The 98,332-nt window shown below is 43.7% G+C and carries 81 protein-coding genes; 25 read left to right on the forward strand and 56 right to left on the reverse strand.

Annotated features, from left to right (window positions below; all coding sequences use genetic code 11):
* The first annotated feature begins 1,847 nt into the window (after positions 1 to 1,847).
* From AC19MV_RS18135 to AC19MV_RS18145, 3 genes are read left to right on the forward strand one after another with little or no spacing between them, the layout of a single operon-like run.
* The gene (locus AC19MV_RS18135) at positions 1,848 to 2,471 is read left to right on the forward strand and encodes a transglutaminase-like cysteine peptidase (protein WP_498309304.1); all 624 of its coding nucleotides are present in this window, start codon (positions 1,848 to 1,850) and stop codon (positions 2,469 to 2,471) included.
* A gap of 40 nt (positions 2,472 to 2,511) precedes the next feature.
* Positions 2,512 to 4,602 carry a bifunctional diguanylate cyclase/phosphodiesterase gene (locus tag AC19MV_RS18140; protein ID WP_498309306.1) on the forward strand — a complete coding sequence of 697 codons (2,091 nt, stop codon included), beginning with the start codon at positions 2,512 to 2,514 and terminating at the stop codon, positions 4,600 to 4,602.
* Complete coding sequence (locus AC19MV_RS18145) at positions 4,602 to 4,997, forward strand: hypothetical protein (protein ID WP_498296267.1); 396 nt, start codon at positions 4,602 to 4,604, stop codon at positions 4,995 to 4,997. The genes AC19MV_RS18140 and AC19MV_RS18145 overlap by 1 nt, the downstream gene beginning before the upstream one ends.
* A 1,050-nt stretch (positions 4,998 to 6,047) precedes the next feature.
* Here the strand turns inward: AC19MV_RS18145 and megL are convergent.
* From megL to AC19MV_RS18175, 6 genes are all read right to left on the reverse strand, one after another.
* Positions 6,048 to 7,232, reverse strand: a complete 1,185-nt coding sequence (gene megL, locus AC19MV_RS18150; RefSeq protein ID WP_498309308.1) for a methionine gamma-lyase — start codon at positions 7,230 to 7,232, stop codon at positions 6,048 to 6,050.
* Positions 7,233 to 7,454: 222 nt separating this feature from the next.
* Positions 7,455 to 8,504, reverse strand: a complete 1,050-nt coding sequence (oleD, locus tag AC19MV_RS18155) for a 2-alkyl-3-oxoalkanoate reductase (protein ID WP_498309310.1) — start codon at positions 8,502 to 8,504, stop codon at positions 7,455 to 7,457.
* Positions 8,505 to 8,549: 45 nt separating this feature from the next.
* A complete protein-coding gene (oleC, locus tag AC19MV_RS18160) occupies positions 8,550 to 10,244 on the reverse strand; it encodes an olefin beta-lactone synthetase (RefSeq protein WP_498309312.1) in 1,695 nt (564 codons plus the stop codon).
* Positions 10,245 to 10,368: 124 nt separating this feature from the next.
* The gene (locus tag AC19MV_RS18165; protein WP_498309313.1) at positions 10,369 to 11,244 is read right to left on the reverse strand and encodes an alpha/beta fold hydrolase; all 876 of its coding nucleotides are present in this window, start codon (positions 11,242 to 11,244) and stop codon (positions 10,369 to 10,371) included.
* Between the two features lie 58 nt (positions 11,245 to 11,302).
* Positions 11,303 to 12,352: a 3-oxoacyl-ACP synthase III gene (locus AC19MV_RS18170; protein ID WP_432401314.1), complete on the reverse strand. Its 1,050-nt coding sequence runs from the start codon at positions 12,350 to 12,352 to the stop codon at positions 11,303 to 11,305.
* Between the two features lie 251 nt (positions 12,353 to 12,603).
* On the reverse strand, positions 12,604 to 13,905 hold the full coding sequence (locus AC19MV_RS18175; protein WP_498309315.1) for a methyltransferase: 1,302 nt from the start codon (positions 13,903 to 13,905) through the stop codon (positions 12,604 to 12,606).
* A 78-nt stretch (positions 13,906 to 13,983) separates the two neighbouring features.
* Between AC19MV_RS18175 and AC19MV_RS18180 the strand changes: the two genes are divergently transcribed.
* Positions 13,984 to 14,214, forward strand: coding sequence for a DUF1289 domain-containing protein (locus AC19MV_RS18180; RefSeq protein WP_498296280.1), 231 nt, complete (start codon positions 13,984 to 13,986; stop codon positions 14,212 to 14,214).
* Positions 14,215 to 15,136: 922 nt separating this feature from the next.
* On the opposite strand, the gene AC19MV_RS18185 is transcribed toward AC19MV_RS18180, so the two are convergent.
* The 8 genes from AC19MV_RS18185 to AC19MV_RS18220 form a co-directional block, all read right to left on the reverse strand.
* Positions 15,137 to 15,499 carry a YajD family HNH nuclease gene (locus AC19MV_RS18185; RefSeq protein WP_432401320.1) on the reverse strand — a complete coding sequence of 121 codons (363 nt, stop codon included), beginning with the start codon at positions 15,497 to 15,499 and terminating at the stop codon, positions 15,137 to 15,139.
* Positions 15,500 to 15,584: 85 nt separating this feature from the next.
* The gene (locus tag AC19MV_RS18190; protein ID WP_498296284.1) at positions 15,585 to 17,555 is read right to left on the reverse strand and encodes a BCCT family transporter; all 1,971 of its coding nucleotides are present in this window, start codon (positions 17,553 to 17,555) and stop codon (positions 15,585 to 15,587) included.
* Between the two features lie 302 nt (positions 17,556 to 17,857).
* Positions 17,858 to 18,439: a DUF502 domain-containing protein gene (locus AC19MV_RS18195; protein WP_498296285.1), complete on the reverse strand. Its 582-nt coding sequence runs from the start codon at positions 18,437 to 18,439 to the stop codon at positions 17,858 to 17,860.
* Between the two features lie 162 nt (positions 18,440 to 18,601).
* Complete coding sequence (locus AC19MV_RS18200; protein WP_498309317.1) at positions 18,602 to 19,747, reverse strand: putative sulfate/molybdate transporter; 1,146 nt, start codon at positions 19,745 to 19,747, stop codon at positions 18,602 to 18,604.
* A 344-nt stretch (positions 19,748 to 20,091) separates the two neighbouring features.
* The gene (phoU, locus tag AC19MV_RS18205) at positions 20,092 to 20,796 is read right to left on the reverse strand and encodes a phosphate signaling complex protein PhoU (RefSeq protein ID WP_432401328.1); all 705 of its coding nucleotides are present in this window, start codon (positions 20,794 to 20,796) and stop codon (positions 20,092 to 20,094) included.
* Positions 20,797 to 20,846: 50 nt separating this feature from the next.
* Positions 20,847 to 21,665 (reverse strand): phosphate ABC transporter ATP-binding protein PstB, encoded by an 819-nt coding sequence (gene pstB / locus AC19MV_RS18210; RefSeq protein ID WP_432401330.1) that lies wholly within the window; start codon positions 21,663 to 21,665, stop codon positions 20,847 to 20,849.
* Between the two features lie 26 nt (positions 21,666 to 21,691).
* Positions 21,692 to 23,353 (reverse strand): phosphate ABC transporter permease PstA, encoded by a 1,662-nt coding sequence (gene pstA / locus AC19MV_RS18215; RefSeq protein ID WP_432401332.1) that lies wholly within the window; start codon positions 23,351 to 23,353, stop codon positions 21,692 to 21,694.
* A 58-nt stretch (positions 23,354 to 23,411) separates the two neighbouring features.
* A complete protein-coding gene (locus AC19MV_RS18220; protein WP_498309319.1) occupies positions 23,412 to 25,667 on the reverse strand; it encodes an ABC transporter permease subunit in 2,256 nt (751 codons plus the stop codon).
* 300 nt (positions 25,668 to 25,967) lie between these two features.
* Between AC19MV_RS18220 and AC19MV_RS18225 the strand changes: the two genes are divergently transcribed.
* The 4 genes from AC19MV_RS18225 (at position 25,968) to AC19MV_RS18240 (ending at position 28,740) form a co-directional block, all read left to right on the forward strand.
* Complete coding sequence (locus AC19MV_RS18225; protein WP_498296293.1) at positions 25,968 to 26,474, forward strand: glycine cleavage system transcriptional repressor; 507 nt, start codon at positions 25,968 to 25,970, stop codon at positions 26,472 to 26,474.
* Positions 26,475 to 26,584: 110 nt separating this feature from the next.
* Positions 26,585 to 27,403 (forward strand): DUF2797 domain-containing protein, encoded by an 819-nt coding sequence (locus tag AC19MV_RS18230; protein WP_498309321.1) that lies wholly within the window; start codon positions 26,585 to 26,587, stop codon positions 27,401 to 27,403.
* A 170-nt stretch (positions 27,404 to 27,573) separates the two neighbouring features.
* On the forward strand, positions 27,574 to 28,182 hold the full coding sequence (locus AC19MV_RS18235; protein WP_432401340.1) for a LysE family translocator: 609 nt from the start codon (positions 27,574 to 27,576) through the stop codon (positions 28,180 to 28,182).
* 15 nt (positions 28,183 to 28,197) lie between these two features.
* On the forward strand, positions 28,198 to 28,740 hold the full coding sequence (locus AC19MV_RS18240) for a DUF1415 domain-containing protein (protein WP_498309322.1): 543 nt from the start codon (positions 28,198 to 28,200) through the stop codon (positions 28,738 to 28,740).
* A 178-nt stretch (positions 28,741 to 28,918) separates the two neighbouring features.
* Here the strand turns inward: AC19MV_RS18240 and AC19MV_RS18245 are convergent, their stop codons facing one another.
* The 15 genes from AC19MV_RS18245 to metA all read right to left on the reverse strand — a co-directional run bounded on the left by AC19MV_RS18245 (position 28,919) and on the right by metA (position 45,807).
* A complete protein-coding gene (locus AC19MV_RS18245) occupies positions 28,919 to 30,919 on the reverse strand; it encodes a methyl-accepting chemotaxis protein (RefSeq protein WP_498309323.1) in 2,001 nt (666 codons plus the stop codon).
* Positions 30,920 to 31,114: 195 nt separating this feature from the next.
* Positions 31,115 to 31,927 (reverse strand): alpha/beta fold hydrolase, encoded by an 813-nt coding sequence (locus AC19MV_RS18250; protein ID WP_498309325.1) that lies wholly within the window; start codon positions 31,925 to 31,927, stop codon positions 31,115 to 31,117.
* An 18-nt stretch (positions 31,928 to 31,945) separates the two neighbouring features.
* The gene (locus tag AC19MV_RS18255) at positions 31,946 to 32,311 is read right to left on the reverse strand and encodes a hypothetical protein (RefSeq protein WP_188956682.1); all 366 of its coding nucleotides are present in this window, start codon (positions 32,309 to 32,311) and stop codon (positions 31,946 to 31,948) included.
* A gap of 132 nt (positions 32,312 to 32,443) precedes the next feature.
* Positions 32,444 to 34,036 (reverse strand): ABC-F family ATPase, encoded by a 1,593-nt coding sequence (locus tag AC19MV_RS18260; RefSeq protein ID WP_498309327.1) that lies wholly within the window; start codon positions 34,034 to 34,036, stop codon positions 32,444 to 32,446.
* A gap of 278 nt (positions 34,037 to 34,314) precedes the next feature.
* Positions 34,315 to 35,235 (reverse strand): M14 family metallopeptidase, encoded by a 921-nt coding sequence (locus tag AC19MV_RS18265; protein ID WP_498309328.1) that lies wholly within the window; start codon positions 35,233 to 35,235, stop codon positions 34,315 to 34,317.
* Positions 35,236 to 35,262: 27 nt separating this feature from the next.
* Positions 35,263 to 36,306: a DMT family transporter gene (locus tag AC19MV_RS18270; RefSeq protein ID WP_498309329.1), complete on the reverse strand. Its 1,044-nt coding sequence runs from the start codon at positions 36,304 to 36,306 to the stop codon at positions 35,263 to 35,265.
* Between the two features lie 23 nt (positions 36,307 to 36,329).
* The gene (locus tag AC19MV_RS18275; protein WP_432401544.1) at positions 36,330 to 36,536 is read right to left on the reverse strand and encodes a hypothetical protein; all 207 of its coding nucleotides are present in this window, start codon (positions 36,534 to 36,536) and stop codon (positions 36,330 to 36,332) included.
* 135 nt (positions 36,537 to 36,671) lie between these two features.
* Positions 36,672 to 37,430, reverse strand: a complete 759-nt coding sequence (locus tag AC19MV_RS18280; protein ID WP_432401354.1) for an SDR family oxidoreductase — start codon at positions 37,428 to 37,430, stop codon at positions 36,672 to 36,674.
* A 12-nt stretch (positions 37,431 to 37,442) separates the two neighbouring features.
* Entirely contained in the window at positions 37,443 to 38,342 is a 900-nt protein-coding gene (gene mmsB / locus AC19MV_RS18285; RefSeq protein ID WP_498309331.1) for a 3-hydroxyisobutyrate dehydrogenase, read from the reverse strand.
* Between the two features lie 14 nt (positions 38,343 to 38,356).
* Positions 38,357 to 39,475 (reverse strand): enoyl-CoA hydratase/isomerase family protein, encoded by a 1,119-nt coding sequence (locus AC19MV_RS18290; RefSeq protein ID WP_498309333.1) that lies wholly within the window; start codon positions 39,473 to 39,475, stop codon positions 38,357 to 38,359.
* The gene (locus AC19MV_RS18295) at positions 39,475 to 40,257 is read right to left on the reverse strand and encodes an enoyl-CoA hydratase (RefSeq protein WP_498309406.1); all 783 of its coding nucleotides are present in this window, start codon (positions 40,255 to 40,257) and stop codon (positions 39,475 to 39,477) included. The genes AC19MV_RS18290 and AC19MV_RS18295 overlap by 1 nt, the downstream gene beginning before the upstream one ends.
* A 50-nt stretch (positions 40,258 to 40,307) precedes the next feature.
* Complete coding sequence (locus tag AC19MV_RS18300) at positions 40,308 to 41,465, reverse strand: acyl-CoA dehydrogenase family protein (protein WP_498309335.1); 1,158 nt, start codon at positions 41,463 to 41,465, stop codon at positions 40,308 to 40,310.
* A 190-nt stretch (positions 41,466 to 41,655) separates the two neighbouring features.
* Positions 41,656 to 43,149, reverse strand: a complete 1,494-nt coding sequence (locus AC19MV_RS18305) for a CoA-acylating methylmalonate-semialdehyde dehydrogenase (protein ID WP_498309337.1) — start codon at positions 43,147 to 43,149, stop codon at positions 41,656 to 41,658.
* Positions 43,150 to 43,329: 180 nt separating this feature from the next.
* Positions 43,330 to 44,520 (reverse strand): thiolase family protein, encoded by a 1,191-nt coding sequence (locus AC19MV_RS18310; RefSeq protein WP_498309339.1) that lies wholly within the window; start codon positions 44,518 to 44,520, stop codon positions 43,330 to 43,332.
* A 339-nt stretch (positions 44,521 to 44,859) separates the two neighbouring features.
* Entirely contained in the window at positions 44,860 to 45,807 is a 948-nt protein-coding gene (metA, locus tag AC19MV_RS18315; RefSeq protein ID WP_498309341.1) for a homoserine O-succinyltransferase MetA, read from the reverse strand.
* Positions 45,808 to 46,143: 336 nt separating this feature from the next.
* Between metA and AC19MV_RS18320 the strand changes: the two genes are divergently transcribed.
* Complete coding sequence (locus AC19MV_RS18320; protein ID WP_498309343.1) at positions 46,144 to 46,887, forward strand: SDR family NAD(P)-dependent oxidoreductase; 744 nt, start codon at positions 46,144 to 46,146, stop codon at positions 46,885 to 46,887.
* 82 nt (positions 46,888 to 46,969) lie between these two features.
* Here AC19MV_RS18320 and ompW read toward each other — a convergent pair whose 3' ends face one another.
* The 6 genes from ompW to phhA form a co-directional block, all read right to left on the reverse strand.
* Positions 46,970 to 47,617 (reverse strand): outer membrane protein OmpW, encoded by a 648-nt coding sequence (gene ompW / locus AC19MV_RS18325; protein WP_498309345.1) that lies wholly within the window; start codon positions 47,615 to 47,617, stop codon positions 46,970 to 46,972.
* Between the two features lie 387 nt (positions 47,618 to 48,004).
* Positions 48,005 to 48,655 carry a maleylacetoacetate isomerase gene (maiA, locus tag AC19MV_RS18330; RefSeq protein WP_498309347.1) on the reverse strand — a complete coding sequence of 217 codons (651 nt, stop codon included), beginning with the start codon at positions 48,653 to 48,655 and terminating at the stop codon, positions 48,005 to 48,007.
* A gap of 109 nt (positions 48,656 to 48,764) precedes the next feature.
* Positions 48,765 to 49,751 (reverse strand): fumarylacetoacetate hydrolase family protein, encoded by a 987-nt coding sequence (locus AC19MV_RS18335; protein WP_498309349.1) that lies wholly within the window; start codon positions 49,749 to 49,751, stop codon positions 48,765 to 48,767.
* Positions 49,752 to 49,987: 236 nt separating this feature from the next.
* A complete protein-coding gene (gene tyrR / locus AC19MV_RS18340; RefSeq protein ID WP_432401376.1) occupies positions 49,988 to 51,526 on the reverse strand; it encodes a transcriptional regulator TyrR in 1,539 nt (512 codons plus the stop codon).
* A gap of 161 nt (positions 51,527 to 51,687) precedes the next feature.
* Positions 51,688 to 52,026, reverse strand: a complete 339-nt coding sequence (locus AC19MV_RS18345) for a 4a-hydroxytetrahydrobiopterin dehydratase (protein ID WP_123776978.1) — start codon at positions 52,024 to 52,026, stop codon at positions 51,688 to 51,690.
* A gap of 74 nt (positions 52,027 to 52,100) precedes the next feature.
* Complete coding sequence (phhA, locus tag AC19MV_RS18350; RefSeq protein WP_498309351.1) at positions 52,101 to 52,898, reverse strand: phenylalanine 4-monooxygenase; 798 nt, start codon at positions 52,896 to 52,898, stop codon at positions 52,101 to 52,103.
* Positions 52,899 to 53,194: 296 nt separating this feature from the next.
* Here phhA and galE point away from each other — a divergent pair, with 296 nt between their 5' ends.
* The 3 genes from galE (at position 53,195) to AC19MV_RS18365 (ending at position 55,366) form a co-directional block, all read left to right on the forward strand.
* Positions 53,195 to 54,217 carry a UDP-glucose 4-epimerase GalE gene (galE, locus tag AC19MV_RS18355; protein ID WP_498309352.1) on the forward strand — a complete coding sequence of 341 codons (1,023 nt, stop codon included), beginning with the start codon at positions 53,195 to 53,197 and terminating at the stop codon, positions 54,215 to 54,217.
* 178 nt (positions 54,218 to 54,395) lie between these two features.
* Entirely contained in the window at positions 54,396 to 54,881 is a 486-nt protein-coding gene (gene napF / locus AC19MV_RS18360) for a ferredoxin-type protein NapF (protein ID WP_498309354.1), read from the forward strand.
* 125 nt (positions 54,882 to 55,006) lie between these two features.
* Positions 55,007 to 55,366, forward strand: coding sequence for a bactofilin family protein (locus tag AC19MV_RS18365; protein WP_498309356.1), 360 nt, complete (start codon positions 55,007 to 55,009; stop codon positions 55,364 to 55,366).
* A 3-nt stretch (positions 55,367 to 55,369) separates the two neighbouring features.
* Here AC19MV_RS18365 and AC19MV_RS18370 read toward each other — a convergent pair whose 3' ends face one another.
* From AC19MV_RS18370 to AC19MV_RS18405, 8 genes are all read right to left on the reverse strand, one after another.
* Positions 55,370 to 55,768, reverse strand: coding sequence for a GFA family protein (locus AC19MV_RS18370; RefSeq protein ID WP_498309408.1), 399 nt, complete (start codon positions 55,766 to 55,768; stop codon positions 55,370 to 55,372).
* 20 nt (positions 55,769 to 55,788) lie between these two features.
* The gene (locus AC19MV_RS18375; RefSeq protein ID WP_498309358.1) at positions 55,789 to 56,475 is read right to left on the reverse strand and encodes a DUF2982 domain-containing protein; all 687 of its coding nucleotides are present in this window, start codon (positions 56,473 to 56,475) and stop codon (positions 55,789 to 55,791) included.
* Positions 56,476 to 57,255 (reverse strand): YdcF family protein, encoded by a 780-nt coding sequence (locus tag AC19MV_RS18380; RefSeq protein ID WP_498309359.1) that lies wholly within the window; start codon positions 57,253 to 57,255, stop codon positions 56,476 to 56,478.
* 135 nt (positions 57,256 to 57,390) lie between these two features.
* On the reverse strand, positions 57,391 to 58,296 hold the full coding sequence (gene mak / locus AC19MV_RS18385) for a fructokinase (protein WP_498309361.1): 906 nt from the start codon (positions 58,294 to 58,296) through the stop codon (positions 57,391 to 57,393).
* A gap of 70 nt (positions 58,297 to 58,366) precedes the next feature.
* The gene (cysQ, locus tag AC19MV_RS18390) at positions 58,367 to 59,167 is read right to left on the reverse strand and encodes a 3'(2'),5'-bisphosphate nucleotidase CysQ (protein WP_432401392.1); all 801 of its coding nucleotides are present in this window, start codon (positions 59,165 to 59,167) and stop codon (positions 58,367 to 58,369) included.
* Positions 59,168 to 59,477: 310 nt separating this feature from the next.
* Positions 59,478 to 60,560, reverse strand: a complete 1,083-nt coding sequence (locus AC19MV_RS18395; protein ID WP_498309362.1) for a glycoside hydrolase family 16 protein — start codon at positions 60,558 to 60,560, stop codon at positions 59,478 to 59,480.
* A 75-nt stretch (positions 60,561 to 60,635) separates the two neighbouring features.
* Positions 60,636 to 63,281, reverse strand: a complete 2,646-nt coding sequence (locus AC19MV_RS18400) for a glycoside hydrolase family 3 protein (RefSeq protein ID WP_498309364.1) — start codon at positions 63,279 to 63,281, stop codon at positions 60,636 to 60,638.
* Positions 63,282 to 63,290: 9 nt separating this feature from the next.
* Positions 63,291 to 64,604, reverse strand: a complete 1,314-nt coding sequence (locus AC19MV_RS18405) for a sugar MFS transporter (RefSeq protein WP_498309366.1) — start codon at positions 64,602 to 64,604, stop codon at positions 63,291 to 63,293.
* A gap of 374 nt (positions 64,605 to 64,978) precedes the next feature.
* Here AC19MV_RS18405 and AC19MV_RS18410 point away from each other — a divergent pair, with 374 nt between their 5' ends.
* The 9 genes from AC19MV_RS18410 (at position 64,979) to AC19MV_RS18450 (ending at position 78,236) form a co-directional block, all read left to right on the forward strand.
* Entirely contained in the window at positions 64,979 to 66,310 is a 1,332-nt protein-coding gene (locus tag AC19MV_RS18410) for a GH1 family beta-glucosidase (protein WP_498309368.1), read from the forward strand.
* Positions 66,311 to 66,398: 88 nt separating this feature from the next.
* Positions 66,399 to 67,727 carry a glycoside-pentoside-hexuronide (GPH):cation symporter gene (locus AC19MV_RS18415; protein ID WP_498309370.1) on the forward strand — a complete coding sequence of 443 codons (1,329 nt, stop codon included), beginning with the start codon at positions 66,399 to 66,401 and terminating at the stop codon, positions 67,725 to 67,727.
* Between the two features lie 66 nt (positions 67,728 to 67,793).
* Positions 67,794 to 68,795 (forward strand): LacI family DNA-binding transcriptional regulator, encoded by a 1,002-nt coding sequence (locus AC19MV_RS18420; RefSeq protein ID WP_498309372.1) that lies wholly within the window; start codon positions 67,794 to 67,796, stop codon positions 68,793 to 68,795.
* Positions 68,796 to 69,303: 508 nt separating this feature from the next.
* Entirely contained in the window at positions 69,304 to 72,210 is a 2,907-nt protein-coding gene (locus AC19MV_RS18425; protein ID WP_498309374.1) for a TonB-dependent receptor, read from the forward strand.
* 310 nt (positions 72,211 to 72,520) lie between these two features.
* Positions 72,521 to 74,113, forward strand: a complete 1,593-nt coding sequence (locus tag AC19MV_RS18430; protein ID WP_498309376.1) for a tryptophan halogenase family protein — start codon at positions 72,521 to 72,523, stop codon at positions 74,111 to 74,113.
* An 81-nt stretch (positions 74,114 to 74,194) separates the two neighbouring features.
* Positions 74,195 to 74,917: a SapC family protein gene (locus AC19MV_RS18435; protein WP_498309378.1), complete on the forward strand. Its 723-nt coding sequence runs from the start codon at positions 74,195 to 74,197 to the stop codon at positions 74,915 to 74,917.
* 72 nt (positions 74,918 to 74,989) lie between these two features.
* Positions 74,990 to 75,949 (forward strand): cupin-like domain-containing protein, encoded by a 960-nt coding sequence (locus AC19MV_RS18440; RefSeq protein WP_498309410.1) that lies wholly within the window; start codon positions 74,990 to 74,992, stop codon positions 75,947 to 75,949.
* Between the two features lie 44 nt (positions 75,950 to 75,993).
* Entirely contained in the window at positions 75,994 to 77,508 is a 1,515-nt protein-coding gene (locus AC19MV_RS18445) for a tryptophan halogenase family protein (protein ID WP_498309380.1), read from the forward strand.
* Positions 77,509 to 77,510: 2 nt separating this feature from the next.
* Positions 77,511 to 78,236: a DUF6445 family protein gene (locus AC19MV_RS18450; RefSeq protein WP_498309382.1), complete on the forward strand. Its 726-nt coding sequence runs from the start codon at positions 77,511 to 77,513 to the stop codon at positions 78,234 to 78,236.
* 1 nt (position 78,237) lies between these two features.
* Here the strand turns inward: AC19MV_RS18450 and AC19MV_RS18455 are convergent, their stop codons facing one another.
* Positions 78,238 to 78,741, reverse strand: a complete 504-nt coding sequence (locus AC19MV_RS18455) for a DTW domain-containing protein (RefSeq protein ID WP_498309383.1) — start codon at positions 78,739 to 78,741, stop codon at positions 78,238 to 78,240.
* Between the two features lie 202 nt (positions 78,742 to 78,943).
* Between AC19MV_RS18455 and AC19MV_RS18460 the strand changes: the two genes are divergently transcribed.
* Positions 78,944 to 79,558: a LysE family translocator gene (locus AC19MV_RS18460; RefSeq protein WP_498309385.1), complete on the forward strand. Its 615-nt coding sequence runs from the start codon at positions 78,944 to 78,946 to the stop codon at positions 79,556 to 79,558.
* An 8-nt stretch (positions 79,559 to 79,566) separates the two neighbouring features.
* Positions 79,567 to 80,565 carry an NADH:flavin oxidoreductase gene (locus AC19MV_RS18465; protein WP_498309386.1) on the forward strand — a complete coding sequence of 333 codons (999 nt, stop codon included), beginning with the start codon at positions 79,567 to 79,569 and terminating at the stop codon, positions 80,563 to 80,565.
* Here AC19MV_RS18465 and AC19MV_RS18470 read toward each other — a convergent pair.
* The 10 genes from AC19MV_RS18470 to AC19MV_RS18515 form a co-directional block, all read right to left on the reverse strand.
* Positions 80,562 to 80,909 (reverse strand): hypothetical protein, encoded by a 348-nt coding sequence (locus AC19MV_RS18470; RefSeq protein WP_498309387.1) that lies wholly within the window; start codon positions 80,907 to 80,909, stop codon positions 80,562 to 80,564. The two genes, AC19MV_RS18465 and AC19MV_RS18470, sit on opposite strands and share 4 nt — an antisense overlap.
* Before the next feature lie 93 nt (positions 80,910 to 81,002).
* Positions 81,003 to 84,209 (reverse strand): DEAD/DEAH box helicase, encoded by a 3,207-nt coding sequence (locus tag AC19MV_RS18475; RefSeq protein WP_498309388.1) that lies wholly within the window; start codon positions 84,207 to 84,209, stop codon positions 81,003 to 81,005.
* A gap of 424 nt (positions 84,210 to 84,633) precedes the next feature.
* A complete protein-coding gene (locus AC19MV_RS18480; RefSeq protein WP_498309390.1) occupies positions 84,634 to 84,972 on the reverse strand; it encodes a hypothetical protein in 339 nt (112 codons plus the stop codon).
* A 169-nt stretch (positions 84,973 to 85,141) separates the two neighbouring features.
* Positions 85,142 to 86,245: a HupE/UreJ family protein gene (locus tag AC19MV_RS18485; RefSeq protein WP_498309412.1), complete on the reverse strand. Its 1,104-nt coding sequence runs from the start codon at positions 86,243 to 86,245 to the stop codon at positions 85,142 to 85,144.
* Positions 86,246 to 86,293: 48 nt separating this feature from the next.
* Entirely contained in the window at positions 86,294 to 87,394 is a 1,101-nt protein-coding gene (locus AC19MV_RS18490) for a tetratricopeptide repeat protein (RefSeq protein WP_498309392.1), read from the reverse strand.
* A 58-nt stretch (positions 87,395 to 87,452) separates the two neighbouring features.
* Entirely contained in the window at positions 87,453 to 87,968 is a 516-nt protein-coding gene (locus AC19MV_RS18495) for an Ig-like domain-containing protein (RefSeq protein ID WP_498309394.1), read from the reverse strand.
* Between the two features lie 10 nt (positions 87,969 to 87,978).
* Positions 87,979 to 89,568: a DUF4331 domain-containing protein gene (locus tag AC19MV_RS18500; RefSeq protein WP_498309396.1), complete on the reverse strand. Its 1,590-nt coding sequence runs from the start codon at positions 89,566 to 89,568 to the stop codon at positions 87,979 to 87,981.
* Positions 89,569 to 90,002: 434 nt separating this feature from the next.
* Complete coding sequence (locus tag AC19MV_RS18505; protein WP_498309398.1) at positions 90,003 to 90,767, reverse strand: anti-sigma factor; 765 nt, start codon at positions 90,765 to 90,767, stop codon at positions 90,003 to 90,005.
* Positions 90,764 to 91,312 carry a sigma-70 family RNA polymerase sigma factor gene (locus tag AC19MV_RS18510; RefSeq protein WP_432401554.1) on the reverse strand — a complete coding sequence of 183 codons (549 nt, stop codon included), beginning with the start codon at positions 91,310 to 91,312 and terminating at the stop codon, positions 90,764 to 90,766. Before AC19MV_RS18510 ends, AC19MV_RS18505 begins: the two co-directional genes overlap by 4 nt.
* 550 nt (positions 91,313 to 91,862) lie before the next feature.
* Positions 91,863 to 93,815 carry a monovalent cation:proton antiporter family protein gene (locus AC19MV_RS18515; RefSeq protein WP_498309399.1) on the reverse strand — a complete coding sequence of 651 codons (1,953 nt, stop codon included), beginning with the start codon at positions 93,813 to 93,815 and terminating at the stop codon, positions 91,863 to 91,865.
* Between the two features lie 161 nt (positions 93,816 to 93,976).
* Here AC19MV_RS18515 and dgcS point away from each other — a divergent pair, with 161 nt between their 5' ends.
* Positions 93,977 to 94,870 carry a diguanylate cyclase DgcS gene (gene dgcS, locus AC19MV_RS18520; RefSeq protein WP_498309401.1) on the forward strand — a complete coding sequence of 298 codons (894 nt, stop codon included), beginning with the start codon at positions 93,977 to 93,979 and terminating at the stop codon, positions 94,868 to 94,870.
* 107 nt (positions 94,871 to 94,977) lie between these two features.
* Here dgcS and AC19MV_RS18525 read toward each other — a convergent pair whose 3' ends face one another.
* The gene (locus tag AC19MV_RS18525; RefSeq protein WP_498309402.1) at positions 94,978 to 96,432 is read right to left on the reverse strand and encodes a RimK family ATP-grasp domain-containing protein; all 1,455 of its coding nucleotides are present in this window, start codon (positions 96,430 to 96,432) and stop codon (positions 94,978 to 94,980) included.
* 73 nt (positions 96,433 to 96,505) lie between these two features.
* Here AC19MV_RS18525 and AC19MV_RS18530 point away from each other — a divergent pair, with 73 nt between their 5' ends.
* Positions 96,506 to 97,600, forward strand: a complete 1,095-nt coding sequence (locus AC19MV_RS18530; protein WP_498309404.1) for a peptidase C39 family protein — start codon at positions 96,506 to 96,508, stop codon at positions 97,598 to 97,600.
* A 166-nt stretch (positions 97,601 to 97,766) separates the two neighbouring features.
* Here AC19MV_RS18530 and AC19MV_RS18535 read toward each other — a convergent pair whose 3' ends face one another.
* Positions 97,767 to 98,165 (reverse strand): hypothetical protein, encoded by a 399-nt coding sequence (locus AC19MV_RS18535; RefSeq protein ID WP_498309405.1) that lies wholly within the window; start codon positions 98,163 to 98,165, stop codon positions 97,767 to 97,769.
* Between the last annotated feature and the right edge of the window lie 167 nt (positions 98,166 to 98,332).

The raw sequence follows: 98,332 nt of genomic DNA on the forward strand, positions 1-98,332 counted from the left end.
AGGTTAGCAGCATCTATTTTAAATTCTGTTGAGTAAGTGGGTTGAGATTTCATTACTTTATACACCGTATTATATTAAGGAGGAGTTTACCTCATATCGGTGTACAGATTCATTAAGCCACAATAGTAACACCTGGATCCCTGATAGAAGCACTCAGGGATGACGTGCGGGAGGTGCAACTTCTAGGTTCTAGGTTCTAGGTTCTAGGTTCTAGGTTCTAGGTTCTAGGTAAAAGCATAAAGGTCATAAAGATAAAGCAACACCTGGATCCCCGATTAAAGCATTCGAGGATGACGTGCGGGTGTTGCAACATCTAGGTGCTAGGAACTCGCAAGCTCGCCTGAGAACGGACTTCGTCCTTCTAGTGGCTAGATAACGGTGTACGGAACGCTTCGCTTACTGATTCAGGTTCTAGGTTCTAGGTTCTAGGTTCTAGGTTCTAGGTTCTAGGTTCTAGGTTCTAGGTTCTAGCATGAAGAGCTTATTAGATGACGAGAAAAGTGCTTTTATCTAAAAAAAGGCACGCTACCGCCACTAGATTGCAGCCTCTAGATTGCTGTGAAACCTGTTAAATTGTTATTTTAAAAGCGAGTTTTATATATCTTATTTTTTATATGCTTAACACTTTTAAAATTGTATTTGTAAACTATTGAGCAAATTTTTAGAGGTTTGACGTTTCCGAGCGAAATAGTAGAAAGGATCCCTTTCGAGCTAAGCTCGTGGCGGTTAGATGGCTATTTGACTGCTTGTCGTTGACTGCTTTATCGTTAGACTCCTTGTTGTTAGCAAGTGTCATTCGATTGCTTGTCGTTCGACGGTTGGTCATTTGCCCGATGAGTCTGTTAACTCACTAACTCACTCACTAATTTGCTAACTCGCTTTACGTCACTTATTGAGTGTTTATATACACCCTAAATGATGTAAATGGGATACAGCAGGAAACAACAACGATATGAGATCGCATCGGTAACTAATGAGGTTAAATCAGATGATTTTTTGCCTCAACAACAGTTCTCGCTGGCATCATGCCTTGTATGAATGTTCCTTTTCTACTCTCTGTTTTTACGTCAGTCCTCTTATTTGCTGGCAATTATAATGTATACGGTAAGTTAATGACAGTTTTTTGACGATCTTTTATAAAGTGCTATTTTTACGTCGTTTTACACATTTTTTAGCTTTATTAGCAAAAATAAACCTTAGTTTACGCTTACTAACGTTGCAGTTCTGTGACTCTTGATTGTTTTCAGAACAGTGCTGTTAACTATTGTTTTCGTTATTTACACTTGATTTAAATGCTTTATAAAGATCCACTGTTGGTAAATAGCACCAAATTGGTGCACAACATACTTCACTCTAGCCAGTCTGTTTTAATTAGTCTTTAGATATGCGCTCGCTTTGTGTTGTATATAAACTTGTTGTTAAACAACACAAAAAATTAATAAAACCAGCCCTTCTCCAACGTAATTCAAACTTACAGATAACATCAAGGCTCACTCAAAGCCCTTTGATGATGATAAATTTTTCAACCACTATTTTTAACTAACAATTTACATGCCAAAAAATTGGCGGTGTCAACGAACGCTTTTATTTTGTAAAGCGATAGATGTTCTATCCAGTAAGTGCGTACGCTAGCACTTTTGATTTACTGGTATGTGTAAAGTGTGTGTTAACAACAATTAGCTCGCCATTATATTGTCGTTTAAGCATTAACTAGATTATGATAGACATTGATTTAACGTTATTTTTTGTAAAATAATTACAATTTTATTCTTTTGTGTCATTTATAACGGAATTTACCTATTAAACTCTTGTTGTTTTGTGTAGATAAGTATCGTCATTGGCTTGTGATGTCAGTGGTGTGTTCGGCTGTGTGTATTGCGAACATCACCGATAATCTCTTTACTCAAGATTTTTTTAGCCAGGTAGAGCAACGCTATGGCGCTAAACGATTAGATGATTTTGTTGATTGGCAAGAAACGATTAACAAAGGGATAAATTCAAGTGATGAAGATAGGCTTTTTTTAGCTAATCAGTTTGCTAATCGCAGAATACGCTTTACAAGTGATAGTGAGCATTGGGGTAAAGGTGATTATTGGGCTACACCTATAGAGTCGTTAGGGACTAAAGGTGGCGATTGTGAAGACTTTGCGATATTTAAGTATTTTACCTTAAAGGCCATGGGCGTTGATGAAAGTAAAATGCGCCTGATGTATGTGCGAGCATTGTTAATAAATGAACCGCATATGGTATTGATTTATTTTGACAATCCCAAAGCGATGCCACTTGTACTCGATAATTTAAAAACCAGGATATTACCGGCAAACCAACGCCGTGACTTAAAGCCTGTTTATTCGTTTAATGGCCAGGGTTTATGGTTAGCTAAGGCGCAAGGTCTTGGCAGTACTAAGCCCACCAGCAGTGGCACTAAAAGTTGGACTGATTTAGTAAATAGAATTGAAAACGGTGAATAACCGACTATGAGACATGGAGCAAATGATGGTGGCGAGGACAATGTTTACTAAGGGAATATCATTAAGGTTGCAGTTATATCTGCTAATAAGCTGCTTATCTATTTTTAGCTTTGGGGCTGCGCTGTATAACAACGTGGCTAATATGCGGACTTACTTAAATGAGCAACTGGCCTCGCATGCGCAAGGTGCTGCTCACAGTTTAGGTTTATCTATTTCACCTTATATGGATGAAGAAGGTCTGGTAATTGCCGAGACCATGACCAATGCTATTTTTGATTCAGGCTATTACCAACATATTACGTTTACCGATTTGGATGGCAAACTGATATTTGAACGCACGAACCCGCAAGGTAACTTTGCAGTACCGCAATGGTTTATCGATTGGTTTACCTTGCACCCACCTGTGATGACTAGTGAAGTTAGCGATGGCTGGCGTATAGCGGGGCAACTTAAGGTGCAGTCACACGCGGGTACCTCATACAAAAGTTTGTGGGACCATGCGGTCAGTAGTTTAATGACGACATTATTGCAATTGGTTATTGCCCTTATTTGTGCTTATTTGATTTTGAAAGCGGTGTTAAATCCACTGCGCAGTATTGAAAAACAAGCTGAGTCGGTGATTCAAAAACGCTTTAGCATCAATTCAATAAACCCTTTTACCTCTGAACTGCGCACTGTGGTGAATGCGATTAATCGTATGGTTGAGAATATTCAGCGATCGTTTAACGAACAAACTCAGCTAGCAGAAGCGTTATCAAAAGAAGTGTATATCGACCCTCATACAGGGCTGCCTAATCGCCGAGCTTTATTAAAGCGCTTTGAATCTATTCAAGCTGAGTACGACCAGCATGGTAATCGATTTTATTTAGGCCTGGTGTCGATGACATCTTTAAAACATGTTAACGATAATGAAGGTTATGGCAGTGGCGATGATTATATTTTGTCTGGTGCGCAGTTATTCAGTAAGCAAATAAGCGCGTTACAAGATGCGACTTTTTACCGTATTTCTGGCTCTGAGTTTGCCTTTTTAAGCTTGTTGACCGAAGACGCGGCCAAAGAGATTGATCAACAGATTGCCGCTAACATTATGATTGAGAGTTCGAGTCGGTTTAATCATGGCTTTGCTAAGCATTCGCTTACGCGTGTTAATCATGAAGAAGATTTTGCCGAAGTGGTTAAACGATTGGACCATCAGCTTGTGCACAATCAATATGCCGAAAATGATACCGGCCTAGTCACGGCTCAGATGATGAAAAAAAACCATTCTCGCGAAGAATGGGTCGGTATTTTAACTCAGTTTACTGAATACTTTAAAAATGAGATTAGCCACTGTAATAGCAAAGACTTTGCCATTAAGTGCATTCCATTGGACAAGATCTTCGATTTAATGCTTCAGCCTGTGGTTGATAATAATCAGTCAATTTTATACGTCGAATCGTTTGTTCGTTTTAAAGTTGAAGGCGAAGTGTTATCGACCTTAGATGTGTTTGCGATGGCTGAACGACTTGGTGTTTTGCAAGAGTTAGAACAGGCTGTTGTGTGCTTCATTTTTTATAAGTTGCAACACATCGAACATACTCGTGTGGCGATCAATATTAGTAATCGTGCGTTACATAATCCGGTATTTACTGAATGGTTGTTCGATCTTTATCAAAAAATGCACAAAACGCTTCCACCACTTTTGTATGAATTTAACGAGTCTGCGGCGATGCTTTCTTTGGAATCGACCGAGCGATTTATCCGTCAGGCTAAGCAATTAGATATTGATATTGCGATTGAACGTTTTGGCTCAAGTTTGACTTCGTTTTGTTACATTAGAAACTTAAACATTGATTACATTAAGATTGATGCTAGTTACGTCCGTGATATAGCCGAGTCTGATACACGCTTTTTTGTACAAACCATCACTCAAATTTGTCATGGTATTGGTATTAAAATCATCGCGCCACAGGTTGAGTCGGCTATGATAGGTGAACATTTTTCACTCATGAACATCGACGGTTTGCAGGGAAATGGATTGTATGCCGTACGGAATTTCAGTACAATCATCCCTGCTAATGCAACGAACACATGGACAAGTGCATTGGAGTTGAATAACTTTAGCCACTCACTGAATCACGAGGCAACATAATGCGTAAGAATAAATTAACCCTGTTATTAGTTTCTGCATTAATGACCACAGGCATGTCTGCTGGTGTGATTGCAGCTGAAGAGACCTTAACCGCAAGCACTCAGAATGCACCGGTATCTGATGTATCGGCCCAATTAGCCAATGCATTTATTGCCGCTAATGGTGATGAAGCTTTAATTATTGAAGCGATTCAAGCTGCTTATGCTGCGGGTTTAAGCCCTGATGAAATTTTAGCGATTGCGATTGCAAACGGCATAGACCCTGCCATTGTTGCTGCTAACCTTGAAGAGTTACAAACCGCAGCTGGCGGCGCATTTGGTGCAGCTCCTGCTCCAGGCGGCCCAGGTTTTGGCGGCGGTTCAGGCGGTGGTGCTGGAACTATTTCGAGCAACTAATCTAAAAAGCTAGTTTTCATTAATTAGCTTAGCTAAACAGAAGCCCATTAATTTGGGCTTTTTTGTGGGTGTTTGTAAGAGAAGGTACTAGGAACTCGCAAGCTCGCCTGAGAGCGGACTACGTCCTTCTAGTGACTAGATAACGGTATACAGAACGCATCGCACGGAATACATGGGCTAGGTTCGAGATCCTAGGTAAAGCTGTCGCCCCACCCGCACGTCATCTTTTTGCACGTCATCTTTTGCCGTCATCCCTGAGTGCTTGTATCAGGGAGCCAGGTGTTGCTGTTGACCTTGCTTGGGCATTAAAAGCAAAAAGCCAACACCTGGATTCCGGCTCAAAAGCATTGCCGGAACGACGTGGTAGTGGGCGGTATTTGTATGAAGTAGTCGTAAGCATTACCTACTAGCGTTGTACTGGGCGTTGTAATAATCTTCTTGCCGTCATCCCTGAGTGCTCGTATCAGGGATCCAGGTGTTTCTGTTGACCTTGTACAAAAGCAAAAAGCTAACACCTGGATTCCGGCTCAAAAGCATTGCTGGAACGACGTAGTAGTGGGCGTTGTCGTAATCTTCTTGCCGTCATCCCTGAGTGCTCGTATCAGGGATCCAGGTGTTTCGGTTGACCTTGCTTGAGTATTAAAAATGCAAAAAGCCTACACCTGGATTCCGGCTCAACAGCATTGCCGGAACGACGGAGTAGTGGGCGTTGCTTGAATACGAATGAGCAAACAACGAAGTAGTGGTGGGCGTTGTCGTAATCTTCTTGCCGTCATCCCTGAGTGCTTGTATCAGGGATCCAGGTGTTGCTGTTGACCTTGCTTGGGCATTAAAAGCAAAAAGCCTACACCTGGATTCCGGCTTAAAAGCATTGCCGGAACGACGTGATAGTGGGCGTTGTTTGAATACGAATAGTAAAAGACGGAGTAGTGGGCGGTGTTTGGATACGGATGGGTAAATGATTTAGTTTCGCCCCATCCGCACGTCATCCCTGAGTGCTTGTATCAGGGATCCAGGTGTTGCTGTTGACGTACCGCTTGTATAATTTAACTACAGTAGCGCTTGTTCTATGTCTGCTATTAGGTCTTGAACATTCTCTAAACCAACTGAGATACGCAGTAGATTGTCGGTGATGCCTGCGGCGAGTCGGGCTTCTGGTGTATAAGGTGAGTGGGTCATGGATGCGGGGTGTTGGATGAGCGATTCTGCGTCGCCTAGGCTTACGGCAATGGTGAATAGCTTTACACGATTAACAAAGTTGATGGCGTCTTGCTTGTTGCCTTTTAACTCAAATGCAATGACGCCGCCGGCGCGTTTCATTTGGTTACCGACAAAGCGGTGGCCCTGGTGGTGTGTTAAGCCTGGATAAAACACCTGACTGAATTTAGGGTGTTTATCTAAATACTCAGCTATTACTTCGGCGTTGTCGCAATGGCGGGTTAAGCGTACGTCTAGGGTTTTTAACCCGCGTAAGATTAACCATGCATCGTGTGGTGATATGACGCCACCAAAGTCTTTCAATATTTCGTATTTTAATCTGTGCATGTGTTCTGCATTGCCGCACACAATCCCGGCTATCACATCGCCATGGCCGTTTAAGTATTTGGTGGCGCTGTGGATCACCATGTCGATACCTAATGAAAGCGGTTGTTGCAATAGTGGGGTCATAAAGGTGTTGTCGACGATTGACACCAGATTGTGCGCTTTAGCGACATTCGCCATCGCGGTAAGGTCAAACACTTGCAGATGAGGATTGACTGGGGTTTCGCAGAACAATACTTTGGTGTTTGACTTAATCGCCGCCTCAACTGCGTTCATGTCGGTGAAGTCGACTAATGTACTCGTAATGCCTAAGCGCGTTAGCTGAGTGGTCATGAGCGCGAAGGTACAACCATAAACGGCTTTAGACGCTACGAGATGATCGCCTGCATGTAAATGTGTCAATAATGCGCTTGATACTGCTGCCATACCCGATGCTGTTGCAGCGGCGTCTTCTGCGCCTTCTAGTAGCGCCATTTTACGTTCAAGTTCTGCGGTGGTTGGGTTACCGAGGCGAGTATAAATATAACCCGGTTCTTCGCCTGCAAAACGGGCTCCGCCTTGCTCGGCGCTGTCAAAAACAAAGGTCGCGGTTTGGTATAAAGGGGTGGTGAGCGAGCCAAAGGCTTCGCGTTGATGTCCGCCATGAATGGCTAATGTGGCTAAATTCCATTTACCTTGATTGTTATTTTGCATTGCTTCTCCCTGCGCCACCTTGTTATGAGTTGTTACCCTCTTTGGGGTTATTGTTGTGGTGGTCGGAATTTAAGATACAGCGGAATAAAATATAACCAAGTGATTGTTGAAAAATAACCCTGTGGACGATGTAAAAACAATTTTACAAACAGCTGTTTACATCGTTTAAATCACCTATTTGAGTGCTGTAAATGCACGCAGAAGATGTGTGACAGCAGGCGATTAGTTCAGCAAAGATTGCTTGAGCTTTTGCATGCCTTGGTCAATGTTAACAAGAGGCTGGTAACCTAAGTCTTGTTTGGCTGCGCTGATGTCAAAGTAGTGGCTGGTAGACAGTTGTCTTGCGACAAAACGCGTCATGATAGGTTCTTGCGATTTATTGAGTAAACCATATGCGGTTTCGAGTACCACGCCTGCGACATAAGCAACACTTGCTGGAACACGTTTGGTTACTGGCGGTAAATCAACACAGGCGAGAATACGATTGAGCATATCAGCCATGGTTATAGGTTGATCATTACTGAGAAAATACGCTTTACCTGCAGATTTAGCATTAGTCACTAAATCTAACGCGGCTAAAACATGAGCATAAGCAGCATTGTCGACATAAATGGTATCGACCAGTTTATCTTCATGACCCACGAGCTTTAACCGCCCTGCCCGTGCACGCTCAATCACTCTAGGCACAAGATGAGGATCGTTTGGTCCCCAAATCAAGTGTGGCCGCAAAGCAGTAGTGTAAAGTTGCGCGGAATTAGCCTCAAGCACCTGTTGCTCTGCGATGGCTTTAGATTCACCGTAATTATTGAGGTATGAGTCTGCGTAAGGTGCTGATTCGTTAATCCCATTTTCATCACGCCCGGCAAACGTCACGCTTGGGGTGCTGGTATAGACTAAACGTTGAATATTAAGCGTTTTACAGGCATTGATAATGTTGTTTGCACCATCGACATTGGGCGAGTAATAGCTTTGTTTACTGCCCCAAACCCCTGCCTTTGATGCAACATGAAACACCATGTCGCAACCTTGCATGGCTTGTTTAACGCTTTTGTAGTCACTGATATCGCCGCGGTGCATATCGACGCCCAGTTCTACCAGTTTTGGGTAATCACCACGGGCAAAACCCACTACCTGAATACCTGCAGCAATTAAACGCTGACAAATCGCCCATCCTAAAAAGCCACCGGCACCGGTGACAAATACCTTGTCGACCGACAATGCTAATTGCTTAAGCGCGGTTTGCTCTAGAGGATGTAAATCTGTCAGATTCATGCTGATGACCTTATTTAATACTTTAAGACAACTTTGAGACGAGGCTTATTCTTTCCACTGCTTTTGTGCCCAAACCGCCAGTTTTTCTCTAAAGATTTTTGCGTTATGACGCACGTCGACCGGGAATTGAGGATGAATTAAAAAGCGCCCTATTCCGTCGGTGTGTGGATATTGTTCTGCGATAGCTAATAGCTCTTGATACAGTGCTTTAGACGTTGAGCAGACGATGTCGTTTTGCAGTTCAATACACAATACAGGCACGATATTATCACCTAACTTAACGCCCACAATGGCCGAACGTTTTACTTGTGGATGGGTGTTAAATACGCGCTCACAGGGTAATGTATAAAAGCGCTTTATTCTTTGCTGGCCACGCGTAGCATCGACAATATGGCCTTTACGACCACACATCCATAATAAGCCATTATCGTCTATATACCCCACGTCACCCATGCGATGCTTAACGTGTTCAGCATCGTTAATTTTAGCCAATTCAGTGGCCTGTGGACGTTGATAATAAGCCTGGCTGACCATTGGCCCACTGACGACAATTTCGCCAATTTCGTTAGCGGCAAGTTTTTTAACATCGACCCAATTAGGCTGAGCATTATCTGTGATGGCAATAATATCAACGCTAACTGTCGAGATTGGTTTTCCGACACAAATGCCCTTACCTTGATCGGTCTGTTCGCTGGTTGCAAACAATGCATGGCTGCCAATCATGCTGATGGGTAACGATTCTGTCGCGCCGTAAGAATTCAGCACTTCAACCTGTGGGTTGAGCATGTGGCTAAAGCGTTTAATAGAACTAATGGTTGCCGGTGCGCCTGCTGATATCACTCGCTTAACGCTGTTTAGTTTATGCTGAGTTTGCTCGCCTGCTTGACCTAAACGCTCTAACAAGGCTGGGTTTACAAACATGTTGCTGCATTGATATTGCTCAATTGCGGCAAACAAATTAACTGGATTTGCCGTTATCGGTTTACTGGCATCCATGTCTGGCACAATCGATGCCATACCCAGCGCAGGGCCAAATAATGAAAACAACGGAAACGTTGCTAAGTCGCGCTCGCCTGGGCTAATGCCGTAATCATGTTTTAGGGCACTGATTTGTGCTTCAAACATGGCGTGGCTGTACACCACACCTTTTGGCGTACCTGTGCTGCCACTGGTAAACAAAATGACCGCCATATCATCTGGTTTTAGCAAGGCCATTTCAAAGGGGTAAGCCTCATTTCGACCGATTTCGGTAATGGTTTCAAGGCTTGTAGCGTTAGCTAACCAGCGCTGTAACCCTGATCCGCCGACATTAATCACCTGTTTAACACTGCCTTTACCCCAACCCAGTACGCGCCTGGCGATATGCGCTTTAGGGATACCGATAAAGGCGTCTGGTTGCGACTCTTCAAAACACTGTTTAAGGTTTTTAATGCCCATGCCTGGGTCGACTAAAATGGGGATGATACCGGCTTTGAATAGGGCAAACGTTAACGAAAAAAACTCAATGCTTGGGGTGACCATTAACACCGCTTTCATGCCACGCTTGATCCCGTATTGAATAAGCCCTTTGGCAATCATGTCTGATTGTTGGTGTAAGGTCGCAAAGTCGATTTCTTGATAATTGAACAGGCCTTGCTTAGCGTGTTGCACAGCAACAGCCAGCTCGACAGGCATGGTTTGCGCAGCCGTTTTAAGGTGCTGACAGATATTGGCATTAGCAAGTGCAGAGGTTTGGGTCATGTGGCTTCAATTTGGCTAATGTGAATAACGAATATGCTGGCTAACCGCTAAAAGGACGCCAATATATAAATAATGTTAGACGATGAAATAGCTAAAAGGCTCAAATGAGCCTTTTAGGGTGTAATTAGTTTTTTTCGATGAAGTCTTTAATTAAGCCAATTACTTCGTCGCTGGCATCTTCAAGAATGTAATGACCGCAGTCAGCAAACTCGTGCACCGTTGCATGAGGCATTCGCTGTCGCCATTCTTCTAAAAAATACTTGTCGAATACAAAATCTTGTAAACCAAAACAAATCAAGGTTGGCACGTTCGCAAACTGACTTAAACTGTCGCCAATACTGCTGACTAGATCGTAGTTTCTGTCGCCCGGTTTGAGTGGAATATCTTGTACAAAGCGTAAGGTCGAAATACGGTTTTTCCACGAGTTAAACGGTGCTACGTATGCTTCGCGCACTTCTTTACTCATGGGTTTACGTTTAACACCTACATAGGATGCTGCTGACGAAAATGCATTACAACCGCGTACTAGCAAAGTGCCTAGTAAGGTTTCGCGGCAAATCCACAATGCCCAGGGAAACGGCTTAGTTTTTGGCAGATGAAACGCGGCAGTGTTTAAACACACAATACGTTTAATACGCTCAGGATGACGAGCCGCAAAGCCCATACCAATCATTCCGCCCCAGTCGTGTACCACGAGGGTGATGTTTTGTTTTACGTCTAAGCTGTCAAGTAACGCTTCTAAATCGTCAATACGGTTTTTTAAGGTGTAATCGTATTGTGGATCATCGGGCTTGTCTGATAAGCCGCAACCAATATGGTCTGGCACAATACACTGGTGTTGATCGCTCAACGCGCTCACTAGGTTACGGTAGTAGTAACTCCAACTCGGGTTACCGTGCACCATAACCACTGGCTCGCCCTGGCCTTCGTTGATGTAATGGAGTTTATTGCCGTTACGGTCTAAATAATGACTTTTAAAGGGCAGTAAGTTGTCTAGCATGATGCATCCTGTTAACTATTTTTATAATGATATGCAAAAATTCAGTGCAGCCTAAGGCTTACCACTTTATTCCTAACATCATGCAGTTTAAACCACTGCCTATGCCTAAAAAGCTGACCTGATCGCCAACACGTAAAAAACCTTCATCGTGTGCGATGGCGGCGGTAACAGGTAAAGACACTGTGCCCATGTTGCCAAGCTTTTGGTAGGTTGGATATTCTTTCTCGTGCGGAATGTTTAATGCATTGAGCACTTGTCTGCGGTTTGATGCACCCACTTGATGACAAATTACTTTATCGACTTGTTCAACAACCCAGTCGCGTTGCTCTAAAAAGTGTTCCCACGTGTGTTTAGCAAGCTCGACACCTTCTTTAAGCAAGGTAACCGCATCGGTACGCATAAACTCGCGATACAATAAGTGCCCTGCTTCTTGCAGGCCCCATTGACACAATTGATGATGTTCTGGTGCAGACAAATGGCTGGCACCCAGTAATTGATGTTGACGTGTGGTTGTGAGTGGCAAGCTACCGTCTGTTAAAATAACAGCCACTGCGCCTGAACCGCCCGTTAGCGTTGCCAGCGACTGGGCAAAGTTTTGCATTGTCGGCTCAGCTAGCATGTGGTCAATTGTGGCATCGACGATGTCTCGTGCCGATTCGCACGACACCACCATACCCGCTTTAATTTGCCCAAGCTCGATACGGTTAGCAATGTCTAAAATACCCGACAACACCCCTAAACAGGCATTACTGATGTCGTAAATTGCAGTATCTTTTGACACACCAAGCTCAGCAGCTATGCGGCACGCGGTAGCGGGTTCGTGTTGGTCACGGCACACTCCGGTATAAACCACTGCGCCTAGGTCACTGACATTAATGCCCGTTTCGTTGACGGCTTTACGTGCAGCGGCAATAGCGCCGTCTGATAAACGATGGCCTTTTGGCCACCAACGGCGCTCAGTAATACCCGTTAATGCGGCAAGTTGCCCCATTGGAATACGAAACTTTTGATATAGCGGTGCTAAGCGAGATTCTAAATCGCTACTCGACACTATTTGTGGTGCTAGCTCATAAGCCAGACTATTGATAAAGACGCGTGAATATTTCATTAAACCGTATAATTCGCTTCGCTCTAGCAAGCCCAAAGCCACTAGAATAATTGTTATTCATTATTAACCCGCCATTTGAACAAGAATGGCATCATTATTCAATCAAAAACCGCAGTTAAGTCGGCATCTTTGGCGTTTTTTTTACGGCTTTGTGAAGGCTGTTGATTAACTAGCGCCTTGATTATTACAGACTTACGTTAAATAAAATAGCTTAAACAAAGGCTTAGTTGTAAATGTACATGTTATTCAACTTAAGCTGTTGTTTTAATTGCCTGGATAAAGGCATTTCGCGGTGTAACACTGTTTGCACAAAATTCACTCAGCGAAACATCATATCCATGCTGTTGCAAAAAACACACACGGTCGAGCAATAACCAAGCTTCTAATGCTCGACGAAATAAATGCGCGACTAAGTCTATGCGTTTTGTGAGTCGTTGTCGCGCTATTCCGCGTTGTAAAAATGTATCGAAGTCGATGTCGTTAGGAAGCACTAACTTTTTGTGATTTGCAGCCCACAGACAAAAATCGGCAAAACTGCCGCTGAGTTGGCTTTGTTTAACTGTTGGCACGGGCAGATAAGCATCAATACCTCGCACCTGACGTTGCAGACTGTCGAAGCCTAAACGCCACGACACTTCTTGCAAGCGCAATGCCTGTTGCTTGGGACTGGCAATGACGCTTTGCTGTAATGGCAGTTGTAAGTCATGCCTTGAAAGCTTAATTTTACTGGCTTTAGCCTGAGTTGATAACGGTTGGTAGTGTGAGTCTTGGATTAAATGGTAACAACAAGGCGAAATCGAAATCGCTTGAGTGTCGGCCTTAGTAGCAAGGTTTAATAAACGCACATGCAAATCACCACAAGCATGTAATGCAATAACATGTTGCTGCGGATAAAATATCGTTTCATTGGGGTTAAGCGGTGCAAACGCATCGGCGCAGATAAATCGCTGCGATAACTGCCATTGCTTGGCAAATGCCTGACCTTGCTGGCATAAGTTAGCTTGCCATTCGAGACTGGTGACTTCCACTTGCTGCTGCTTTGCGACTAAACGGCCTAAATGCCCTTTGCCAGCGCACCATTCTAATATCGGTAAACGCATTAATGCCGTTTGAAATTGCGGGTCGATTTGCTCGGAAAAAGCCGTGATTTGTTGCCACTTGCGACCTTTAATATGCGCGCTGAAATGGGCTAAATCAGTGTGTTGTTCAGCCATTGATGCTGCTTGTTTACTTACTGCGCTAATGCTGCTTGTAGGCAAAGTAAAGACTAACAAGCTTAACTGTTCAATGATCTCTGCTGCATGTTGGTGTTGGCTTTGTTTGAGGTCACTTATCAAGCTTGGAAGCAGTGTGTCGATTAATAATTGCTGATCAGCATCAATTACATCAATTTCAGCATCGTCTAATTGCCACACTTTTTGCGCTAGATGAGGAAATGACACCTGCCAAGGTAAGTGGTCACACTCAAATGCCACCAGCTGCCACAAGGGCGTTAAGCATTCAAGCAATGAATCGAGTGCTGTAAACGTATGTTGATATTCGATTGAAGACATATTGATGCTGACAGTTAACCTTGGCTGATTGAAATGATAGGATGCGGGCTCAGATAACCCAAACCGGAATTGTAAACTATGCACTCGCCTTGTGTCGCCCGCTGTGGCTTAAATGCTGACGATTATTGTATGGGCTGTTTTCGCCACATCGACGAAATTGTCATTTGGTCACAAGCCACAGATCAGCAAAAACAACAGATTGTAGATAAGCTCGACGACAGAAAACAATTGTTTATGGGTGACAGTAATAACAAAACCTTGTCTCGCGCCGAATGGCTAGCAGCAGAGAAACGTATCAACAAGAGGTAAAAACCTAACAGCTAACACCTGGATTCCGGCTAAAAAGCATTGCCGGAACGACGTGGTAGTAGGCGGTATTTGAATTCTAATAAGCAAATGTGCCATTTGGCCCTACCCGCCCGTCATCTTTTGCCGTCATCCCTGAGATCTTGTATCAGGGATCCAGGTGTTTCTTAGATTTAAGGTTCTAGGAGCTCGCAAGCTCGCCCAGCGCGGACTTCGTCCTTCTAGGTTCTAGGTACTAGGTTCTAGGTGAAACTGTCGCCCTACCCGCCCGTCATCCCTGAGATCTGTTATCAGGGATCCAGGTGTTTCTTAGATTTAAGGTTCTAGGAGCTCGCAAGCTCGCCCAGCGCGGACTTCGTCCTTCTAGGTTCTAGGTAAAGCTTGGCCCCTCCCGCACGTCATTGATGTGCTTGTATCAGGGATCCAGGTGTTTCTGTTGACCTTGCTTGGGCATTAAAAGCAAAAAGCCAACACCTGGATTCCGGCTAAAAAGCATTGCCGGAACGACGTGGTAGTAGGCGTCGTCGGAATACGAATTAGCAAACGACGGAATGGTGAATCTCATCTGAATACGAATGAGCAAGTGAGCGTTATTTGTATGATGCCGTTTAGCTCCACCCGCACGTCATCCCTGAGTGCTTGTATCAGGGATCCAGGTGTTTCTTAGATTCTAGAAGGACGAAGTCGGCTCTCTGGCGAGCTTGCGAGTTCCTAGAATCTAGGGCCTAGGGCCTAAAACCCCAAAATCAACACCTGGATTCCGGCTTAAAAGCATTGCCGGAACGACGTGGTAGTGGGCGTCATCGGAAAACGAATGAGCAAACGACGGAGTAGTCGGCGTCATCGGAATACGAATGAGCAAACGACGGAGTAGTCGGCGTTATTTGAATGATGAAGTGTTGGCGTGTCCAAACGCGGGTAACCCCTACTTCTTCATCATCGCTTTTAAGTCTGCGAATGGATTGAAGGTGGCGGCTTCTTGTTTGGCTTCTTTGGTGCTGCCGTAACGGATGAGTTCTTCAAAGCGAGAATGCTCATTGTCGTGACAGTACAAGCATAATAATTCCCAATTAGTGCCATCTGAAGGATTATTGTCGTGGTTATGATCGCGGTGATGTACCGTGAGTTCAGAAAGGTTTTTATGGGTGAATTCTCGGGTGCAGCGGCCGCAGACCCATGGGTATAATTTAAGTGCTTGTTCGCGGTAACCCTTTTCACGGGAGGCTTTGTAGTCTCTGGCTTCTGCTAAGACTTTATCTAATTTACTTGGGTTTTGATTGGTTGACATGATGCATCACTTATACAAAAAAATTACCCCAAGGATAATCACTGTTATCGCTTGGGGCAATTGTTTATACGCTGTTATTTTACGATTATTCAGCTACTGGAGATGAATTCGATAAATAAAGGTAATGTAGATAACGCTCATACTGAGTAATAATGTCGGCAATAATCTGTGATTGAGTATAACCCATCACATCATATTGCTGTCCACCATGCTCAAGATACACTTCAACGCGATAGAATGCCTGCTCAGCATTTTTATCGGTTAATTCTGCACCCATCATATTATGCGCTCGGATCCGTAAACCATACGCAAATGCCAGTGATTCATCTGAACCAATGACCAACCGTACGCGATCTTCACTCAATATAATTTCAGCATTGATGTGTTTAGCGATAAACGTATCTTTCACTTCATTCAATGCTGGGCGTGCAACTGTGTCTAAAAACACTTGTGCATCTTGATGGCTTGGTTGTGACACCAAAACGTCAAGACGGTCTTGCCAGCTCATGTTCGCTTTTACATACTGCACACTGGTGTTGTGCGACTGTACGCTGTTGATTTTAAGCCAGTCATCTTGCAATGCTCGGTATAATCCAACACACATAAACAGCATTACAATTAAGAAGGGTAATGCACTGGCAATCGCGGCAGTTTGCAGAGCTTGTAATCCGCCCGCAACTAACAACACTGATGCAACCACACCTTGTAATAAGGCCCAGAAAATACGTTGCCATACTGGCGCATTTGCATCACCGCCAGAGGTCAGGTTATCAATCACTAATGAACCCGAATCTGATGAGGTTACAAAAAACGTCACCACTAAACACAGTGCAATAACAGACAGTACGTTAGACATTGGCATGTGTTCAAAGAACTTAAACAAGGCCACTGACACATCGCTTGATACCGCTTCAGCTAAATAGGTTGCACCGTGGTTCATAATGGCGTCGATAGCTGTGTTACCAAATACGGTCATCCATAGGAAGGTTAACGCGCTGGGTACAAACAACACACCGATTAAGAATTCACGAATAGTACGACCACGACTTACACGGGCGATAAAGGTACCGACGAATGGTGACCATGAAATCCACCAGCCCCAATACAGTAATGTCCAACCACCAATCCAATCATCTTTTTGCTGATAAGCATAGAGGTTAAACGTTTTGCCTACGATGTCGCTTAAATAGCTACCGGTATTTTGTACAAATGATTGTAACAACATCACGGTTGGACCAAGAATCAACACAAAAGCAAGTAACAAACAGGCTAAGCCAAGGTTAAGCTCACTTAAGCGTTTAACCCCTTTATCTAAACCAGAAAACACTGACAATGTCGCAATACCAGTGATAACAATGATCAAACCAACCTGTACAGTGGTGTTATTTGGAATGTCACTCATTAAGTAACTCAAACCAGAGTTTACCTGTAACACCCCAAAACCTAATGACGTTGCCACACCAAACATGGTACCGATAACCGCAAAGGTATCAACCGCATGACCGATTGGGCCATAAATACGGTCACCAATTAACGGATATAGCGCCGAGCGTGGTAGCAAGGGTAATTTATGACGATAAGAGAAATACGCTAAGCTTAATGCTACAACGGCGTAAATAGCCCATGCATGGATACCCCAGTGGAAAAAGGTAATTTTAAGCGCATCTTTAGCGGCTTGAATGCTCTCAGGTGTTGCATCTGGCGGCGCAAGAAAATGCATTACCGGTTCTGCCACACCAAAAAACATTAAGCCAATACCCATACCTGCTGAAAACAGCATAGCAATCCAGCTTTTATAGCTGTAGTCAGGTACTGAATGGTCAGGGCCTAATTTAATATCACCAAAACGGCTGACCATGACAAAAAGGATAAAAATTAAGAATACCGCCACGCCTAGAATATAAAGCCAACCCGCTTTAATTTCTAACCATGACTGTACACTTTTAAAGAAGTTGCTGGCGCCTTCTGGCCAAATGGCACAGAGCAACACCATAAAAAATATGATCACCACCGATGAAATAAACACCGGCGGATTAATACTCGACTTTATTGACATAAAATCTCCAAGATAGAGAAAAATAAAAACAAAATGAGTCAGCCATGAACAAAATTGCTCAAGCCAACATAAATTCTATTTCAATTTGGGATAAGGGCAGATATTACCATAGACAAAAATAAAACAAATGGAAAGTCTGCGATTTGTGATAAACATTGCGCTTTAATCGGTATAAAAAAAGGTTTCAGCCACAAATTGGGCTGAAACCTTTATTTTCAACACTTATGTAAGATGCAATGAGGCTTAAGGAGCGAGTAACGTCAGTGATACTCCTAATATGGATAGTCCTAAATGTGATGACGTTATTCCGCTTTACTGTTGGCAATACCTGCCGTTAAGTTAAAGCGCATTGCATCTTCAAATGACCAATCAACAAAGATCAAATCATCACGTTTAACCAAACTGGTCACTCCAGCCATTTGGTAACTGAGCTGAAATAATACTGGCACCCAATCGCCATCTGGCAAAGCATCCGCTAACGGCTGCGGCGCTGACTCACTCATAATAAACCCTACCACATAGCCGCCATTGGCTTGTTTCACTAATACGGTTTTTTGGGTTTTAGGCTCGCCGTCGCGGTTCATTAAACTAGCAATATCACGAATACTGCCATACACAGATTTAAACAACGGAAATTTCATCAGTTGCTTCTCAATCCAACCGTAAACCCAAGCGATAGGGCTGACTGAAAAAAGCAAACCTGCGACAAACACTAGGCTGGCAACCAGGCCAAAACCGGCGCCGACAAACACAGATTGAACACCCACAAGTTCAAGTAATAATTTACCTAAACCATCAAGTGATATAAATAGCGACCAAAAAAGCCAAATGGATAACACCATCGGCAATAAATTCATTAAACCACGGGCAAGGGTCTTTTTCATTAAACACACAAAAGCAGAAAAAACAGGTCAAAAATGTTAACACAGTTTGCTGATTAGTCACTTCAAATCTACTGATGTTTAGCATCGGCTAACAATCTGGGATCGGTTAAAACCTGTTAACGGCTATGTGTATCTCATATCACAGGCTGCAAACATAATAGATTACTTATTTGTTTTAGCGACATTCACCCATTGATGACGGCCTAACTCTAATAACACCCCAATGGCCAAGCCTGCTGCTGTATTGATTAATAAGCATGTTGCTGCGGTTGAAAAAATAACAAAAATACAAAAAGGCTTACCATCGATAAAACGCTTTGACCACGCTAATTGTGTACCGGCTATGGCAAGTAAGCTGCCTAAAATAGCGAGAGGAATAAATGATAAAGCACTGGCAATGCCCTGGCCCCAAAAAATAGCAATAAGTAGACATGTACTGCCAAAAATGGTGGGGGCTAACCATGTCCGAGCACCAAAGTGATATTGTACGGCAAGTCCTCCGGCGCCATGACACATGGCTGTAGCCCCAAAAGGCGCTAACAATAAATTAGCCCAACCAGAACTCTTAGCAAATTGTTGCGGCTCAAATTTAGCGGCATCTTCTGGGAATTTATGTTTCGCCATTGCTGATACGGCAATCACCGCATTAGTTAATGTTAAGGCTAATTGCGGTAATACTAATAACATTGCAGCAGAGCCCCATTCATCGATACTCGGCCAACTTAATTGCCATGCACTGGCCTGGCTAAAATTAAAACTAGGCGCTGTACCGCTGGTATATTGCCAAGTAATACCAAGGATAATCACTAACGGCATGACCAAATATTGCATTGACATATAACGGCTAGCAAACAATAACCCAAAGGCCAATAAACCAATAAACCAGGTTTCGCTCATCATGACACCACCGAGCCAAATAAGCTGGAGTCCTATTGCTAACTGGATACCAATACTGATTGCTGGCGATAACTGCTTGGCCATCCATTGAATAATACCGCTATAAGCTAATATCAACAGGATAATACCCATTAATATGGCTGATGCCTGGAGCATTCCCAGCGACATTCCTTCTGCAATAACTAACGCACTGATCACCTTCATAGGTTGTACAGGCATGGGGCTTCGGTAATACAGTGCGGTAAATAATGCAAACAAACCGAAACCGAAAAATATCCCTTGTGGAGAGAAGTGATTAAGCGCAATTAAACCTAACACTAAAGGAAGGAAGGTGCCTAAGTCCGCAAATGCGCCACTAAATTCACCTGAAATCTTATTGACGTTGTCGTATCGATTGATTTCACGTCTCATAAATCTTGCCGAAGGTAATAGATACTCAAACATAGCAATTACAGTGCCACATCAAAAGTGAGATCCACGTCAAAGTAAAAGACTGATTGACAAAATTATTGGGACAATTTGAACCAGTAGATATTATCAATACTGTCATTATGTCCAAATGAATTACAGTGGTTGTTCCCTTTTGCATAGCGACAACGTAGAGCAAAAGCCGCTTGATTGATACCGTTAGATATAGTGAAAAACTCGCCGAAAACGTGTTTAACAGGTATAAAAAAGCCCCTATTAAGGGGCTTAACAAACATAGCATCACGATTAACTGTCGTGTAAAACGTTTACATCATATGATTGAAACGTTACAGGTTTTTTTCCATGTCTTCATAAGAAGTATGGCGAACATCTTTACCTTTTACATAGTAAATTACGTATTCACAGATGTTTTTACAACGGTCGCCAACTCGCTCTACTGCGCGAGCGGCCCATAATACATCTAACACGCCTGGTATTGAGCGTGGATCTTCCATCATGTAGGTCATTAACTGACGAATAATACCTTCGTATTCTTTGTCTAATTTGGCATCTTCTTTATGCAACTCAAGAGCTTGCTCAGCATCCATACGTGCAAGCGCATCTAGGGTTGAGTGCAGCATGCGCGTTGCGTGACGGCCCATGCTTTCTATGCTGACAAGTAAAGGTTGCTGGCTATTTGCCCGTTTTTCGAGTGCCGCTTTGGCAATACGCACACATGCATCACCAATACGCTCAAGATCTGCAATGGTTTTTGAAATGGCGATAATCATGCGTAAGTCACTTGCTGCGGGTTGACGCTTAGCAATAATACGGGTGCACTCTTCGTCAATCGCCACTTCCATGCCGTTAACTCTGTGGTCGCCTTCAATCACTTTTTGCGCCAGTTCAGCATCTAATGTGGTTAATGCATCAAGTGCTTGCTCAAGTTGACGCTCAACTAAACCGCCCATGGCCAATACACGGTTACGAATATCTTCAAGTTCAGCATTGAACTGACCAGAGATGTGTTTACTTAAATTCATTTTTTCCATCTTACCCACCTAACATTTTGTTTGTTTATTAAAAGCGTTTATCGCAAGGATTAACCATAACGACCGGTAATGTAATCTTCGGTTTTACGCTTTTTAGGGGTAGTAAAAATCGTGTTGGTATCGGCGTATTCAACCAATTCACCCATGTACATAAACGCCGTTTGGTCTGACACACGTGCAGCTTGCTGCATGTTATGCGTCACAATCACCACGGTGTACTGCTGTTTAAGCTCAGTGATCAACTCTTCAATGGTTAAGGTTGAAATAGGATCCAGCGCCGATGTCGGTTCATCGAGTAATAACACTTCTGGCTCAATCGCAATAGCGCGTGCAATCACTAAACGTTGTTGCTGACCGCCAGATAAACCAAAAGCATTGTCGTGTAAGCGGTCTTTAACTTCGTCCCAAATTGCTGCACCGCGTAACGAACGCTCTGCAGCTTCATCTAATTCACGGCGGTTATTTAACCCTTGTAAACGTAAGCCATAAACCACGTTTTCGTAGATTGACTTAGGGAACGGGTTTGGACGCTGAAACACCATTCCGACGTTACGACGCAATGACGCGACATCGACTTTCTTGTCATAGATATTTTGCCCATGAAGCAAAATTTCGCCGTCGATTTTACAGTTATCAACCAGGTCGTTCATGCGGTTAATACAACGTAACAGCGTTGATTTACCACAACCACTTGGACCAATAAATGCCGTCACTTGTTTTTTAGGGATCTTCATCGACACATCAAATAACGCTTGTTTGTCACCGTAACGTAAATCAAGGTTACGGATCTCAAGTGCGGTATCCTGCGCGGGTAAGTTAACTAAATCAACTGCTTGTGTTTGCATTGCTGAACTATCAATAGAAATCATTTTTCTTTCCTTCAGGATATCGCTAATTAGTGTTCTAGCGAACGGAATTTTTCACGTAAATGGTTGCGCACGCTAATCGCGGTTAAGTTAAGTGCAACAATTACTGATACTAATAAGAACGATGTTGCATACACCAATGGGCGAGCTGCTTCAACGTTAGGGCTTTGGAAGCCTACATCGTAAATATGGAAACCTAAGTGCATGAACTTACGCTCTAAATGCACAAACGGGAAGTTCATATCAATCGGTAACGTTGGCGCTAATTTAACCACGCCCACCAACATCAACGGTGCTACTTCACCCGCTGCACGCGCTACCGCTAAAATCAAACCGGTCATAATGGCTGGGCTTGCCATTGGCACAACAATGCGCCATAAGGTTTCTGCTTTGGTTGCCCCTAATGCCAGGCTGCCTTGACGTACCGCACTTGGGATACGGCTTAAGCCTTCCTCTGTCGATACAATCACAACCGGTAAAGTTAGGATGGCCAATGTAAGCGCAGACCAAATCACCCCTGGTGAGCCAAATGTCGGTGCTGGTAACGCTTCAGGGAAAAACAATTGGTCAATTGATCCGCCCATCATGTAAACAAAGAAGCCTAAACCGAACACACCATAAACAATCGACGGTACACCCGCTAAGTTAATTACCGCGATACGGATCATCTTAGTAATTGGGCCTTTCTTAGCGTATTCGTGCAAGTAAATCGCTGCGACAACACCAAATGGCGTCACAATGACAGCCATTAACATCACCATGAACACAGTACCGAAAATGGCTGGGAATACTCCACCCTCAGTGTTGGCTTCACGTGGGTCATCGTTGACAAATCGGCCAATACCGACAAACCAGTGACCCACTTTTTGAATGACATTCATGTGGTTAACGTAGCTAACATCTAAAATAGAGTCTAGTTTGAGTATGACTTCTTCACCGCGCATGTCACGCACTACAACCGAGTCTCGAGCAGCCTGGTCGCGCAGTGCAAACAAGTCTTTTTCAAGCACAAGGTAGTCTTGGTTTAGTTGCTCTATTTGCGCTTTAATATCGGCTTTGCGCTTGTCGGTTAGTTCGCCATCAAGCTCGTAGCCACGTTGCTTTAAGCGTAGGCGCTCTATTTGATAGTTAATTGAGCCAATGTCCGATTTTTGTAAGCTTAATGCCTGGTCAGCAATGTCTACCGCACGGTCAATATGGCTAAATAAAGAGGCTTCAATATCGGCTTCGTTATTGAGTTCTAGGCGTTTGCCATCTTCAATCACTGCCACTGGGTAGCCATAGAAGTTACCGTTTTTGGTACGTTCTAGTTTTGCGACATCAGCCGGTGTAGTGCGGCTCACGATATCTGTGGCTAAAATCCAGCGAAAATCCAGGCCAACAAATTCACGGTTACCAGTTTTAACGAGGTAACGTGTGACAAACTCACCAGGGTGTTCAGTGAATTTATGACCTGCTGAGATTAAGCGCTCTGTTGGCACTTCTTCACGGTCGTAAATCTCACCAATTAAGGTGCTTTTCACTCCGTTGTTATCTTCTAGTTGCCATTCGTAAATGTCAGCTGGCCAAAAGTAACTTAAGCCACGCCATGCGATTAACAGTAATAAGCCTAAAACGGCAATTAAACTGATACTTACGGCACCACCGGTCATCCAAATCCACGGTGAACCTGATTTAAACCACTTACCCATTGCACAAACCTCTCAAGGCGATTGGCGAAATAATCAATATATGAGTCATCATCTTTCCTTACAGTGAGCTATAACGGTCGCGTAAACGCTGACGTACGACTTCTGCAATGGTGTTGAAGAAGAAGGTGAATATAAACAGGACAAAGGCGGCTAAGAACAGCACTCGATAGTGCGAACTGCCAATGGCTGACTCTGGCATTTCTACCGCAATGTTCGCTGCCAAGGTACGCATACCTTCAAACACACTCCACTCTAATATTGCTGTGTTACCAGTTGCCATTAATACAATCATGGTTTCACCTACGGCGCGGCCAAGTCCCATCATAATGGCAGAGAAAATGCCTGGACTTGCTGTTAACAACACCACTCGGGTCAAGGTTTGCCAGTTGGTGGCACCTAATGCCAAACTGCCGTTTGATAAGTGTCGAGGAACCGAGAAAATCGCATCTTCGGCAATCGAGAAAATAGTGGGGATAACCGCAAAGCCCATCGCAATACCGACCACAAACGCGTTACGTTGGTCGAAGGTAATGCCTAAATCATTCGTGATAAATTGACGCGTGTTACCGTCAAACAATGCCACTTCAATCACTGGGCTAATGGTGAACGAGAACCAACCAACAAAGATTATCACTGGTAGTAACATCAGCTCTTGATAGGTTTCTGGTAAGCGGTGCTTCCAGGTTTCTGGCATTTTGCTCCATGCAAATGCGGTGGATAGTATCGATATTGGCAATAACATCAATAACACCACGATGCCGGGTAAATGATCTTCAATCAGTGGCGCTAACCATAAACCCGCTAAGAAACCCAAAATAACTGTTGGTAATGCTTCCATAATTTCAATAGTCGGTTTAACCACATTACGCACTTTAGGTGTCATGAAGTAAGCCGTGTAAATTGCGCCCGCAATGGCTAAAGGCACAGCAAACATCATGGCGTAGAACGCGGCTTTCATGGTACCAAACGCTAATGGCATTAAACTTAATTTAGCTTCAAAGTCGTCTGAACCTGAAGTTGACTGCCATACATATTGCGGCTCTGGGTAACCTTCGTACCACACTTTTTGCCACAAGGCGCTCCACGAAACTTCTGGGTGGTCGTTTTCAACGGCAAACAGATTAAGCTTGTTATCTGCTTCAATAATCAACGCATTTGAACGCGGGCTAAACGCCATTAAACCAGGGTTAGGCAGGCTGTATTTTTCATCAAACAGGTTACGTTGGCTGGTGGTGTACAGTAGGGTTAACTCCCCTTCTGAACTTAATACCGCAAGACTTTTACGATAAAACTCTGTCGCCATGGCACTCACTGGCGCGATATCGTCAAATTCACGAATTTGCTGGTACAAACGGCCTTTATCGCCATTCACCTGGAAATATTGGCTAATCACACCACTGTCGTAGCTGATCATAATTGAGCTAGCACCCGCAAGTAAATTCACTTGCTTAATTTTGGCCTCACCCCTTTTAACATCCAGCACTTGCAGTAATTCAACCTCGTCAGCCTCGCGAGTGTTGTACACAAATAACTTGTCTGTGGTGCTTAAAATTAATTGGCGATGATCGGGCGTCATTAACGCTGACACTACTTGTTTAGGTGCATCTTCAACAAACACTTCGATAGAAGCCCATTCAACTTCTTCTGTCATCATGTTTTCTTCGCCTTCTTGGCGATTGAGCTTCCATGCACCATTAGCATCCTGGTAGGCAAAACTCATGCGACTGCCGCTGTAATCAAACACTAAGTTGTATACGGCGCCGTCTTCGTTGATGGTTAAGGGTTCATCACCGATTGGATAAGTTAATTTAGGCGTAATTTGACGCTGATTGTCCGGATAGGTCACCGTAAAATCGATGCCGACAACTATCACCTGGCCATTGCTTAAGCCTAATGCAAAGCGTTGCTCGCTTGGGCTCGATTTAGCGCTACTGGTAATGGTCGCGCCTTCTGGCAAGGTCGGTGTAAACGTTGAGATTAATTGCCCCGTTGTTGATGAGTAAAAATCAACCGTACCTAATTGCGTGACGCGATATAACACTTCGTTTTGTTCGTCACTGCCAATCATTAGCGTCTTGGCATCAGTATGTTGATAACTCACACTGGTTACAGGTTCTATATGTGCGCCATCAAAGATAGGCTTGATGACATACAGCAAGTAGAAAAATATTAATAACAAAGCCACAAACACCATAGTGCCGCCGACTGTTATCCCAAACTCTGCTGCTTTATCCTTAAATGCTCTGCGTGATGCTTGTTTACCCGCAAGTAAACTTTTTTCAGCAGAACCAGGTTGATTTACCTGACTTTCCATTAAGAACCTCTAATAATTAATCGATGCCATAATTAGCGCTTTGATTGTGTAGTTTACTGTGCTAACAATAAATATTTATGACTGAATGGCGATTTCTAAAGCGTTAACTTAACTTAGTAAATTAACAACGAATATTGTGGCGTAAAGCCCTATCATTATTCATCACTCAATCGCCACTAGCTGCATAAGTCAATCGTCGTTAAACAACCGTAAAGCCATAACACAATCTTAAGTGGCTGCGATTATATGACGTAAAGATGACAGTTGTGTTACAGCCAATGTATATAGGAGAAATATCGTATGATGCGTTACCTTATCACTTTGCAAGCACCTGATAGAAAAGGATTAGTAGAACAGATCGCCAATGTTGTTAGTCGCCACAATGGCAACTGGCTTGATTCTGAAATGCGCCATATTGATGGTGTTTTTGCCGCAATATTACAGTTAGAAGTGCCAGCATTAAAATGGGATGAGCTGGTTGATGCGCTTGAATGCATTGACGGCCTCACCATGACCTTCTCTAAAACCAGTTTAAGTGCACAGCCTATCAAGCAACTCCGTTACAACCTTGTCGCTTATGACCGCCCGGGTATTGTTTTACATATTTCTAATAAAATGAATGCATTAGGCATTAACATTGAAAAATTTAGTAGCCAATATGAAACAGCAAGCCATACCGGGATTGCCTTATTTAGGGCCACAATGGAGCTAGGACTTACCGATCCCGCTCAGGAAGAGATGATTGCCACTTCCCTGTATGAAATGGGTGACGATGTGGTATTAGATAAATTGAGCCAGTCAGCTTAAAAAGTTAACAGACAAACAGCACATAAGCCATGTTGGGTAAATTAAGGCTAAATTCCATTTTCATCATCTGCTAAACTGCCAGCAAATAAAGACGATAAAATGGATTCACCATGTTTGGAACGCTATCAAAACTGAAAACCCACCTCAATGACAACCATGAGGTGGAGTATCATTTACCTGTCGGAGAGGCGCGCTTAGCGCTAAACCCATTAATCGGTAAAACGCTTACCATGACTCACACGGGTAATATTTTTTGCAGCAGCTGCGGAAAAAAAACCAAAAAGAGTTACTCGCAAGGCCACTGCTATGTGTGTATGACTAAGCTGGCCAGTTGCGATATGTGCATTATGAAACCAGAAACCTGTCACTTTGATCAAGGTACTTGCCGTGAACCAGAGTGGGCCATGTCAAATTGCTTTGTGCCGCATTATGTTTATTTGTCTAATACTTCTGGCATTAAAGTCGGCATTACGCGTCACACGCAAATCCCTACACGCTGGATTGACCAGGGTGCCACTCAGGGCTTACCTATTTTTAAAGTGTCTACGCGCAAAATGTCGGGCTTAATCGAAATTGAACTAGCCAAATTCATTAACGACAAAACTCATTGGCAAGCCATGCTAAAAGGCCACAATGATGACATTGACCTGGTTGAGCAAGCTGCGCAACTTATTCCGTTAATTGAAGATAAACTGCAAGCTCTTGCTATAGAGCATGAAGATATTGTCATCGAGCGTTTAGATGCCAATATTCAAGCCATAAGCTACCCTATTACCGCGTTTCCAACCAAAGTGAAATCACATAACTTTGATAAAATTGCTGAGGTCACTGGGACATTGCAAGGCATTAAAGGCCAATACCTGATTTTTGATACTGGGGTGATTAACATTCGTAAGTTTTCATCTTATGAAGTTGAAGTGAGTTATTAAGTAATCATCACATTGGGTTAAGTATTGTGGCGACTGCTGTTCTCTATGTTCAGCAGTCTCACTGATTGATAAGTTAATTAATTTACTCATTTGTAAAAATATCATTATGCTCGGTAGAAAAATTCCCCTAAAATTCTGCTTCTCAGCACCTTAGCTTAAGAGATCCATTCATGGAGTTAGTGTTCGCCATTGCATTATTTGCCTTTTCTGCCGGTATTACACCTGGGCCTAACAACATTATGTTGATGACCTCTGGGGTTAACTTTGGCATTAAGCGCAGTATTCCACATTTACTTGGGATAAGTTTAGGCTTTCCAACCATGATTTTAGCTGTGGGATTAGGCCTAAGCGCAATATTTCAGGCGTATCCAATTATTCACATTGTCATTAAAGTTGTTGGCATTGCTTACTTACTCTACTTGTCTTGGTTGATTGCTAATAGCAGCAGCAAAATGGAAGGTAAACAAGTCAGTAAACCGTTTAGCTTTATTCAAGCGGCGGCCTTTCAATGGGTCAACCCAAAAGGTTGGATTATGGCCGTGGGTGCGATAGCCACTTTCACCTCGGTACAACACGAACTCAACAGCCAGGTCATCACCATCGCCAGTGTATTTTTATGTGTCGCATTTCCCTGTGCTATTGTGTGGTTAAGTTTTGGTGTTGCACTAAAACGTTTATTGAAGAATGAACGTCAGCAGCGCATTTTTAATATTTCGATGGCATTATTATTGGTGGCATCAATTATTCCGATGGTGTTACCTGCATCATCACCGATATAGCGATAAGGTTAATCAATGGAACAACATGAATGCCTCACCCACACTGAAAAGTGGGTTGTGGATGTCATCATGAAATACAATATTTGCCCGTTTGCTCGTAGAGAGGTTGAACGTGCCAGTATTCGTTATGTGGCTATTGAGCAAACCAAAGTAAAAGCAGTATTAAAAGCGCTCATGGCCGAATGCCAATACCTTGATGAGCATCCACAAACTGAAACTACCTTGTTTATTTTGCCGCGTGGTTTTGAAGGGTTTTATGCCTATTTAGATTTGGTCGACGATGCCACAGAGATATTAGCTGAGCACGGTTATGAAGGTGTTTATCAACTCGCGACATTTCATCCAGACTACTGCTTTGAAGGCGAGCCTCAAGATAGCGCCGCTAACTTTACCAATCGAGCCCCCTACCCAACCTTACACATCATTCGCGAAGCCAGTATGGAAATAGCACTCGCAAACTACACCGACCCCGAATCAATTCCTGAACGTAATATTGCATTTGCTGAGCGCAAAGGCAGTGAGTTTTTTATTAAACTATTGCAGCATTGCACGAAGTGAGTTGTGAAAGGCGATGACAATCCTAGAAGCTAGAGCGGACTTCGTCCTGCTAGAACGCTGCGCCGCTATAACAGCGAATAGTAATTTAATCCGTAGCCTAGTAAAACCTGTCGAGTTAGTTGCTCAAGCTTTTATAGCCTCTAGCAGCGCTGCGTTCTAGGCTCTTTTGCTTGTCTTCTCAGCTTGTAGATAACGTAAACTTGCTCACTTGGCGTGACATATTGCTGGCATCACTGAGTAAGTTGTCGTTCAGTTCTGCGAGTTGTTGTGATATTTCTTGAGTATGATGGTAGATTTCAGTAATTTTCATCGCGTTGCGATTCACTTCTTCTGCCACAGCTGACTGCTCATGGGTTGAGGCGGCAATTTGTTCATTCATGTTGTCTATCACCTCAACGTGCTCAGCAATGAGTTTTAGCTCACGACCTGCGTGTTTAGACTCTTCAACGCTCAACTGCGCCTGCGCCTGGCCACGCTTCATGGCACTAACCGCTATTGTTGCGCCGGACTTTAAGCGTTCGGTCATGTTTTTAATGTCTTCGGTTGAGCTTTGTGAACGCTGCGCGAGCGTGCGAACCTCATCAGCAACAACGGCAAAACCTCGGCCTTGATCGCCGGCTCTTGCCGCTTCAATGGCAGCATTTAGTGCCAATAAATTGGTTTGTTCTGCAATGGAGCTGATCACATCAAGTATGGTCACAATGCTTTGCACATCTGTATCTAAACGGCCTATAGCTTCTGCAGCATCTGCTATTTCATTGGCTAATAGTTGAATAGCATCACCGGTTTTACTGACATCATTTTCGCCGCTTTTGGCCTCGATATTGGCTTTGGCTGACGCATCAGATGCCTGCACAGCATTAGCAGCAATTTCATGTACTGTTGCACTCATCTGAGTCATGGCAGAAGCGACCTGCTCTGCTTCTGATGAACCTTGTAGCACATCGGTTTGCAATGAGCGTGTATAACCGTTCATTTGCTCAACAGCATTAACCAGATTAACGGCATTGACGCGCACCTGGGTAATGATGTCTTCAAACTCGGCCATCATTTGATTAAACGCTATTGAAATTTGGCCAAATTCGTCTTCCGATTGATGAGGTAAACGAGTGGTTAAATCAAATTGGGTGCCGGCATGGAGCATTTGCTTGTGCAATACGCTTAAACTGCGATGTAAATAACCCGACACACTCAGGCTCATTACAATGACAAACACTAATGCGAGCAGCAAGAGTAACGCGGTGTAGTACATCTGCTGGGTTGCATTAGTCAGTTTGTCGTGGCTAAGCTGTGTTAAATCATCACCAAATTGTTTTTCGAGTTGAGTCAGCACCGAGATGCGAGCGGTGGATATTTTAAACCACTCTTCTGGGCTTTGAGCCAATATTGCTGAGGCGTCTTGTGTAAAAGCCAGTTCTCGTAAAGCTTGTACATCTGCCATGGCACTGCTTTGCTGCGCTTGTTTAAAGGCGTTCATATTACTGGTATTAGCCGCTGCGATAAATCGCTCGGCATAGGTTTGCTGCTCTGCCACTAAAGTAACAAATTTACGGAATAAACCCGGGGCAAACTCGCTGTTACCAAAAGTGGTACTTAATACGGCCCGCTCTATCCCTGCACGCTCTTTTAACTGTAAATAAGCCGCAAACGCTTTGAGGCGCATTGACAGTTCGCTGTCTTGGCTTTGGCTCGCGGCTTCGTCGACCATCGACAGTAATAGCGTGTTCATTTGAGTGTAATAACCGACTTGTTCAGGTACGGTGACCGTGAGGCTGCTGACCTTGTCTCGCATCGTTTTTAGTTGAATTAATGATGAGGCAACTTGATCGTAAGTCGCTTGTAATTGAATAGGGAAGTCATCTTGCTGAGCAAATTGTTTAAAGCGGTTGATTTGGCTATCGGTTTGACCACGCTGCTCAGGCAAATCGTCTTTAAATGATTGCCCTTTTGACCCAATGAAACCGGCGCTCATGCCGCGCTCTTTTTGCAGCTCGTGCACCAGCGCACTATTAATAATGGCGACATTTGATAGTTCTATCACTAACTGAAGTTGCTGCTGGGTGCGGTAATGATTACTCACATACATGCCACCAAATAAGATACTGGTGAGTAAGGGTGGCAATACGAGCAAAGCAAGCTTACGCGATGTTTTAAGGTTACTTATCCATTGCCAATTCATAAAAATCCTTTTTAATTATATGTGAGTACAATATATGTGAATACAATAATAGTAGTACGACTGAGGTTAACTGATATGATTTATTTTTGTATTACAAATAAATGAAACTCAGACATTGCTCACAGCTAAATTAGCTAATCTCATATTAATAATGAGTAAGTTACCCATTATTGGGTATTAGTTATCACAGCCACACTATTGATCTAATGCGAGACAAAACTCGCTGATTAATGCCGGCCATTCATTAACATCGTCCATTGCGTTAGCGATGTGTAATGTGGCATTAGGCAGCCACTTTTTTAAGGTAATGGCACTGTCGATGGGATGGGCTTCATCGCCTTCCCAGGCCAAAATGAGTGTCGGAACATCAATACTGGCAAGTTGCGCTTTGGTGGGTAAATCATTGTGGGCGGCTGCGGTAAACAGTTGATGTAATGTTTGGCGTTTCATCGACTTTAAGCCATCTAGCATGCCTAACACACTGTGTTTGTGAGCATCGATTAACCAGCTAGGCAGCATTTTATCGATATGCTTAGCATTCATTTTTGCGAGGCCCTTACCACCTAATATCCGCGCAGCTTTGGCTATTTTATGGTAATAATCGACTTGTGCAGCCCGGGCTTGCCTGCCTATGGGAGGCGTCATTAAAATCAAGCCTTTAACCTTTTCGGGATGGGCTAATGCCGCATACAAACTGGTGGCACTTCCCATAGATTGGCCGCCTAAAATAAGCGGTGTTGCCGCGCGGTAATGCTCGGCGACACGGAGCATGTCTGTGGCTAGGTTTGGCCAAAGATAGTCATCAACAGACTGGCCTTGGGTGGATAAACCATGGCCAATGGCGTCGTAACGAATAAGTTGGAGTTTTTTAGGAAATCGATGCCATGCGTACACGCCAATAGCATCTTCGCTTTGCATACAGCCACATAAACCGTGGGCCCACACTAGGCTTTGGCCTTTACCGCTAATGGAACAATTAAACTGATTGATATTAAATTGTTCTGTCATGGCGAGGTAATCTCCTACTTATCCTTTTACTATTTCGATTAATCGATTAATAAACAGTTTGATGGCTTCAACATTATCAAATCTAAATGCTAATCCGTAGTGGGTTTCATTTAAGCCTTTGTATTGCCTTGTTGGAAAACGTGTCATTTGTGCATTGTGATAATAATCGTATTTAGCGTGCACACCGTCAATGGTGGCAAGCTCAGTTGAAAAGACTTCAAATGCTGGACGGATTATCAGCAACGGAATTTTACCTTCAACATGCACATAAACCGGTTCTTTGAGCTCTGGCAACATGTATTCGGTGACATTCTTAATATTAAAATTAGTACGACATTTGAGTTCATTCAAGGTACTAGATGCTTGTTCGAGGGTAATGCTCATGTATTTATCTGCCTGTAATCATTTAATGGCTTGAGTATATTGATATTCATGCTCTTAAATCAATAATATAAAAAAAAGCCCCGAACATAAGTTCAGGGCTTTCATCATTTACTTGGTTGAAAGCGAATCAACTTAACCTTCAATACCTTTGCTTACGAGGAACTCATCGTAAGTGCCTTTAAAGTCATTAATGCCTTGTGGCGTGACTTCAAGGATACGTGTCGCCAGTGACGATACAAATGCACGGTCATGCGATACGAACATTAACGTCCCTTCGTATTTCTCTAAGGCGTTGTTCAATGACTCAATCGATTCCATATCCATGTGGTTGGTGGGTTCGTCGAGTAATAAAATGTTTGGCTTTTGCATGATAAGTTTACCGAAGTACATACGGCCCTTTTCACCACCCGATAACACTTTAACCGACTTTTTAATGTCGTCTGCACCAAACAGCATGCGACCTAAAATGCCACGTACAGATTGATCATCATCGTTTTCTTTACGCCATTGGCTCATCCATTCGAACAAGGTCATGTCGTTAGCAAAATCGGCTTCATGATCCTGAGCGTAATAACCAATGTTATTATTTTCAGACCAATGAATGGTGCCTTCATCCTGCGGAATGTCATGCACCAGGGTACGTAACAAGGTGGTTTTACCCACACCGTTTTGACCTAGAATTGCAATGCGCTCACCCACTTCGACCATAAGATCAAATTTGCTGAACAAAGGTGTGTCGTATCCTTTGGCAAGGTTTTCAACAATCAATGCATTACGGAACAATTTCTTTTCTTGTTCGAAACGGATAAACGGGTTAACACGGCTAGAGGCTTTAATGTCATCAAGCTTAATTTTATCAATCTGTTTTGCACGCGATGTGGCTTGTTTCGCTTTAGATGCGTTAGCCGAGAAACGTGCAACGAAGGTTTGAAGCTCAGCAATTTGTGCCTTCTTCTTCGCATTGTCGCTCATTAAGCGTTCACGCGACTGTTGTGCAGCCATCATGTATTCGTCGTAGTTACCAGGGAATACGCGCAGTTCACCGTAATCTAAGTCAGCCATGTGGGTACACACTGAGTTTAAGAAATAACGGTCATGCGAGATGATGATCATGGTGCTATTACGTTGGTTCAACATATCTTGTAACCAACGAATGGTGTCGATGTCCAAGTTGTTGGTTGGTTCGTCTAGTAGCAATAAATCTGGGTCAGAAAACAGGGCTTGCGCTAGCAAGACTCGTAATTTAAAACCTGGGGCGATTTCGCTCATTAAACCAAAGTGTTGCTCGGTAGCAATACCGACGCCTAATAGTAAGTCACCCGCGCGAGATTCAGCGGTATAACCGTCCATTTCAGCAAATTCCATTTCAAGATCAGCCACTTTAATGCCGTCTTCTTCGGTCATTTCAGGCAGTGAATAAATGCGGTCACGCTCTTGCTTCACTTTCCATAATTCACGGTGTCCCATGATCACAGTGTCTACGACAGAAAAGGCTTCGTATGCAAACTGGTCCTGGTTTAGTTTACCCATGCGCTCGTTAACGTCTAACGACACGTTACCGCTTGAAGGCTCTAAATCACCGGCAAGGATTTTCATAAAGGTGGATTTACCACAACCATTCGCGCCAATTAAACCGTAGCGATTACCGCCACCAAATTTGACAGAGAGATTTTCAAACAGTGGCTTAGCGCCAAACTGCATTGTGATGTTAGCTGTTGTAATCAAAATGAAATTCCAAATCGTGTTGTGTGTTTAAACCGATATCACATTATAGCTTAATCGCTCGAGTTGACATCTGTATTACTCAAGTCAGCTCTTAACCAAATGCTAAGCAAATAATAGTGAGATTTAAACTGATATACGGCATCGCCGAAGGGGTAGATATAAAGCGCGACATTGTAAGGATTATTGGCCTATTTATCAACCTAAACCCAATCATAATGCTTTGCTGTTGATGCAATAAAAAAACGCAGCAGCAAAGCATTTACAATTTAACGACTTTGTTAACCCTGCAAATAATTCACAATGTAATCTAAGCCACCCGTAATGGCAGCCACTTGCGCATCGTTACATTGTTGCGTCGTGACATGTGGGCTATCTGGGTACACTTCGGTGGTGGTATTGAAATGATTCACCGTGATACCAGCACATAAGCTCAGCTTTTTAACCGGATAATTAATCACCCCAAACTGTTCAATCGGTACTTCAATTAATTGGCCATTATCATCTGGGGCAATGTGGGTCACTTTGGCCACAGAATCGATAATAGCTTTTTGGAACTCAGGGGTTGGGTTATCACTGTCACCAACCAAATAAAATCCGTCAGGAATAACGCCTTTATCGTACTCAACACCATCACGGGCAGACAATAACGGCCTGAACTCTAACTCGTCTGTGTCGGTGGTTTCATGTAAATCAATGTGGGCATACACTTCGCCTAACGTGGCGACAAATGCCATTAATGCTGCTGACTCTTCTGCTGGACTGTTAGCGTAAAAAGAGCGATTAGGATCTATCGCTCGTGGGTTCCAACGGTTAATCGTCTCATAACCCCATGGGCTGACACACGGCGCCACAGCGACATTAAAGTATTGACTGTAATACTTGGCTTTAGTGGCTAAAAATTGAATGGCGCCATGTACGCCACTGGTTTCGTAACCGTGCACGCCACCGGTCACTAAAATGGTCTTTTTATTGCTGTCCCAGTTGTGCGACTTAAAGCCAAATAACGGATACTTGTCAGCGTCATAAGATAATGCGCCGTATTGCACTTGCTCAAACTCGCTTGCCAGCGGCGTTAATTTACTGACCACTTCATCTTGGTATGAACGTTTGATGGTAACTTGTGCTAACCATTGGGCTTTCTCAGCATCGGTCCATTTTTGTCCCGGTGTGCCTATTGGGTATACAGTCGAATCTGTCATGAAACCTCTTTTATTTTTAATTAATGTTTATGAGTTAGATTTTGTTTTGGCGAAAATCACCAGGGCAATACCAAACAAAATAATACTGGTGCAAATAATAAGATGAACACTGATTTGCTCGCCGACAAAGATGACGCCGCCAACGGCAGCAATCACAGGTACAGAAAGTTGTAATACTGCGGCATGATTGGCACTGAGTCCTCTAAGCGCTTGATACCATAACGCATAGCCCACACCCGAAGCCAACGCACCAGAAAGTATCGCCAGCACAATCCCTTGAGTGCTTAATTGAAATGCTTGCGGTGCCGATTCTGATTGCATTGGTTCGACGGGCATTAACATCGATAATAACCATACGCTGGCAAGCATCAACAATACTAAGGGTAAGGTGCGAATAAAATTGTAACCTGTGGCAAATAATGGCTTAACAGTGCCCTTACCTAACAACGTATAGCCGCCCCAGGCGCAGCCACTTATCGCCATTAGCAATAAGCCGGTGATTGATAATGTCTCACTGCCAAGGCTGAGGCTCGGCCACACTAAATAGCCAAAGCCTGTAAACGCCACTAGCGCGCCAATAATCTCAAGAAAATTCAGTCTATGACCTTGCAAATAACTGATAAACATCATGCTAATTTGTACTGCGGCAAATAAGACTAATGCCCCAGTTGCAGTGTCTAGCAGTACATACGCGTACGAAAACCCAATGGCATAAACAAACAACAGACCTGCGGCTAAATAACTGCCATGGGCTTGTGTTGGCAATTGATGTTTTGTTGCTAGGCCTTCTGTTGTTGGGTTTTCTGTTGTTGGGTTTTCTGTTGTTGGGTTTTCTTTTGCTGGTTTTTGTGTTGTTCGCCCTTTTGCCGAAGTCAGCAGCATCAATAAGGCCAACATCAACGCACCAGATGCTAATCTGATGGCGGTGAAACTGCTTGGGTCAATGAGTGGCACAGCCTGTTCATTTGACAATGCAAGCCGACAAAATACTGAGTTAGCCGCAAACGCGATTAATGCGATTAAAGTATAAAATGTCAGTGCGGTGCGAGATAGCGGCGTGGCAGAAGCCATAAGTTAACCTTACTGATAGTGAGTTACTTAGATGACTTTCTAAAGCTGAATTTACTCGCAAACCAGCTGATCACCGCCACCTGTTGTACGTGACTCAAGCCAAAATACACACAAATCCATGGAGAGATCAGTAAGAACCACGGCAATGCAGCGGTGGATCGCCCCGAAAACAGCAGATACAAAAAGCCGCCATAAATAATCACCACACCTAGGATCCCCACGATAAGCATGATTTTTTTGAGTATGAGTTCGAGTTTTGCCACGTGATTAATCCCTAAAAGTAAAAAAGTCACGCCGAGCGAATACACATTGTATTAGCTCGGCGTGACAGCATCATAACAAACTGTAAACCCAATACCACTGTTCTATAAGCGAATACCGCCGTCAATTTCAAATACACGGCCGTTTACATAATCATTTTCAATGATAAAGCGAACCGTTGATGCGATTTCTTCAGGTTGACCTAGGCGCCCTACTGGCACCATTTTCTCCAAACGCTCTAGCGCTTCAGGCTTCATGGCCGCGGTCATTTCAGTGGCAATCACACCCGGCGCTACAGCAGCGCTGCGAATATTATATCGCGCTAACTCTTTAGCCCAGCCAACAGACATCGCGGCAACACCGGCTTTAGACGCTGAATAATTTGATTGACCCATGTTGCCCGATTTAGCCAGGCTAGAGATGTTAATGATGACCCCTGCTTGCTTGGTTTCAATCATGGCTGCCGCGGCTTCACGGCCGCATAAAAAGCTGCCGGTTAAGTTAACATTGATAACCGATTGAAACTGCTGATACGACATACGGTCGGTAACAACGCCATCTTTAGCCTTAACCATTAAGCCATCACGTAAAATGCCCGCGTTATTGATAAGCACATTCACTTGGCCAAAGTCTTCAACGATATACTTAAAGCCCGCCACAACATCTTCTTCGTCTGTAATGTCTAACGCATAACCTTGTACTTCAGTTGTCGTGCCTAAATCAGCACAAGCTTGCTCGAGCTTAGTTTGGTCAACATCGATAAGCGCCAATTTAGCCCCTTTGGCAGCTAAATCATGGGCCATCGCCAGACCTAAACCACCTGCTCCGCCAGTAATGACGACAACCTTATCTTTTAATTCCATCAACTGAATCCTTTATTTTTTCTTTGAAAACTGTTCAAAAATACTCGAAAAATCACGACTGCCATTGCCTTGACGCGCATGGTTAACATACAAGCTGCGTGCAAGTGAGCCCATCGGTGTGCTCGAGTTAGAGGCTAATGCCGCTTCTTGCGACAAGCCTAAATCTTTTACCATAAGGTCGACCATAAAGCCGCCTTGATACCCTTTCGACGACGGCACGTTTTCCATCACATCTGGACATGGATTGTACTTTTCGAGTGTCCAGTTACCGCCGCTACTGACTTTCATGATATCAGACAACACTTTAGGATCTAAGCCATTATCTAAACCTAATTGTAATGATTCGCTAGTGCCGACCATTAACACAGATAACAACATGTTATTACAAATCTTGGCAATTTGCCCTGCACCCACAGCACCCGCATGGAAAATATTGCCGCCCATGACCGTTAATACGGTTTGTGCTTGAGTGTAGGCGGCATCTGAACCACCACATATAAAGGTCAAGGTGCCTGCTGCTGCGCCTGCGGTACCGCCAGATACCGGCGCATCCATAAATTCAAGGCCTTTTTCGGCAGCTTTAGCGCCCACTAAACGTGCACTGTCGGCATCGATGGTCGAACAATCAATTAATAATGTCTGTTTAGAGACCACATCAAGCAGGCCTTTATTATTGTCATCACCAATATATAAACCCCGTACATGCTTGCCTGCAGGCAACATGGTAATCACAAAGTCTGTTGATGCTGCTGCGCCGCAAGCGGTTTTGGCGCTAAGCGCTCCTTGTGAGGTTAACGCTTCGACTGCCAGCGGATTTAAATCAAATACTGTCACGGTCATGCCGGCTTTAATTAAATTGACCGCCATTGGGCCGCCCATGTTACCTAAACCAATAAATGCTACAGTTGCCATGATAATAATCCTTATTAAGTAAAGTCAGCTAATGGGTGGTTGTTGGCGTTCCACGGGGATGTGGTCAGTTGGTCAATTCGGCTTTGTTCTACGGTTTCAACATCGCTAAATAACCATTTAGGTTGGCGGTCTTTATCGATCAGTAACGCCCGAACCCCTTCGCAAAAATCCCCTATTGAGCAACAATTAACGCTGACACCAAGCTCCCATTGAAAACATTGCGCTAAACTGAGTTCAGTGCCTAATTGGGCTTGGGCAAAAATTAAATGCCAGCTGAGTGGGCTGCCCGCCAAGGCGGTTTTCTGGGCTCGTTGTAGCCATTCAAGCTCAGTGTTTAAGGTCGATAATTGATGATGAACATCTAAAATATCGCCCGCCATTAATAAATCGATTTGAGTTTGAAATTGCTGTAAAGGACTGTCTGGTAGAGTCGCTAAATGCGGCTGGGTCATCGTGGTGAGTAAATCACTTAACAACTGATGATTACGCTGACTGTCTTGGCTCCAATTAAGCTCGGCCATGGCATCAAATAACAGCTCTTGTTCATCGCTCGGTAAATAATGATTTCCCAACTCTACATACAACGCATCGGCGGCGTTCATGTTGTAGGCGGTTAAGCCTAAAAATAGCCCGGTCTTGCCTGGCATACGATTTAAAAAGTAACTGCCACCAACATCAGGATATAAACCAATCGTCACTTCTGGCATCGCGATTCGACTGCGCTCAGTGACAATACGATGACTGCCGCCGGCCATTAAGCCTAAACCGCCACCCATGACAATACCGTCGCCCCATACTAAAACGGGTTTACCAAACTGATGGAGTAAGTAATCCAGCTGATATTCTTGGGTAAAGAAACCACACGCTTCATCGGTAATGGTGTTGGGATTAGCAATAGATGCATGGTAAATGGCACGCACATCACCTCCGGCGCAAAATGCTTTTTCGCCCGCACCTTGTAGCACCACACACGCAATGCTGTCGTCGTTTTGCCAGCGAGTTAATTGAGTTTGCATCGCGGCAACCATATCGAGGGTTAACGCATTGAGCGCTTTTTCGATGTTAAGGGTCACAATGCCAATCGATTGGCCAGAGAGTGTGCCGAGTGTTTGAAATATTACATCTTGAGTCATTAGCAGTTCTTCCAGATTGCGGCGCGTTTTTGTAAAAAGGCGTTCACACCTTCAGCTTGATCTTCAGTATCAAATAGCCCGACAAACAATTCGCGCTCAAGCGGCAGGGCTTGAGTGCGCGGCATGTGTCGCCCCGCTTGAATTAAGGTTTTGCACACACTCACACTACTCGGTGACTGTTTAGCGACTTTGGCAGCTAAGGCAACGGCAGCATCTAGTGCCTGGCCTTTTTCGACCACTTCTTCAACTAGGCCAATTTTTTCTGCTTTAGCAGCATCAATACGTTCGCCACATAAAATCATGCGTTTTGCCCATCCTTCACCCACTAATGCGGTGAGGTTTTGCGTGCCACCCGCACAAGGCAGTAAACCTACGGTCGCTTCAGGCAGTGCCATTTGCGCTTGGGCTTCGGCAATGCGTAAATCGCAGGCTAACGCGACCTCTAGGCCGCCACCCATGGTGTAACCGTTAATGGCGGCAATGGACACTCCACGAAACGAACTTAAGGTTTCAAAGGCTTCGCCAAAATGTTTTGCCATGGTCGCTGCATTGCCTTTATCGCCATCGGCAAATAAATTTAAATCGGCACCTGCTGAAAAAAACTTTTCACCTTGACCTGTGATCACTAAGGCATAAATATCGTTGTTTTGATTCAGCTTGATAATGGTTTGCTTTAATAACTGTAAGCTGTCTGCGGTCCAGGTATTGGCTGGCGGGTTGTTAATCGTCAAAATGGCCGTGTGACCAATAATATGCTCAATTAATGCGGTGTGGGTTGTCATCATTTACTGTCCTTAGATTAGGGCTAGTGAGTCGCGAGAGTATCAACGCATTACAGAATTGGGTGAGCATCACTGGCAAGTAAACGACGAGCAATAATCAGGCGCATAATTTCGTTAGTGCCTTCTAAAATCTGATGCACGCGCACATCGCGGAAGTGACGCTCAAGCGGATACTCGCGGATATAACCGTAACCACCATGGATTTGCAGCGCGCTGTCACACACTTGAAAACCTACATCGGTCGCAAAGCGTTTGGCCATGGCGCAATAGGCGCTGGCTTCTGGGTCTTGAGTGTCGAGTTTAAATGCCGCTAAACGCACCATTTGGCGGGCAGCAACTAACTCTGTTGCCATGTCGGCTAATTTAAATTGCAGTGCTTGGAAAGCCGCTAACGGTTTGCCAAATTGCTTACGCTCGTTCATGTATTGTGTCGCGCGCGTTAATGCGGCCTGCGCAGTACCAATTGAACATGTGGCAATATTGATGCGTCCGCCATCGAGCCCTTTCATGGCAAAAGTAAAACCCTGGCCTTCTTCACCGAGTAAGTTAGCGGCAGGCACGCGCACGTTTTCAAAGCTGATAAGTCTTGTAGGTTGAGCATTCCAACCCATTTTATCTTCCGCTTTACCATAAGTAACGCCTGCAGCATCTGCGGGTACCGCAATGGCAGAAATCCCTTTAGGGCCTGCTTCGCCGGTACGGCACATCACCACTAATAATTCGGTTTCACCAGCACCAGAGATAAACATTTTAGAACCGGTAATGAGATAATCATCACCATCACGCACGGCTTTGGTTTGCAATGATGCTGCATCACTGCCAGCACCTGGCTCAGTTAAACAGTAAGATGCTAATAATTGCCCTGTGGTTAAACCTTCTGACCATTGTTTACGTAAGGTTTCGGTACCCCAGGTGGTCACCATCCAGGTCGCCATATTATGAATGGTTAACATGGCTGTTGTAGCGGTACAACCGTGGGCTAATTCTTCAAAAATAATTGACGCATCTAAACGAGATAAGCCCATGCCGCCTTCTGACTCTGGCGAATACAAAGAACAAAAACCCAGTTCACCGGCTTTTTGAATCACGTCTTTAGGAAAATGATGTTCTTCGTCCCATTTTGCAGCAAATGGCGCAAGTTCTTCGGCTGAGAATTGACGAGCTAAATCAGCAAATTGGCGTTGGTCTTCGTTTAAATTAAAATCCATGCTGGACTCCTAATATTGTCTTAGATGACTCTTGGGTCATTTAGTCACTTGCTCACTGCAGCTTAAGTTGCTTGGCCATTATGTAAGGGAAAACAATGGTGTGAATCAAGATAGTCTTGTTGTACTTCGATTAGATTGTCGCGATATATCGATGATGTATCGCGACAAATGGTGACTCATCACAGCACACTTATTTTAAGTTAATGCTCATGTTAGGGCCGCTAACGGCTTCTGAGTCAAACCAACGCGTGGTGATGGTTTTAGTTTCAGTGCAAAAACGCACAGCTTGCTTACCATAGGCGTGTTGGTCACCATAGAAACTGCCTTTCCAACCGGTAAATGAGAAGAACGGTAATGGCACAGGGATAGGAACGTTAATGCCCACTTGACCCACTTCAATTTCATGTTGGTACTTACGCGCTGCGCCGCCTGATGCAGTAAAGATTGACGTGCCGTTGCCGTATGGGCTGTTGTTCACAAGCTCAATCGCATCGTCTAATGTTTCAGCTTCCATACAACACAGTACAGGGCCAAAAATCTCTTCTTTGTAAATGCTCATGTCGGTAGTGACATTGGTGAACATAGTTGGGCCAACCCAGTTACCAGACTCATAACCTTCAAGAGTAAAATCACTGCCGTCTAGTACGCAATCGGCACCTTCTGCTTTGCCCTGGGCAATCAGTTTTAACACGCGCTCTTTGGCTGCAGGGCTGATGACAGGGCCGTAAGCGGCGTCTTTGTCATCCCATAAACCTGGACGCACTTTGGCTAAGGCTTCTTTTAACTCAGGGATCCACTCTTTAGCTTTACCGACAAACACCGCCACGGAAATGGCCATACAGCGTTGACCCGCAGCGCCAACCGAAGCACCAACCATGTTATTAATCACTTGCTGCTTGTTTGCATCAGGCATGATCACGCAGTGGTTTTTAGCACCCGCAAACGCTTGCACACGTTTTAGATTATCAGTACCTGTTTTATAAATGTATTGACCAACGCCCACTGAACCGACAAATGAGATCGCTTTAATGGCTGGGTCTCTTAACAAAATATCGACTGCGGTTTTGTCGCCATGAATAAGCTGCAACACGCCTTTTGGCGCACCCGCTTCAACAAACAATTCCACTAAACGCTGTGGCGTCATTGGATCTTGTTCAGACGGTTTTAAAATAAAGGTGTTACCGCAGGCAATCGATAACGGGAACATCCATAATGGGATCATGGCAGGGAAGTTAAACGGGGTTATACCCGCACACACGCCAAGCGGTTGCGTATAACTGTAGGTGTCGATATTACGCGCGACGTTTTCAACGGTTTCGCCCATCATTAACGATGCAACATTACAGGCATGCTCAGCGACTTCAATGCCGCGCCATACATCGCCTTTAGCGTCTTCAAATGTTTTACCGGTTTCTTGCGCCAAAATGGTCGCTAATTCGTCGTGATGTTCTTTGAGCAAATGTTGGTAACGCAACATGACGCGCGCACGCTCAGACACAGGCACTTCTTTCCAGGTCTTAAACGCTTCTTTGGCGCTGTGAATAGCCAATTCGACTTCTGCTGTTGTCGCGCAATTAATTTTTGCGATAACGCTGTTGTTAGCTGGATTGGTCACATCGATATTGCGATCGCCGCTGCCAAAAGTGAATTCGCCATCAATGTAATGCTTAACTTGTGTGATCATGTTGCTTCCCTCGATCCTTGAATATCTTGAGTGAGCTAGGCTCACTCTTATTGAGTGACTGCACAGGTGATGCGATTATTTTGCTTGTCAGTCTCACATGTTATGTGGCTGCATTTGCCTCTACCTGTACAGTGGTCTTGTCGAACTTAGTCTTGTCTAACTTAATCTTGTCTAGCTTGCTTAAACCTCAATCGCCATGGCTGTGGCTTCGCCGCCGCCAATACAAAGCGAGGCAACACCACGCTTAAGCCCTTGAGCTTTTAACGCATAAATCAATGTCACTAACAAACGTGCGCCCGAACAACCAATTGGATGACCTAAAGCACATGCACCGCCGTTAATGTTGACTTTGTTGGCGTCTAGCCCTAACTCAGATATTGCTAACATGGTCACCATGGCAAATGCTTCGTTAATTTCATAAAGGTCGACGTCATCTTTGCTCCACTGCACTTTGTCGAACAGTTTTTGCATTGCGCCTACTGGCGCCGTTGTGAACAACGATGGTTCTTGTGAATGGGTGGTGTGACCTTTAATGGTGGCCATGACGGTTAAACCTAATTCGCTTGCTTTAGCGCGAGTCATTAACATTAATGCTGCGGCGCCATCTGAAATTGAACTTGAGTTAGCTGCGGTAATGGTGCCGTCTTTGGTAAATGCTGGGCGTAATGTGGGGATTTTTTCAGGGCGGGCATTACCTGGTTGCTCATCGGTGTCGACGGTGACATCACCACGACGGGTACTCATGGTGACAGGCACCACTTCATCTTTAAAAGCACCGGAGTTAATTGCGGCGTTCGCTTTTTCGAGTGAGCTTAGTGCAAAGGCATCCATTTGCTCACGCGTTAGGCCAAAGTCATCGGCAGTTTTCTGGGCAAAAGTGCCCATTGCACCACCGGTATAAGCATCTTCAAGGCCATCTAAAAACATATGGTCCATGACTTTGCCATGGCCCATACGCATGCCACCACGGGCTTTGTCGAGTAAGTATGGCGCCTGGCTCATGCTTTCCATGCCGCCCGCAACAACCACTTGGCTGCTGCCAGCTTTAATTAAATCGTGCGCTAACATCACGGTTTTCATACCTGAGCCACACACTTTGTTTACTGTTGTTGCGCCAACGCTTAATGGCAAGCCTGCACCCAATGTTGCCTGTCGAGCGGGTGCTTGACCAAGGCCGGCTGGCAACACACAGCCCATTAGCACTTCATCTACGCTGTCGCCGCTTATGCCAGTTTGTGCCAAAAGGCCTTTAATCGCGGCAGCCGCTAATACTGGAGAAGCGACCTCAGACAATGCACCTTGAAACCCACCCATTGGTGTACGTTTCGCGGCAACAATAACGATATCTTGACCTGTTTGCTCTGTACTCATAACCACTCCAATTTTTATGCGCATAAAAAAATATCAAAAACAATATCACACCACTTTGACGTTGACGCTAACGTAAAGCAAGTAAAAAATGGTCTAAAATGTGATGTTAATCAGATGGGGTTGTCATTGCAGATTTACACTTGATAGAAAACGAGATGAGATTCTAGATAACTTTCTGTTTATATTGACATAAAATACTGGTCACCTTGGTCGCACTAGTGAATATAGCCAAGGTTAAACTTTAGTCTACTGAGGTTGATAATGAGAGGTTATTGTGGTTAAAAACAAAAAAGCCGCGATACCTTAAGGTATGACGGCTTTTAGATTATGAGTGGCTGATTATGGTTTTTTGTTTTCCCATGGTGTTTTTGCGCTCATGTCGTTTAAGTCATACGGCGTTAACTGATACACATAATAATTAAGCCAATTACTGACTAACAAACTGCCATGGCTATGCCAACGCGCTATAGGGTCTTGAGCGGGGTCGTCATTACGATAGTAGTTTTGCGGAATGTCTGGATTTAATCCCTGGCCTAAATCGCGAGTGTATTCATCGTTAAGGGTGTCTTTTTGATATTCAGGATGACCCATGACAAATAAATTACGATTGTCGCGACTGATCGCAATGTAAGCACCAGCCTCATCAGACTCGGCCAACACTTCAACCTCTGGGTGTTGACGTAACTCTTCAACATTCATCTCAGCAAAGCGTGAGTGCGGCGCATAAAATTCATCGTCAAAACCACGCAACAACGGGTGTGGGTCGCTGGTGCGACTGTGATTAAATACGCCAGAGCGTTTATTTTGCAGTAGCTGACGCTTTAAACCATACAAATGATATAAGCCAGCATGAGCCGCCCAGCATAAAAACAGTACCGAGGTGACATGATTTTGCGACCAGTCGATAATTTCGCGAATATGATCCCAGTACACCACATCTTTAAAATCGATTTGTCCAAGCGGTGCGCCGGTAATGATTAAGCCGTCATAATTGTTATGGCGGACCTCTTCAAAATCACGGTAAAAAGTATTCATGTGGTCGACTGAGGTATGCTTTGATTCTTTGTCGTGAATACGCAGCAAATCAACTCCAACCTGCAACGGCGTATTACCCAACAATCGCAGCAATTGAGTTTCGGTCTCAATTTTGTTTGGCATTAAATTCAAGATCAGCACCCGCATCGGACGAATGTCCTGATTGGCGGCGCGGGTTTCAGACATCACGAAAATATTTTCTGACTCTAAAATACCTGCTGCGGGAAGATTATCTGGAATTCGAACCGGCATACGACTCACCTTTTTGGGTTAATTAAACACAGACCATGTGTGTAGTGATAAATAAATAGGCAACGTGCTGTAAATCAATATGTTTCACCGATCACAGTTTCAACATTCTGCAAAAAAGCTAACTGAGCACACCAAGCTGATGTCGTTAGCGATACAGATTAACGCTAGACCTTGATAACACGCGATATAAGCAATAGTCACACAAGCACTCATTGATGTCATCAATCATACACAAGGATGTCTAGAAGTCTACACGTCTTAAGTTGAATTTTTTTCTCTCTTGTTATCAAACGAGGTTATTCCTATTATGAGTCATTGATAATCATGAGGTTAACTATGTCTGTCGCGACAGCAATGATCATTGGTGCAGGCTCTCAACTCAGCCAGGCGCTTGCAAAGCAATTATCGGCTCAACAGGTGTCTTTAATGCTTTTTGTGCATGACCCTGAATCACTCGAACAATTTGCTCAAAGCCTTCCTGGCGAGGTCAGCGTTTATCCGCTCGCCATTGACCAGCCACAAATGTTAATCGAACAGCTTAATCAAGCGTGGAAGCAACATAATGGCGCTCATTTAGTGATAGTGAACACTGGGGTAAACGAATACGACCCTTCGCTACCCTGGTCTATTGACCAACAGGCTATTAACGTTAATGTAATGGGATTTGCAGCGGCCAGCCAATGTGTTTTTAAATTAATGTGTGAGCAAGGCTATGGTCAATTAGCCGCAATTAACTCCATTGCAGGGCAACGCGGCGGCCCCAACGTGGCTTACCACGCCTCTAAAGCCTTTGCCGCAAATTACCTGCAAGGGTTGAGCATGCATGCACAGCGCTTAAAGTTGCCGGTAACGATTAGCGATATTCAATTAGGCTTATTTGATAAAGCGGTGCACTTAAATACTCAATTACTCCTGTCGCCCATTGATAAAGTGGCAACGCAAATACTAACAGCACTTAAAAAGGGAAAACGCCGCGTGTATGTCACCAAACGCTGGCGCCTTGTGGCATGGATAAACCGTATACTGCCCGAATATATTTATAATACTCGCCATTGGAAACCGAAAAAGAAACGCGGTTAACTTTACGCTTGGTTAATCTTGATGGCACAAAACAAAACAGGAACCTAAAAGGTTCCTGTTTTTGTCTCTACGATATAAGTCTTTAGAAAGTATAACCTACGCTAATCATATAAACCCAAGGGTCGATATCGGTTTCAACCACCACATGATCTGCCCCCATATCAAAGCTCACATCTGTAGAAATTTGCGCATACCATACCGAGGCGTTCACGAGCCATTTTTTATCAATCTGGTAATCAATCCCGACCTGCGCCGCAACACCCCAAGAGTTAGACATCGACAGATTATCTAGGCCTAAATCTTTGGCATCTTGATTAAAGTCATTGTCAAAAAAGTTAGTAAAGTTAACCCCTACCCCAACATATGGACGCAGTACAGACTGTGCATCACCAAAATAATACTGAGCAACTAATGTAGGTGGTAAGTGTTTAGTGTTGGCAATAACACCTAATTCACCTAGCGATACATCATGGCTAAATGGCGTAGCGGCTAATAACTCAACGGCAATGTTGTCGGTCAGCATATAACCAAAGTTAAGGCCTAATTGCGTGTTGTTATCAACGGTAAACTCTGCGACACCAGCAACAACAGGACTTGATTCGTTAGGCGCCACCGTTGCACTACCCGCACGAACAATAATGTCACCCGCTTGATGCGCAGCAGCACCAAAAGATAAGCCAGCAGATAGTAATGATGCAGCAACTAAACCTAGGGTAATTTTCTTATTCATTTTCAAACTCCATGACAGCAATAAATAGATGTAAGCCTGTAACATCCTTAACAATTGCCGCTAACCTACCTAAGTTATTCATTAACAATATTGATTTAGATCAATAAAATTGCACTACCCCTATTGAGGTAGCATATTGCATGTCTCGAGCTTGATTTAGATCACAAAACGACTAGCAAAATAGACTAAAGATGCATTTATAAGTTAGCTTATGCGATGAAGATCATGGGCTTATGGCTGAATGGAATGTAAATGTTGAAAACACATGATGCCATAGCAAATCGTCATATTGAGTGAATGTGATATGGCATGATTGGGTCATGCAACCATCGCTAACTAGCGAGTTAGCGATGGTTTGAAAGTGGGATTTAAACTGATAGCAAAAAACTAGCTGGCGTCGTGTTGCTGCTCTGGCGCGGCATCGGCAAACGCCGATAACTGATTACAGGCGAGGTCAATGCGCACAATATTAGGAAAGTCATCAAGCGGGACATTAAAGCGCTTTGCATTGTAAACCTGTGGCACCAAACAAATGTCTGCCAAACTGGGTGTGTCACCGAAACAAAAACGGCCAGAATACTGGCTTAATTGCGCTTCTAACGCGGTAAAACCTACTGTTATCCAATGTTGATACCAACGCATTTTATCGGCATCAGACACGCCCATGTCTTTTACTAAGTATTGTAATACCCGTAAATTGTCTAACGGGTGGATTTCACACGCAATGGCTTGCGCCATACTACGCACAATGGCGCGATGCTCAATATTGCTCGGCAATAAGGCTTCTTTTGGATACTTTTCTTCGAGGTACTCAATAATGGCCAGTGATTGCGATAAATTAAGCTCGCCTTCTATGCCATCATCAACCAGAGTGGGCACAAGATGTTGCGGGTTAAGTTGGTGGTAAGCCTGTGAGTGCTGCTCTCCGCCATTATTAACCAAATGCACTGAAACCTGCTGTGCCGTTAACTGCTTTATATTTAACGCGATACGCACACGATACGCTGCGCTTGAGCGCCAATAACCATAGAGCTTCATGTTCTATCCTCTTTTTAGTTTTAGTTTTAGTTTTAGTTAGCCATTAATAACAAAAAAGGCAATAACGATAATACGTTATTGCCTCTTAATAAATACCGCGACAGAACCTTTACGCTTTATATTCAACGACTTTTTGGTCGATAGAACCAAAAATACTCACGCCATTTTCGTCAAACATTTCAATTCGTACGGTGTCCCCAAATTGCATGAACGGAGTTGTTGCTTTGCCGTCGGCAATGATTTCTAGCATGCGTTTTTCAGCTAAACAGCTTGAGCCCGCACTGCGGTCATAATTTGAAATTGTGCCAGAGCCAATAATCGCACCAGCACCTAATGGACGGGTTTTAGCCACATGCGACACTAACTGACTAAAGTTAAACGTCATGTCGACGCCTGCATTTGGGCGGCCAAATAACTCACTGTTTAAATGAGTCACCAGTGGCAAATGCACCTTGCTGTCTTGCCACTTGTCGCCTAATTCATCTGGGGTTATCGCAATCGGTGAAAACGCACTTGATGGTTTCGATTGGAAAAAACCAAACCCTTTACCGAGCTCACCTGGGATTAAGTTACGTAATGACACGTCGTTAACCAGCATTAATAGTTTGATGTGCTTAGCGGCATTGTCAGCCGAGACCCCCATGGCGACATCATCGGTGACAATCGCAATTTCTGATTCAAAATCGATACCGTATTCTTCACTGGCCATTTCAATGTCGGCTTTAGGTGCAATAAAGCTGTCTGAACCACCCTGATACACTAATGGATCGGTCCAAAATGATTCTGGCATTTCAGCGCCGCGCGCTTTACGCACTAGCTCTACATGGTTAACGTATGCGCTACCGTCTGCCCATTGATAGGCACGCGGTAATGGCGATAAACAACGTGCTTCATCAAAAGCGATGGCGTTATCCATTTGACCGTCATTTAATGCTTCATATAATTCGCTTAACTGTGGATACAATAAATCCCATGCATCGAGTAATTGCTGCATTGTTTTAGCAATGGCAGGCACGGCTACCGTTTTGGTCAAATCTTTACTGACTAACATCAATTGGCCGTCGCGACGTCCGTTGTGATAACTTGCAAGTTTCATTATTGCTCCTAAATTCTGGGTGGCATCCGCGCTTGAGATCAAAATGAATGGCATTTTGCATTCATTTTGATCATAAAAAGCCGAAAAATCCTAGCATGTGCGCCAAATCACGCGGTACTGAAATAAATCGTAATTTGTACATTATTATTTACAGGCGATAAAAAGCCACTCTAACACTGGTTTACAGGATTAAAATGAGCAAAATGCAAGCAATTAGCTGGCATTAAATCGTTACATTACTTTTTCTTACTAATATTATAATCGCGCAGTTTATTGGCAATGGCGGTATGAGATACACCGAGCTTTTTCGCCAACTGTCGCGTACTTGGATATGCAGGATACAAACGGCGCAATAAACCCGATTCATACTCTTTCATGGCTTCGTCGAGTGTGCCTTCAAACTCTTCGTCGAAATAGCCAAAACCTTCGGCATAAGACGGCAGTTTAAGCTGCTCGACTGTCAGTTCGGTTGAGCCATCCCACATCGATACCGCTCTAAAAATGGCATTTTTAAGCTGACGCACGTTACCGGGCCAGGCATAAGTAAATAAATAGTCACGGCAATTGGCTGAAATACGACGCAGCGGGCTCGATAATTGTTGACTGTAATGCTCTAAAAACATCTCGGTCAGTGGTATCACATCCACTTTGCGTTCACGCAGAGACGGCATGTGATAACTCAACACATGGATGCGGTAATATAAATCTTCTCTAAACTCACCCGTTTGGCATAGTTCAGCGAGGTTTTTCTGAGTCGAGCAGATTATGCGCACATCTGCGCGCACTTCTACGTCGCCACCGATACGTCTAAACGTGCCGTCTTGCAGCAAACGAAGCAACTTAACCTGGGCCGCTTTAGACATTTCGGCTATTTCATCTAAAAAGACTGTGCCGCCTTTAGCTTCTTCAAATAAGCCGCGTTTCACTACGGTACCGTTAGTGACAAAACCAAATAATTCTTCTTCTGCCACACTGTCTGGCAATGCTGCACAGTTAATAGCAATAAACGGATGTTCACGGCGCATACTTGCGTCGTGACTGGCGCGAGCCATTAACTCTTTACCGGTTCCGGTTTCACCGGTAATCAATAGCGGCGCATCAAGCTGGGCCATACGCTTAGCTTGCTTTAATACGTCTTTCATTTTGTCGCTATTGGCTAATACATTGTCAAAACCCGTGGTTTGGTTTTGCAGTGCATTAAATTGTTTACCCACTCGGGCTGGAGATTTAAGTGAAATCACCGCACCGGCTAAAATAGTGGTGTCGTCATCGTCTGGTAAATAAATCGGCAACATTTCAGCTAGGTATTCATTAGAATTAATTTGCACACGAGTGGCCTGGGCTAACACTGGGGTTTCGCTCATCCAACGGGCAAAGTTAAAGCCTTGCACCCAATGGTTTAATGATTCGTCGACCACTTCATGCTCTGCCATGCCGAGGGTTAATAGTGCTGACTCATTAGCAATACGAATACGCCCTTTTGAATCAGTTGAAAAAACCGAATCTGGCAAGGTTTTGAGTAATGTTTTTAAGGCGTAGTGCTCTTGTTCTGATGGCATAAAAGACACGGTACGTACATCATGTACACTTTCGACTTTACGGATTTGTGGCATCAGTTCACGCAAGGTTTCGAAACTGATTTCTGCAAATTGCAAAAATAGGAAACCTTTATTACTGGCATCAATGGCAATTAAGTTAATACCATGTTTTTCAAGCACAACGAGGATGTCTTTCGCTAAACCCACGCGATCAATACAGCTGACTTCCAAACGCATATGTAACGATTCCCTATTTATTAGTGTTTTGTGACGGAAATTTGTGACAACGTTAGAGGGATATTGCTTCGGTGGCAAGTGAAGTTTACAGTAGAATTGTAACAGACAGATTGTTCAGCATGTTACGTTAACGTAACATGCTGAAATCGATATGATAATATCTAGTCTAACAACTGGTCTGTCTTGGCAGCCATAATGAAATCGTTTTTGTGTAAGCCTTTAATGGAATGCGACCACCAAGTGACGGTGACTTTGCCCCATTCGGTCAATATACCTGGGTGATGAAATTCCGCTTCAGCTAAATCGGCCAGTTTATTAGTAAAGGCCATAGCCAATTTAAAATTCTTAAATTTATATACCCGCTCTAGCTGCATAATGCCGTCACGCACCTCTACTCCCCAGTCTGGGATCATCCCGATAAGCTCTGCTAGCTCTGCATCGGTGACTTTAGGTGCATCTGCTTGGCATGCTTCACACTTCATCTCGGTTAATGCGCTCATTCGTACTCCTTGGCTTAATTTAGTTATGTGTTACTTGCAGCTTAATGAGCCCAATGCTCTGCTGCTCTTAATCGTTAACCCGCTTTGGCTTTTGGCTCAAATTTCGGTGCAAACATACCGAGTTGCTGAGCTTGAGTCACCATACTCATAATGTCCATACGAGCAATTTCATCTAAATAGTCAATATTTTCAATCACGTAATAAATCGGCTGCATAATATCAATTCGATAAGGTGTACGCAGCACGTCGAGTAAATCGAACGGTTTACGCTCAGGTTTATCACTTAATGCATACATGGTCTCACCGGGAGAACTTAAAATGCCACCGCCATAAATTTGTAAAGGCTCATCTTTAGCCTGCACTAGACCAAACTCAATGGTAAACCAATACAAACGCGCCAGGAACACCCGCTGCTCTTTGGTTGCGGCAAGGCCTAGCTGGCCATACATATGCGAAAAATTGGCAAATGAGGGGTTGGTCAATAATGGACAATGACCAAATATTTCATGAAAAATATCAGGCTCTTGCAGGTAATCGAACTCTTCTTTACTGCGAATAAATGTCGCCACTGGAAACTCTTTATTGGCGAGCAATTCAAAAAAGCGTCCAAACGAAATTAATGCCGGCACCGCGGCTGTTTTCCAGCCGGTGGCCGCTAAAAGGACTTTGTCGATGTCGGGTAATTGCGGGATACGATCAATCGACATCCCTAGTGCATCTAAGCCATTAAGGTATGCGGGACAAGCACGCCCAGGCATATTGGTCACTTGGCGCTGGTATAGCTGCTGCCATAATAGATCCTCATGCTCTGAGTAATCAATGTAACCCTGAGCATTGGGTTGATGGGCAATATACTTTGTTGCTGTCGTCATAGGTTCCACTTTACGTAAACTTCACTCTCTACATAGTGTGCTAACGTTGTGCTTTTGTTAACTCCCTCACAGTTTATTGTCTGGTGATAATGCAGGGGTAATTGTAAACAAATACATACAAAGACCAATAATCGTCATCATTTCTCGCTGATCATTTTATGTTTATTGAATGCAATGAATGCACAGCCGCCCCGTGATTTTTTATGGATAATATCAATAATTTTGCTGGTACTTGAACTGTGATAATTTACAATGTAGACAGAAAATGACTCATTTATTCACAGGACGATTAAACTATGGCAATTTTGGTAACCGGTGGCGCTGGCTATATTGGTACACACACAGTCGTGGAACTGCTAAATGCTGGACAGGAAGTGGTCATCGTAGACAATTTATCAAATTCAAGTGTTGAAGCATTAGCGCGGGTGCGTACCATTACCGGTAAAGATGTGACCTTTTATCAAGGCGATATTCTCAATAAAGCGTTGCTGCAAAAAGTCTTTGCCGATCACAGTATCGAATCAGTTATTCATTTCGCGGGCTTAAAAGCCGTTGGCGAATCTGTTGCAAAACCGCTTAAATATTACGAAAACAACGTTACTGGCACCATTATTTTGTGCCAAGTGATGGCGGAAAATAATGTTAAAAACCTGGTATTCAGTTCATCTGCAACTGTGTATGGCGACCCAGCAAGTTTACCGATTAAAGAAGATTTCCCTACCGGTGCCACTAACCCTTATGGCCAATCTAAACTGATGGTTGAGCATATTTTAGCGGATTTACATCACTCAGATAACACCTGGAACATCGCGCGTTTACGCTACTTTAATCCGGTTGGCGCACACGAAAGTGGCTTAATTGGTGAAGATCCAAATGATATTCCAAACAACTTAATGCCGTTTATTGCCCAGGTTGCTGTGGGTAAACGTGAACAATTAAGTGTATTTGGCGATGACTACAACACGCCTGATGGCACCGGTGTTCGCGATTATATTCATGTGGTTGATTTAGCAGTGGGTCATTTACAAGCACTTAAAAAGTTACAAACCAAACCAGGTTTAGTCACTTATAACCTCGGTACCGGCATTGGCTATAGCGTGTTAGACATGGTTAAAGCATTTGAAAAAGCCTGTGGTAAAACCATTGCGTATCAAATCAGCCCTCGCCGCCCTGGCGATATTGCTGCCTGTTATGCCGACCCAAGTTTTGCCGCGGCACAATTAGACTGGCGTGCAACCCACAGTGTGGAAGACATGGCCAGCAGCAGCTGGAAATGGCAATCAAATAACCCTGATGGGTATAAATTACCAAACGCTTAACCATTTTTTGCTGCAGCTAATACTAATATTCGCTGCAGCAAAAAATTCAAACCTATTCGAATATAAATGCCACTGATGGGTATAAATTGCCAAGTGCTTAACAATTTTTTATTGCAGCTAATGCTAATATGCACTGCAATAATGATTAAAAGTCTATTGACCGTTTATTGGAATCGAAATGACCCAAGGTATTAACCAAAGTCGCCGTAACCTCTTTAGCCGCCGCAAAACCAATGTGATCCGCCCGCCGTGGAGCAAACCTGAGCAAGCCTTTACTGATAATTGCACCCGTTGTGATAAATGCATAACCGCATGCGACACGCAAATCATTAAACGTGGTGAAGGTGGATTCCCTGAAATCGATTTCAGTAATGATGAGTGCACCTTTTGTAAGCAATGTGTAGAGGTGTGCCCAGAACCGGTATTTGATATAACAGCCCAGCAACCTTGGACGGTAATAGCCAGTATTAAAGACAGCTGCTTAACCGTTAAAGGAGTGTGGTGCCAAAGCTGTAAAGATGCCTGCGAACCGCGTGCGATTAGTTTTACCATGGCTGTTGGCCAAGTTCCAAAACCCGTAATTGATTTCAATGCCTGTACCGGTTGCGGCGCCTGCGTTTCACCTTGCCCGGCTGATGCAATTGCATTACTCACATCAGAGTAGATTACTGCTTTTTCCGAATTCAAGTTACTTAACACTATGCACAGTTTGTGGTGTTGTTAATTTGATTTTAACGTTATATTAGCCACCCCATTTAGCCTTAAGGGCAATAACATAAGAGCACTAAGATGTTTGGTCAAAAAAAGCCTGTCAATCCGTTGAGCTTTATCGCTCAAGAATGTCATTTAACTGGCAAGCTTATTTTTAGCGGTGATGTGTTAATTGCAGGCCATGTTAGTGGCGATATTCAAGCCCAAGGCAACGTGACGATAGAGCCTAGTGGTACGGTTGCAGGCGATATCTTATGCCGCGAGTTAATGATTGCAGGTCAACTGTCTGGCGAAGCACGCTGCAAAAAAATTACTTTACATGATCAAGGCGTGTTTGAAGGCGATGCATTTTGTGAAAACATTGAAATTTTAGATGGTGGCCAATTTTTAGGTTATCGTCATCGCGATCCCCTCTCAACCACAACAGTCACTCAATAATCGTTAAGCGGTTTTATTGGTGCTAAAACGCTGGCAAGTGTCATTAATGTTCAGCCAACTAACCTGCTCATTAGTATAAATATGATATGTGGGTTGCACTTTGTTTGGGTCATCAAGTGATGCTATCGATAAGGTGCAATACTGTGGATAATCCACATGTCGATAGGTCATTGTGGTACCACATTGCTGACAAAAGCCGCGGCGAATATAAGCAGACGAAGCAAACTCAGTCACCAGCCCTTGCAACCATTTCACCTGTTCAGTATTAAAATCCATCCAACTCATCACAACTGCACCAGTACTTTTTCGGCATTGGTTACAATGACAATGGTCAGCATCAAATGGCATGTCAGTCGTCTGGTAGCGTATTGCACCGCATAAACAACCGCCTTGTAACACCATAGTCATTACCTCTTCGCACATTATTGAAATGGCTGCTTTGCAGAAACACTGGCTTGTTGTTGCCATTGGCGTAACAGACTCACAAACTCTTTGGGATCACGATCGACACTGTCGATTGATAAATATAAGTGATAACCCAATTGCTCATTTAAGGTTTGGCAACGATGACCAAACATCGCTAACACGCCGCGATACCTGTCTCCATTTACCACTAGCGGCGTATATTCAACGCCTAAATACCCTTCTAGACTTTGTAAATCTTCATCTTGCGTTGCTGCGGTCATCAACAGTGGCCGCTGCTCGGTTAATAAACCGGTAGCTAAACGTGGTGAAATACAATCTAAAATCGGATTGATTTTTTTAAGTTTAACGCCAATATAAGGTAGTTCTATTAATTCCATGCTTTGATTTACACGCACATTATCAAGGCGTTGAATGTTATCCCATTCAATAAACACCTGACCGCGACGGTGAAAAAACGCCACACCTTCGGCAGTAAACTTAAAACTGACCGCTGGCTGGTACACTTTAGCCACACCTAAAATTAAGCTGACTGAACCAAGCGCAAAAAACATCATGCCCAGCGCAAACAAGCTGCCAAAACCAATAAAAACAATCAAGCTTGTTAACAGGCTAACCGCACCAAGTATGGTTAAGGTAATACCATTACGTTTTGAAAAAGGACTGATCAATAGCTCATCGGTCATTTACTTTGTCTCCTTGGGGATCGGTAGTGCAGATAACCCTTTAATCTGTAGCCAAAGCATACCGACATATTCATGAATTGAGCGCTGCGACGCTAATAATTGGTCTGCATCTAAACGCCACCAAAAGCGTTGAGAAGCAATAAAGTCAGTGGGCGCAGCCTGTGGTTGCAAACCTAATTGGGTAAAAATGGCCATTGATCGAGGCATATGGGTAGCCGAGGTCACTAACTTAAAAGGTTGCTGGCCAATCAACTGTTGTAATGCGTATGCTTCTTCAATGGTGTCTTTGGGCTGGTCAAACTTAACAATACGAGCCGGATTAACCCCTAGCTCAATTGCGGCTTTAGCCATTATGCTGGCATGCGGTGTTGGTTGTTGGCCGCCACTGTAGCCACTTACCACTAGGGTACAATCTTGTCCCAAACTCAGTTGCCTTACCCCTTCACTTAAGCGCGCTAATGCGATGGCAGATAGTTGCTGCACAGCGGTTAAGCCTGGCTTTTCAATATTACCCGAGCCTAATACCATTACCACACAGGCTTGTGTCATCACTTGATTATTGGCAGCGTAACGCGACTCTAGTGAGTCGGTTAACCAATAACTGACTTGCGATTGGCTACACAATAACAACACAGAAATTGCAAGTACGAGTGCGACTTTGCCCAACGACAACAGCGATTGACGCTGACTGCGCCACAACAACCCAGCAATTAATAGCAATAAAACGGTTAACGGAATGGGCATCACTAATTGCGACAAGACTTTTTTTAACCAAAACATCAATGATTCACTCAATCTATATTCAGTCAGTTATCCCGACTCATATTCTAATATTGGCGCTAGTGTAACTTAGTCTGCACAAAACAAAAACGGCACTATAAAGTGCCGTTAAATGTTATATCAAACTGGGTCAAACTACTTTTCGTCTTTGCCCCACAGCCACGCTGCGCCGCGAACACCCGATGATGCACCAAATTTATTTTTAACCACTTGCGTACCACATTCGCGGCCAACCACATATTTAGGCAATATTTTAGGCAACTCAGTATAAATTGCTTCGATATTTGATACGCCGCCACCAAGTACAATCATGTCAGGGTCCATCATATTAATCACATGAGCCAATGAGCGTGCTAAACGGTCGATGTAACGCTCAAATGCTGCAGTGGCTAGCGGATCGCCTTGTTGCATCATTTCAGAAATTTGAATGCCACTGGTAGCATCGCCACCCGCTTCACGAAAATCGCGTATAAAGCCGGTGCCAGAAATAAAGGTTTCAATACAATCGCGGTTACCACAAAAACACGTGGTGGTATTAAATTCATCAGCGGTCATCCAAGGTAATGGGTTATGACCCCATTCGCCGCCAATACCATTACCACCGCCATGAACTCGGCCATTAATGGCAACACCTGCACCACAGCCGGTACCAATAATCCCGCCAAATACCACCCCTTTACCTGCCGCCGCGCCATCGACCGCTTCTGATACTGCAAAGCAGTTAGCATCATTAGCCACTCGCACTTCGCGGTGTAATACTTCGCTTAAATCTTTATCTAATGGATGGCCGTTAATCCAGGTTGAGTTTGAGTTTTTCACCAAACCAGTAAACGGTGATACCACGCCCGGAATACCGACACCGACAGAGCCGGTTTGCTTTGTTGCCGTTTCAGCATCGGCTACTAAGCTGACAATGGCTTCAATGGTGCCAGGATAGTTTTTTGGCGTTGGAATGCGCTTTCTGAATATTTCTGCACCGTCATTAGCTAACGCTACAATTTCAATTTTGGTACCACCGAGATCGACGCCCATGCGCATCATAACTTGTCACTCCATTTGCTTATTAATTGGGGTTCCATATTTTGGTTTGCACAGGCCGATAACATGAGTGTTATTTACGTGCAAACCATGCTGACGATGCAGCAATAAAATACGGATTTAAAATATTTTCTTTTTGGTTATATTCAAGCGGCGTCATTGCGGGATACGCTAATACTACGCCACCTGCACTTTCTAATACTGCTTGTGCGGCTGCGGTGTCCCACTCGCTGGTTAACCCCAGTCTTGGGTACACATCAGCTTGGCCTTCGGCCACCATACAAAACTTTAATGAACTGCCGACACTGAGCATTTGGTGTTCACCAATGGTCTGTAAATACTCAGCAACATCAGGACTGACATGTGAGCGACTTCCGACCACGATAGCGGGCGATTGCAGTGCTCGATCACGAATATCTAATACTGATACTTGTCCGTTATGTTCAAGCCAGGCGCCTTGGCCAATCACCCCGCTATAGCATTTATTCAACACTGGGGCGTAAACAACACCGGCAATGGCTTTACCATTGTGAATTAGCGCAATGTTGACGGTAAACTCGCCGTTACGCTTAATGAATTCTTTAGTGCCATCAAGTGGGTCTATTAACCAATAGGTTTGCCAGGTTTGTCTTTCAGCCCAGCTAATGTCTGCGGCTTCTTCACTCATTACCGCAATATCGGCAAAGTGGCTGTTAAGCCCTGCAACAATCACATTGTGACTAGCAATATCCGCAGCAGTCACTGGGCTGTCATCTTGCTTAACTTCAATCCCTAAATCGGATTGAGCATATACCTGCATAATGGCGTCGCCAGCCTCTTTGGCAAGCACAACGATTTTTTGTAAATCTGCGGCTGTAAATGTAATGTTCGACAAATCAATTCCTTAAAAATTTATAGCGGTTCGATACCATTGATATACATTATGCCATCGTTCGCACCGTAAATTGATATATTCATTTCATCGTAGTTAATCCTAAAATGATTAACGCTTATCTAGCCACTACAGCTCATTGATAGAAGAATCTATTACAACAATCTATTACAAGAGTCTGTTACAACAATCTGATAACACTTTTTGGCTCTGCTGATACTAAGCTAAGCGCCACAAGCCTCAAAGCAAACAGTGCATCTTTGCATTCGTATTCAATGCTTTCTAAGTGAATTCTGCACATTGAAAAAGACAACTATTGCGTACTGTCAGTTAAGGTTTTACCGCTAACAATAACGGCATTGTTATTCATGGTTTCACATCCAGCGCCTGTGCTTGGCGATTGCGCACATTCATATACTCTGACGTAATCGACTAACATCGCTTGCGGAAACACCCCAGGGTCAATTCCTTTGTTATGCACATTCGCTGCCCAATCACCACCGACGGCAAGGTTTAATAACATGTGAAACCGCTGATTGAAGGGCGCATCATCTGGGGCGTTAACTAACTCGCCATTTTCATCGGCATATTGGCTATACCAACCTGAGGATTGTTGTGTAGCAAAATGAACATCATCGACATACCAACGTATTTCACCTTGTTGCCATTCAATTGCATATACATGAAAGTCATCGGCTGGATTGATGCCATTAGGTAAGTGATATTCTTGCCCTGTATAGACATTATTAGGCCATTGTTTACCGTAGTGTAAGGTGCCATGAATAGCAGAAACAGGCGCTTCACCGTTGGCAACCACCTTGAGATTTACCGCTTCCATAATATCGATTTCGCCAGAACCCGCCCAAGGACCGTATACCCAATCGGTAGGAAGCATCCAAATAGCTGGCCAAGTTCCTTGCCCTTGAGGTAACTTCGCGCGAATTTCAAAACGGCCGTATTTCCAATCGCCTTTGTTTTTTGACACCAAACGTGCAGAGGTATAATCCAGTGTTTTCGATGTGTCATTGACATCATAACTCGGGTCAGCGCCATTGACCGCAGGGCCAGAAAAACGTTCTTTAATTGCTGTGATTGTCAGTAAGCCATCGGCCACAGAAGCGTTTTCAGTTCGGGCGGTATAACATTGTGCTTCATTATTTCCACCACCATAACAATCAACTGCAAAACTCCATTTATCAGCATTGACGTCATGCCCCTCAAACTCATCTTGCCATACCATTTTCCAGGCAGAAGAACCCAGACGGGTTGCACCATGAGTTTGGTTTTCTGTATCAACTGAATGACAACCCGAGAGAAAAAAGGAGGCCAACGTTAAAGCCGTTACGCCTGGTAAAATTGAATGGTTGTTAGCAAAACGCTTCATTTGTTTACTCATGATGTTCAATACTTAATATAAGTTAAGCCAGACCGTACCTGTATATTTGGGGGCTGGTCTGGCTCTCTACACAGTTTACTTTTTACATTGAACCGTGTTTTCACTTGGCTGAGTATGGATTACCACATCACTGAAACTCACATCAACTTTATCGCTGGTCGCGAGATAGAATGGCATGGTGATTTTGCCAAAGTCCATTGGCTCGCTAGCAAAACACGCCAATGACACACTAATACTCTGCCACTCACCTAACTTGCTATTCACTTGTTGAGCAATATCGACCTGTTTACGGCAATCACCTTCACACGCCATGCCTAACCAAAGTGGCTTTTGCAATGATGATGTCGTCTTAATACTTAAGGTCAACGCTGAATCGCTGTTGCTGTAGGCTCTAAAGTCGCGTGGGAAGTTACTGATTAATCCAACGATCCCCTGCTCACTACCATTAAATGACACAAATCGAGCGTCTTCTTGTACGACACGGTCCATGGTGCGAATCGTTAACGCACTGTTTTGTGCGACGCTGCTCGACAAACCTTGGCGCTCTGCGCTATTGGCAATGTACATTGACCATGGCGACTTAACTGCACGCTCAAATAAGGCAAGATCAGAAGTGGTTTGTTCAGCAGATAAATTATCTTCAGACAAATTATCTAATGTCACTGCGCTACTGATATCAGAATGATAATTAAGGCCATAACCAAATGGGATAAGCGGTTTGTATTGTGCTTTAGCTTCAGCGGAGGCACTTGCTAACGGCACATTGACGGTTGTTTGCTGCGGTGTCGCAGGCCATGAAAATGATAATTTACCACCAAAGTCATGTTTGAGCTTACCGTCTGCATCAGTGAATAACACATCTGCAATACCTTGACCTTCTGAACCAGGTAACCATGCTGCGACAAAGGCGTCCGATGCATTAAACTCGGCATTCACCCACATTGGGCGACCACTGATAAATACAGATACCACTGGAATACCTTGCGCTTTAAGCTGCTTTAGCAAGGCTAAATCGCGCTTGTCACCACGTTGATATTCAAGGTTATCAATATCGCCATTACCTTCTGCGTAAGGCTCTTCACCAAACACCACAATGGCCACATCTGGCTTTTGCTGTTCAGTAAACTCGCCATTAACACTCAGCATTGCTTGACCACCGGCCTGACTGACAGCTTGCTCAATACCTGAGTAAATTGACGTTGCGCCTGGGAAGTCGGCATTTTTATTGTCTGTACCCTGCCAGGTAATTGTCCAGCCGCCAGACTGCTTACCGATATTGTCGGCTGCATCACCCGCAACCAAAACCGTTAACTTAGGTGAAAGCGGTAATACATTTTGATTGTTTTTCAATAACACCAATGATTCACGCACCGCTTGACGAGCAACATCACGATGACTTGCCTGGCCGATAAGCTCTGTTTTGCCCGATAACGGACGGTTAGCAGGGCTTGGCTTATCAAATAAACCGGCTCTTAATTTAACCCTTAAGATACGTGATACAGCATCGTCTAATCGAGCCTGGCTAATTTCGCCACTATTAACTTGCGCCACAGTGTTTTCAAATAATGGTTTCCACGCAGCCGTCGGCACCATAAAAATATCTAAGCCCGCATTCGCCGCCTGTGCACACGACTCATTGGTACAACCTGGAATTTGTCCATGGCCATTCCAATCGCCCACCACAAAACCGTCAAAGCCCATGCGATCTTTTAATACATCGGTCAGTAAGTATTTATTGCCATGGTTTTTTTCGCCGTGCCAGCTATTAAACGAGGCCATCACACTCTGTGCGCCTGCATTTAACCCACCAACATACCCTTGGGCATGCACATCAACGAGTGTTTGCTCACTGGCGATGTTGTCGCCCTGATCAATGCCTTTTTCTGTGCCACCATCACCGATAAAATGCTTAACGGTTGACAGAACCCGTTGATCAGACAAAAAGTCGCCATTTACTGCGCCTTGTAAACCTTCAACAATCGCAAAAGCGTAATCTCTTACAATACTTGGGTCTTCTGAATACCCCTCATAACTGCGGCCCCAGCGGTCATCCTGAACAACCGCAACGGTTGGTGCAAACACCCAATCAATGCCTGTTACCATGACTTCTTTGGCCGTAATCGCCGCAATCTGCTCAATTAATTTAGGATTATTGGCCGCACCCAACCCAATATTATGTGGAAATAACGTTGCCCCAATGACATTGTTGTGGCCATGCACTGCGTCAGTTCCCCACATCGTCGGGATATTGCTACCATCAACAGAGTCATCAACAGAGGCTTGATATAAGGTTTCAGCTAAAGCTATCCAGTCCGCTGGCGTGGCGTGCTTATCGTTATTAGGGTAAGACCCGCCACCATTAAGGTATGATCCAAAACCGTACTTGCGCATATCTTCAACGGTGATGTCGCGAATTTCAGGCTGGATCATCTGCGCCACTTTTTGCTCTACCGTCATCTTGCTCACCAGGGCGGCAATTTTAGCTTCGAGCTCAACATCTTTGGCAATAGCAGGTGTCAGTGCTGGCCATAAATCAATACCAGACTTAGCGACAACTTCAGCGGGTTTAGTGTCGACAACCGCTTTTACATCTTTGCTTTGTTCAACTTGTTTTGCATCACTGCACCCGCTTAGCGATAACAATACAGCCAAACTTAGCGTGCTTAATTTTGTCGTCATGGTTGTCGATTTAAAAGCGACAATCGCGTTATTCGTGTTCATGTAATTTCCTTATCCTTGCTGCTGTGCATTAAATGTTGGACGCGTTGCATTGCAGCCCACTAAACCGTAATAACCAATGAAACCATAACAAACTAGCGGCACAATAAATGCTAACTGAATGCCTAAACTGTCGGCTAAAACACCTTGTAAAAGCGGTAGTACAGCGCCGCCGACAATCGCTAAGCATAAAATACCTGAGCCTTGACTAGTATGTTGTTTTAAATCTTGTAACGCTAAACTGAAAATGGTTGGGAACATAATTGAGTTACATAACCCCACCAGCAATAATGCCCACATCGCCACACTGCCAACATTAAACATGGCGGCGACAATCAACACGCAAGCACACAGCGCGTTAAAGGCTAACACTTTACCCGCTTTAATTTTTTGCATAACACCCGCGCCAATAAAGCGGCCAACCATAGCACCACCAAAATAATAGGCGATATAATGCGCCGCTTGTGATTCAGATAAACCACCGATATCGTCTTGGGTTAAAAAGCTAATGAGAAAACTGCCAATGCCTACTTCGGCGCCGACATACACAAAAATCCCCACTGCGCCCAATACTAAATGCGGATACTTCCACGCGCTGCCGCCAGAATCTTTTTCAGTGCTGATCACTTTTTTGCCCAGTAACGGCAACTTTAACAACATAAAAATAAGCGCTAATACGAACAACGCACCGGCTAAAATTAAGTAAGGGGTTTGTACTGCACTGGCTTGTTGCTGCACCGATAACTGGCCAATGACCTCACCCACTTCGGTAATTTTCGCGTCATGTTCAACCGTCGATAAAATTAACCAACTACCAAAGAAAGGAGCAACGGTTGTGCCCAATGAGTTAAATGCTTGAGTTAACGTTAAGCGAGAAGATGCCGTTTCAGCCGGGCCAAGAACGCTAACATAAGGGTTAGCTGATACTTGTAAAATCGTAATACCAGATGCCAGCACAAAAAAGGCGAACAAGAACATATTGTACGAGCCATAACTGGCTGACGGATAAAATAATAAACAGCCGACACAGGCAATAACCAGACCGGTAATAACCCCCTTTTGATAACCAATCTTACCCACTAATGCGCCCGCAGGAATCGACACAATAAAGTAAGCACCAAAAAAGCAAAACTGCACTAACATTGCTTGAGCATAATTAAGCTCAAACATATTTTTTAAGTAAGGAATTAAAATATCATTGAGGCAAGTTAAAAAGCCCCACATAAAAAACAACGAGGTTAACGCGACCAACGCAAAGCGAAAGTCTCCTAATTGATGAATAGAATCACCGCCAGTGAATTCTGTTTGCTGTTGTGAAGTCGCCATGACATTCCCTATGTTATAAATCGTTATATTGGGTTGTTATCAATCGATATTATTGATTGCTACCACGCGGTAGCGACAAAATATGCCCATAAATCATTACCTCAGACCCTGGCCCAGTTAATGACTTCCCCTACAGACCTATTGTGAATAATTTGCAAAATCAATTATTGACCTTTGGATAATTAATCACTAATCTCAATGTAAGCGCTTTCATTTTTAACATATCGATAACTGATGTCAACGATTTTTAGCCAAACGAATAGAATTTTTCATCCTAGAGTCAATCGACATTAACCTGTTATCACGGGTGTTACAGCGTAAAAAACTTTCAATGATAAAGACTCAAACTCAATTAATGTGAAGTGAATAATTATATGAAAATAATGTTACCAACCAACTCGAAGATGCAGTCAACAGCATTCACCTATGGTGTAGCGACAGCTTCGTTTCAAATCGAAGGTGCAGCAGAGTCACGTTTGGCCTGTATTTGGGACACTTTTTGCGCCACGCCAGGCAAAGTACGTGATGGTTCAAATGGCGAGCAAGCTTGCGAGCACGTAAAGCTGTGGCGTGAAGATATTGATTTGATTGAGTCATTAGGCGTAGACGCTTATCGTCTGTCTATTTCATGGCCACGTGTACTGCACAAAGATGGCAGTTTAAATGCTCAAGGTGTGCAGTTTTATACTGATTTGTTAAACGAGTTAAATCGTCGCGGCATTAAACCGTTTGTAACCTTATACCACTGGGATTTACCACAACACATTGAAGACAATGGCGGCTGGTTAAACCGTGAAACCGCTTACCTATTTGCAGACTATGCCGACAAAATCACTCAAGCATTTGGCGACCGAGTATATTCTTATGCGACATTCAATGAACCTTTTTGCAGTTCGTATCTAGGTTATGAAATTGGCGTACATGCACCTGGATTAGCCAAAAAATCTTATGGTCGTCAATCAGCGCATCATTTATTGTTAGCCCATGGTTTGGCCATGAAAGTATTGCAAAAAAACAGTCCAAACACTGAAAACGGCATCGTACTTAATTTTACCCCTTGTTACAGTGCCACAGAGTCTGCCGAAGATGTACAAGCAGCCAGTAAAGCCGACCAGTATTTTAATCAGTGGTACATCAAACCATTGTTTGATCGCTGCTATCCAGAGATTATTAACGATTTTGCCCCTGAGGATATGCCAATAATTGAACAAGGCGACTTTGATATTATTGCGCAGCCTATCGACTTTTTAGGCATTAACTTTTATACCCGTGCAGTCTACAAAGCAGATGCAGTAACAGGCTTTAGCCAAATTGATATGGTTGATAATCCTAAAACCGATATTGGTTGGGAGATTTACCCACAATCATTCACTGATTTATTAGTCTCATTGCATGCACTTTATCCATTACCGCCGATGTACATCACCGAGAATGGCGCCGCCATGGACGATAAATTGATTGACGGTAAGGTGGATGATCAAGACAGACTCGCTTATTATGATGCCCACTTAAATGCTGTGAATAACGCAATAGAACAAGGCGTTAATATTGTGGGTTACTTTGCCTGGAGCCTCATGGATAACTTTGAATGGGCCGAAGGTTATTTAAAACGTTTTGGCATTGTCTATGTTGATTATGACACCCAAAAGCGAACGCTTAAGTCGAGCGCCTATGCCTATAAAGACTTATTAGCTAACAGAAAATAACCACCGACTGTTTAAGCCGTTCCTATGAACGGCTTTATTTTATTCAGCGCATCATATTAAAAATATAACAACAATTATTGAGGCACGTATGATCAGTATTAAAGAGAAAATCGCTTACGGACTTGGGGACACAGCAAGTAACATCGTCTTCCAAACGGTGATGCTGTTTTTAACCTTTTTCTATACCGACATTTTCGGTATTTCACCTGCATTTGTCGGCACGATGTTTTTAGCCGTGCGTTTAATCGATGCGGTAACCGACCCACTCATGGGCGCACTCGCCGATAGAACCAATACCCGTTGGGGTAAATTCAGGCCTTATCTACTTTGGTTTGCCCTGCCCTTTGGCTTCATCAGTGTGCTGGCATTCACCACCCCTGATTTAACTGAAGACGGCAAAATGATTTATGCCTTTGTAACCTATACGGCATTAATGATGGTCTACACCGCGATTAACATTCCTTACTGTGCATTAGGCGGTGTATTAACCGCGGATCCTAAAGAGCGAGTATCGGTGCAGTCATACCGTTTTGTATTTGCCATGTTGGGCGGCTTACTGGTGTCAGGTTTAACTTTGCCCCTTGTCGAATTCTTGGGGGAAGGTGACCAAGCTAAAGGATATCAGCTCACCATTACCGCCATGAGCATTTTAGGCGTGGCGATGTTTTTAGTGTGTTTTTGGGGCACTAAAGAGCGTCTTCACCCACCCATCGATCAGCAATCGAGTTTTAAGAAAGACTTTGGCGACATGCTCAAAAATGATCAATGGCGCGTGCTTGCAGTTGCTTCCGTGTGTTTATTATCAGGCATGGTATTGCGCACTAGCTTGGCTATTTATTACGTTAAGTATTACCTCAACATGCCAGACTCAATCACCTTATTTATCACCTTAGGTATGGTTGGTAACATCTTTGGCTGTATTTTGGCAGAGCCTTTGGCGAAACGTTTTTGTAAGGTCAAAGCTTATATCACCTTACAACTCCTTGCTGCAGCCATGTGTATCGCGAGTTACTTTGTCCCTAGCGATCAAGTCGTGCTCGCTTTCGGCATGTTTATCGTGTGGGGCTTTACCTTCAACATGGCAACCCCATTATTGTGGGCAAAAATGGCCGACGTTGTCGATTATGGCCAATACAAAAATGGCGTGCGTATTACCGGGATGATTTATTCTTCGGTGATATTTTTCATCAAACTGGGTGTCGCCATTGGTGGTGCTGCTGCAGGTTGGTTGCTTGCCGGTTATGGCTATCAAGCCGATACAGTACAAACTGAAGCAACGCAACAAGGTATTTTAATATCATTTACGCTTTTCCCTGCCATTGGATCTATTTTGGTCGCCTTAGTGATGCGCTGGTATGTGTTAGACAATAAAAGAGTTGATGAAATCCATTTAGAATTAAATAGAGAAGTAAAATAAAAGCATGTTAGTCTTGGAGCCCTATGCTCCAAGGCTAATTTGAACTCTTTAACGTGAAATGACGATATGGCAACGATTTACGATGTATCTGTAATGGCAGGTGTTTCTCTGGCGACGGTGTCGCGAGTGATGAACAACAACACAAAAGTCAGTGACAAAACCAAACAGAAAGTATTAGATGCGATGCAAACCTTAGGCTATCGTCCCAATACGATTGCCCAGTCTTTAGCGTCTAATTGTTCCAATAGCGTTGGCGTGTTGGTATCGCAACTCGACGGTCCATTTTACGGTCCGATGATGACCGAAATTGAAACCGTGCTTCGTAGCGCCAACAAACACGTGATTATCGCCGCAGGCCATAGCGATGAAGCGCAAGAAAAAGACAGTGTTGAGTTTTTAATGAGTCGCGGCTGTGATGCACTGATTTTAGACATTGAAGCAGTGTCAGACGAATACCTCATTGAACTGAGTAAAGGTTCAACGCCCATCGTGTTTATTAACCGCTATATTGACTCCATTAAAGAGCGCTGTGTTTATCTTGAAAATGAACAAGGCGGCTTTACGGCGACCAATCATATTTTGTCACTTGGCCATAAAGACATTGCTTATATTTCAGGCCCGCTGTTTAAGCTCGACGTAAGAGATCGTTTAAAAGGTCATCAACGCGCGCTTAAGCAATACAACATTGATTTTGATGACAGTCTCTGCATTGAAAGCGATTTTAAAGAAGCCGGCGGCAGCGAGGCTATGGAACATTTGTTGTCGCTAAACAAACCCATTACCGCTGTTGTATGCGCAAACGATCAGATGGCATCTGGGGCGATATCGGTTTGCTTAGAACAGGGATTGCGTGTGCCTGAAGACATCTCATTTATCGGTTACGATAACATCCCATTCCCTCAATACATTTCGCCTAAGCTATCCACAGTCAGCAACCCTATTCACGAAATGGGTAAAATGGCCGCAAGGTGGGTATTACAAAATGTCTATAATGACAAAGAAACCGTGGTTGAAAGCTCATTCTTACCGGAGTTATTTATTCGCACCTCCACCAAAGCAATTGATTAACCTGCATCGCTAGCGTAAAAATCGCGATCACTATGATCTAAATACCTAAATACCTAAATACCAGCATTTGCTGGTTTTTTATTTTCTTGAGCATCACTTTTCACAAATTCATTTGATTATAGCCAAAAAGGTTATTCTGATGATGCTACCAATGGCTATTTATCAGATTAATCAGCACTAAAGCTGGTAACATTTCCACCAACTAAAGAAAGCGCTTACATTTACACCTAAAAAGCCGGTTGAAAAATAAAATAAATATAAACAATAAGTTAAATTGAATGCGCACTATCCCCTAGCACGATGGTTAACGAAATGTAATAATTTAAACTTGTTTTTGTTGACTAAGGTCACAATTTACACTAGTTTTATGTAAGCGCTTACATTAGCTGTTTTATATGACAACAATTTATAAATAATGATTGCAGCGCCGATGGAGAATTACAAAAAACGATTTGCGCCCAACTCGCAATATTGAAAGAAATAAATCTAGTCAATGGGGATTTCCTAGATGAAAACAAGAACATTTAACAAAACCAAGCTTGCGACCAGTTTATCGCTTGTACTTGGTATGAGCAGTATCCTACCAGCTCATGCTGCAGATGAAGTCAGCGAAGAAAATATCGAAGTCATTTCGGTTACTGGTATTCGTGGCAGTTTAATTAAATCAATGGATGTGAAGCGTTCTTCAAGCGGCGTTGTAGATTCTATTTCTGCTGAAGATATTGGTAAATTTCCAGACACTAACCTAGCAGAGTCGCTACAACGTATTACCGGTGTATCGATTGACCGCTCTAACGGCGAAGGCAGTAAAGTGTCTGTGCGTGGTTTTGGCCCAGACTACAACTTGATCACCCTCAATGGTCGTCAAATGCCAGTCACTACTGGTACTCGCTCATTTGACTTTGCTAACATCGCATCTGAAAGTATCAGCGGTGTAGAAGTCCATAAAACCAGCCAAGCATCAGATTCTACCGGTGGTATCGGCTCAACTATCAATATTTTGACTCATAAGCCATTGAACTCGCCAGGTCTTAAAGCGACTGTTGGCGTTAAAGCCGTTGATGACAAATCAACTGATAACGGTTCAGTGACACCTGAGGTATCTGGCTTATATTCAAATACCTTTGCCGATGACACCTTTGGTATTTCATTGTCTGCAAGCTACCAAGATCGTGAAAGCGGTAACCAACAAGCACAAGTCGGTACCGGCTGGCGCACATTCCCAGGTACCGCAACTAATGCCAGTGAATGGGGCGGCGTAGCCAACGACAACACCCAGGTTAACCGTCCTGGTGATGATGATTTCTATTCAGTGCCACAAACTACTGTGTATCGTTTTGAAGAACAGCAACGTACTCGTACAAACGGCCAGCTAGTTCTGCAATACAGTCCAATCGACACCGTTACCGCGACTTTAGATTACACCTATATGCGCAACGATATCGACACTCAATCAAATGACGTATCAGCATGGTTTAACTTTGTTCCATCTGAAAACGTATGGTCTGATGGTCCTTATGCATCACCGCTTATTTATTCTGAAACCTACGACTCACCCGCTGACTTATCAATGGCCGCCGGCGATTATGGCGTACGTAACGAAAGTGGTTCATTAGGCTTCAACATCGAGTGGCAAGCAACAGATAACCTAAAGCTAACCTTTGATGCGCACAACTCAGTGGCTGAAAACAAACCCAACAACCTTTACGGTTCAAGCAACAATTTAAGTACAGCAGCGTTTATCCGTACTAGTGCTGCAACCGACTTTAGTGGTGATTTACCGGTACTTGCAGTGGGCGGCGGTAACGCTGTAACCGCGGCAGATATGATGGTAACCGGTTCAGTATTTACCAATTCACGTAACAAGTCTGAAATTGACCAGTATCAGTTTGACGGTGAATACTATCTTGAAGATGCGGGCAGCATTGATTTTGGTATTGCGTTAACGAACGTCAACAACCACTCTCAAACCGTTAACGTGCAACGTAACGATTGGGGTGGCGTAGGTTCTGCTGGTGATTTAGATGATGCCTGGTTCCCTGCTGATACCATTCAAGATAAATTTGATGCCAATGGCGGTGATTTCTCACTTGCTGATGGTAACTTCGATATCCTAAATACCATTTTCATGTGGGATTTTGCCTCAGTACGTGATTACGCAGCAGCAAATTATGCCTCTTCTGTTAGTGGTGATTGTGGAAATGGCTTCTGCCCGTCAACTAACTATGCTGCTGAAACAGATCGTTATACTGAAGAAGAATCGCAAGCGATTTACGTACAGTACAACTACGAAGATGAAATTTCTGGTATGCCGTATGACGTGCATTTCGGACTGCGTTATGAACAAACTGATGTCACCTCAACCGCTGCAGTTGCCGGTTATGATGGTGCGGATTGGATTGCCGAAACAGAGATTGCGTTATCACCTACTGGTGAGCAAGTCTTTGAAACTAAAACCGGTGACTATGACTATGTACTGCCAAGCTTTAACTTCAATATTGAAGTGGTAGAAGATGTCATGCTCCGCGCTGCATACAGTGAAACCATTGGTCGTCCTAGCTACACAGACATTCAGGGCGGTACTGTATTAGCCACACTGGCTAACCGAACTAATGGTGGTGGTTCAGCGGGTAACCCAACATTATTGCCGCTAGAATCTGAAAACATCGACTTCTCGGCAGAGTGGTATTACGCGCCATCAAGCTACGTCTCTGTGGGATATTTCCGTAAAGACACACAAAACTTTATCAGTGTTGATCCAGTTGCAACCACTAATGGTATTTACAACCCAGCATCGGGCGATTTATACAAAGCGGCTGTTGCTGCAACTGGCACAACGGAAGCGGGTGCAGTACGTGATTATATTTTCGCAAACTTTGCTGATAATGCTGCAGTAGACGCAACCAACCAAATCATTAGCGGCAGTGCAGCCAACAATGATGAGCTGTTAAACTTTAATATTAACACTCCATTGAACAGTTCAGAAAACTCAGTCATTGACGGTTGGGAATTTGCAGCGCAGCACTTCTTCGGCGAAAGCGGAGTGGGCGTGATAGCAAACTACACATTAGTTAACAGCGATTTAGCGCTAGTTGGTATCAGTGATACCGCCAACGCTGTATTAGTGTATGAAAACTATGGCTTCCAGGCTCGTGTGGCTTACAACTGGCGTGACGAGTTCTTAAGTGCAACGAGTCAAGGTACTGGTTTATTCCCTCAGTACACTGAAGCTTACTCGCAAATCGATTTGTCAGTCAGTTATGACATCGAGCAAGTTGAAGGCTTAACCGTGTTTTTCGAGGGACTTAACATTACTGAAGAGTATGTTCGTGTACACGGACTGGCTGACGAGCAAGTGTTAAACCTAACAGAAACGGGCGCGCGCTATAGTATTGGTGCTCGTTACACTTTCTAAGTGATAACCCACTTGATGTTTTATCCCGTCTTACCTCAGTTTGAACGGGATACATCAAGGCTCTATTTAGGTCGTTGAGGTGCACAAAATTTGTCACCTCTTTTTATTGCAAGATATTGAGTAACAAGGACGTTACTATTTTTATTTGGGATTTGCTCGTTTTTATATTGAAATTAGCACCCTGCCCAATTAAAACAAATAATTGAAAAAGCTTACATTTTACAAAATTCTACTTATGATGTTTCTGATGCGAATAAAACATCATAGAATCGTTAAAATAACAATAACGCCCAAAGCGTAGGTAGAGATAATGCAAAAACCAATCACCCAAATAGTCATTATTGGTGGCGGCACTGCCGGTTGGATCACCGCAGGATTACTGGCGGCTGAGCATAATGTCGACAAGGGCGTATTGGCTAACTCTCCTAAGCTCAACATCACCTTAATTGAATCGCCCGATGTAGCCACCATTGGTGTAGGTGAAGGTACCTGGCCTTCAATGCGCTCAACCTTGAGCAAGATAGGCATTGATGAAAATGACTTTATTCGTCGTTGTGATGCCAGTTTTAAACAAGGCTCTCGTTTTATCAATTGGCGCACAGATACCGCCACCGCACAATCGACACAATCAAACAGTTATTTGCATCCTTTTAGCCTGCCACATGGTCTCCAAGAACTCGATTTATGCCCATTTTGGTTACCTCACTCAGAACAAGTGAGCTTTGCGCAGGCCGTCAGTAGCCAGGAAGTATTATCACAGCTCGGTTTAGCGCCAAAAACCATCTCATCAGCGCAATATCATTTTCAAAATAATTACGGTTATCATCTCAATGCGGGCAAATTCAGCCAACTGTTAAGCGAACATTGCACCCAAAAGCTGGGTGTAAAACATATTCGCGATCATGTCTGCCTGATCAAAAATAATGACCAAGGCGATATTGATAAACTGATAACAAAAGAGCATGGTGAAATTAGTGGCCAATTATTTATCGACTGTACTGGTGTTAAATCATTGCTATTGGGCGAGCATTTACAAGTCCCGTTTTTATGCCAAAAATCAGTGTTATTTAATGACAGCGCCTTAGCGATGCAAGTGCCTTATGAAGACCCTGCAACCGCGATTGCATCTTGTACTCACTCAACCGCGCAGCCAAACGGTTGGATTTGGGATATTGGTTTACCTACCCGTAAAGGGGTCGGTTATGTGTATTCATCAAGTCACAGTAATGACAACCAAGCTGAGCAAGTGCTACGTGATTACTTAACCGCCAACGGCACCAGTAATGAACTCGCCTCAAAACTTGAGCCGCGAAAGCTCAATATTAGCCCAGGTTATCATGCTAAATGTTGGCAAAACAATTGTATTGCCATTGGAATGGCAGCTGGATTTATCGAACCGTTAGAAGCCTCAGCTCTTGCGTTAATTGAATGGACTGCTTCCACAATAGCGCAGCAATTACCGCCCAATCGTCAGGTGATGGACACGATTGCAGAACGAGTCAACTTACGTTATCAGCAGCATTGGCAACAAATTATCGATTTTTTAAAACTACACTATGTTATTAGCCAGCGTGAAACTGATGCCTATTGGCGCGATCATCGTGACAGCAGTTCAATACCCGAACGTTTACAAGCACAGCTGGAATTATGGCGTTACCAGGCGCCAAGCCAACATGATATTAGCTATAAAGAGGCGCTCTTCCCAGCCGCCAGTTTTCAATATGTGCTCTATGGTATGGGCTTTCAAACTCAGTTACCAAGCCATGTAAAACCGTCTATGCAACAGCTTGCGCAACGACTGTTCACCGATAATCAACAACGCACTCAAGCATTAAGCAAAAGCTTACCGAGTAACCGAGCACTACTAGATAAAGTGGCTCAATATGGTTTCCCTAAGCTTTGATGAGATTAATTGACATAAATGACATCACGTACAAAAATCATAACAATATAATGTATTTGAACAAATAAAATAGGATTTAACATGAGCCAACATGTACTACTAAACAGCATCGATCATAAAGACTTAAAGGTGAACACCAGCCGCTCTGCCGCATTAGGCGACAACCTTTGGTATACCGTGACATTCCCGCAAGAGTTTCGCAGCATTCAGGCTCACTATCCTATTTTCTTTCACAAAGATGTCGCTACAGGTCAATTTTATTCGGTAGCCTTATTTGGGTTTGCACAAAATGAAAATCTGTTTTTAACAGAATCTGGCTGGAATGCCGCTTATGTGCCGCTCAGTGTGCGCCGCCAACCTTTTTTAATCGGCCAACAAACCGTACGTGAAGATGGCGTTGAGCGTCAACAACGGGTGATTCATGTAGATTTAGATCATCCAAGAGTCAGCCAAACTGAGGGCGAAGCGCTATTTTTACCTTATGGCGGTAACACTCCGTTATTAGATGAAGTCGGCGAAATGTTGGAAATCATTCATCACGGACTTATCGACAGCCAGCGTTTCATTAACGTGTTAATTGAGCATGAGTTACTCGAGTCCTTTACCTTAGACATCGAACTCGACAACGGCCAAAAACATCAAATGATTGGTTTTTACACCATTAACGAAAATACCTTAGCCACGCTCCCTGCCGACACGTTAGCCACCTTGCATCAACAAGGTTACTTGCAAGCCATTTATATGGCGCTAGCATCACAGAGCACAGTCCGCGATTTGCTTAACCTTAAAAATGCTCAAGGCTAAGGAACCGCGCAGATGTCCAATGACACATTAACAGCCGTCGACTACGTCAGCGATTGGACGTTAGCGCAAGTAATGACGCACATAGAACAAGCCGACAAACCCATGGTATTTAAAGGGTTGTGTCGTCATTGGCCTTTAGTGCAGGCAGGGCTTGAATCGGCCGACAAGGCGTTAGATTACCTGCGCCAGTTTTATCAAGGTTATGCTGTTACCGCCTATCACTTAGCACCAGAGCAACAAGGCCGAGTGTTTTACAATCAGCAGATTGATGGCTTTAATTACCATGCTGGCCGGCTTGATTTCAATCAACTGTTAGCACGCTTACAACAAGAAAATGCCAGCGAAAATCCTGCCGGTATTTACATGGGTTCTACTGATATTCATCAATGCCTGCCCGGGCTTGGTGAACAAAATAGCCTTAATTTACAGCCTATCAATCCACTGACCAGTATTTGGTTAGGTAACAAAACTAAAGTAGCGGCCCATTTTGACTTTCCGCTAAACCTTGCCTGCAACGTAGTGGGTAAGCGCACTTTCACCCTGTTTCCACCAGAGCAAATCAGTAACCTGTATGTTGGCCCAATGGAGTTTGCTCCTGGCGGGCAGGATATCAGCATGGTGGACTTTGATAACCCAGATTTTGAGCGTTTCCCCAAATTTCAACAGGCGTTAGATGCGGCGTTAACCGCTGAATTAACGCCCGGTGATGTATTATTTATTCCCAGTATGTGGTGGCACCATGTACGCGGCATTGACGATATCAATGTACTCATTACTCACTGGTGGCGTGATACGCCGGGTTACTTAGGTCGCCCTAATAACGCATTACAACACAGCATGTTAAGCCTACGGTCCTTGCCAAAGGCCCAGCGCCTAGCGTGGAAAGCGATGTTCGACCATTACATCTTTGAACATGATGATGTAGACGACAGTTATATCCCAGATAACGCTAAAGGCATGCTAACTAAACCGTTAGATGAGTTAAATGCCCGTAAGTTACGCGCAGATTTAATCAATAAATTAAAACGATAATGCTGACTACAGCAAAAACTAAGATATTAAACAGGATGCCCAAGATGAATAAATCAATCAAAAAAGTCGTCATTGCTGGCGGTGGCACTGCAGGTTGGATGGCCGCAGCCGCGTTTAGCAAACTCATGGGCAAAAATCTAGATATTGTATTAGTTGAATCAGACGACATTGGCACTGTCGGTGTTGGCGAAGCCACCATCCCTACGTTACACATTTTTCATCGATTATTGGGTTTAAAAGAGCAAGATGTCATGGCCGCCACCAATGCCACGTTTAAACTGGGGATCCAATTCGAAAACTGGCATGACGTGAATAAAGATTATTTGCACTCGTTTGGATTTTTAGGCAAAGACTGCTGGGCTTGTGGTTTTCAGCATTTTTGGCTTAAAGGCAAGCAGCAAAATATGGTCAGTGAAATCGGCGATTATTGCACTGAGCATTTAGCCGCTCGTCAGGGACGCTTTGCGGTATTACCCAATCAAGATTACAACCACGCTTATCATATGGACGCCAGTTTATACGCCAAATTCTTACGCAAATTTGCCGAGCAACATGGTATGACACGCATCGAAGGTAAAATTGCCGATGTATTGCAGCATGATGATTCAGGCAATATTAAAGCGTTACAGCTTGAAAGTGGCGACATCATTGAAGGTGATTTATTTATCGACTGTACCGGTTTTAAAGCCTTACTGATTGAACAAACGTTAAATACCGGCTTTGAAGATTGGAGCCATTGGCTACCTTGCGACAGTGCAATAGCGGTTCAAACCGAAGCCGTGCAACAACCCATTCCTTATACTCGCTCGATTGCCCGTGAGTCTGGTTGGCAATGGCGCATTCCGCTACAAACCCGTACCGGCAATGGCTTAGTGTTTTGCAGTAAATTTATGTCTGATGCCGACGCCACCGAGTTACTGCTCAATAACATTGAAGGCCATCCGATTAATCAACCTAGAGTGATTAAATTCCAAACCGGCACGCGTCGCCAACATTGGAACAAAAACTGTGTTGCGGTTGGCTTGTCAGCAGGCTTTTTAGAGCCTCTAGAATCCACCAGCATTCATATGATCCAGCGCAGTATCGTGCGTTTACTGCAACTGTTTCCGGCGCATGGCGTCATTCAAGCTGACGTCGATGAATTTAACCAACAAACCAAAATTGAAATGGACAATATTCGCGACTTTATTATTTTGCATTATAAGGTTACCGACCGTGAAGACAGCCGTTTTTGGCGCTACTGTAAAAACATGCCAATACCCGCCTCATTGCAACATCGTATTGATATGTTTAGTCAATCTGGCAAAGTCTATAAATACGGTAATGAGCTGTTTGGCGAAAGCTCGTGGATCCAGGTCATGATGGGGCAAGGTTTGATACCTAAAGAGTATCATCCGATTGTCGATTTAATGGAACCTGCTGAGTTGCAAAGCTTTTTAAATAACATTAAAGCCACGGTTAAACGTAAAGTTGACACCCTGCCAGCGCATCATGACTTTGTGCAACACTATTGCAAGTCAACGGCAATGCAAGTCAAAGATGATGCAAGGGTAAGCTAACGATGTCGTCGCAATCAGCCACTCAGCCTATAGTACAGGTCAATCACATTGCGCCTCAGGTGCAATTGATTGGCCAACAACAAACGCCGGTTATTGTGATTGATAATTTTGCAGGCGACATCACTCAATTGATTGATATCGCGATTAGTGACAGCCAATTTAGGCAGGATAAAAGCTCGTTTTATCCTGGGCAGCGTACTGCACTGCCAAGGCAATATATTATCGATGTGCTTGATGCCGTATTTCAGCTTATTTACGATGTATATCGCATTCCAACAACTCGGCGATTAAAGCCACAACAAGGGGTGTTTTCGTTAATCGATACCCAGGCAAAAGACCTAATACCACTGCAATGTTTGCCCCACTTTGATACACCTAATCCGTATTACTTTGCCATTTTGCATTATCTTAATGACGGTCCCCATGGCGACACCGGATTTTTTAGGCATAACACCAGCGGTTTCGAACGGATTAATAACGAAAATATTGACTCATACTTTAGCCAGGCACAGTCTTTTGTTGATCAAATAACCCAATCAAGTCCGCGTTATTGTGTTGCCAGTAATGAGCATTACAGCTTGTATCACCAGGTAGAATATCGACCAAATCGTGTGGTGATTTACCCCGGTAACTTGCTGCATTCAACCCTAGTCAATCCAGATAAAGACATCGATGCCAACCCGCAAACCGGTCGCCTAACCGCTAATCTATTTATCGATTTTCAGTAACCTAGCGCTCAATAAACCCTTTTAAACATTCAGTCAGTTGTTGCGCTAACCCAGCCTCTCCCGCTTTTTCAAGCAATAACGCTACGCATTCTGCGGTGCATAACCCGCCCTCAAGCTGATTACGCCTTAACGGATAAATAGAGGCATGTGTTGGCTGTAATCCCACTTTAACTACGCTTTTAAGATATGGGCTTTGATTATACATTTTACGGGCTTCTTGCCAGGTGGCATCAAGCAACAGCAAATACTCGAAAGATTGAGCGGAGTCATTAGCGGTGATATTGACACTCGCTGTAGCGTCTAAATTTAATTGTGCCGAATCATCATCGGTTGGAAACACTAAGCCCACACATCCTCCCTCAATGGCCGCTAGTAATGCCGCATCAGGCAGCTTACGATGCCACTCAATCACACGGGCGCGATCGCCTAGCACTTGTAGCACTAATTGGCCGGTGTTACTGGCACGAAGTAACTCTCTTGAGTGGGTTAATAAGATGAACTGCACAACAATCCTTAAAAAGTGCTATACGCATGAATAATCAAGCAATGTAACACATTTTGAAAGGCGCTATTAGACATAATGAATTACACAATTGATACTTTTTAGCACCATCCTAATGGCATTTTTATGACCAATTTACGCTATAATCGCCATCAATCGGCACAGGTGCCATCCATCATAATAAAAATTGAACTGAAGAACATTAATGGCTTACCCACAAATTATCGCGTTATTTTTCACCATGATTATTTTGGCCATTGTACCTGGCCCTGCGGTGTTTGCGGTGGTGTCTCGCTCATTTTCTAATGGCTTTTCTCATGGCGTCGCGATGACAATTGGCGTGCTACTTGGCGATTTTCTGTATATCTTATTAGCCCTGTTTGGATTATCTGCCATAGCCAATGCAATGGGGCCCGCTTTCGAGCTGATAAAATATGCCAGCGCCTTATATTTGTGTTGGCTTGGCATCAGTATGCTACGCGCGACAGCGCATGGCGTTCAACTCGTTGAGACGGCCAAAGTCAGTTTAACTAAAAATGTATTCACTGGCATTTTGATTACTTTAGGCAACCCTAAAGCGCTGATTTTCTATGTGAGTTTTTTCCCCGCATTTGTGCCAATGAACCAGGTCAGCTTTTTGGACGTCATCATTATTTTAACCATTGCCACTTGTGCTTTTGGTTCGGTAAATCTCGGTTATGCTTACCTGGCATCGAGTGCGAAGCGAGTGTTTACCTCAACCAAAGCTGCCAACATCATTAATCGCACCGCGGGCAGTATTATGCTGCTTGCAGGCATATTGGTTGCCATTACCTTATAGGATTTTCAATGACTGCTTTACGTTTTACCCCCTTAACTTTAACCAGCGGATTAACCTTCAAAAATCGTTTAGTGGTACCGCCTATGGCATCACAAACGGCAGACGTTAATGGTTTGGCAACCGAAAAATCCTTTAGCCATTATCACAATTTAGCCCAATCGGGTGCAGGCCTTGTGATGGTTGAATACAGCCATGTGAATTTGGCTGGGCGAAGTGAAACAAACCAACTCGGTGCATACGATGATGCGTGTTTACCTGGGTTAACCCAGATAGCCAGTACACTGCATAATGCTGGCGTTAAAACGGGCTTACAAATTACCCATTGCGGCGGTAAAGACAGTGCCGGTATTAGTAGTGATATCATGGGCCCTTCTGGTATTACCGTACCCGCATACGACCGTGTGTTGCCGACGCCTCGGGCAATGACATTAGGTGATATCACGACTTGGCAACAGGACTTTGTGGCGGCAGCAATACGCGCCGATAAAGCCGGTTTTGATTTAGTTGAAATCCACTGTGCCCATGGTTATGGGATTAATCAGTGGTTATCGCCATTGACCAATCAACGTCAAGATAAATACGGTGGCAACCTTGAAAACCGCGCAAGAATATTAATTGAAATAGTGACTCAAATTAAACAAGTCGCACCAAGACTAGCCGTTATGACGCGTATTCCGGGCCAAGATGGATACCCAGGCGGCTTATCTCATGCAGACATGGCACAAGTGAGCCAATGGTTAGTGGCTGCTGGCGTTGAAATCCTTAATGTATCGTCAGGTATTGGTGGTTGGAATCGACCTAAAGATAAACGCGGCGAAGGCTTTTTAGTCGAAGATGCCGCGCCGTTAACAGGCACCACCACTGCGGCGGTTATTGGTGTCGGCGGCATTGAAAGCGTGGACTATATCGAAACCATTTTAGCCACCAAACAAGTAGATTTAGTCGCAGTAGGCCGGGCGATTTTAGCGGGCCCAAGTGAGTTTGCTAACAAGGTGATGCAAGGCTAGTCATTATCTGGCGCATTGACCGTCGGCGATATGATGCCTTTAAAAATCAGCGGGTAGCGTCTTACTCGCTGACCAACATCGTCACTCATCACCTGTTTGTAGAGCAATTCAATATCATCATTGTCTTCAAATACCAGTAGCAGTCTATCTATGGCGGTGTGTAAGCCTTTTTTCAAAAAGGGTTGCGCCTGAAATTCAGCAATGTTGTGTCTCACAATAGCGATTTTTTCAGGATGACGGCGCAGCTCAACAAACACTTGCTCAAAGTAATCCATGTGCAGCACAGGTGTAGCACGATTGCCACGTCTTGGCCTTGGTGCACCAGAACCTCGTTTAAAATACATTGCTGGCAATGCCGTAACCTCATATTAACTAACTGTTAAACCACTATAAATAAACATATATACACAGGGCAACGACCACATAAACAACGACCGTTAACTCAATAGCGCCAATAAATCTTCGGCGTTACCTTGCCATGGCCCTTGAGTACCATCCGATAAAATACTGTCTGCCAAACCTTGTTTATGCTGCTGCATTTCCTGGATTTTCTCTTCCACCGTACCTTGCGCAATTAACTTGTACACAAATACCGGATTGAGCTGGCCAATACGATGCGCGCGATCGGTTGCCTGACGTTCTGCAGCAGGATTCCACCAGGGGTCGAAATGAATAACGGTATCGGCAGCCGTTAAGTTAAGCCCCGTACCGCCCGCTTTTAAGCTGATGAGAAATACCGAGTTGTCGCCCTCTTGAAACGCATCTATTTGGGTTTGTCTGTCGCGCGTTTGACCGGTTAATTTACTGTAGCTTATTGCCATGGTTTTTAATTCATCTTCAATCAGCGCGAGCATACCTGTGAATTGACTGAAAATAAGGATTTTGCGACCCTCTTCAATCATCTCGGGCACATTTTGAATTAACCAGGTGAGTTTAGCGTTGTCTTTAACTTGCTGTGCTTGCTCAAGTTTAACAAGGCGTGGGTCGCAACAGGCCTGGCGTAATTTTAATAATGCATCTAAAAACTCAATATGACTGCTCGACACGCCTTTTTTAGCAAACAGTTCGCGCAGCTTTTTCTCCATCACTAAACGGATAGACTCATACAAGTTACGCTGATCTTTCTCAAGTTCAAGTGTTTGGATAATCTCGGTTTTTTCTGGTAGTTCAGACACCACTTCTTTTTTGGTGCGCCGCAACATAAACGGTGAAATACGCTTACTCAGTAATACTGATTTTTCAATATCCGCTTGTTTCTCAATCGGACCACGAAACTCTTTATTAAAGTAACTGTGCTGACCTAATAACCCCGGTAAACAAAAATCCATTAACGATTTCAGCTCGCCTAAGTGGTTTTCAAGCGGCGTGCCAGACAAACACAAACGAAACTTTCCTTTTAAGGTTTTAATCACTTGAGTGACTTTCGCTTGCGCATTTTTTATTTGCTGTGCTTCATCCAAAATAATATGGTCAAACACATAATCACCGTAAATAGCTTCATCGCGTAGCATTAGCGGATACGTTGTCACCACGACATCAAAGTCATTAATTTGATCTAACAATGGCTGGCGCTTATTACCATGAATAACCACCACATTGAGCGACGGGGCAAACTTGTTGGCTTCTTTAAGCCAGTTGCCCACTAAGCTGGTTGGACACACAATTAAGCTGGTGCGATGTTCAGTCGCATCTTGTTTAGCTTTAAGTAAAAACGCTAAGGTTTGGATGGTTTTGCCTAAGCCCATGTCGTCGGCCAAAATCCCGCCCAGTTGGTACTCTTTTAAAAAGCATAGCCAATCAAAACCTTGTTTTTGATAGTCGCGTAATGTGGCGTTTAAGCCCGCAGGTAACTCAACTTCTGTTACCCCTTTGAATTCCGCTAATTTTGTCGCAAGGTTGCGCACTCGTTCGCCATTAAGCAAACGTACATCGCTGGCAGATAAGTCATTAAGGATGTGGGCTCTGTTTCGCGGTATCGCAATATGATCGCCAGAGTGACGATTAAACAATTCTTGAATAATCGAAATCAATGGCTTAATGGTTTTGGCTTTAATTTTAATAAAGCCGCCATTAGGGCCTGGAAGAATTAATTCATCGTCATCGGCTGGCTCACCGTTTTGTTGTAACCAACGAGCAACTAAGGCTAATAACGGTACATTTTGACCTTCAATATCGGCGCTCAGTGATAATGAAAACCAGCCAGACTCATCATCGTCAACCAAATCAACATCTAACTGAGCATCGACAATTTTTAAATCAAAATCATCTTCAAACTCAATTTCTACGCCCAATGCGGTTAACGCATCTAAACCGCTTTCCGTTAAATCAGACCATTCAAAAATCGATTCAGGTAATAAGCCAACACTTAAAAAATACTCAGGCTGCTTGCCATATTCGCTCGGAATAAACGTCACTAAACCGGCTTCAGTCAAGGCTTGTAATATGGCTAACTCTTGATCGACATGGCGATGCACTTGATATTGAACACTGCCCTTTTTAACCAGGCTAATACGTTCTGGTTTCAGTGAAGCATTAAAACTGATATTGCCATAATGTTGCTCAACCCGAATGACCGGTTGCAGTATGGGATTATTAGCATAGATTTCACGGGTAAAAATCAGTTTAGTTTTAAGTGGGTCGTTAATTTCACAAAAATCGATTTCGCTCGGTACGGGCACGGTTTTAGGTGAAAAATGTTGCAACATTTTGTGGCTAATCTGGTCCACTTGCGCCAATGGCACAGGCGGCATATGTTGCAATAAACTGATTTTTTTCGCCGATAAATCGGTGTCGATTTTACCTAAACGCAAATAATCTAATTCAACATACAATGGCGGCTCAGTCGCGATAAACTCCCAGTTTTCAAGACCGGGCATGCGCATTTGCATTTGCGTGTGTTTTTTATCAAGCTCACACCAAATAAATTCTGGTGAAATCGATTTAGCCCAGGTCAGTGGCGTGCGATTTTCTTCCCAAAAACACACTTGATCCGCCAGCATTTTGACCAACGCAAGGTATGAAATCTCACCGTCGATGTAGATTTTAGAACCTTGATTATTAGACGAGAGTAATAAGCTAATGATTTGTTTATCGTCGGGGGCAATCCACCACGGCATACTGTAGCGAATGTCGGTTAACGCCAGCTTACTGCCTTTATTATATTGACCTTTTTTATTGAGCTTACTGCGTTTAAATTCGACAAAGATACCGTTAGGGTCGTTTGACAGCACATAAATAATGCGGTCTTTTTCTTCTTCCTCATCTTCAAACTCAGTCACCGTTTTTTGTTCATCAAGCTGGCGCAACCACTGGTGAATGCGTTGCTCTTCTACCGGCTTTTTATCCACCAACGCCAACATTGCGGCAGCAACGTGTTTGCAATTTGTGCGCACGGGACAAGTGCAGTGCGATCGCATCACTATTTTGTGGTTAACATTGACGAGGGTGATTTCTTGGCGGTATGGCTCTTCAGCAGAACCTTCAACATAGGCTTCTATATCATGATTATCACTGCTGGCGCTCACTTCTAATACTCGACCCTGGATCAAGTAGTTTTGTGCTTTTTGAATTTGCGTGGCCGAGAACAGTTTCGCAATCATCTCTAATGAAAGCTTAATGGGAAGATTAAACAGTTTCGCCGACATCAATATACCTAATAAAAACCGAGCAGAAAAATCATCACTGCTGATAAAAAGTTAACTTACCATTCTATGGAAGAAAGCATGCAATATCTAGCTTTTGCGTGTTGTTATGCGTTAATTAACCACGAATAAACGTAAATACCGTTTGCATCTTGATACGTTGATGATAGAAATTCGGTTTACCCTTTGTCGCTCAATTCAATTATTTAACTGAGGGCAAACTTAGAATGAGTTCTCAAGAGGGCATGACTTTGCTGCTAAGGCGCAAAATACTGTGCCTTGTGAGTAGCGGTTTCACAGGATTGACTTGATATGAATAGCGCCAAGGAATAGCACTATTCACTGAAAATAGCGTGTAATCATCAGCCAAGATTAACTGGTGGTTCAGAGATGTTTGGTTAAGCGTGACTCACCTCTTGGTAAGCTTTTAGTTAACCCACTGCTCAGCAATGATAATGATGCTTAAAAATATCAATGTTGGCGATAAAATGAAAAGCGTTTTTAAGCGCGTAAGCTGTTGACGCATTTGTTGTAATTGCGGGTCGTCAATACTCGCGAGTTTACCTGAGTGAAACGATTCCATCACAAACAACGATGTATTGCGTTGCCCTCCGCCAGCACTGCGGCCAAGCGCCTCACAATGTTGATATTCATCTTGATAATGTTGTTGAATATATAAGTAAATACCATGAGTACATTGGTTGAGTTTATAAACCGCAAATATCGCGGCAATGAGCGTCACTATTGTCCCAATAATTGTAATCAATACGACTCCTACCTTTATTTCATTCAATATTAGCGCCACCAGCGTGCGAGTAAAACAGCAACTGCCGATGGCATTCTTATTTAATCTGATAGTGATTAATACTATGCTTGGCTCTTGAGACAATTTGAAACGAGCGCTTAACACTAACGCTCAAGGTTAATAATTGAGGTTAAAAACGCTCAACAGACCATTGAATCGCCATAATACCAATCGCGACAGAACCGACTTGCATTCCCCACACCCGATACCATCGTTGATGACGGCAAAAAACCAGTATGGGTAACACTACGGCTAAAATCGCTAACTGGCCCACTTCAACACCTAGGTTGAACGCTAAAATGGCCAGTAACTTTTGGTTTTCAGGTAATCCCAACTCACCGAGCACACCGGCAAACCCCATCCCATGCAGTAAACCAAAGCCAAATGTTATCCAACCTAAACGCAATACAATAGGCCAAATATTATTAAGCGCTGCAAATAAGACCGATAAAGCAATGCCAAGTTCAACCCAATGGCTACTAAAATCTAAAATACCTAATGCTGTGGCCGTTAATGTTACCGAGTGAGCCAAGGTAAACGCAGTAATAATCCATGCGGTCTGTTTGATAATTTTTATTGGGCTTTCAATTGCCTGCCAGCTTTTTTGCTCACGAATAAGCACGCAAGTTAATAATAAGGCCAATAAAAATAAAATATGATCAGTACCTTTCCAAATATGAATCACACCTTGATAAACATATTCTGTGAAGGTGTCGTAGGTTGAGCTCTCAGCTAAATTAATCAGTAATGTACGGTTATCATTACTGATAACTCGGGTGTATTGATGCTCAGGCGTATCAATCGTCACAATCGATTTATGGTCAGTATCGACCTCAAAAAAAGCTTGATAATCGATTTTAAGCGCACCATCACCCTGGCATAGGCCAGTAAATGATGCGACTAAATAACCTTCGTTAAAATGTTGGTCCACTTGCTGGGCGACATCAAACACCAGTTCACAGTCTTGATTGCGGTTTATGATTAAATTTGATTGTAAATAGTGGGTCACCGCAAGCTGATTGCGTTGTAATTCGCCCCAGGTTAACTGACCATTTTGATTCTGGTCGATATCAATCACTTGATAAAGATCAAAAAAGCGTACTTGCCAGGCGCTCTGCAATTGCCCTTGTTGATCTAAGTTTACCGACAAATAACTGGTACTCATTTGATGAGCAACGCTGGCATGACTGATAATCAACAAACCGATTAATGCGATACTTTTAGTTGCGGTCATTAACCACTTAGATAGGTTCACAGTGTATTCCTTTTTACTGGTTACGGCTTAAACCGTCTCTTTAGTTTGTTGTTTGAGCAATAAACGCGCTTCTTCGAGCAAGCTACGATCACTAATTTGCCTTGCAATACGCCAGTTTATTTTGGCCCAGTACAGTGCTTTTGTTGGTTGCACATCGACATATAAATAATATTGTGCCAACTCCGAGGCGTGTAAGCTGTCTTGTCTTTGTTCACGCAGCTCGACCCTTTGCGCAAAGGCCCATTGCCATTCAACAGATCCCTTAAGCACCTTTTCAGCCCTTGCTAAACGCAACAAGAGTGCATCATCTTGTATCGGATTTCCGTTAACAATATCACCTAATGTATCAACAACTTGCTGATGCTGCTGTAAAGACATTTGCACATCGGCCCACAGGGCTAATAAGCTCACCGGCGCACGTTGTAAGTCGACCTGGTTTAAATACGCTAAGGCACTCTCAGCAAGATCTTGTCGCATGGCCATATCTGCTAATATTTGCACAATCCAATATTGTTCTTGTTCATTAATGGGTTGATATAAATTGTATAATCGCGCCAACTCTTTGTAGCTTTCTGGCAACTTACCATTTTGCCCTGCCACTTCTAACGCGCAGGTCGAAATGAGTAAAATATCGGCTTTACCGATTAACGCCAAGCAGGCTTCGCGCGCACCGACGACATCACCTTGCACTAAATGAATATTGGCTTTTAATAACCAGCTATTAACGGCTAACGGGTCTAAGGTAATTGAGCGTTCTAATGCCTTAATCGCTTTAGAAAATTGATGTTGATGCTGTAACACACGCGCATACAAGTAAAAGGTTTGCGCATCAGGACTTTGTTGACTCATTTTGGCTTGCAACAATGCTTTGGCACGGCCATAACGATAATCGGCCTCACCAGGATATTGCCCCTGCTCAATAAACTCGCTAATTTGCGCTAGGCTAACCTCTTGATTTGCATTATTTGAATAGGTGGGTGAATCGTCAAGTACCTTCCAGGTGGCAATAACTTCATCTTGCGATGCTGGCGTGTATGGCGCAGCCACACTGTTATTTACAAACACGATACCCAGCCCCATCAAGGCGGTTAATGTTGTGCGTATTATCCTGGTTGCTACACCTTGCATATATTCTCCTTAGTGCCATCCATGGCTATTTTCGTCCTGTTTTACAGTTAATTGATACTTAATCTAGTAATAGATCGTCATAGAAGTTAGCTTCACTGACATCATTACTGACATCGCGACCATTAAGTCGTAACGGCTCATCGTTAGCATCTTGTGAAAATGCCTGACGACTCACACTTGAAAACTGCAACTGTTGTGCATCAATCGTCACCATGACGGTGGCATTAACCGAGTCATTAATGCCGTCAGTCACGGCAATGGTAAAGCTATCTGTACCGGTGACCTCGGTGTTTGGCGTATACGTAAATTCGCCATTGGGTGTTAAGCTCACCATGCCCATAGTCGGTTGTTGATTTAAGGTAAACCCTAAAACATCGCCGTCGCTGTCGCGGGCTGTAATTTTCGCCATCACTGCCGTTTCGGTTTGCGTGGTTAACATGATGTCGTCAACCTTTGGCGCTTTATTGACGGCATTTTTGTTATGGTCGTCTGAGTTACACCCAGCCAGCAAACCAGCGCTTAATAGGCTAATTAACAGCAAGGGTTTAGTGATAGATTTAGTCGATGTGTTCATTATTAACTCCTTATTTTGAACCCGACAATGGCGTCGCTAAGTAAGGGAAGTGATCCATCATCATGCTTGCATTAACCGGAGCACCATCGGTAAATGGCACATTACCGACACTGGCATCATCTTTAGTACACAAGCCTAAGTCTGTGTCTGTTCCGTTAACAGGGATGGGATAACATAAACGTCCCATCACCACACGCAGCGCAATATCCACCACGTCATCACCTGGGCGACGACCATTCGGGAAACCGGCTAAATCATCGCCAGCAACACCAAATGCAGATTGCATTGCTTGTGGCTTAGCGGGAATACCGGTATTTAAACGCAGCATTTCTGATGGCGTAACTGTTTCAAGTTGGTTAACACCAGCAAAGCCGGTTAAAAAGGCGGTGACTAAATCTGTTCGTGGAAAGTTTGTTGGTGCTAGGGTTGCAATATTGGCACCCAGCGTTTGATTAACCGCATCTTTAAACAGAATGTTTAACAGCTCAGGTAAGCTTGGGTGAGTGACATAATCAGCAAATTGAGTATCATCTTTTGGATGGGCACTCGAGAAGGTGTCTTTGTCTTTTAAGCCAATCACCAACTCATTAACCAATGGATTACCTAAACGAGATACCTGAGTTAATGCACCACCGTTAACTTCCGTTTTACCGTTTTTAGCGTTCGGGTTTAAAATGCGTGCTTGCGGTAAGCTCGCAGTAGTCCAGGCACCAATCGTGCCGTTACCCTGGGTGGTTAAACATGACTTTGGTACTTCAATCGACAATGCGGTGACGTTTTTATCTATTAAGTCATCGTTGTCACTTGATTGGGTAATACCGCCAGGGAATCCGCCCTGATCGCCCGCACCAGGAGCACTGTCGCCTTCAACAGGCACGTAGTTAACTAAATCAAAGGTTTTACCTAGGTTAACCACAAACGGGTCTTTACGTTGGCCAACAAACACTTTGGCAGGACTTTCACAGCCCTCTATAGCAAATTCATACACAAATTGGCTGGCGTAGTCGGCATAGGCCGCGGTATCACCAAAACTTTTATTACCGATATAATCAAGCGGCTTATTGAATGTGGTGCCACCAGTACTGTGACTTAATACCGTGGCATTACCGTCCATTTGTGCGCCTTTTACCAAACTTAATTGATAAGATTCAGTAAAGTTTGCAGCGCTTTGATCGCCTGCGCTAATGGCACCCACATTTTTAAGCGGCACGGCAACGCTGCGTTGATTACCGGCAGGCCCAACCGTCAAAGCAATGCCTTGATTATTATTGGCAAGCTCGTTGGTAAATTGAAATTGGAAGGTTAAATCTTCTATCGCATCACCGTCATTATCAATGTGGATGCTGTATACCGCGGCAGGGTCCATTGCGTAATAGTTAGGTCCACCATAAGCATCTTGCAGGGGAATATAATTGGCAATTAACGTGACGTATTCTTCGCGTCCCGCCTCGTAACTGTTAAAGGCATAAAAATCGGTCGAGTCTAATGTTGGCATACGGGTAATGTTTGGTGCTTCTCGATGGCTTGATGCTAAGGCGTTAGCGCCTAGTAAGCTGCTACAAACGAGACTTGCGATGAGCGATACTTTGAGTACTTGCATGACTATGTCCTTGTTGTTTTGAGTAGAGTCATGTCAATAAACGGATGAGATGCGATATTGGATGCAATAAATATGATTTAATTTTTACACTTCAGAAAAATCACATTTAATATATTGATTATAAAGAAAATAAACTTTAAAAATAAAATGTGCACATTCCGCTAAATCATAAAAAAACGGCCTAAAAAATTTAGGCCGTTTTAGGTGATTAAACTCATCACCCAAAAGCAATGATAACGCTTACCTGTGACTTAACACTTGTTACAGGGTAATTGTTGCTGAGTATTTGATATTTAAACTTAATACTTCAACTTGATACTTCTACTTGGCACTATAAGCTGGAACAACAAGCTCTAACTGCACCTGTAACGACAAGCTTTAACTACAAATTTCAACTACAAATGTTAACTACAAATGTTAACTACAAATGTTAACTACAATATGGCTAACTCAGCGGTGTAGAGCACCTCTGTCGGCAAGCCATTTGGCGAACCATTTAACGGTTCTAAACTGACCGCTAATGCGACAATATCAACCTCATCAAATTGGCTGTTTTTAGGCAACGATAGTTGACCCGACTTTGGCAACAAGCCTAGTGATATTGGGTTTTCAACACCTTTAGCAATCATCCACAACTCATAATCTTTATTGGCCAGTGGCGTAAAGTTACTGGTTGAGCGCACTTCAATACTGCGTTCAGTCACTTCAATTAACCATAAGGCTTGCGATTCAGCGCCTTGCACTACGGCCATCTGCTGGGCAACGGGTAAATCAATGGATTGTTGTTTAACTAACACGACGGCCAAGATAATTGCAGCAGCGGTAGCAAACGATGCTGCACCCTGCCATAAGCGGGTCTTAAATGATGACAATGACACCACATTTGACTGAGGTGATGTAGGTGGCGCACTGGTTTGCACGTCAGCAGTATCAGTTGCAACACGCGTGTCGATATCGGCATTAGCCACGGTAAAACCAAGGCGTTGGCTGATGTGTTGCCACACAGCCTGTTCAGGTTCAACTGGGGTTAAACGTTCGTTCATGCCATGTAAATGTTGCTCCCACAACCAGGTACTTTCACGCAGGCTGGGGATCTGCATCATCAAGGTTTGAAAGCGGCGACGAGCCTGGCCACGTAATGTGCCCAAAACGTATTCGGCGGCTAAAGCATCTCGTAATTCGGGGTCGCGATAATTCATAATGCTAAACACCTCTGCAATTGTTGTAAGCCTCGACGGATCCAGCTTTTAATCGTGCCCAATGGTAAGTCTAAATGCCCAACCACCTCATGGTGGGTTAAGCCGTTGTAATAGGCTAAATGAATGGCTTGTTTTTGTTGAGGTTCAAGCTCACCCATACAATCATCAAGCTTGGTCTTGGTGATATCAGGCCCTTCATCTGCCCCCTCACCTGACATAGGAGCCTCGAACATGGCTTCTTGGCCATCTTCAAATTGATCTTCTTTACGCACTTTGTGATAGCGCAGCATGTCTAGTGCTCGGTAACGCACAATGCTAATCATCCAAGTAAGTACCAGGCCTTTACCGTGTTGATACTCGGTCGCGTTATGCCATATTTTGACATAGGCTTCTTGCAAGGCTTCTTCGGCAAGTTCTCGCCTGCCGAGCATTTTTAAACTCACGGCAAATAACTGGCCAGACGTCTGTTTATACAGATTTGCAAAGGCTTGTTTATCGCCTGCGGCAGTTGCACTAAGCAACCCTAATAACGTGTCTTGTTCCATAGTCAACGATGCTTCCTATTGGTAGGTCTGCTGGCAAAAATAACGGCCCAATAAAATCAATACGTCGCAACGGGCCTTTTGGATGCATCATTTGAAAAATAAAACGGAGCGATAAAACTGAGCAATCAACCTAACCAATAACCTCGGCGGCACAGTTGAAAATAGAAAGTTGAACACTGAAAGTTGAGCCATAAAAAAACACCCTCACTTTGCAATGAGGGTGTTTTCGTTAAAAATAACTGACATCTACACTTATACCCAATCAACTTGAAGATCCGTGTTTCAGAGCTTCACCGTGTTTTCAATACTAGGCGCGTTAATGCGGTAATGTAGGTACCTTATAAATTAGCGCAACAACGCTCTTGATTTAATAATCCGGGGAACACGGTGATACTCCCAAAGGGCAAGTTTTACACGTGTTTATGCTGCGTTATTGATTTTGGAAAGGGAACGACCATTACCCGCAATCAATGCCTTGCCTAAACGCGTGTAAATTCTTGCTGAAATCGAGCATCTTCAGGTTGTTTGGGTATAAGATAAACAGTACAGATTAGCCTTGCAGTAAATACTCTTCGGCTTTTTCGATGCTGCGTGGTTTACCCACTAACATCAAAATATCATTACGCCTTAAAATCCAATCTAGCGGTGGAGGGTCCATTTCTTCTCCGCGGCGACGCACAGCTCTTAATTCGACATCTAAAGTTTGCCACGGAATATCGGCAATGGTTTTCCCCACGGCACTGGCACCCGTGGCTAACGACACCGCATGCAATAAGTCGAGGGTGAAATCGGTTTCGGTGCCGGAAAAAAAGCCGTGTAAATACTGGTAATGGTTACGACGCTCCGATTCTAGGCGTTTAATAATCCGCGCTAATGGCACGCCGCATTTAAATAATACCTGCGACACCAACATTAAACTGCCCTCAAGCGACTCAGGGATCACTTGCGTCGCCCCAGCCTCTTTAAGCTCATGTAAGTTTGAATCATCGCGAGTGCGCACTAAAATTTTCACTTCGGGAGCGAGCTTTCTGGCTACTGCAAGACACTCTTCTGATTGCCTTGGCTCGCAAAATGTTACGACCACCAAACTGGCCTGACGAATGCCCATTTTCTTTAATAACGCCATACGGCAAGCATCGCCAAAATAGATATTTTCTCCAGCAGCTCGGGCTTCGGTGACACGTGTAGGATCGAGATCGAGCACGATATACGGCACTGCCTCAGTTTTTAAAAAGCGCGCAATCGTTTGCCCTACCCGGCCGTAACCTAAAATCAGCACTAAATCGCTGTCATCGCTAATGGGTAAATTAACCTCTAATGGTTCATTTTGCGGCTTTTTATGGCCTCCCGTAAGCTTTTTAGCAATATCAATACTGTGACGAATAAGCCACGGCGCTATCGACATTGAGATAACGGCAACTGCCACGAGAACCGTGCTGACTTCGTTTTCGAGTAATTGGTAATTCACTGCCAGTGCCAATAACACAAAACTGAACTCACCGACTTGAGCTAAACTGATAGCGGTACTTAATGCAATTTTGCCGTTCTCGCCCACCAATTTCAGTATGCCATACACAATCAACGCTTTAGCCAACACCACACTGACTAAAATCAATAACACTTGCCACCAATATTGCATGACTAAGTTAAAGTCGAGCAGCATGCCTATCGAGATAAAAAACAGCCCCATAAGCAAATCACGAAATGGCCTAATATCGGCTTCTAATTGTCTACGGTATTGGCTTTCGCCCAATAACATGCCGGCAATAAATGCCCCTAATGCCATGGATAATCCTAGCCACTGGGTAAATGCACCGGTGACCAACGCCACAACCAAAGTAGACAGTACAAATAACTCGTTTGAACGTGAACGCGCGACTTCATCGAAAATACGCGGCAATATCCATTTACCAAACGACATTAAGCCTAAAAACGCCAAAATACCGGTGAGCAAGCCCCACGCAATCGCATTAAAGCTCATTTGGGTGCCATCATTGGCGAGTAACGGCATTAATATGAGTAAAGGCACCACGGCTAAATCTTGAAATAACAACACACTGACCGACAACTCACCGTGGCGTCTGCGTAACCAATTTTGTTCATTCAGTAATTTGAGCACAATGGCGGTAGACGACAACGCAATAGCCGAACCAATCACCACCGCAGCCACCAGGTTTTGGCCCACTAGCATGGCAATACCGCCGGCAACCAATGCGGTGACAATCATTTGCGCACTGCCTAGGCCAAATACAGTACGGCGCATCGCCCATAACCGCGGCACCGAAAACTCAAGCCCGAGAGTGAACATCAGTAATACCACGCCAAGCTCAGCTACCGACTGCATTTGCAATTGAGTAAACCAATGGAAACCGCTCGGGCCGCTCACCACACCGGTTAACAAGTAAGCCAAAATGGCCGGCAAACCAAGGCGGCGCAACAATGCAATCGCCACAATCGCAATCACAAGCATTGAAAGAATATGAATAAAAATGCTGTGTTCCATTACGGTCTGGGTTCCTTGTCAAAAAAATGTCATAAGGGAAATAAATGCTGTACCTCTTCTACAGTAAATCATCAAACAACTAATAAATATAGAATTTTTTTCATGGGCACGATTATTGCTAATAACAAAGCAATTAGTTGTCACGTACTGGAGAAAATACAATGGATTTTGCACTCGCTACAGAGTTGTATCCTGAAGATTACTGGTACCGTTCAGACGCTTACTTGAATATGGATTCTGATCTGGATCTGATTCAAGTAATTCAACAGCTACATGGAAGTTTAGATCCTAGGACAGTTTTTGCCTGTTTCGGCAAAATTCTAGGACAACATTTGCCGATTAAAGGATTACAGTTGACCTTAGACAAACAAAAATTTGTTTGGGGACGTCATTACGGTATTGAACTGCAACGCACTGTTGCCGATAAACAAGACCAATTTAACCTGGTTTATCAGCTTGCTATGCCACTGAGCACAGCTCAAGCGAATACGTTAAGCCGGTTAGAAGCGATGTTTATTCAGCCATTAAGCAATGCACTGAAGTATCAAAGCATGTCTAAACAAGCCATGTTTGATTCGTTAACAGGTTTGGGTAATCGCTATTATTATAATCAGGCGGTTGGTACTGCTTTAGCTCGCGCTAATCGCTACCAAGGCCATGTGTCATTAGTGGTGATTGATCTGGACAAATTTAAGCAACTAAACGACATACATGGCCATAAAGCCGGCGATTATGTTCTAGTGGGCTTTGCCGAATTAATTAACGAAGCTATTCGTGATACCGACCAGGCATTTAGAATTGGCGGTGACGAATTTGTGATTATCACTCAAGGTGACACACAAGCGGCAGAGATAGTCTGCCAACGAATTATTGACATGATGCCAAAACATGCTCAATTAACCGAATACGACATAAAATGCAGCTTAGGGATTGCCGAGGCGATTCCAGAGCAACTTGCTGACAACCTATACGAACGGGCTGATAAAGCCATGTATGCAGCAAAAGCGGCCGGCCGCAATTGCTATCGCATCGATGTAGGTGAACAAGCAGGATAGATATGTAGCTTAAAGTCTTGCTAAGGTGCCAGCACCATGGCGTTGGTTTGAATAGACAACTAATTAATTGAAAAAGCCCTTATCCAGTGGAATAAGGGCTCTTTAGTTTATGACATCCCGCGTAATTGAATACGCCTTAAAAACTCAGTCATCACCCTATCGTAAACTAAGTCTCCTAAAAACAAATCTTCAACGCCATGATCAATACTCGGATTATCGTTCACCTCAATCACAAACGCTTTGCCATCAATTTCTTTTAAGTCAACGCCATATAAACCTGCACCAATTAAATTCGATGCTTTAACCGCGGCATCAACAATATTGTGCGGCACCATTTTTAAATCAATACAGTCAAAATCGCCACTGCTGACACGGCCACTTTGATGATGCTGATAAATTTGCCAATGGCCACGGCTCATAAAATAGCGACACGCGTAAATAGGTTGGCGGTTTAATACGCCAATGCGCCAATCGTAATCGGTTGGCATAAAAGCCTGCGCTAAAATGAGCGCGCTATGCTCAAAGATTTTTTCTGCTTGTTCAAGCAAGGTTTGGCGGTCTTTTACTTTCACCACCCCCAGCGAAAATGCCCCGTCGGGTACTTTTAGCACTATGGGTAAACCAATGGCATTAATCACATCGTCAGCCCAGTTTTTATCCGACACTTTAAAAATCACGCTTTTAGGTACCGGTACTTTATGCTTATAAAGTAACTCGGTTAAAAATACTTTATTGGTGCATTTCATAATGGATTCAGGGTCATCCATCACCACCAAACCGAGCTGCTCAGCTGCTTTTGCAAATCGATAAGTAAAGTTACTAATATTAGTTGTGGAGCGAATAAACAGCCCATCAAACTCACTTAAGCGAGCCAAATCGTGTTTACCGATTTGCACTAAATCCATACCAATACGATTCGCCGCTTTGGTAAATAACTTCAATGCCGCTTTATCAGACGGCGGCATTTTTTCGTTTTCATCCACTAGCATGGCGATTTCGTAACGATAGCGTTTTGACGGTTTAGGCAAGCGCCACACTTTTTGAGAGAACACTTCTAAATAGCGAGCAAACAAGTCTTGCTCAGGCTCGGTTAAGTCTTGAAATGCCGCAGGCTCAATAATATCCACCTGCCATTTACCCGACACTTTAAGCAAATTCACTTGCAAAATGGGCACAGTAAAACGTTCAAATATTTTGCGGGCAATTTTATCTAATGCAGGATTATCGCAGTAGCCAAAATACACCTTCATCGCAATGCTAGTCACATTGTCTGCCAGCTTATCAAGCCCTGCTTGAGGTAAACTAAAAAACCGGTCTTGCGACAAATCGTTAATGGTCATCACTCGAGGGATCACTCGATGTCCGCGGGCTTCAGCCATTAACGAGCAATAATAGCCAGTAGTGAGGTAGTCATAACTGCGGCATAAGTTAATCACTTGCATGGCGCTTTTATCCGAGTACGCCCCCATCTCTAAATAATCATGAACCGTGACCATATGATCACTGGGCAAATAAGGACGCCAATCATTGACATCATCGGTGACAATTAAAAACTGAGCCATAAATATCTATTGCCTCTTATGCGGTTTAGCGCGTAAATTAACCCACTAGTTGTTTGCCATTTCGAGCCGACTCATGCTGCTACGCCAAGCCAACCTCTCTGATTTACCCCAACTCAATACCATTGAAAATAATGCCTTTAGCGGCGATAAAATTAGCCCTCGGCAAATGAAACGTTTTATCAACTCGCCATTAGACAGTTTGTTCGTCGCAGAAATAGACGGCACACTCGCCGCTTATGCCTTAGTGCTGTTTAACCGTGGCACTAGGCTTGCCAGACTGTATTCAATTGCGGTTACGGCTGAGTTTAGAGGCCGTAACATTGCCTTTGAGCTGGTGAGTCGCTGCGAGCAAATCGTCGTCGAACGTGGCTTTATTACATTACGCCTCGAAGTGCGAAACGACAATATCGCTGCAAAAAATCTTTACTTAAAAATGGGTTATAAGGTCCTTAAAACCTTAGTTCATTATTACGATGACTTAGCCGATGGCGTGCGCATGCACAAACGCCTAGACCCGCCAGGGCCAAGTAAAGTGATTAAGATGCCTTTGTATGTACAAACCACGCCGTTTACCTGCGGCGCGGCGTGTTTGATGATGGCCATGAGTGCGGTAAAACCACAATATAATCCCAGTCGAGTGGATGAGTTAAGTATTTGGCGTGAAGCCACCACCATATTTATGACCAGCGGTCATGGCGGTTGCAGCGTGCATGGCTTAGCCTTAGCGGCAATCAAGCGAGGCTTACAGATTGCCATTTACAGCCAGTCTTCATCGGTGCCATTTATCGATAGCGTGCGCGATAAAAACAAAAAAGCGGTCATCACCTTAGTACACAATGATTTTTGCCAACAGTTAGCTTCACAAGGCGTTATGGTCCATAACGCCTCGCCAACTATTACTCAATTAAAACACTGGATAGACCAAAAGTTTGTAGTGTTGTTGATGATCAGTACCTATCGTTTTAATGGCGAAAAAGGCCCACATTGGGTGGTATTGAGCGGTTACAACGAGCAGTTTATGTTTATCCACGACCCGTTTGTTGAGGCGCAAAAAGATGCGATTAACGCAGCTTACGTGCCCATCAGTCAGGCAGAGCTTGCGCAGGTCATGCAGTATGGTAAGCAGAAACAGGTTTCTTGTTTGGTAGTGGAATCATCTTTGGCTTAACAAGGTTAAGCTTTTTGATAGCCAGCTGGCACTAACGTCGTGGCGCTTCGCCCACACCTGACTGAAGCTATAACGCCCAGAACGAAATGTGTTCACGATCTTGCCCTGGGTGTCTAATCAACTTGTCATTAGCGGTTTCTTTATGTACTTTTCACACGATTAGTAACTATGTTATCCAATGATAGACACTAACGCCTCCAAGTATAATAATTAGTAAGATTCCGCCTCTCGATAACTGATATACAGCCGAAACCATTGTCCCATTTCCATACCGACTCTTTGATAACAAGTTATAATAAAACTCGTTTACAGACTTCGCATAATATTTAAATATTAGGAAATAGCTTGTCGAAGCTATAAGCCAAGTACATTCCATTAATATAAAAGCAGTTGAGCCTTCAAATAGCGCTATAAAAATGAAGGGGGAAAGGAAAAATAATACTAACCATGCAATAGCATAATAAGTACACTTTTGTTTTAAAATATATCTCCATTCTTCATACTCAGCAATATTTTTAGCTATTGCTTCTTTATACTCCTTTTTATGTCTACTTTTCTTACCCATTCAAAAAACAGCCTTATATTTTAGTAACCTTATAACGACACATAGACAGGATCTTTAGCAATAAACCTATATTTTAGATAGAAAAAAGGCCTTATTTATGATCTGATAATTGTCGCCAAACAAATCAACCTGAACAATAAATAAAGCCAATGACAATTATCACCTTA

The organism is Shewanella sp. MF05913 (assembly GCF_059758095.1).

What these genes read in the sequence shown, in the direction of transcription:
- AC19MV_RS18270 (WP_498309329.1), bottom strand. Translation starts at nt 36,306, where the DNA reads ATGGCTTCTGCCACGCCGCTATCTCGCACCGCACTGACATTTTATACT.
- AC19MV_RS18515 (WP_498309399.1), bottom strand. Translation starts at nt 93,815, where the DNA reads ATGGAACACAGCATTTTTATTCATATTCTTTCAATGCTTGTGATTGCG.
- galE (WP_498309352.1), top strand. Translation starts at nt 53,195, where the DNA reads ATGGCAATTTTGGTAACCGGTGGCGCTGGCTATATTGGTACACACACA.
- AC19MV_RS18530 (WP_498309404.1), top strand. Translation starts at nt 96,506, where the DNA reads ATGCTGCTACGCCAAGCCAACCTCTCTGATTTACCCCAACTCAATACC.
- AC19MV_RS18310 (WP_498309339.1), bottom strand. Translation starts at nt 44,520, where the DNA reads ATGAGTACAGAGCAAACAGGTCAAGATATCGTTATTGTTGCCGCGAAA.
- AC19MV_RS18290 (WP_498309333.1), bottom strand. Translation starts at nt 39,475, where the DNA reads ATGACTCAAGATGTAATATTTCAAACACTCGGCACACTCTCTGGCCAA.
- dgcS (WP_498309401.1), top strand. Translation starts at nt 93,977, where the DNA reads ATGGATTTTGCACTCGCTACAGAGTTGTATCCTGAAGATTACTGGTAC.
- AC19MV_RS18415 (WP_498309370.1), top strand. Translation starts at nt 66,399, where the DNA reads ATGATCAGTATTAAAGAGAAAATCGCTTACGGACTTGGGGACACAGCA.
- AC19MV_RS18250 (WP_498309325.1), bottom strand. Translation starts at nt 31,927, where the DNA reads ATGACAGAACAATTTAATATCAATCAGTTTAATTGTTCCATTAGCGGT.
- AC19MV_RS18300 (WP_498309335.1), bottom strand. Translation starts at nt 41,465, where the DNA reads ATGGATTTTAATTTAAACGAAGACCAACGCCAATTTGCTGATTTAGCT.
- oleD (WP_498309310.1), bottom strand. Translation starts at nt 8,504, where the DNA reads ATGAATCTGACAGATTTACATCCTCTAGAGCAAACCGCGCTTAAGCAA.
- AC19MV_RS18430 (WP_498309376.1), top strand. Translation starts at nt 72,521, where the DNA reads ATGCAAAAACCAATCACCCAAATAGTCATTATTGGTGGCGGCACTGCC.
- AC19MV_RS18470 (WP_498309387.1), bottom strand. Translation starts at nt 80,909, where the DNA reads ATGTATTTTAAACGAGGTTCTGGTGCACCAAGGCCAAGACGTGGCAAT.
- ompW (WP_498309345.1), bottom strand. Translation starts at nt 47,617, where the DNA reads ATGAATAAGAAAATTACCCTAGGTTTAGTTGCTGCATCATTACTATCT.
- AC19MV_RS18180 (WP_498296280.1), top strand. Translation starts at nt 13,984, where the DNA reads ATGCACTCGCCTTGTGTCGCCCGCTGTGGCTTAAATGCTGACGATTAT.
- AC19MV_RS18505 (WP_498309398.1), bottom strand. Translation starts at nt 90,767, where the DNA reads ATGAATTATCGCGACCCCGAATTACGAGATGCTTTAGCCGCCGAATAC.
- AC19MV_RS18400 (WP_498309364.1), bottom strand. Translation starts at nt 63,281, where the DNA reads ATGAACACGAATAACGCGATTGTCGCTTTTAAATCGACAACCATGACG.
- AC19MV_RS18475 (WP_498309388.1), bottom strand. Translation starts at nt 84,209, where the DNA reads ATGTCGGCGAAACTGTTTAATCTTCCCATTAAGCTTTCATTAGAGATG.
- AC19MV_RS18140 (WP_498309306.1), top strand. Translation starts at nt 2,512, where the DNA reads ATGTTTACTAAGGGAATATCATTAAGGTTGCAGTTATATCTGCTAATA.
- AC19MV_RS18170 (WP_432401314.1), bottom strand. Translation starts at nt 12,352, where the DNA reads ATGAAATATTCACGCGTCTTTATCAATAGTCTGGCTTATGAGCTAGCA.
- AC19MV_RS18345 (WP_123776978.1), bottom strand. Translation starts at nt 52,026, where the DNA reads ATGAGCGCATTAACCGAGATGAAGTGTGAAGCATGCCAAGCAGATGCA.
- pstB (WP_432401330.1), bottom strand. Translation starts at nt 21,665, where the DNA reads ATGATTTCTATTGATAGTTCAGCAATGCAAACACAAGCAGTTGATTTA.
- AC19MV_RS18525 (WP_498309402.1), bottom strand. Translation starts at nt 96,432, where the DNA reads ATGGCTCAGTTTTTAATTGTCACCGATGATGTCAATGATTGGCGTCCT.
- AC19MV_RS18485 (WP_498309412.1), bottom strand. Translation starts at nt 86,245, where the DNA reads ATGACCGCAACTAAAAGTATCGCATTAATCGGTTTGTTGATTATCAGT.
- AC19MV_RS18370 (WP_498309408.1), bottom strand. Translation starts at nt 55,768, where the DNA reads ATGGTGTTACAAGGCGGTTGTTTATGCGGTGCAATACGCTACCAGACG.
- AC19MV_RS18510 (WP_432401554.1), bottom strand. Translation starts at nt 91,312, where the DNA reads ATGGAACAAGACACGTTATTAGGGTTGCTTAGTGCAACTGCCGCAGGC.
- maiA (WP_498309347.1), bottom strand. Translation starts at nt 48,655, where the DNA reads ATGAAGCTCTATGGTTATTGGCGCTCAAGCGCAGCGTATCGTGTGCGT.
- AC19MV_RS18265 (WP_498309328.1), bottom strand. Translation starts at nt 35,235, where the DNA reads ATGACAGATTCGACTGTATACCCAATAGGCACACCGGGACAAAAATGG.
- AC19MV_RS18495 (WP_498309394.1), bottom strand. Translation starts at nt 87,968, where the DNA reads ATGAACACATCGACTAAATCTATCACTAAACCCTTGCTGTTAATTAGC.
- AC19MV_RS18465 (WP_498309386.1), top strand. Translation starts at nt 79,567, where the DNA reads ATGACTGCTTTACGTTTTACCCCCTTAACTTTAACCAGCGGATTAACC.
- AC19MV_RS18335 (WP_498309349.1), bottom strand. Translation starts at nt 49,751, where the DNA reads ATGAAACTTGCAAGTTATCACAACGGACGTCGCGACGGCCAATTGATG.
- AC19MV_RS18445 (WP_498309380.1), top strand. Translation starts at nt 75,994, where the DNA reads ATGAATAAATCAATCAAAAAAGTCGTCATTGCTGGCGGTGGCACTGCA.
- AC19MV_RS18425 (WP_498309374.1), top strand. Translation starts at nt 69,304, where the DNA reads ATGAAAACAAGAACATTTAACAAAACCAAGCTTGCGACCAGTTTATCG.
- AC19MV_RS18230 (WP_498309321.1), top strand. Translation starts at nt 26,585, where the DNA reads ATGTTTGGAACGCTATCAAAACTGAAAACCCACCTCAATGACAACCAT.
- phhA (WP_498309351.1), bottom strand. Translation starts at nt 52,898, where the DNA reads ATGACGACAGCAACAAAGTATATTGCCCATCAACCCAATGCTCAGGGT.
- AC19MV_RS18195 (WP_498296285.1), bottom strand. Translation starts at nt 18,439, where the DNA reads ATGAAAAAGACCCTTGCCCGTGGTTTAATGAATTTATTGCCGATGGTG.
- AC19MV_RS18320 (WP_498309343.1), top strand. Translation starts at nt 46,144, where the DNA reads ATGTCTGTCGCGACAGCAATGATCATTGGTGCAGGCTCTCAACTCAGC.
- AC19MV_RS18295 (WP_498309406.1), bottom strand. Translation starts at nt 40,257, where the DNA reads ATGACAACCCACACCGCATTAATTGAGCATATTATTGGTCACACGGCC.
- AC19MV_RS18375 (WP_498309358.1), bottom strand. Translation starts at nt 56,475, where the DNA reads ATGACCGATGAGCTATTGATCAGTCCTTTTTCAAAACGTAATGGTATT.
- AC19MV_RS18255 (WP_188956682.1), bottom strand. Translation starts at nt 32,311, where the DNA reads ATGAGCATTACCCTCGAACAAGCATCTAGTACCTTGAATGAACTCAAA.
- mak (WP_498309361.1), bottom strand. Translation starts at nt 58,296, where the DNA reads ATGATGCGCATGGGCGTCGATCTCGGTGGTACCAAAATTGAAATTGTA.
- oleC (WP_498309312.1), bottom strand. Translation starts at nt 10,244, where the DNA reads ATGACCCAAACCTCTGCACTTGCTAATGCCAATATCTGTCAGCACCTT.
- tyrR (WP_432401376.1), bottom strand. Translation starts at nt 51,526, where the DNA reads ATGCGTTTGGAAGTCAGCTGTATTGATCGCGTGGGTTTAGCGAAAGAC.
- AC19MV_RS18380 (WP_498309359.1), bottom strand. Translation starts at nt 57,255, where the DNA reads ATGTTTTGGTTAAAAAAAGTCTTGTCGCAATTAGTGATGCCCATTCCG.
- AC19MV_RS18235 (WP_432401340.1), top strand. Translation starts at nt 27,574, where the DNA reads ATGGAGTTAGTGTTCGCCATTGCATTATTTGCCTTTTCTGCCGGTATT.
- AC19MV_RS18200 (WP_498309317.1), bottom strand. Translation starts at nt 19,747, where the DNA reads ATGAGACGTGAAATCAATCGATACGACAACGTCAATAAGATTTCAGGT.
- AC19MV_RS18145 (WP_498296267.1), top strand. Translation starts at nt 4,602, where the DNA reads ATGCGTAAGAATAAATTAACCCTGTTATTAGTTTCTGCATTAATGACC.
- metA (WP_498309341.1), bottom strand. Translation starts at nt 45,807, where the DNA reads ATGCCGGTTCGAATTCCAGATAATCTTCCCGCAGCAGGTATTTTAGAG.
- AC19MV_RS18405 (WP_498309366.1), bottom strand. Translation starts at nt 64,604, where the DNA reads ATGGCGACTTCACAACAGCAAACAGAATTCACTGGCGGTGATTCTATT.
- AC19MV_RS18240 (WP_498309322.1), top strand. Translation starts at nt 28,198, where the DNA reads ATGGAACAACATGAATGCCTCACCCACACTGAAAAGTGGGTTGTGGAT.
- AC19MV_RS18395 (WP_498309362.1), bottom strand. Translation starts at nt 60,560, where the DNA reads ATGAGTAAACAAATGAAGCGTTTTGCTAACAACCATTCAATTTTACCA.
- AC19MV_RS18305 (WP_498309337.1), bottom strand. Translation starts at nt 43,149, where the DNA reads ATGATCACACAAGTTAAGCATTACATTGATGGCGAATTCACTTTTGGC.
- AC19MV_RS18220 (WP_498309319.1), bottom strand. Translation starts at nt 25,667, where the DNA reads ATGGAAAGTCAGGTAAATCAACCTGGTTCTGCTGAAAAAAGTTTACTT.
- AC19MV_RS18420 (WP_498309372.1), top strand. Translation starts at nt 67,794, where the DNA reads ATGGCAACGATTTACGATGTATCTGTAATGGCAGGTGTTTCTCTGGCG.
- AC19MV_RS18225 (WP_498296293.1), top strand. Translation starts at nt 25,968, where the DNA reads ATGATGCGTTACCTTATCACTTTGCAAGCACCTGATAGAAAAGGATTA.
- AC19MV_RS18435 (WP_498309378.1), top strand. Translation starts at nt 74,195, where the DNA reads ATGAGCCAACATGTACTACTAAACAGCATCGATCATAAAGACTTAAAG.
- AC19MV_RS18535 (WP_498309405.1), bottom strand. Translation starts at nt 98,165, where the DNA reads ATGGGTAAGAAAAGTAGACATAAAAAGGAGTATAAAGAAGCAATAGCT.
- AC19MV_RS18175 (WP_498309315.1), bottom strand. Translation starts at nt 13,905, where the DNA reads ATGTCTTCAATCGAATATCAACATACGTTTACAGCACTCGATTCATTG.
- AC19MV_RS18365 (WP_498309356.1), top strand. Translation starts at nt 55,007, where the DNA reads ATGTTTGGTCAAAAAAAGCCTGTCAATCCGTTGAGCTTTATCGCTCAA.
- phoU (WP_432401328.1), bottom strand. Translation starts at nt 20,796, where the DNA reads ATGGAAAAAATGAATTTAAGTAAACACATCTCTGGTCAGTTCAATGCT.
- AC19MV_RS18165 (WP_498309313.1), bottom strand. Translation starts at nt 11,244, where the DNA reads ATGCTAGACAACTTACTGCCCTTTAAAAGTCATTATTTAGACCGTAAC.
- AC19MV_RS18490 (WP_498309392.1), bottom strand. Translation starts at nt 87,394, where the DNA reads ATGCAAGGTGTAGCAACCAGGATAATACGCACAACATTAACCGCCTTG.
- AC19MV_RS18135 (WP_498309304.1), top strand. Translation starts at nt 1,848, where the DNA reads ATGTCAGTGGTGTGTTCGGCTGTGTGTATTGCGAACATCACCGATAAT.
- AC19MV_RS18460 (WP_498309385.1), top strand. Translation starts at nt 78,944, where the DNA reads ATGGCTTACCCACAAATTATCGCGTTATTTTTCACCATGATTATTTTG.
- AC19MV_RS18190 (WP_498296284.1), bottom strand. Translation starts at nt 17,555, where the DNA reads ATGTCAATAAAGTCGAGTATTAATCCGCCGGTGTTTATTTCATCGGTG.
- AC19MV_RS18500 (WP_498309396.1), bottom strand. Translation starts at nt 89,568, where the DNA reads ATGCAAGTACTCAAAGTATCGCTCATCGCAAGTCTCGTTTGTAGCAGC.
- AC19MV_RS18450 (WP_498309382.1), top strand. Translation starts at nt 77,511, where the DNA reads ATGTCGTCGCAATCAGCCACTCAGCCTATAGTACAGGTCAATCACATT.
- mmsB (WP_498309331.1), bottom strand. Translation starts at nt 38,342, where the DNA reads ATGGCAACTGTAGCATTTATTGGTTTAGGTAACATGGGCGGCCCAATG.
- AC19MV_RS18245 (WP_498309323.1), bottom strand. Translation starts at nt 30,919, where the DNA reads ATGAATTGGCAATGGATAAGTAACCTTAAAACATCGCGTAAGCTTGCT.
- pstA (WP_432401332.1), bottom strand. Translation starts at nt 23,353, where the DNA reads ATGGGTAAGTGGTTTAAATCAGGTTCACCGTGGATTTGGATGACCGGT.
- AC19MV_RS18410 (WP_498309368.1), top strand. Translation starts at nt 64,979, where the DNA reads ATGAAAATAATGTTACCAACCAACTCGAAGATGCAGTCAACAGCATTC.
- AC19MV_RS18185 (WP_432401320.1), bottom strand. Translation starts at nt 15,499, where the DNA reads ATGTCAACCAATCAAAACCCAAGTAAATTAGATAAAGTCTTAGCAGAA.
- AC19MV_RS18440 (WP_498309410.1), top strand. Translation starts at nt 74,990, where the DNA reads ATGACGCACATAGAACAAGCCGACAAACCCATGGTATTTAAAGGGTTG.
- AC19MV_RS18275 (WP_432401544.1), bottom strand. Translation starts at nt 36,536, where the DNA reads ATGCTTATCGTGGGGATCCTAGGTGTGGTGATTATTTATGGCGGCTTT.
- AC19MV_RS18280 (WP_432401354.1), bottom strand. Translation starts at nt 37,430, where the DNA reads ATGGAATTAAAAGATAAGGTTGTCGTCATTACTGGCGGAGCAGGTGGT.
- napF (WP_498309354.1), top strand. Translation starts at nt 54,396, where the DNA reads ATGACCCAAGGTATTAACCAAAGTCGCCGTAACCTCTTTAGCCGCCGC.
- megL (WP_498309308.1), bottom strand. Translation starts at nt 7,232, where the DNA reads ATGCAAAATAACAATCAAGGTAAATGGAATTTAGCCACATTAGCCATT.